Source organism: Enterococcus dispar ATCC 51266 (genome assembly GCF_000406945.1).
GTDB classification, from domain to species: Bacteria; Bacillota; Bacilli; order Lactobacillales; family Enterococcaceae; genus Enterococcus_C; species Enterococcus_C dispar.
Genome location: NZ_KE136354.1, coordinates 2672331 through 2787673 on the forward strand (window position 1 = coordinate 2672331; position 115343 = coordinate 2787673).

Annotated in this window: 105 protein-coding genes, 1 tRNA gene and 2 other annotated features (1 of these 108 only partly in view); of the genes, 73 read left to right on the plus strand and 33 right to left on the minus strand. The window is 37.4% G+C overall.

What is annotated here, in order from left to right; translation table 11 throughout:
* Together RK01_RS12675 and RK01_RS12680 are read left to right on the plus strand one after the other, a co-directional pair.
* Window positions 1–637, plus strand: partial view of a chorismate mutase gene (locus RK01_RS12675; RefSeq protein ID WP_016173682.1) — the 3' portion only. Its footprint begins 221 nt before the window's first position; 637 of the gene's 858 nt are visible here — the last part of the coding sequence; its start codon lies beyond the left edge, outside the window; the stop codon is at window positions 635–637.
* Window positions 624–1136, plus strand: a complete 513-nt coding sequence (locus tag RK01_RS12680; protein WP_016173683.1) for a transcription repressor NadR — start codon at window positions 624–626, stop codon at window positions 1134–1136. Before RK01_RS12675 ends, RK01_RS12680 begins: the two co-directional genes overlap by 14 nt.
* Window positions 1137–1221: 85 nt before the next feature.
* Here RK01_RS12680 and def read toward each other — a convergent pair whose 3' ends face one another.
* The gene (gene def / locus RK01_RS12685; protein ID WP_016173684.1) at window positions 1222–1785 is read right to left on the minus strand and encodes a peptide deformylase; all 564 of its coding nucleotides are present in this window, start codon (window positions 1783–1785) and stop codon (window positions 1222–1224) included.
* A 226-nt stretch (window positions 1786–2011) separates the two neighbouring features.
* Between def and RK01_RS12690 the strand changes: the two genes are divergently transcribed.
* The 6 genes from RK01_RS12690 (at window position 2012) to RK01_RS12715 (ending at window position 10042) form a co-directional block, all read left to right on the plus strand.
* Window positions 2012–3085 carry a DUF871 domain-containing protein gene (locus RK01_RS12690; RefSeq protein WP_016173685.1) on the plus strand — a complete coding sequence of 358 codons (1074 nt, stop codon included), beginning with the start codon at window positions 2012–2014 and terminating at the stop codon, window positions 3083–3085.
* Window positions 3072–3968, plus strand: coding sequence for an N-acetylmuramic acid 6-phosphate etherase (gene murQ, locus RK01_RS12695; protein WP_016173686.1), 897 nt, complete (start codon window positions 3072–3074; stop codon window positions 3966–3968). The genes RK01_RS12690 and murQ overlap by 14 nt, the downstream gene beginning before the upstream one ends.
* A 94-nt stretch (window positions 3969–4062) precedes the next feature.
* Window positions 4063–6018: a glucose PTS transporter subunit IIA gene (locus RK01_RS12700; RefSeq protein WP_016173687.1), complete on the plus strand. Its 1956-nt coding sequence runs from the start codon at window positions 4063–4065 to the stop codon at window positions 6016–6018.
* Between the two features lie 207 nt (window positions 6019–6225).
* Entirely contained in the window at window positions 6226–6864 is a 639-nt protein-coding gene (locus RK01_RS12705; protein WP_016173688.1) for a GntR family transcriptional regulator, read from the plus strand.
* A gap of 252 nt (window positions 6865–7116) precedes the next feature.
* A complete protein-coding gene (locus tag RK01_RS12710) occupies window positions 7117–8319 on the plus strand; it encodes a quaternary amine ABC transporter ATP-binding protein (protein WP_016173689.1) in 1203 nt (400 codons plus the stop codon).
* Window positions 8312–10042: an ABC transporter permease/substrate binding protein gene (locus RK01_RS12715; protein WP_016173690.1), complete on the plus strand. Its 1731-nt coding sequence runs from the start codon at window positions 8312–8314 to the stop codon at window positions 10040–10042. Before RK01_RS12710 ends, RK01_RS12715 begins: the two co-directional genes overlap by 8 nt.
* Before the next feature lie 64 nt (window positions 10043–10106).
* Here RK01_RS12715 and RK01_RS12720 read toward each other — a convergent pair whose 3' ends face one another.
* Complete coding sequence (locus RK01_RS12720; RefSeq protein ID WP_016173691.1) at window positions 10107–10958, minus strand: MurR/RpiR family transcriptional regulator; 852 nt, start codon at window positions 10956–10958, stop codon at window positions 10107–10109.
* Window positions 10959–11082: 124 nt separating this feature from the next.
* Entirely contained in the window at window positions 11083–11703 is a 621-nt protein-coding gene (locus RK01_RS12725; RefSeq protein ID WP_016173692.1) for an FMN-dependent NADH-azoreductase, read from the minus strand.
* A gap of 344 nt (window positions 11704–12047) precedes the next feature.
* Here RK01_RS12725 and rpsO point away from each other — a divergent pair, with 344 nt between their 5' ends.
* Window positions 12048–12317, plus strand: a complete 270-nt coding sequence (rpsO, locus tag RK01_RS12730) for a 30S ribosomal protein S15 (protein ID WP_016173693.1) — start codon at window positions 12048–12050, stop codon at window positions 12315–12317.
* Between the two features lie 177 nt (window positions 12318–12494).
* The gene (pnp, locus tag RK01_RS12735; protein WP_016173694.1) at window positions 12495–14618 is read left to right on the plus strand and encodes a polyribonucleotide nucleotidyltransferase; all 2124 of its coding nucleotides are present in this window, start codon (window positions 12495–12497) and stop codon (window positions 14616–14618) included.
* A 265-nt stretch (window positions 14619–14883) separates the two neighbouring features.
* On the opposite strand, the gene RK01_RS12740 is transcribed toward pnp, so the two are convergent.
* Both RK01_RS12740 and RK01_RS12745 read right to left on the minus strand, forming a co-directional pair.
* Window positions 14884–15618 carry a class I SAM-dependent methyltransferase gene (locus RK01_RS12740; RefSeq protein ID WP_016173695.1) on the minus strand — a complete coding sequence of 245 codons (735 nt, stop codon included), beginning with the start codon at window positions 15616–15618 and terminating at the stop codon, window positions 14884–14886.
* Between the two features lie 147 nt (window positions 15619–15765).
* Complete coding sequence (locus RK01_RS12745) at window positions 15766–17055, minus strand: MATE family efflux transporter (protein WP_016173696.1); 1290 nt, start codon at window positions 17053–17055, stop codon at window positions 15766–15768.
* A gap of 261 nt (window positions 17056–17316) precedes the next feature.
* Here RK01_RS12745 and RK01_RS12750 point away from each other — a divergent pair, with 261 nt between their 5' ends.
* The 5 genes from RK01_RS12750 (at window position 17317) to RK01_RS12770 (ending at window position 21191) form a co-directional block, all read left to right on the plus strand.
* Window positions 17317–18306: a helix-turn-helix domain-containing protein gene (locus tag RK01_RS12750; RefSeq protein WP_016173697.1), complete on the plus strand. Its 990-nt coding sequence runs from the start codon at window positions 17317–17319 to the stop codon at window positions 18304–18306.
* An 86-nt stretch (window positions 18307–18392) separates the two neighbouring features.
* Window positions 18393–18656: a GlsB/YeaQ/YmgE family stress response membrane protein gene (locus tag RK01_RS12755; RefSeq protein WP_016173698.1), complete on the plus strand. Its 264-nt coding sequence runs from the start codon at window positions 18393–18395 to the stop codon at window positions 18654–18656.
* Window positions 18657–18998: 342 nt separating this feature from the next.
* Window positions 18999–19340, plus strand: coding sequence for a hypothetical protein (locus RK01_RS12760; protein ID WP_016173699.1), 342 nt, complete (start codon window positions 18999–19001; stop codon window positions 19338–19340).
* 14 nt (window positions 19341–19354) lie between these two features.
* Entirely contained in the window at window positions 19355–19780 is a 426-nt protein-coding gene (locus RK01_RS12765; protein ID WP_016173700.1) for an acetyl-CoA carboxylase biotin carboxyl carrier protein subunit, read from the plus strand.
* Between the two features lie 22 nt (window positions 19781–19802).
* The gene (locus RK01_RS12770) at window positions 19803–21191 is read left to right on the plus strand and encodes an oxaloacetate decarboxylase subunit alpha (protein WP_016173701.1); all 1389 of its coding nucleotides are present in this window, start codon (window positions 19803–19805) and stop codon (window positions 21189–21191) included.
* A gap of 152 nt (window positions 21192–21343) precedes the next feature.
* On the opposite strand, the gene udk is transcribed toward RK01_RS12770, so the two are convergent.
* From udk to RK01_RS12785, 3 genes are read right to left on the minus strand one after another with little or no spacing between them, the layout of a single operon-like run.
* Window positions 21344–21967, minus strand: a complete 624-nt coding sequence (gene udk, locus RK01_RS12775; protein ID WP_016173702.1) for a uridine kinase — start codon at window positions 21965–21967, stop codon at window positions 21344–21346.
* A gap of 58 nt (window positions 21968–22025) precedes the next feature.
* On the minus strand, window positions 22026–22730 hold the full coding sequence (locus tag RK01_RS12780; protein WP_016173703.1) for a YjjG family noncanonical pyrimidine nucleotidase: 705 nt from the start codon (window positions 22728–22730) through the stop codon (window positions 22026–22028).
* Between the two features lie 15 nt (window positions 22731–22745).
* Entirely contained in the window at window positions 22746–23468 is a 723-nt protein-coding gene (locus tag RK01_RS12785) for a 16S rRNA pseudouridine(516) synthase (protein ID WP_016173704.1), read from the minus strand.
* Window positions 23469–23776: 308 nt separating this feature from the next.
* Between RK01_RS12785 and RK01_RS12790 the strand changes: the two genes are divergently transcribed.
* The 3 genes from RK01_RS12790 (at window position 23777) to RK01_RS12800 (ending at window position 26916) form a co-directional block, all read left to right on the plus strand.
* The gene (locus tag RK01_RS12790; RefSeq protein WP_016173705.1) at window positions 23777–24379 is read left to right on the plus strand and encodes a 50S ribosomal protein L25/general stress protein Ctc; all 603 of its coding nucleotides are present in this window, start codon (window positions 23777–23779) and stop codon (window positions 24377–24379) included.
* Window positions 24380–24919: 540 nt separating this feature from the next.
* Window positions 24920–25240 carry a DUF960 domain-containing protein gene (locus RK01_RS12795; protein WP_016173706.1) on the plus strand — a complete coding sequence of 107 codons (321 nt, stop codon included), beginning with the start codon at window positions 24920–24922 and terminating at the stop codon, window positions 25238–25240.
* 716 nt (window positions 25241–25956) lie between these two features.
* Window positions 25957–26916 carry a Gfo/Idh/MocA family protein gene (locus RK01_RS12800; RefSeq protein WP_211212166.1) on the plus strand — a complete coding sequence of 320 codons (960 nt, stop codon included), beginning with the start codon at window positions 25957–25959 and terminating at the stop codon, window positions 26914–26916.
* A gap of 613 nt (window positions 26917–27529) precedes the next feature.
* Here the strand turns inward: RK01_RS12800 and RK01_RS12810 are convergent.
* Together RK01_RS12810 and RK01_RS12815 are read right to left on the minus strand one after the other, a co-directional pair.
* On the minus strand, window positions 27530–28834 hold the full coding sequence (locus RK01_RS12810; protein ID WP_016173708.1) for a sensor histidine kinase: 1305 nt from the start codon (window positions 28832–28834) through the stop codon (window positions 27530–27532).
* Window positions 28835–28837: 3 nt separating this feature from the next.
* Complete coding sequence (locus RK01_RS12815) at window positions 28838–29515, minus strand: response regulator transcription factor (protein WP_016173709.1); 678 nt, start codon at window positions 29513–29515, stop codon at window positions 28838–28840.
* 151 nt (window positions 29516–29666) lie between these two features.
* Between RK01_RS12815 and RK01_RS12820 the strand changes: the two genes are divergently transcribed.
* The 3 genes from RK01_RS12820 to RK01_RS12830 all read left to right on the plus strand — a co-directional run bounded on the left by RK01_RS12820 (window position 29667) and on the right by RK01_RS12830 (window position 32439).
* Complete coding sequence (locus RK01_RS12820) at window positions 29667–31184, plus strand: ABC transporter permease (RefSeq protein WP_016173710.1); 1518 nt, start codon at window positions 29667–29669, stop codon at window positions 31182–31184.
* 32 nt (window positions 31185–31216) lie between these two features.
* Window positions 31217–31879, plus strand: coding sequence for an ABC transporter ATP-binding protein (locus RK01_RS12825; RefSeq protein WP_016173711.1), 663 nt, complete (start codon window positions 31217–31219; stop codon window positions 31877–31879).
* Between the two features lie 113 nt (window positions 31880–31992).
* Window positions 31993–32439, plus strand: coding sequence for a YaiI/YqxD family protein (locus tag RK01_RS12830; protein WP_016173712.1), 447 nt, complete (start codon window positions 31993–31995; stop codon window positions 32437–32439).
* 177 nt (window positions 32440–32616) lie between these two features.
* Here the strand turns inward: RK01_RS12830 and RK01_RS12835 are convergent, their stop codons facing one another.
* Complete coding sequence (locus tag RK01_RS12835) at window positions 32617–34338, minus strand: ABC1 kinase family protein (protein WP_016173713.1); 1722 nt, start codon at window positions 34336–34338, stop codon at window positions 32617–32619.
* 246 nt (window positions 34339–34584) lie between these two features.
* Here RK01_RS12835 and RK01_RS12840 point away from each other — a divergent pair, with 246 nt between their 5' ends.
* The 6 genes from RK01_RS12840 (at window position 34585) to RK01_RS12865 (ending at window position 41423) form a co-directional block, all read left to right on the plus strand.
* On the plus strand, window positions 34585–35646 hold the full coding sequence (locus RK01_RS12840) for a D-alanine--D-alanine ligase (protein ID WP_016173714.1): 1062 nt from the start codon (window positions 34585–34587) through the stop codon (window positions 35644–35646).
* Between the two features lie 137 nt (window positions 35647–35783).
* Entirely contained in the window at window positions 35784–37130 is a 1347-nt protein-coding gene (locus RK01_RS12845; RefSeq protein WP_016173715.1) for a UDP-N-acetylmuramoyl-tripeptide--D-alanyl-D-alanine ligase, read from the plus strand.
* Window positions 37131–37456: 326 nt separating this feature from the next.
* A complete protein-coding gene (gene cshA, locus RK01_RS12850; protein WP_016173716.1) occupies window positions 37457–38992 on the plus strand; it encodes a degradosome RNA helicase CshA in 1536 nt (511 codons plus the stop codon).
* A gap of 550 nt (window positions 38993–39542) precedes the next feature.
* Window positions 39543–39893 carry a holo-ACP synthase gene (gene acpS, locus RK01_RS12855; RefSeq protein ID WP_016173717.1) on the plus strand — a complete coding sequence of 117 codons (351 nt, stop codon included), beginning with the start codon at window positions 39543–39545 and terminating at the stop codon, window positions 39891–39893.
* A gap of 31 nt (window positions 39894–39924) precedes the next feature.
* Complete coding sequence (gene alr / locus RK01_RS12860; RefSeq protein ID WP_016173718.1) at window positions 39925–41043, plus strand: alanine racemase; 1119 nt, start codon at window positions 39925–39927, stop codon at window positions 41041–41043.
* 11 nt (window positions 41044–41054) lie between these two features.
* Window positions 41055–41423, plus strand: coding sequence for a type II toxin-antitoxin system PemK/MazF family toxin (locus RK01_RS12865; RefSeq protein WP_016173719.1), 369 nt, complete (start codon window positions 41055–41057; stop codon window positions 41421–41423).
* Between the two features lie 80 nt (window positions 41424–41503).
* Here the strand turns inward: RK01_RS12865 and RK01_RS12870 are convergent, their stop codons facing one another.
* Complete coding sequence (locus RK01_RS12870; protein ID WP_016173720.1) at window positions 41504–42586, minus strand: sortase domain-containing protein; 1083 nt, start codon at window positions 42584–42586, stop codon at window positions 41504–41506.
* Between the two features lie 313 nt (window positions 42587–42899).
* Between RK01_RS12870 and RK01_RS12875 the strand changes: the two genes are divergently transcribed.
* The 5 genes from RK01_RS12875 (at window position 42900) to RK01_RS12895 (ending at window position 50772) form a co-directional block, all read left to right on the plus strand.
* Entirely contained in the window at window positions 42900–44498 is a 1599-nt protein-coding gene (locus RK01_RS12875) for an AcpB/EbpR/MafR family transcriptional regulator (protein WP_244874971.1), read from the plus strand.
* A gap of 92 nt (window positions 44499–44590) precedes the next feature.
* The gene (locus RK01_RS12880; protein ID WP_016173722.1) at window positions 44591–44905 is read left to right on the plus strand and encodes a hypothetical protein; all 315 of its coding nucleotides are present in this window, start codon (window positions 44591–44593) and stop codon (window positions 44903–44905) included.
* Between the two features lie 4 nt (window positions 44906–44909).
* Window positions 44910–45575: an HAD family hydrolase gene (locus tag RK01_RS12885; RefSeq protein WP_016173723.1), complete on the plus strand. Its 666-nt coding sequence runs from the start codon at window positions 44910–44912 to the stop codon at window positions 45573–45575.
* 395 nt (window positions 45576–45970) lie between these two features.
* Entirely contained in the window at window positions 45971–48676 is a 2706-nt protein-coding gene (locus tag RK01_RS12890) for a YhgE/Pip domain-containing protein (protein ID WP_016173724.1), read from the plus strand.
* A 269-nt stretch (window positions 48677–48945) separates the two neighbouring features.
* Window positions 48946–50772: an APC family permease gene (locus RK01_RS12895; protein ID WP_016173725.1), complete on the plus strand. Its 1827-nt coding sequence runs from the start codon at window positions 48946–48948 to the stop codon at window positions 50770–50772.
* A gap of 300 nt (window positions 50773–51072) precedes the next feature.
* On the opposite strand, the gene RK01_RS12900 is transcribed toward RK01_RS12895, so the two are convergent.
* The 5 genes from RK01_RS12900 to RK01_RS12920 form a co-directional block, all read right to left on the minus strand.
* Entirely contained in the window at window positions 51073–51735 is a 663-nt protein-coding gene (locus RK01_RS12900; protein ID WP_195516023.1) for an ABC transporter permease, read from the minus strand.
* Window positions 51736–51745: 10 nt separating this feature from the next.
* Complete coding sequence (locus RK01_RS12905) at window positions 51746–52663, minus strand: osmoprotectant ABC transporter substrate-binding protein (RefSeq protein ID WP_016173727.1); 918 nt, start codon at window positions 52661–52663, stop codon at window positions 51746–51748.
* Complete coding sequence (locus RK01_RS12910; RefSeq protein ID WP_016173728.1) at window positions 52663–53298, minus strand: ABC transporter permease; 636 nt, start codon at window positions 53296–53298, stop codon at window positions 52663–52665. The genes RK01_RS12905 and RK01_RS12910 overlap by 1 nt, the downstream gene beginning before the upstream one ends.
* A gap of 3 nt (window positions 53299–53301) precedes the next feature.
* Window positions 53302–54465 (minus strand): betaine/proline/choline family ABC transporter ATP-binding protein, encoded by a 1164-nt coding sequence (locus tag RK01_RS12915; protein ID WP_016173729.1) that lies wholly within the window; start codon window positions 54463–54465, stop codon window positions 53302–53304.
* 201 nt (window positions 54466–54666) lie between these two features.
* Complete coding sequence (locus RK01_RS12920; RefSeq protein ID WP_016173730.1) at window positions 54667–55554, minus strand: VOC family protein; 888 nt, start codon at window positions 55552–55554, stop codon at window positions 54667–54669.
* Window positions 55555–55730: 176 nt separating this feature from the next.
* Here RK01_RS12920 and queA point away from each other — a divergent pair, with 176 nt between their 5' ends.
* Window positions 55731–56762 (plus strand): tRNA preQ1(34) S-adenosylmethionine ribosyltransferase-isomerase QueA, encoded by a 1032-nt coding sequence (gene queA, locus RK01_RS12925; RefSeq protein WP_016173731.1) that lies wholly within the window; start codon window positions 55731–55733, stop codon window positions 56760–56762.
* A 694-nt stretch (window positions 56763–57456) separates the two neighbouring features.
* The gene (locus RK01_RS12930) at window positions 57457–60093 is read left to right on the plus strand and encodes a cation-translocating P-type ATPase (RefSeq protein WP_034864665.1); all 2637 of its coding nucleotides are present in this window, start codon (window positions 57457–57459) and stop codon (window positions 60091–60093) included.
* Between the two features lie 138 nt (window positions 60094–60231).
* On the opposite strand, the gene RK01_RS12935 is transcribed toward RK01_RS12930, so the two are convergent.
* The gene (locus RK01_RS12935) at window positions 60232–60969 is read right to left on the minus strand and encodes a DUF975 family protein (protein WP_016173733.1); all 738 of its coding nucleotides are present in this window, start codon (window positions 60967–60969) and stop codon (window positions 60232–60234) included.
* 213 nt (window positions 60970–61182) lie between these two features.
* Between RK01_RS12935 and tgt the strand changes: the two genes are divergently transcribed.
* The 4 genes from tgt (at window position 61183) to RK01_RS12955 (ending at window position 66695) form a co-directional block, all read left to right on the plus strand.
* Window positions 61183–62331, plus strand: coding sequence for a tRNA guanosine(34) transglycosylase Tgt (tgt, locus tag RK01_RS12940; protein WP_016173734.1), 1149 nt, complete (start codon window positions 61183–61185; stop codon window positions 62329–62331).
* An 80-nt stretch (window positions 62332–62411) separates the two neighbouring features.
* Window positions 62412–62765, plus strand: a complete 354-nt coding sequence (yajC, locus tag RK01_RS12945) for a preprotein translocase subunit YajC (protein ID WP_016173735.1) — start codon at window positions 62412–62414, stop codon at window positions 62763–62765.
* 416 nt (window positions 62766–63181) lie between these two features.
* The gene (adhE, locus tag RK01_RS12950; protein WP_016173736.1) at window positions 63182–65788 is read left to right on the plus strand and encodes a bifunctional acetaldehyde-CoA/alcohol dehydrogenase; all 2607 of its coding nucleotides are present in this window, start codon (window positions 63182–63184) and stop codon (window positions 65786–65788) included.
* Between the two features lie 439 nt (window positions 65789–66227).
* Window positions 66228–66695, plus strand: coding sequence for a hypothetical protein (locus RK01_RS12955; protein ID WP_016173737.1), 468 nt, complete (start codon window positions 66228–66230; stop codon window positions 66693–66695).
* A gap of 76 nt (window positions 66696–66771) precedes the next feature.
* On the opposite strand, the gene fni is transcribed toward RK01_RS12955, so the two are convergent.
* Genes fni through mvk form a run of 4 tightly spaced genes read right to left on the minus strand, consistent with a single transcriptional unit; the run spans window position 66772 to window position 70873 of the window.
* On the minus strand, window positions 66772–67839 hold the full coding sequence (fni, locus tag RK01_RS12960; protein ID WP_016173738.1) for a type 2 isopentenyl-diphosphate Delta-isomerase: 1068 nt from the start codon (window positions 67837–67839) through the stop codon (window positions 66772–66774).
* Window positions 67829–68941, minus strand: a complete 1113-nt coding sequence (locus RK01_RS12965; RefSeq protein ID WP_016173739.1) for a phosphomevalonate kinase — start codon at window positions 68939–68941, stop codon at window positions 67829–67831. Before RK01_RS12965 ends, fni begins: the two co-directional genes overlap by 11 nt.
* 29 nt (window positions 68942–68970) lie before the next feature.
* Window positions 68971–69945, minus strand: coding sequence for a diphosphomevalonate decarboxylase (gene mvaD, locus RK01_RS12970; RefSeq protein ID WP_016173740.1), 975 nt, complete (start codon window positions 69943–69945; stop codon window positions 68971–68973).
* A complete protein-coding gene (gene mvk / locus RK01_RS12975; RefSeq protein ID WP_016173741.1) occupies window positions 69938–70873 on the minus strand; it encodes a mevalonate kinase in 936 nt (311 codons plus the stop codon). Before mvk ends, mvaD begins: the two co-directional genes overlap by 8 nt.
* A gap of 384 nt (window positions 70874–71257) precedes the next feature.
* Between mvk and RK01_RS12980 the strand changes: the two genes are divergently transcribed.
* Window positions 71258–71917 carry a deoxynucleoside kinase gene (locus RK01_RS12980; protein ID WP_206903592.1) on the plus strand — a complete coding sequence of 220 codons (660 nt, stop codon included), beginning with the start codon at window positions 71258–71260 and terminating at the stop codon, window positions 71915–71917.
* 88 nt (window positions 71918–72005) lie between these two features.
* The gene (locus tag RK01_RS12985) at window positions 72006–72911 is read left to right on the plus strand and encodes a magnesium transporter CorA family protein (RefSeq protein WP_016173743.1); all 906 of its coding nucleotides are present in this window, start codon (window positions 72006–72008) and stop codon (window positions 72909–72911) included.
* Window position 72912: 1 nt separating this feature from the next.
* Here RK01_RS12985 and RK01_RS12990 read toward each other — a convergent pair whose 3' ends face one another.
* Window positions 72913–73539: a pentapeptide repeat-containing protein gene (locus tag RK01_RS12990; RefSeq protein ID WP_016173744.1), complete on the minus strand. Its 627-nt coding sequence runs from the start codon at window positions 73537–73539 to the stop codon at window positions 72913–72915.
* A gap of 383 nt (window positions 73540–73922) precedes the next feature.
* Here RK01_RS12990 and nox point away from each other — a divergent pair, with 383 nt between their 5' ends.
* The 6 genes from nox (at window position 73923) to leuD (ending at window position 81076) form a co-directional block, all read left to right on the plus strand.
* The gene (nox, locus tag RK01_RS12995; protein WP_016173745.1) at window positions 73923–75257 is read left to right on the plus strand and encodes a H2O-forming NADH oxidase; all 1335 of its coding nucleotides are present in this window, start codon (window positions 73923–73925) and stop codon (window positions 75255–75257) included.
* A 309-nt stretch (window positions 75258–75566) separates the two neighbouring features.
* Window positions 75567–76097, plus strand: coding sequence for a ClbS/DfsB family four-helix bundle protein (locus RK01_RS13000; RefSeq protein ID WP_016173746.1), 531 nt, complete (start codon window positions 75567–75569; stop codon window positions 76095–76097).
* A gap of 348 nt (window positions 76098–76445) precedes the next feature.
* The gene (locus RK01_RS13005) at window positions 76446–77972 is read left to right on the plus strand and encodes a 2-isopropylmalate synthase (protein ID WP_016173747.1); all 1527 of its coding nucleotides are present in this window, start codon (window positions 76446–76448) and stop codon (window positions 77970–77972) included.
* Window positions 77973–77992: 20 nt separating this feature from the next.
* On the plus strand, window positions 77993–79045 hold the full coding sequence (gene leuB / locus RK01_RS13010) for a 3-isopropylmalate dehydrogenase (RefSeq protein WP_016173748.1): 1053 nt from the start codon (window positions 77993–77995) through the stop codon (window positions 79043–79045).
* 55 nt (window positions 79046–79100) lie between these two features.
* The gene (gene leuC, locus RK01_RS13015) at window positions 79101–80486 is read left to right on the plus strand and encodes a 3-isopropylmalate dehydratase large subunit (RefSeq protein WP_016173749.1); all 1386 of its coding nucleotides are present in this window, start codon (window positions 79101–79103) and stop codon (window positions 80484–80486) included.
* Window positions 80486–81076, plus strand: a complete 591-nt coding sequence (gene leuD, locus RK01_RS13020) for a 3-isopropylmalate dehydratase small subunit (protein WP_016173750.1) — start codon at window positions 80486–80488, stop codon at window positions 81074–81076. The genes leuC and leuD overlap by 1 nt, the downstream gene beginning before the upstream one ends.
* Window positions 81077–81388: 312 nt before the next feature.
* On the opposite strand, the gene RK01_RS13025 is transcribed toward leuD, so the two are convergent.
* A complete protein-coding gene (locus tag RK01_RS13025) occupies window positions 81389–81808 on the minus strand; it encodes a MarR family winged helix-turn-helix transcriptional regulator (protein ID WP_016173751.1) in 420 nt (139 codons plus the stop codon).
* A gap of 109 nt (window positions 81809–81917) precedes the next feature.
* Between RK01_RS13025 and RK01_RS13030 the strand changes: the two genes are divergently transcribed.
* Together RK01_RS13030 and RK01_RS13035 are read left to right on the plus strand one after the other, a co-directional pair.
* On the plus strand, window positions 81918–82331 hold the full coding sequence (locus RK01_RS13030; RefSeq protein WP_016173752.1) for an Ohr family peroxiredoxin: 414 nt from the start codon (window positions 81918–81920) through the stop codon (window positions 82329–82331).
* 16 nt (window positions 82332–82347) lie between these two features.
* On the plus strand, window positions 82348–83289 hold the full coding sequence (locus tag RK01_RS13035) for an NADP-dependent oxidoreductase (RefSeq protein WP_016173753.1): 942 nt from the start codon (window positions 82348–82350) through the stop codon (window positions 83287–83289).
* 121 nt (window positions 83290–83410) lie between these two features.
* Here RK01_RS13035 and RK01_RS13040 read toward each other — a convergent pair whose 3' ends face one another.
* Complete coding sequence (locus RK01_RS13040; protein ID WP_016173754.1) at window positions 83411–84430, minus strand: PocR ligand-binding domain-containing protein; 1020 nt, start codon at window positions 84428–84430, stop codon at window positions 83411–83413.
* A 232-nt stretch (window positions 84431–84662) separates the two neighbouring features.
* On the opposite strand from RK01_RS13040, the gene RK01_RS13045 reads away from it, so the two are divergent.
* From RK01_RS13045 to rplT, 9 genes are all read left to right on the plus strand, one after another.
* Window positions 84663–85802 (plus strand): glycerol dehydrogenase, encoded by a 1140-nt coding sequence (locus RK01_RS13045; protein WP_016173755.1) that lies wholly within the window; start codon window positions 84663–84665, stop codon window positions 85800–85802.
* A 29-nt stretch (window positions 85803–85831) separates the two neighbouring features.
* A complete protein-coding gene (gene dhaM, locus RK01_RS13050) occupies window positions 85832–86227 on the plus strand; it encodes a dihydroxyacetone kinase phosphoryl donor subunit DhaM (RefSeq protein WP_016173756.1) in 396 nt (131 codons plus the stop codon).
* A 4-nt stretch (window positions 86228–86231) separates the two neighbouring features.
* Complete coding sequence (gene dhaK / locus RK01_RS13055; protein WP_016173757.1) at window positions 86232–87215, plus strand: dihydroxyacetone kinase subunit DhaK; 984 nt, start codon at window positions 86232–86234, stop codon at window positions 87213–87215.
* A 29-nt stretch (window positions 87216–87244) separates the two neighbouring features.
* A complete protein-coding gene (gene dhaL, locus RK01_RS13060; protein ID WP_016173758.1) occupies window positions 87245–87841 on the plus strand; it encodes a dihydroxyacetone kinase subunit DhaL in 597 nt (198 codons plus the stop codon).
* A 39-nt stretch (window positions 87842–87880) separates the two neighbouring features.
* Entirely contained in the window at window positions 87881–89047 is a 1167-nt protein-coding gene (locus RK01_RS13065) for an iron-containing alcohol dehydrogenase (protein ID WP_016173759.1), read from the plus strand.
* A gap of 258 nt (window positions 89048–89305) precedes the next feature.
* Window positions 89306–89515 carry a hypothetical protein gene (locus RK01_RS13070; protein WP_016173760.1) on the plus strand — a complete coding sequence of 70 codons (210 nt, stop codon included), beginning with the start codon at window positions 89306–89308 and terminating at the stop codon, window positions 89513–89515.
* Window positions 89516–89744: 229 nt separating this feature from the next.
* Window positions 89745–89870, plus strand: a sequence feature (ribosomal protein L20 leader region).
* Window positions 89871–89895: 25 nt separating this feature from the next.
* Entirely contained in the window at window positions 89896–90417 is a 522-nt protein-coding gene (gene infC / locus RK01_RS13075) for a translation initiation factor IF-3 (RefSeq protein ID WP_016173761.1), read from the plus strand.
* Window positions 90418–90470: 53 nt separating this feature from the next.
* Window positions 90471–90671, plus strand: coding sequence for a 50S ribosomal protein L35 (gene rpmI, locus RK01_RS13080; protein WP_016173762.1), 201 nt, complete (start codon window positions 90471–90473; stop codon window positions 90669–90671).
* A 62-nt stretch (window positions 90672–90733) separates the two neighbouring features.
* A complete protein-coding gene (gene rplT / locus RK01_RS13085) occupies window positions 90734–91093 on the plus strand; it encodes a 50S ribosomal protein L20 (protein WP_016173763.1) in 360 nt (119 codons plus the stop codon).
* Between the two features lie 138 nt (window positions 91094–91231).
* Here rplT and RK01_RS13090 read toward each other — a convergent pair whose 3' ends face one another.
* Window positions 91232–92581 carry an MFS transporter gene (locus RK01_RS13090; protein WP_016173764.1) on the minus strand — a complete coding sequence of 450 codons (1350 nt, stop codon included), beginning with the start codon at window positions 92579–92581 and terminating at the stop codon, window positions 91232–91234.
* A 100-nt stretch (window positions 92582–92681) separates the two neighbouring features.
* Here RK01_RS13090 and RK01_RS13095 point away from each other — a divergent pair, with 100 nt between their 5' ends.
* From RK01_RS13095 to RK01_RS13120, 6 genes are all read left to right on the plus strand, one after another.
* Entirely contained in the window at window positions 92682–93101 is a 420-nt protein-coding gene (locus RK01_RS13095; protein ID WP_016173765.1) for a MarR family winged helix-turn-helix transcriptional regulator, read from the plus strand.
* 9 nt (window positions 93102–93110) lie between these two features.
* The gene (locus RK01_RS13100; protein ID WP_016173766.1) at window positions 93111–93689 is read left to right on the plus strand and encodes a hypothetical protein; all 579 of its coding nucleotides are present in this window, start codon (window positions 93111–93113) and stop codon (window positions 93687–93689) included.
* A gap of 14 nt (window positions 93690–93703) precedes the next feature.
* Window positions 93704–93913, plus strand: coding sequence for a hypothetical protein (locus tag RK01_RS13105; RefSeq protein ID WP_016173767.1), 210 nt, complete (start codon window positions 93704–93706; stop codon window positions 93911–93913).
* A gap of 384 nt (window positions 93914–94297) precedes the next feature.
* The gene (locus RK01_RS13110) at window positions 94298–94654 is read left to right on the plus strand and encodes a YxeA family protein (protein WP_016173768.1); all 357 of its coding nucleotides are present in this window, start codon (window positions 94298–94300) and stop codon (window positions 94652–94654) included.
* An 8-nt stretch (window positions 94655–94662) separates the two neighbouring features.
* Window positions 94663–95409 carry an ABC transporter ATP-binding protein gene (locus RK01_RS13115; protein WP_016173769.1) on the plus strand — a complete coding sequence of 249 codons (747 nt, stop codon included), beginning with the start codon at window positions 94663–94665 and terminating at the stop codon, window positions 95407–95409.
* A gap of 12 nt (window positions 95410–95421) precedes the next feature.
* Window positions 95422–97227, plus strand: coding sequence for an FtsX-like permease family protein (locus tag RK01_RS13120; protein WP_016173770.1), 1806 nt, complete (start codon window positions 95422–95424; stop codon window positions 97225–97227).
* A gap of 123 nt (window positions 97228–97350) precedes the next feature.
* Here RK01_RS13120 and RK01_RS13950 read toward each other — a convergent pair whose 3' ends face one another.
* The 3 genes from RK01_RS13950 to RK01_RS13135 all read right to left on the minus strand — a co-directional run bounded on the left by RK01_RS13950 (window position 97351) and on the right by RK01_RS13135 (window position 99203).
* Window positions 97351–97725, minus strand: coding sequence for a GDSL-type esterase/lipase family protein (locus tag RK01_RS13950; RefSeq protein ID WP_244874972.1), 375 nt, complete (start codon window positions 97723–97725; stop codon window positions 97351–97353).
* Complete coding sequence (locus RK01_RS13955) at window positions 97688–98041, minus strand: SGNH/GDSL hydrolase family protein (protein ID WP_016173772.1); 354 nt, start codon at window positions 98039–98041, stop codon at window positions 97688–97690. Before RK01_RS13955 ends, RK01_RS13950 begins: the two co-directional genes overlap by 38 nt.
* A 562-nt stretch (window positions 98042–98603) precedes the next feature.
* Window positions 98604–99203 (minus strand): DUF1054 domain-containing protein, encoded by a 600-nt coding sequence (locus RK01_RS13135; RefSeq protein WP_016173773.1) that lies wholly within the window; start codon window positions 99201–99203, stop codon window positions 98604–98606.
* A gap of 163 nt (window positions 99204–99366) precedes the next feature.
* Between RK01_RS13135 and RK01_RS13140 the strand changes: the two genes are divergently transcribed.
* Window positions 99367–100365: an LPXTG cell wall anchor domain-containing protein gene (locus RK01_RS13140; RefSeq protein ID WP_016173774.1), complete on the plus strand. Its 999-nt coding sequence runs from the start codon at window positions 99367–99369 to the stop codon at window positions 100363–100365.
* 69 nt (window positions 100366–100434) lie between these two features.
* Here RK01_RS13140 and RK01_RS13145 read toward each other — a convergent pair.
* Window positions 100435–100508: transfer RNA gene (locus RK01_RS13145), tRNA-Pro, on the minus strand.
* Window positions 100509–100642: 134 nt separating this feature from the next.
* Between RK01_RS13145 and RK01_RS13150 the strand changes: the two genes are divergently transcribed.
* From RK01_RS13150 to RK01_RS13170, 5 genes are all read left to right on the plus strand, one after another.
* Complete coding sequence (locus RK01_RS13150) at window positions 100643–101293, plus strand: hypothetical protein (protein WP_016173775.1); 651 nt, start codon at window positions 100643–100645, stop codon at window positions 101291–101293.
* A 307-nt stretch (window positions 101294–101600) separates the two neighbouring features.
* On the plus strand, window positions 101601–102530 hold the full coding sequence (locus tag RK01_RS13155) for a PLP-dependent cysteine synthase family protein (protein ID WP_016173776.1): 930 nt from the start codon (window positions 101601–101603) through the stop codon (window positions 102528–102530).
* A 38-nt stretch (window positions 102531–102568) separates the two neighbouring features.
* Window positions 102569–103714 (plus strand): cystathionine gamma-synthase, encoded by a 1146-nt coding sequence (locus tag RK01_RS13160; protein WP_016173777.1) that lies wholly within the window; start codon window positions 102569–102571, stop codon window positions 103712–103714.
* A complete protein-coding gene (locus RK01_RS13165) occupies window positions 103714–104358 on the plus strand; it encodes a class I SAM-dependent methyltransferase (protein ID WP_016173778.1) in 645 nt (214 codons plus the stop codon). The genes RK01_RS13160 and RK01_RS13165 overlap by 1 nt, the downstream gene beginning before the upstream one ends.
* Before the next feature lie 107 nt (window positions 104359–104465).
* Window positions 104466–104930, plus strand: coding sequence for an S-ribosylhomocysteine lyase (locus tag RK01_RS13170; RefSeq protein WP_016173779.1), 465 nt, complete (start codon window positions 104466–104468; stop codon window positions 104928–104930).
* Between the two features lie 77 nt (window positions 104931–105007).
* Here the strand turns inward: RK01_RS13170 and RK01_RS13175 are convergent, their stop codons facing one another.
* A complete protein-coding gene (locus RK01_RS13175; protein ID WP_016173780.1) occupies window positions 105008–105436 on the minus strand; it encodes an acyl-CoA thioesterase in 429 nt (142 codons plus the stop codon).
* A 53-nt stretch (window positions 105437–105489) separates the two neighbouring features.
* Window positions 105490–106428, minus strand: coding sequence for an aldo/keto reductase (locus RK01_RS13180; RefSeq protein WP_016173781.1), 939 nt, complete (start codon window positions 106426–106428; stop codon window positions 105490–105492).
* Between the two features lie 190 nt (window positions 106429–106618).
* Window positions 106619–106824: a binding site (T-box leader), on the plus strand.
* 73 nt (window positions 106825–106897) lie between these two features.
* On the opposite strand from RK01_RS13180, the gene aspS reads away from it, so the two are divergent.
* The 4 genes from aspS (at window position 106898) to RK01_RS13200 (ending at window position 114266) form a co-directional block, all read left to right on the plus strand.
* Window positions 106898–108670, plus strand: coding sequence for an aspartate--tRNA ligase (aspS, locus tag RK01_RS13185; protein WP_016173782.1), 1773 nt, complete (start codon window positions 106898–106900; stop codon window positions 108668–108670).
* A 154-nt stretch (window positions 108671–108824) separates the two neighbouring features.
* Window positions 108825–109700 (plus strand): YitT family protein, encoded by an 876-nt coding sequence (locus RK01_RS13190; RefSeq protein WP_016173783.1) that lies wholly within the window; start codon window positions 108825–108827, stop codon window positions 109698–109700.
* A 42-nt stretch (window positions 109701–109742) separates the two neighbouring features.
* The gene (locus tag RK01_RS13195) at window positions 109743–111629 is read left to right on the plus strand and encodes an acyltransferase family protein (protein WP_016173784.1); all 1887 of its coding nucleotides are present in this window, start codon (window positions 109743–109745) and stop codon (window positions 111627–111629) included.
* Window positions 111630–111899: 270 nt separating this feature from the next.
* Entirely contained in the window at window positions 111900–114266 is a 2367-nt protein-coding gene (locus tag RK01_RS13200; RefSeq protein WP_016173785.1) for a phosphoketolase family protein, read from the plus strand.
* A gap of 96 nt (window positions 114267–114362) precedes the next feature.
* On the opposite strand, the gene RK01_RS13205 is transcribed toward RK01_RS13200, so the two are convergent.
* Window positions 114363–115196 (minus strand): NAD(P)H-hydrate dehydratase, encoded by an 834-nt coding sequence (locus RK01_RS13205; RefSeq protein ID WP_016173786.1) that lies wholly within the window; start codon window positions 115194–115196, stop codon window positions 114363–114365.
* Window positions 115197–115343: the final 147 nt, after the last annotated feature.

The window sequence follows — 115343 nt, forward strand, 5'->3', positions numbered from 1 at the left end:
GGTTGGCAAAAATTTCTATGCCAATTTCAATTGTGTCTTATTAGATGTTTGTCCGATTACAATCGGGGATAACTGTATGATTGCTCCCAATGTTCAAATTCTAACGGCAACACATCCCTTAAACCCAGTGAAACGTAATAGTGGCTTAGAAAATGGCAAACCAGTGACCATTGGCAACAACGCATGGCTTGGGGCCGGTTCGATTATTTTACCAGGTGTAGTATTAGGGGATAATGTCGTGGTAGCTGCTGGGAGCGTGGTGACAAAATCATTTTCAGATAATGTGGTTGTTGCTGGCAATCCGGCTCGTATCATTAAGACAATTACAGAAGATGGTAATTCAGACAGTTTAGTAAATGCACGTCAAAAAATTGATCAAATTGATCAAGAGTTGACGCGACTATTAGAACAACGAATGGCGGCAGTCAGCGAAATTGCAGCTTTCAAAAAGAAACAACAGCAACCCGTTTTGGACAGTACAAGAGAAACAGCTGTTTTAAACAAGGTTGTAAAAAATGTTACACAAGCAGATTATGTGGAAACTATTCGCGCAACATTTGCTGATATCATGAAACATTCTCGTGCATATCAACAACAAAAACTTTCAGAAAGTAGCGAGAAAAATGGAAGGGAATAAACGTCGTGACAAAATATTAAATCAACTGCAAAAAGCAGAAAAGCCCATTAGTGCTTCAAAATTTGCACAACAATTTGACGTGAGTCGTCAGATTATTGTCGGAGATATCGCACTTATGCGTGCTGCCGGAGTGGCTATTAAGGCTACCGCGCGTGGCTATCTTCTTCAAGGAAAAAGACAAGGAAAATTAAGCCAGATTGTCGTTCAACACGATGCAACGCAAACCCAAACAGAACTAAGGATTATTGTCGAAAATGGTGGCGAAATCGTAGATGTGATTGTAGATCATGATATTTACGGCGAATTAACGGGAAATTTGCAGATTAAGACGATTGAAGATATCGAAGCATTCATGGAAAAATACCGTAGTTCAAATGCCAGTTTACTTTTAGAATTAACCAATGGTATTCATCTGCATACAATCGCATATGAAAATGACGAAACACTAATGAAAATTAAAGCCGCTCTTTTAAAAGCAGGCATTTTATATCAAGAATAATTTTTATGTAGTTTTTCATTCATCTTTACTTTATGAAAAAAATGAACCACCTCAAAGTGAGCTCTTTTGAGGCGGTTCATTTTTTTTATTCGATTACTAAGACGCCTTCTTTTAAGGCAAAAGGATTTTCTTCGTTGATATGATCATAGAACATGACGCCGTTTAAGTGGTCAATTTCATGTTGCACCACGATTGCCTCATAATTTTTAAGGCGGCGTTTGTGTTTGACGCCTGCTTCATCGTAATAAGAAACCGTAACGCGAGCGTGGCGCACCACATAACCTGGCACTTCACGGTCTACAGATAAACAACCTTCACCTTCACCTAAACAGGCATCCTGGACAGAATGACTTAAAATTTTAGGATTGAACATGACTGTGCTAAGAACAGGTGTATCATCTTCTGGATCGCTGCTTGGTACATGGACTGCAATCAGACGTTTTGAAATATCTAATTGTGGAGCTGCTAAACCAACGCCACCGCGCAGCTGTAATTCTTCAGCTTTTACGGGATCTTGACTATTTTTTAAAAACTCTAACATTTCTTCCCCAAGTTTTTTTTCTTCATCCGTTGGGGGCATCGGTACTTCTTTGGCAACTTCCCGTAAAGTGGGGTTACCCTCTCTGATGATGTCATTCATCGTAATCATTATTATTCACCTCAAAGTTGATTTTCCTCAAAAGTAAGTTTACCACAGAATACAAATTGGTGGGAATTTGAAATTTTCTTCTTAAGATTTTACAAAGCTAAAGAAATAATATTTCAAAAAAATAATAAAAATAACGAAAAAAGGTTGCGTAAAAATAAAACGTGATGTATACTCCATTGTGTAAGCGATTACTGATCATTTTTTCATGAAAGATGGAGGAATCTCATTGTTTGGTTTTTCGATTTTTTTAAACGAAGCACTATCACAACAGCAAAAAGAATACGTCACTCAAATGGCACAAGCGGGTTTTAAAGGAATCTTTACCTCGTTGCACATTCCAGAAGATGATGCCACAAAATACCGTGAGCGCCTAAGTCAATTGGGAAGTTGGTGCCAAGCATTAAATCTCGATTTAATGGTAGATATTTCTGGTAATGCATTAGCAAAAGCTGGATTTGAGATGGATAATTTATCAGAATTGACAGAGATTGGGGTAACGGGATTGCGCATGGATTATCATATCAGCAATCGACAAATTGCTCACTTTAGTCAACAAATGAAAATTGCCTTAAATGCAAGTACGGTTACGCAACAAGATATTGATGAATTAAAAAAAGCGAATGCTAATTTTTTTAATTTAGAGGCATGGCATAATTATTATCCAAGACCAGAAACGGGCTTAGCCCAGAGTTGGTTTTTGGAAAAAAATCAATGGCTTAAAGCAAATGGTTTCACCATTCAAGCCTTTGTTCCGGGTGATGCTAATTTAAGAGGTCCACTTTATGAAGGACTGCCCACACTGGAACAAGATCGCCATCAACATCCATTAGCCGCGGCATTATGGCAAAAAAATGCTGCCGTTGATTTAATTTATATTGGTGATGGTGGTTTGAATGAACGGACAAAAGAACAATTCAAAAGTTTTATAAATAACAACGAAATTTTATTACAAGTAGAAAATTGCGGAACGGATTATTTTAATTATATTTTAGGTGATCATGTTAATCGCTTGGATGAAGCTGATGCGGTCATTCGCAGTGCCGATGCGCGCTTCCGCAAGATTCCGCAAATTAAAGCACAAAATACGGTAAAACGCACTTTGGGGAGTGTGACGGTAGATAATGAAAAATATTTGCGTTATGCTGGCGAGATTCAATTGTGTCGCAAAGGGTTACCAGCAAATGACAAAGTAAATGTGGTGGCACAAGTAATTGCTGCTGATGAAGATTTAATTTGCCAGATTAAAGGCGGCATGAAATTCAAATTACAACCAATGGGGGAAGAACATGAGCAAGATTAATTTAGAAAACTTAACAACTGAGCGTCGTAATGAAGCAACTTTTGGTTTAGATGAAATGACCGTTCAAGAAGCTTGTCAAAAAATGAATCAAGAAGATCAAAAAGTAGCAGTCGCGGTTGAAAAAGAATTAGAAAGTATTGAAAAAGTAGTTGCAGCTACGATTGCAGCTTTCAAAAAAGGCGGCCGTTTAATTTATATGGGCGCTGGAACATCTGGACGTCTAGGTGTGTTGGATGCGGCAGAATGTGTGCCCACTTTTGGTGTTGATCCAGAAATGGTAGTTGGTTTAATTGCCGGTGGCGATCAGGCGATGACTGTTGCTGTGGAAGGTGCCGAGGATTCTGCTGAATTAGGAGCAAATGATTTACACGAATTAAAACTAAATGAAAATGATATGGTGGTAGGGATTGCTGCTAGCGGCCGGACACCTTACGTTATTGGTGGTTTGGATTATGCCCGTCAAGTTGGTGCTGCCACTGGGACGATTTCATGTAATAAAGATGCTGAAATTTCAAAACATGCCCAATTTCCAATCGAAGTAGATTGTGGTCCTGAATTTCTGACCGGTTCTACTCGTTTGAAATCTGGGACAGCCCAAAAGTTAATTTTAAATATGATTTCCACTATCTCAATGATTGGTATCGGAAAAGTTTATAACAATTTAATGGTCGATGTAAAAGCAACTAATGAAAAATTAGTCGAGCGCTCCAAACGGATTATCATGCAGGCGACAGAAGTAGATTATGAAACAGCAGATCACTTCTTTACAGCCGCAGATGAAAATGTTAAATTAGCAATCGTCATGATTTTAACTGACAGTGATAAAGATGTTGCGGCACAAAAGCTTATTGCAGCCGATGGTTTCGTAAAGAAAACAATTTAAGTAGTGTTGGGGTTGCATTGTTTCATTGAAAATAATGCAGCTCCTTAATAAGAAAAGTTTTAAATAATTCATAATTTCAAGGGGGAAAGTTAGCATGGCAAAAGAAGAATTAAGTTTGGAACAGTTGGCAAAAGAGATTTACAAAGGCGCCGGTGGCATGAACAATGTTGAAAGCGTTACGCACTGTATGACACGGGTTAGAATGTCTGTCCGTGACCGCGATGAAGTAAATGAAGCACAATTGAAGGCCATCCCAGGCGTTTTAGGTGTCGTCGATGATGAACAACTACAAGTCATTATCGGTCCTGGCAAAGTCAATAAAGTCGCAAAAGAAATGGCAAGTCAAGCAGGTGTCGCTTTAGGAGAAGAAATTCCAACTTCAGCTAACGGGAAAGATGCCGTGAATCAAAAAGCGGCCGAAATGAAAGCGGCTCAAAAAGCTAAACAAAAACAGTCACCCTTTAAAGCGCTTTTAAAAGATATTTCGAATATTTTTGTTCCTATGATTCCAGCATTTGTTGGGGCTGGTTTGGTGGCGGGGATCGCCTCTGTTTTAGCGAATATGGTAACTGCCGGCAGACTAGACGCTGCAACATGGCAACAATATATTGATGTTATGAATATTTTGAAAAATGGGATGTTTTCTTTCTTAGTAATCTACACTGGTGTGAATGCAGCACAAGTATTTGGCGCAACACCAACCCTTGGTGGGGTAATTGGTGGGGTTGTAACCTTAACTGGGATGAATCCAGAGGCACCAATTATCAACTTGTTTAATGGCCAGCCACTAGCTGCACAACAAGGCGGTATTTTAGGGGTAATTTTTGCAGTCTGGTTACTTTCCAAAGTAGAGAAAAAATTACACGATATTGTGCCAGAAGCAATTGATATTATTGTAACGCCAACGATTTCACTTCTTGTCATTGGTTTGGCAGAAATTTTCTTGATTATGCCATTAGCAGGTTTTATTTCAAACGGTTTAGTTGGCGGAATTAACTGGATTTTAAATGTCGGTGGAGCTTTCTCTGGTTTTGTATTAGGAGCAAGTTTCTTACCAATGGTTATGTTTGGTTTACACCAAATCTTAACGCCAATTCATATTCAAATGATTGAAGCTACAGGCAGTACGCAACTATTACCAATTTTAGCGATGGCTGGTGCCGGTCAAGTTGGGGCAGCATTAGCATTGTGGATTCGTTTACGTAAAGATAAAGAATTGACAGAAATGATTAAAGGGGCATTACCAGTTGGTATTTTAGGTATTGGGGAACCGTTAATTTATGGGGTTACATTACCATTAGGGAAACCATTTGTTACTGCTTGTATCGGTGGCGGTGTCGGTGGTGCAGTTATTGGTGCTTTAGGAAATGTCGGCGCGACTGCCATTGGCCCTTCTGGTGCGGCTTTAATTCCGTTAATTGCTAACGGCCATTGGTTAGGTTATATCTTAGGTTTACTTGCAGGCTACGCTGGTGGTTTTGTGGCAACTTACTTCTTTGGTATTCCTAAAGAAAAATTAGCGGCTGAAAAAATGGCCGAAGAACAAACAACCGTCGCCCCAGTCCAAACTACTATTTTAGCTGGAGACGCTGCGGCTACAACGGAATTTTTTGCGGTGGCAAACGGAGAAGTAAAACCAGTATCAGAATCAACTGATGCGGTTTTCTCACAAAAAATGATGGGTGAAGGCTACTTTGTCATTCCTAAAGAAGGTACAATCTATGCTCCAGTAAGTGGTACGATTTCATCTGTTTTCCCAACCAAACACGCAGTAGGAATTACGACAGACAGCGGCTTAGAAGTATTGTTGCATATGGGTGTCAATACTGTTGAATTAAATGGAAAACCATTTGACTTGAAAGTTGCAGAAGGTCAAAAAGTAACACCGGATACGATTGTGGCAGATGTCGATCTTGCTGCTATTAAAGCGGCAGGTAAAGGAACAGACATGCTGGTCTTAGTCACAAATATGGATAAAGTAAAAAATGAAATTTTAGAAAAAGTGGGGGCAACAGAAGCCAAAACGCCCGTTATGAAAGTAGAAGTATAATTTATTAATTATCTATTTAATAGAAAGAAACGCGAATTTTCGCGTTTCTTTTTTTGAACTCATTTTAGCAATTAATTTGTATTTACTTTTAAAATACTTGTAGAAATTGAAAAAAAATGGGAAAGTGATAGTAAGTAAATGACAACGAAGTTTTGCTGATAGAAAAAATTTAAGCAAAATGGACTGCAAGATAAGGAGGTCAGAAAAATGGCCGGAAAAAAATTAACAATTCCCCGCTATCAGCAAATTGCCGTTGATATTGCCGAACGAATTGTTGAAAATCGCTATAAAGAAGGAGAAAAAATTCACGCTCGCTCTACTTTAGCTAGTAATTTCAACGTATCACCTGAAACGGCGAGAAAAGCTATTAATGTTTTAGTAGATCTTGGCATTATGGATGTTCACCATGGGAGTGGGGCCTATGTAGCCTCCCGGGAGAAAGCCCAGAGCTATTTAGCACAGTATAAAGATGTTCACTCCATCCAAGAGTTGAAAAGTGAAATATTAAACAGCGTGGAGCGTCAACAACAAGAATTGGAAAATTTTTCGGGGCTATTAGATACTTTGGTGAATCAAACCAAACGAATTCAGCAGACAGCTCCTTTTTTACCTTATGAGATTCAACTGGATAAAACAGCAAATCACTTACATGAATCGATTAAAGATTTAAATATTTGGCAAGAAACTGGGGCAACAGTGGTGGCTATCCAACACGAAGAGCGGTTGTTATTATCCCCAGGGCCCTATGCTAAGTTTGAAGCCGGGGAAACAGTTTTTTTTGTAGGAGAGGAATTGGTCTTTCAGCGCATGATGAACTTCTTTTATCCAGAAAAAGATAAATATTAAGAAAACCTTAAGTAAATAAATGACTGCTGTTATAACCAGGAAAACGAATTCACGTTTTTTCCTGGTTTTTCTTTTTTGACTAAGTGCCCACATGATGTTAGTCTGATGTGGTCAGTTTTTTGAGAGGAAAATTTTCAAGTTGTTTTCAAACTTGCTTTTTCCATCCTAATAAGGAAACAAAATAGCTGTTTCTTTAATAGGAAAGCTGTTGCTAAGTTTTTAAAACAGCAAAAATAAATAGGGGGTAACAAAATGGCGAAAGTGAAAGTAGAACACTTAACAAAAATATTTGGTAAAAAGCAGCAACAAGCGCTTGCCATGATGAATGAACATAAAAGTAAAACTGAAATTTTAGAAAAAACCGGAGCTACAGTTGGTGTTTATGATGCCAACTTTGAAGTGAATGAAGGTGAAATATTTGTGATTATGGGACTTTCTGGTTCAGGTAAGTCCACCTTGATCCGCTTATTAAACCGATTAATTGACCCAACTAGCGGTGAAATATATATCGATGGCAAAGATATTGCCAAGATGAATAAAGAAGATTTACAAGAAGTTCGCCGCAATAAAATTAATATGGTCTTTCAAAGTTTTGCATTGTTTCCACATCGTACGATTTTAGAAAATACAGAATTAGGCTTAGAAATACGTGGGGTAGACAAAGCAGAACGACGTAAAAAAGCTGAACAAGCTTTGGAAAACTCTAGTTTGCTTGCATTTAAAGACCAATATCCAGAACAACTTTCTGGTGGGATGCAACAACGCGTCGGTTTAGCCAGAGCACTTGCGAATGATCCTGAAATTTTATTAATGGATGAAGCTTTCTCAGCACTTGATCCGTTAATTCGTCGCGAAATGCAAGATGAATTGTTAGATTTACAAGAAAATGTCAAGAAAACTATTATTTTTATTACACATGACTTAAATGAAGCATTGCGCATTGGCGATCGCATTGCCTTGATGAAAGATGGACAAATTATGCAAATTGGTACCGGAGAAGAGATCTTAACCAATCCTGCCAATCAATATGTTCGAGATTTTGTGGAAGATGTGGATCGCTCCAAAGTTTTAACTGCGCAAAATATTATGGAACCAGCGATTACTATGAATATTGAAGCGGATGGTCCTAACGTAGCTTTAAACCGCATGCGTAAAGAAGGCGTTAGTATGTTATTAGCCGTTGATCGTAAGCGCCAATTAAAAGGTAGTTTGACGGCTTTAAAAGCTCTAGAAGCCAGAAGAGAACAATTACCATTAAAAGAAGTTATTGATAAAAATGTTAAAAAAATTCCGCAAGATATGTTAGTAACTGATATTTTTGATGTCATCAAAGATGCAGAAGCACCTTTAGCCGTTGTAGATGATAAAGATAAATTACTAGGAGTAGTGATTCGAGGAAGTGTGATTGAAGCGTTAGTTGAAACAGGAGAGAAGGAGGTGGAGTTGGTTGGATAATTTATTACAACAGGCAATTCCAGTTGCAAAATGGGTGGAGAACTTTACAGATTGGTTGACAAAAACTTTTGCAGGATTGTTTAGTTTTGTCCAAACAATTGGTCAAGTTATTATGGATACAATTACGAATACTTTATTATTTATCCCACCTTTACTATTTATTGTCTTATTAGCTATTGCAGCCTTTTTCCTATCAAAGAAAAAACCAGGGCTGACAATTTTGACATTTTTTGGCCTCTTATTTATCTATAATCAAGGTCTATGGAATGATTTAATGAATACCGTCACACTTGTTTTACTGGCAAGTTTGGTTTCGATTGTGATAGGGATACCATTGGGCATTTTAATGGCAAAAAGTGAAAAAGCCAACACGATTGTATCGCCAATTTTAGACTTTATGCAAACTATGCCGGCTTTTGTTTATTTAATTCCAGCCGTTGCCTTCTTTGGTATCGGGATGGTACCAGGGGTCTTTGCTTCTGTTATTTTTGCTCTACCCCCAACAGTACGCATGACCAATTTAGGGATTCGTCAAATTCCAAGTGAATTGGTCGAAGCATCTGATTCTTTTGGTGGCACGGGAAAACAAAAGTTATTCAAATTAGAATTGCCTTTAGCAAAAGGAACCATTATGGCTGGGATTAATCAAACGATGATGTTAGCCTTATCAATGGTAGTAACAGCATCCATGATTGGTGCACCTGGTTTAGGTCGAGGCGTATTATCAGCCTTGCAACAAGCCCAAGTAGGGAACGGTTTTGTAAATGGTTTGGCATTAGTTATTCTAGCTATTATCATTGATCGCTTTACGCAAAAATTAAATGCGCCAAAAAAAGAACGCAAAAGAAATCTTGATCCTGCTGCTAAGAAAAAACAAAAATGGATTACTGGCGGGGTGGCGGTGTTAGTTGTCGCTTTGATTTTTGGTTCCATTTTTGCTGGCAGTCATGCTTCTAATAAAGGCACTATTCATTTATCATATGTTGAATGGGATACAGAAGTTGCTTCAACGAATGTGATTGCAGAAGTCTTAAAAGAAGAAGGCTACGATGTGAAATTAACGCCTTTGGATATGACAGTGATGTGGCAATCTGTTGCCAATGGTGAAACCGATGGGATGGTTGCCGCGTGGCTACCTCACACTCACCAAGCACAATACGCTAAATACAAAGATCAGATGGAAAATTTAGGTGAAAATCTAAGTGGTGCGAAACTTGGCATCGTGGTTCCAAGTTATATGAATGTGAACTCACTAGAAGATCTAAGTGATCAAGCGAATAAACAAATTATAGGAATCGAGCCTGGCGCAGGGGTTATGAAAGCAGCAGACAAAACTCAAGCTGCTTATCCTAATTTAAAAGACTGGACAGTGGAATCTTCTTCTTCAGGTGCGATGACAGTTGCACTGGGAAAAGCTATTAAAAATAAAGAGCCAATCGTTATCACCGGCTGGTCACCTCACTGGATGTTTGCAAAATATGATTTAAAATATTTGGCTGATCCAAAAGGGACGATGGGTGGTGCTGAAACAATTAATACGATGGTTCGTAAAGGCTTAAAAGAAGACCAACCCGAAGCATATAAAATTTTAGACAATTTCCATTGGGAACAAAAAGATATGGAAGATGTTATGTTAGCTGTTCATGATGGGCAAGATCCAGCTCAAGCAGCTAAAGAATGGGTCAAAAATAATTCAGATAAAGTAAATGAATGGATTAAGTAGAAAAATCCGAGTTGTCAGGTGCAAAAGTAATCATGCACTGGCAATTCGGATTTTTTAGTTATTTTTAAAAATGTTTTTCGCGAAAGTCTTTAATAATTTGGCGTGATTGGTAAATTTTTTCAGCATTTTCTTGATTGCGACTGATATAGGAATAAAATAAAATATCAACCGCTAAAAATTGAGCAATTAAAGAATTCGTTGCTGCACTACGCTGATCAGCTTCTTGGGGGCGAGAAACTTGCAGTGAAACGTCCGCCAGTTTTGAAAGGCGATTGGTTCCAAAGCGGGTAAGCGTAATAATTGGAATTTTTAATTCTTTGGCAATTTCCGCAAAGTAAATAATTTCTGGCGTTTCACCGGAATTTGAAATCAGCCATAAAACCGCATCTTTTTTGGTATTAATGAGTTGAGGCAATAGAGTGTTATAGTTTGTTTCAAGTGAAACACTTTTGCCAATACGGTCCCACTTCTGTTTGATATCTTCGGCTACCAAATGGGAAGCCCCTACTCCCGTTACAAAAATCCGTTCTTTTGTTTCCAATAGCTTCAATGCCGCTAATAGCTTTTCATCACTTAAAATTTGCGTCGTTTCATGTAGTGTTAATTGAGCATTTTGCGATAACTTTTCTTTTAAAGATGCGATAGGTTCGTTCTTTTTCACATCTGAATATTCTTGATTTGTGACATTGGATTGGTTTTCCGCAGAAATTTGAATTTTGAAATCGGTTAGACTTGCAGCACCAACTTTTTTGGCAAAGCGCACGACGGTGGGGGCGCTGGTTTTAGAGCCTTTTGCGATTTGTTCGGCGGTCATAGTCGGTATTTTATCAATATTTTTTTTTATATAACGGAAAATACGTAACTCTGCTTTGGATAATTCGTTTTCCATTCCTTGAATTCGATTGATTAGTGCCATTGTAATCACCTCGAGCTCATTATAACAGAAATAACATTCTCTGCGGGGGGAAACCTTTTGTAGAAAAATAAGATTTTTTCCGCAAAAAAACGGCCGCACAAGGCGGTCGTTTTATAAAATGCGATTAGAAATTTTTCGCTGTCGCCACTACTTCTGAAGTGGTTTTGTCCATGATTTCTTCTACCTTAGTTGGATCAAAATCCAGACCTTCTGCGAGGATTTCGCTAAAGTCGGTAATGCCAATAAAGTTTAACATTTGGCGAGTATATTGTGCAGCAAAGTCTTGGCCATTGTAAAAGCCGCCGCTGGCTTGAATGTGTAACGCCTTTTTGCCTGTAACTAAACCAACAGGGCCTTCAGCTGTATATTTAAAAGTTTTACCGGAGACACAAATCGTATCAAACCAAGCTTTCAAACGACTTGGAATGCTTAAGTTCCATAATGGATTGGCAATAACGATTTTGTCAGCTTTTTCAAATTGCTCTGTTAAACCATTAAATGCAGCTAGTTTACTTTGTTGATTTGTAGATAAGTCGGTAAATTCTGCTCCTTTTATTAGCGCATGCCAGCCAGAAGTAATATCGGCATCGATTTCCGGGAAATCTGTCGCATAAGGATTAACCACAATAATTTCATCCTCGGGATTTGTTTCTTTATAAGTTGTTAAAAAGCTTTCCAATAATTGAACTGCGTGAGAATCCTCAGCTTCTAGTGGGTGACCTTTAACAGCAAGTAGTGTAGACATAGTATTTTCCTCCAATTTTTTAGCTGTTTAAAAAGATTGCTTTCATGGTTAAATAGGCAATATTTTTGAACGTGTCTTTATTTGATACCACTTCGTTTAATGAAGGCATCAGATGTTTATAAAATATGTATGCGCAAAAAACGCACGTTATGATTATAACGGTTACATTAAGTGTTTTCAATTTTTTTGCCTTATAATTCAAATTTGAAACAGTTGAACTTGCAATTTTACTTCAAATCAAGTAAAGTAAACCTGTGTGCATTGCACACCACCTGTCACTTGGTTTGGCGAGTCACCAACGCTTTACTCAGTCGCAGGGAGAATAAAAATGTGAGGTGAAAAACATGGCAATTTCAAAAGAACGTAAAAACGAAATCATGACAAAATTTGCACGCCACGAAGGCGACACTGGTTCTCCAGAAGTGCAAATCGCTGTGTTGACTGAAGAGATCAACCACTTGAATGAACACGCACGCGTCCACAAAAAAGACCACCATTCTTACCGTGGTTTGATGAAAAAAGTTGGTCATCGTCGTAACTTGTTAGCTTACTTACGTAAAACTGACGTACAACGTTACCGCGAATTGATCCAAGCTTTAGGATTGCGTCGTTAGTCGTTATCGTCTTAAAAGTGAGGTTCAGCTTGAATCTCACTTTTTTGCTATGAAAAATTAAACAAATGCTGGGGTAGTGGTAAGGCTAACTACTAACCAAATGAAAGTTTTGAACCTCATTTCAAATTTTTCATTTGTTTAGTAGCGGCCCACTATCTACAGGAGATAGGAGAATTTATGACAAAGCAAGTATTTAAAACAACTTGGGGCGGACGCCCATTGCAAGTTGAAGTCGGTCAATTAGCTAAACAAGCCAACGGTGCCGTTTTAGTGCGTTATGGCGATACTGCCGTATTAAGCGCAGCGGTATCTTCAAAAGAAGCCAAGGATACAGATTTTTTCCCCTTAACAATTAACTATGAAGAAAAAATGTATGCAGTTGGTAAAATTCCTGGTGGCTTTATTAAAAGAGAAGGCCGTCCTTCCACTGACGCAACCTTAACAGCTCGTTTAATCGACCGTCCAATTCGCCCAATGTTTGCTGAAGGCTTCCGTAATGAAGTGCAAGTAACCAACATTGTAATGAGCGTAGAACAAGATTGTTCACCTGCTATGGCCGCAATGTTAGGTTCTTCTTTAGCATTGTCCATTTCAGACATTCCTTTTGACGGTCCTATTGCAGGTGTTGAAGTAGGTCGAGTAAATGGTGAGTATGTCTTGAATCCAACCGTGGAACAAGCTGAAAAAACCGATATTGAATTAACTGTAGCTGGAACAAAACAAGCGATTAACATGGTAGAATCTGGTGCCAAAGAAGTCTCAGAAGACGATATGTTAGGCGCTTTACTATTTGGTTTTGACGCAATTAAAGAATTAGTTGCCTTCCAAGAAGAAATTGTTGCTGCTGTCGGTAAAGACAAAATGGAAGTAAAACTTTTACAAGTTGATCCAGAATTAAAACAAGACATCTACGATAGTTACTACAGTGTAATGAAAACAGCTGTTATGACTGAAGAAAAACTAGCCCGTGAAGATGAAATTGAAAAAGTAAAAGAAACAGTCAAAGAAGTTTACGCAGAAAAATTTGCCAATGTTGAAACAGAAGACTTGGTTCAGATTACCAAAGAAATCAAACAAGTGGCGGAAGACTTAGAAAAAGATGTAGTGCGCGAATTAATCACGATTGATAAAATTCGTCCCGATGGTCGTAAATTAGACGAAATTCGTCAACTGTCATCAGAAGTTGGTTTATTACCACGCGTACATGGTTCTGGTTTATTTACTCGGGGCCAAACACAAGCGTTATCCGCTTGTACTTTAGCTCCATTAGGGGAACACCAAATCATTGATGGTTTAGGGGTAGAAGAATCTAAACGCTTCATCCATCATTACAATTTCCCACAATTTTCTGTTGGCTCGACTGGTCGTGCCGGTTCACCAGGACGTCGTGAAATTGGTCACGGTGCTTTAGGCGAGCGTGCCTTAGCTCAAGTAATTCCAAGTGAAACAGATTTTCCTTATACAATTCGTTTAGTAGCGGAAGTTTTAGAGTCGAATGGTTCTTCTTCTCAAGCAAGTATTTGCGCGGGAACTTTGGCGCTAATGGATGCCGGTGTGCCAATTAAAGCGCCTGTGGCTGGGATTGCAATGGGTCTAGTCTCTGATGGTGAAAATTATACTATTTTGACTGATATTCAAGGTTTAGAAGACCACTTAGGCGATATGGACTTTAAAGTCGCTGGGACAAAAGATGGTATCACTGCTTTACAAATGGATATTAAAATTCAGGGGATTACAGAACAAATTTTACGCGAAGCATTAGCCCAAGCGAAAAAAGCTCGTTTTGAAATCTTAGCAGAATTAACGTCAACTCTTGCTGAACCACGCAAAGAATTAAGTCAATATGCACCAAAAATTGAAATGATTCAAATTGATCCTGAAAAAATCAAAGTGGTTATTGGTAAAGGTGGCGACACCATTAACAGTATCATTGAAGAAACTGGCGTTAAAATTGACATCGATCAAGAAGGTAAGGTTTCCATTGCTTCTGCTGATGCCGAAATGATTCAAAAAGCGATTAAGATTATTGAAGAATTAACCAAAGAAGTAAAAGTCGGCGAAGTTTACTTAGGTAAAGTCGTCCGAATCGAAAAATTTGGTGCTTTTGTTAACTTAATCAAAGGTAAAGATGGCTTAGTTCACATATCACAACTTGCAAACGAACGCGTTAACAACGTAGAAGATGTGGTGAAATTAGGAGATGAAGTTTTAGTTAAAGTAACTGAAATCGATCGCCAAGGACGTGTCAACTTATCTCGCAAAGCGCTGCTAAAAGATGACAAAAATGAAGAAACAAAATAAGCAATTTTCCTCGTATCAAAAATGATACGAGGTTTTTTATACATAAAATAGGGATTTGATTTTGACAAAAGAAGGTTATCAGTTTGCTTTGCTTTTTTACAAAAAGGACTGCTGACAAAAAGGGCTAGATTCAAACAATAAGAGGGAAATTTAAGAAAGTAATACTTAAATTTTTCCGAAATTTCGGCTTATTTAAACAAATGTTGCTTTTATAGTGCCGTTTATTAAAAAAGGTATGACAAGATTTTTGTCATACCTTTAGTAGTTATTGTAAATTGTTTTTCGCTTTAATAATTAACATCATCGGGCGACGAAGTTCTTCTTTCATTTCCGGTAGCGCCAGTAGTTCTTTTGCAGGCGTTGGCTCCACTACGTTTAAAAGAGTAAAATCATTCTCTAACAATGTATTGAGATAAGTCGTTAGCGTGCGGTGATACTTGGTGACTTTTTCGCCTAAGAAATTTGTTTTCCTTGGGCCTTCTGTAAAGTAATGGTCAAGAGGATAATGTAAAATATTGCCCTTATCATCGTAATACCAATCCTGGGTTCCTTCTGCGGTAAAAGCGGGATGTTCCACGGAAAAAACGAGAACTCCCTCAGGTTTTAAATAGTTTTTAATATTTAAAATTAACTGATTGAAATCTGCCACATAATGAATAGCTAACGAGCTGAGCACAATATCAAAGGTTTTTGCAGGAAAATTCACCGTGGCAATATCTGCTTGCAAATAGTTTACAGGATAACCTTCTGTTTTTTCTTTCGCTACAGCCAGCATTTTTTCAGATAAATCAACACCTGTTATGGATTTTGCTCCATGTTCTGCTGCATAAAGACAATGCCACCCGTAACCACAGCCGAGATCTAAAACTGTTTTACCAGTAAAGTCAGGCAATAATTTTTGGAGTGTATGCCATTCACCAGCACCAGCTAAACCTTTTTGACTCCGTGCCATTTGACTGTATTTGTTAAAAAAATTTTCATCATCGTAAATATTATTCACTTTTCTTTCCTCCGTGTTTTTTTATGAAATGTAATAAAGATCTGTTCTCTTTAGCAATCATTGCGTTTTTTTCTTGGGAATGTTCTTCTTGTGGATCACAGTGCCGCTTCCCACAGTAGTTGGATAGGTTTGTTGGAGTTCTATTGCTTAATAAAAAGCATCGTTACGGTAAGATTTCTTTAATTGGATAAATAAGAAACTAGCGATAAGTAATGTTAAACCTTCGCTTAAAGGTAAACTTGCCCATACGCCGGCCAGTCCAAAAGTTTTTCCCAGTAAAATTACAAAAGGTAAAATTAGCAGATAACCCCGCAATAAAGCGATAATAAAAGATTGTTTTGCATAACCTACAGCGGCAAAGAAAATACTAAAAATAATATTGAAGCAGGCACCAAAAAGTGCGACAAAGTAAATAGGCAACCCGGTCGTTGCAAGTTTTGCTAAGGCGGTACTATGTTCACTGTTAAATAATCCAATAATTGGAGCTTTGAAAATTGTCACAATAAGATAAAGCACCAAAGCCAATGCAAAACTAACTTTGAAGCCGTAATGAACATAATAAAAAACTTTATTGCTTTCTTTTTTCGATGCCGCTTGTGATATTAACGGTTGTACACCTTGGGCAACACCTGTAAATAAGGCTAGACCGACTAATAAAATATTTGCCAAAACGCCATAAGCTGCAACGGCGATATCGCCACTTAGAAAAAGTAAAACTTGATTGAAGACTAGAATACTAATTCCCGTACTCATTTCGGTCAAAAAAGATGCTAAGCCTAATTGGATGCTGCGGCTAATTGTTTTAAATTGAGGTGCAGTAAATTGCCAAGTTAAACGGCGATTATTTTTTTTACGATGGGTACTTAAAATTAGTAAACTTAAAACAGGCGATAATACAGTAGCCAGTGCAGCTCCCGCCATCCCCATTTTCATAGGAAAAACGAAAATATAATCAAAAACAATATTAAAAAGACTAGAAAAAAGCATCGCTTTCATCGCAAGCTGGGGATTGTTGTCATTGCGAATAAAAGCCAAGACGAAGTTGTTACAAATGAAAAAAGGAGCCATCACTAAAATAAACCGCAAGTAAGTAGTTGTTAAATTTAGTGTGGCAGCACTTGCCCCTAATAAAGCAGCTAAAGGAGCAGCAGCGGTTAAACCCACTAAGGTAAAGAATAATCCTAATCCAATAGCAGTTAGGAGTAATTCGGAAAAGTAACTGGTGCCTCCTTTTAAAACAAATAGTGTAGCGCCTCCCATCCCTAAAAGTAAACCCAAAGCATTCAAAAGATTAAAAAGAGGTAATGCAATATTTAATGCCGCTAGACCTAAAGTACCGACACCATTTGCAATAAAAAAAGTGTCCGCTAAAATATATAAGGATAAACCAAAGGTGCTTAAAACACTACGCGCTACGTATCCTCTAATTTCTTTCATAAAAAATCCTCCAAAAAAGAGTAGTACGTTATCCTCCTAGGGCCTATGGGATAAAGTGCTACTCTCAACATTTTTTGTTGGCAAAACCCGGCGATTTTGCATGTATATGAATAAACTTATTCTAACAACTCGTCTATTTTTTGGCAATCATAATGAGCAAAGGTTCATTTTGTTTCTTTCAAATTAGGTTGAACTACAAGAAAAATATGGAAAAAATTACCCTCTAATTTTTGTAACGTTAAAAGAAGAGGAGGCGGGAAAATGGTGTATCAATGCTTATTGGAACGGGATGAAAAGACAATTTGGCGTATCTATTCGTTAGGACGCAGGGGAGAGGTTGTGTCCTACGAAAAGTTACAAAGTGAATTTCATTTTACGGCTAAAAAAATTCAGCGCTTATGTGAATGGTGGTCAGAAATTGAAAGAAAGAAGAAAATCGGAATTGATTTTATTCCAATTAAAAGAGGCGTACAGTTACAAGTAACCCCGCAGTTTTGTGAAAGAGCCTTTTGGTATCAATTGCTATCAGAGAGTTTAACCTTTCAATTATTGTGGCAAAAATTAACGGATCCCTTAGCGACGATTACCCAGCTATCGCAACAACATTATGTAGCGCGTAAAACGATTTGGCGGCGTTTAGAAGGATTAAAACCACTATGGCAAAATTTCAATTTGCGGTTAGATGATAATTTTCAAAACTGTATAATGGGTTTGGAAAGTCAGAAACGCTATTTGATTTTACAGTTAAAAAAGATGCAAATGGTTGCCATGCACAATGGAACTGACGAACTCTTATCTTTCATGGGTGCTATCAGTCAAAGGCGAGCTGACTTTGGTTTTAAAATAAGCATAATGGAGACAAAAATTTTACATAGTCGTGCGCCCCAAATTCCCTATCACTTAGATGAACGCGGTTGGCAATTTTTAATCCAACAGTTATTCGGCATGGAGATTTGGCTACCAAAAAATTATGAAAAACTAGTGATGGAGATTGAAAATGAGCTTTCGGCAGTTTCTTTGATTACAATCCAAGATATTTATCGTTATCATTTATGTTTACAGCTTTTTTGCGGCGATAGTCTAGAGGAGTTTTTTTTGCCCCAAATGCCTTTACCTGAGGCGATTGTATTAGAAAAATTAAGTCAAGAATATGTGGATAAGTATGCACGTTTTAGCCGGAAGCATATTCATATTGTTAATGGATATGATTACTTATTGAGAAAGAAAAATTCTTCTTTACAAATTGTTTAAGCCTACTATTTTTATTGCATATAATTATAATATTTTTATAAATAATGATAAAATATAAATGATAAATGACGAAAGTAGGTGGCAAAATGCTGGAATTATTTTGGTCTTTAATTGTTGGGAGCATCTTAGGTTTACTCGCAGGCATGATTATCGGAAATGACATTCGCAGTGGTTTTTTCGGATATATACTCATTGGTTTTTTAGGTAGCTGGGTAGGTAGAATTTTGTTAGGTCCCACGGGTCCAAAAATCGGCGGCTTTTATGTCATTCCAGCTTTAGTTGGCTCCTTAATGTGTTTGAGCATCTGTTCGTATCTTTTACAAAAAATTCGTCAATTTGATTTTTATTAATAACAATCCTAACCCACGCCTTGCGCGTGGTATTTTTGTTGTAAAGGGAGTATATGATTTTCATAAGGAAAAAATTCGCTATGCTAAGTTTGTTGATAGTTAGCTGCACCAACATCCTCTTAGCATCATAAAGTCACAATTATAAGAAGTTTGAGGAGTAATTTCGTATAATTTTCCTTAATGTAACAGGAGCCCATTTAGCTTTTTTTCATTTTAAAAAAGTATAACGGTGAATTGTAAACGTTTTACAGATGTGTATGTTAAAATAAATAGAGCAATTATTTTTTATAACAGTCTTTAAAATAACCAATTTTTTGTAAAATTTTATCAAGGAGGTATTTGATGGGATTTTGGAACCGTTTATTTGGCAAAGGTAAAACTAAAGAAAATGGCATACAAACAACGTCTTCAAAAAAAACAGCCACCGAAGTAACTGTCATACAAAAAGAACAATGGGAAGAACTTCCTTTTTACATTTCCAATGATGATGGCAATAACGCGCTAGTAAGTATGGTTGCGACGAGTATTGCTGCCAATAATCAACCAGAAAGTTCTTTTATAGTGAAGAAAATTATGAAAAAAAATCAAGAAGCAGAACTAGTTGCAGTTATTGCCGCGAGTATTGCGGCAGAAATGAAGCCAGAATCAGAATTTGTCGTTAAAAAAATTTACCAAAGAAAATAGCATGGAGGGATTATATGTTACGGAAGTTCAAAATTTCAATTGATGGTAAAGAATATTTAGTCGAAATGGAAGAAATTGGGAATTCACCATCCCAATCAACGCCAGTGGCTCCTGCTGCTGTTGCAGCACCATCCCAACCGACACCAGCGGTACCTGAGCTAGCTCCGCAAGATCCACCAAAGTCAGAATCTGCGCCGCAACCAAATCAGGTGAAGACATCTGTGGATAGTGAAACGCTCACTGCACCAATGCCTGGCACCATTTTAAAATTGTTAGTCAATCCGGGAGAATCGGTGATTGCCAATCAGCCCGTGATGATTTTAGAAGCTATGAAGATGGAAAATGAGATTGTGGCACCAAAAGATGGTACAGTTGCTGAGATTTTTGTGCAAGTAGGGGCAATTGTAAATGCTGGTGATCCCCTGATTGCCTTTAACTAACCAGTAGTCAGGAGGGGATTGAATGTCAAAAATCAAATTTATGGAAACCGTATTGCGGGATGGGCAGCAAAGCCTGATTGCAACACGGATGCCTACTAGCGATATGTTGCCAATTTTAAAAACGATGGATGAAGCCGGCTATTACGCTTTAGAAATGTGGGGCGGTGCTACGTTTGATGCTTGTTTGCGCTTTTTAAACGAGGATCCATGGGAAAGGTTACGCGCGATTCGCAAAGAAATTAAAGATACGAAACTACAAATGCTATTGCGGGGACAAAATTTATTAGGGTATAAAAACTATGCCGATGATGTGGTAGCAGAATTTGTCAAAAAATCTGTGGAAAATGGTATTGATATTGTTCGTATTTTTGATGCCTTAAATGATACTCGCAATTTGCGCACTTCAGTAGAAGCATGTAAAAAAGCAGGGGGACATTGTCAAACCGCAATTTCTTATACTACTAGTGATTTTCACACTGTTGATTATTTTGTCAATTTGGCAAAAGAGATGGCAGAACTTGGTGCTGATTCCATTTGTATTAAAGATATGGCTGGTGTGCTTGTGCCTCAAACAGGTTTTGAACTGGTTAGCCGGATTAAAGAAGCCGTTGATTTACCTGTTGATGTTCATGTTCATGCTACTAGCGGCATTGCAGAAATGACTTATTTAAAAGTTGCTGAGGCTGGTGCCGATATTATTGATACAGCTATTTCATCTTTTGCAGGTGGTACGAGCCAACCTGCGACAGAATCAGTAGCAATTGCGTTAACAGGACTTGGATATGAAACAGGACTGGATCAATTAAAACTAGAAAAAATTGCGGATCATTTTAATCCGGTTCGTGATCGTTTTAGAAATGAAGGGAAATTGAATCCTAAAGTAAAAGATGTCGAGCCCAAAACGTTGCTGTATAAAGTTCCAGGAGGAATGTTATCAAATCTCTTAAGTCAGCTAAATGAACAAGGGCTCTCAGATAAATATGAGGAAGTATTAGCTGAAGTACCAAAAGTACGCGCTGACTTAGGATATCCGCCACTTGTCACACCATTGTCGCAAATGGTAGGGACACAGGCTTTAATGAATGTGATTAGTGGCCAGCGTTACAAGCTTGTTCCCAATGAGATTAAAGATTATGTGAAAGGCCTATATGGCAAACCACCAGTAGCAATTGATGAAAAAATTAAAGAGAAGATTATCGGCGATGAAAAAGTAATTACGGTGCGTCCAGCTGACTTACTGGCCCCACAACTGCCCGGCTTTGAAGCTCAAATACAAAAATATGCACAGTCGATGGAGGATGTATTGAGTTATGCTGTGTTCCCACAACAGGCTAAAGATTTCTTAGGGCGCCGCGAAGATCCGTTTTATGATGTACCGATTCAAAAAATTTCAGTGAAGTTAGAAATTTAAGAAGCAAATAAAGGGATAAAGATCAGACAGTACCATTAATGCTGTTTGATCTTTTTTTCGAGTTTAAAAAAATTTCAAATGGGGTAGTTTAATTTAGTGACAGAAAAAAGATGCCCCAAAAGGCATCTCTTAATCAAAAACTGGATGATTTTTTAAGACAAATAACTTGCCACTTTGGTTGTAATCAAGTCAACAGCGACATGATTTTCGCCACCTTCTGGCACAATAATATCAGCATAGCGTTTTGTAGGTTCGATAAATTGATGATACATTGGTTTTACCACTGATAAATATTGTTCAATCACAGAATCAAGGGTACGACCACGTTCTTCCATATCACGTTTAATACGACGAATAATCCGAATATCATCATCGGTATCAACATAGATTTTAATATCCATTAAATCCCGCAGGCGTTCATCTTCTAAAATTAAAATTCCTTCTAAAATAATAACTTCCTTTGGTTCTTGTACCAGAGTAACTTTGCTGCGTGTATGGGCGACATAATCATAAACTGGTTTTTCGATTGCTTCATAGCACATTAACTTTTTGATATGTTCGATTAAAAGATCGGTATCAAAAGCAAAAGGATGATCGTAATTGGTATTCAAACGTTCCTCAAAGCTTAAATTGCTTTGGTCTTTGTAATAAGAATCTTGTTCCAGCATCATGATGGAGTGATCAGGAAAATTATTGAAAATTGCCCGACTAACACTCGTTTTTCCACTACCAGAGCCACCAGTCACACCAATAATGATGGGCTTGTTCTTTGTCATGAGAAAACCTCTTTCGTTTTTTGTACTAGGTCTATTATATAGATTTTTTCAGAAAATGCTATGCTTTTTCGGTAAATGCAGTACCTAAAATAGGGTAGAGTTGTTCTAACACTTTTACTTCATAAGTTGGTTTGACATCTGGTAGGAGTTGTTTGGCTTTGGGATTGAGCCAGACACTATCTAAACCAGCATTATTAGCTCCTTTAATATCAGAGGTAAGAGAGTCACCAATAACTAAAGCTTTTTGAGCAACAAAATGAGGAATGCGATTAACTACGTAATCAAAATATTCCGGCATTGGTTTTTGGTAGCCAGTATCTTCAGAAACAAAAATGTCTTTAAAATATGGAAGCAACTGGGCATCTTCTAAACGTTTGTATTGCGTTTCAGAGACGCCGTTAGTCACGATATACAAATCCGCTTTATTGGCTAAATCTGCAATAATAGCGTGGCTATTTCCTAATAGTTGATGGCCTTGTGTTAAATAGTGACGATATTGCTGGTCAAGTTTTGGTCCGTCAACGATTTTACCCAAAGCGGCAAATAATTTTTGGAACCGGCCATTGGTTACTTCTGAACGTGTTAATTTACCTTGTTCATAATCTCGCCATAATTGGTGATTCATGGTTTTATATTGTTTTTGAATTTCAGGCGTCAGTGTCATATTCATATGAGTGAAAAGTTTTTGTAACGCTTGGTCTTCGGCAGCTTTAAAGTCTAATAAAGTGTCATCTAAATCAAACAGCAGGGTAGAATAATTCATTTTTTTAACTTCTTTCTATCTAAAATATGGTTTTAGTAATGCTAATTGAGTTTGTGTTAATTTTTGATAATTTCCCGGTTGCGAATTTTCAGGTAACCTTAAAGGACCCATTGCAATTCTACGCAGTGCAATCACCTTTTTGCCACAGGCCAAAAACATCTTTTTCACTTGATGAAATTTACCTTCCCAGATAGTAAGGCGAACCAAACTATGTCCGACTTGTTCATCAAGCAATAGAATTTCTAAGATAGCAGGCTGACAATGAGTGCCGTCTAAAAAGATGATTCCCTCTTGAAATTTGGCAATATCTTCTGCTGTGACGATTTCATTGATCCACGCTTCGTATACTTTGGCCACTTTTTTGACGGGATGCAGTAAATCATAACCCAACTGGCCATTACTAGTTAAAAGTAAAAACCCCGACGTATCGCGATCTAAGCGGCCGACAGCATATAAATTAGGCTGATTATCTTTTAAAGCGAGGCAATCAAATACAGTTTGGTACTTCAAATCAGAGTTGGCAGTCACTGCACCAATTGGTTTATCCAATAAATAATAGACTTCATTGGTGAAAAGTTCTATCCCAGCAGCAGAAATGTGGTGAATATTACTGTCTACATTTCGATTTTGTTGATTTTCTTTTATGCCATCGACAGTCACTTGCCCTTTTGAGAAAAGGCGTTTCATCTCTTTGCGGCTCGTGTGTAACGTCTCTTCAATTAATTTGTCTAAACGCATAATTACTCCTTTATTCCATAGCAAAGTCTTGTCCATTATAGCGAAAAATAGACAATTTCACAGCAAAACAGCACTTTCCTTGACTTAAATTTAAATAAGGCCTAAGGTTAAATAGTAAAGTAAATAAAGTTTCTCATACACACAGCGTTACGACCTGGTGGAGAAAGTTTTAACCGACTTTGACAGGACAGTTGTGCATACGACTGTCCTTTTGCGTATTTTTATACGTACCACACTGATGTGCTGAGTAACAAATTTGCTTTTAAAGATTACCGCATGTGCGGCCAAAATTTAGGAGGAATTTAGTTATGGCAGTAAAATTAAATGTAGAAAAAAGAGCAATCCGTCCCCGTTCCCTACGCAACAAATTGCGTCACGAAGGAAAAGTACCGGCAGTTGTAAATGGTTATCAAATTGAAAGTACACCCGTGGCAGTTGATGCGGCCGCTCTTGAAAAAATTTACCGTGAACATGGTGCGAATGCCGTTATCGTATTAAGCATCGATGGTAAAAACGTGAATACATTAGTCCGTGGCACACAATCAGATACTTTTACTAAAAAATTAACCCACGTTGAATTCTTGTCAGTAAATATGACAGAAGAAACTGAAGTGGAAGCTGAAGTATTACTTGTCGGCGAAGCTGCAGGTGTCAAAGCTGGTGGCGTATTGACACAAACATTGTACAACGTGCTTGTTTCCGCAACACCAGACAAATTACCAGAACGTATTGAAGTGGATGTTACTGACCTTGAAATTGGTGATACCTTAACAGTGGCTGATTTACCAAAAGATGCTGATTTCACCATTGTAACAGATGCTGAAGAACAAATCGTTGCCGTTAACGAAGCGCAAGCAGAAGAAGCGGAAGAAACAACAGACGAACCAGCTGAACCAGCTGACGTGGAGTAATTTTTAGTTAAAGCGCCGCTTGATGCGGCGCTTTTTTTAGTTAAAAGGATGATAGATTTCTAAAGCCCACTTACTAAGATTGTTTGGATTTAGTTTCACGAATACTCTACGACAATAAGCTAAAATTCCATCTTATTGCTTGAGAGCTGAGCGATTTTGTTTTTCATAGAATTATTATTTATTTTTTTAGGTACAGCATTTTTACATAGAATGTCCAAGTGTATCTCCAATTTCATTTTTCATTATAGGGTGCCAAGTTGTTTTTGAGTATTTTATCCGAGCTATTCGGCAAAGTCATGTTTAGTTTTGGGGCGTTTTGTCTCGTTGCATCACTTACTGCATAGGAAGAAATTTTAGTGCTATGCCAATTTAAAAAAGCTTTTACAATTTCTTTTTATAAGTGCAATTTTTTTGCATTCTTACTTATTTAAAGTATGATAGGTATAGAATCATTAACTGGTGTTTATCCTACCAAAAAAATGGCCAAAGCTATTTAAAGAGAGATAAGCGTAGTGAACACAGCCTTAGGAGGTTTTGAATTTGTTTGAAGTATTTGATAAAAAACGCAGCCGCTTTGCTTCTGTTGGTGTCGTTTCCAGTATGCCAGGAGAATTAATTGACAGCATTTGGTTCATTATCGACCTTGATTTAAAAGGGGTAGTACCTTTGAATAATTTAATCGCATTTGAATTACTAAATCATGATGGAAAAGTAACCATGCACTTCTCGCAAGAAAACAGCGAAGTTGAGATGGACATTGATTTACCTTTCCCATTTTCTTATGAGTTGCCACAAGAAGTTTATGCTTACGATGATGGCAAACAACAAACTATCTTATTACCAAGTGAAACGAAATATTGATATGTGAATTCTGTTTATTTAACTCTCATTTAGTCAAATGAGAGTTTTTTTTGAATTCAAAGGAAGTATATGATATTCCCTAAGTATGTGACCCTTATACTAAGGAATTAATAGTTAGATTTCCAAACGAGTTCGTGAAGCTTTTCAGGTGTAAATTTCAACTCATTAACTTTACCGTAGCGTTTGCATGGTACAAATTTATTCAGATAATTTTTTTAGAAGTAAGAAAAGATTGACAAGAGCAGATTTTACAGTTAGAGTAATGGACATGCGATGAGTCGATAAGACCAACTTGTTTGGTCGAGTCAAACAGCAACACCAGAAGGAGACTTCACTGCCGGATTTGCAGGGTGTTGGAAGTAGGTAGTGGACGACCGAACTTCTGCCAATTTTGGTACTGGTAAAGAACAGCTTTGAGGGTTTTTCCTTTAAAGCTGTTCTTTTTTTGTTTTAAAGAAGAGGAGATTTTTGTAAATTCACTTTCTTTCTGTTAAATTTTAATTACAGTTGTAAAGAGTCGACGGGTGTATCACAAGGGTTGGCTTTTTTATTTTTAAATATTTTATAGTGTCATTATAAAAATGAATAGCCCTTTTACTAACGGGAAGATTTGGCATGGCATATTTATTTATGAAGAAAATGCGCAATTGTGTTTTGAAATCTTGTGTAAAGTGTTGTGGAAATCTGAGTTGAAATTAGAGGTTTAGAAAGGAGCTATTATGACAATTTCATATGGTATTGTTAGTACAGCATCAATCGTTCCGCGTTTTGTAGCGGGAATTCGTGCTAGTAAAGAAGGAAGCGTGGCCGCTATTGCTTCGCGGGAATTAGCTAAAGCACAAAAAGTTGCGACTGAACTTCATATTCCCAAAGCTTATGGCAGTTATGCCGAGATGTTTGCCGATCCTGCAATTGATATCATTTATATTGCGACTTACAATAAAGGCCACTTTGAAACCGCCAAACAAGCTTTAGAAGCTGGCAAACCAGTTTTATTGGAAAAACCATTTACCTTGTCTGCAGCTGATGCAAAAGAATTATTTACATTAGCCAAAGAAAAACAGCTCTTTTTGATGGAAGCGCAAAAAGCTGTTTTCTTACCGATTACTTTAGCAGTGAAAAAAGCAATTGCAACTGGGAAAATTGGTGAAGTTAAGTTGATGCGTTCTCTTACGTCTTACCCTAATATTGGACACGTCAAATGGTTTCCAAGCCTTGAGGCAGGTGGAGGGACCTTACATGGATCTGGTAGCTATCCACTTCATTATATGCATTACATTACCGATGAAAATTATCAAAATGTGACAGGAAATGCTGTGATGCCAAAAGGGAGATCTGATCAACAAAGTGATTTGAGCTTGAAATTTGGTGCTACTATTTTGGCTAATATTTTTATAACGACTGAATTCGGCACTGATAACGGTATGACAATTTATGGTACAAAGGGACGAATCGAAATTCCTAATTTTTGGAAAACACAAGTGGCGTCTATTTGCACCAATGAGGGAAGAGAAGACCTACACATTCCTTTTATAAGTGAATTTGCTTTTGAAGTCGATCATGTCAATGAATGCTTAAAACAAGGTTTGTTAACCAGTCCGATTATGACACCAGCATTAACAATTGAAACTGTTGCATTAGTGGAAAATCAATATCAAAAATGGTTAGATGAATAGTAAAAAAACTCCGTAATATGTTAAACAAATGGATTTTTGTTTAACGTATTCGGAGTTTTTTTGTCTGGAAAGGAAATATATGGTTTTCACCAAGAATAAATTCACTAGTTTTTCTTTGATCTAGCTCCATAAACGAACTCTCGACGACAATAAGCTGAAATTTCAAGAAATTTGAAGAACAATTTATTCAAATTCCATCTTATTGCTTGAGAGCTAACCACGTTCATTTCGCTTTTCTTTGATCTAGCTCCATAAACGAACTCTCGACGACAATAAGCTGAAATTTCAAGAAATTTGAAGAACAATTTATTCAAATTCCATCTTATTGCTTGAGAGCTAACCACGTTCATTTCGCTTTTCTTTGATCTAGCTCCATAAACGAACTCTCGACGACAATAAGCTGAAATTTCAAGAAATTTGAAGAACAATTTATTCAAATTCCATCTTATTGCTTGAGAGCTAACCACGTTCATTTCGCTTTTCTTTGATCTAGCTCCATAAACGAACTCTTGACGGCAATAAGCTGAAATTTCAAGAAACTTGAGGGACAGTTTCGTATAATTCTGCCTTAATGCCAAAAAGCTGAAGGGGTTTGTTCAACTTTTCTTGGTGTCTAATTTTTAAATGGAATCTTGGCACGGAAAATAACACCTTTAGGATTTAACTCATGAACAGAAAGCTTGCCGTGATGTTCTTTAACAATCTGCTGTGCGATAGCCAGTCCTAAGCCAAAGCCACCGCTGTTTTTATTGCGGGAACGTTCTTCGCGATAAAAACGTTCAAAGATTTGTTTTTTATCTTCATCGCTGATATTAGCCCCAGTATTACGTACTTCTAATAGCCAATCATCATGGGTAATTTGGGAAAGTAAGATGATCTTATCTTTTTCTTGCGTGTATTTTAGTGCATTGTCTAAAAGAATAACCAAGAGTTGATGAATCTTTTTTTCATCGACTATCACATTTTCATTAGCATAATTTTCTAAAATAAAAGTTTTATCCTCTAGGCCTGCAATTTCTTGAAAAGGTTTGGCTAACTGAGAAATAAAGGATTGTGTTTGTAAAGTATTTAAAGCCAGGGTTGTTTCATTAGCATCGCTTCTGGCAATCGTCAGCAAATCATTTGTTAAAGAAGTAAGCCGCCTGGTTTCATTTAAGGCTTGGGCAATGGACTCAGACTCTTCTAAAATCGTTTGATTTGGTCTCGTAAATAACTTTTGCAAACTATTTTGAATAATTGTTAAAGGGGTTCGTAATTCATGAGAAGCATTTTCAACAAATTCTTGCTGCTTTTGCCATGCTTTAATAATGGGAGCCATATTTTTTTTAGAAAGAAAATAACTAACAGCTAAAGAAAGCAGCCAAAAAATCACCATACATACAATTAAAATAGTTTTGAAAGTTTGCAAAGATGCGTCAATTTGATCCGTATTTTCCAACAATTGAATATAAGCAACATCTTCTTGCGGAGTATCTAATTTGCGGGTAATCGAACGAAAATGAAGTGTTTGATCATCAGTTTTCACACTCAAAGTTTGAATCGTTGCCAAGTTATTTTGCGATAGTTTTAAATTTTGTAATTCTGTAAAACGACCGCCTAAAACGGCTTTATTCAAAATTTTACCATCAGCACTCCACAAAATGATTTGAGAGTTAAAACGATTATTCCGGTTTCCCATTGGGGGCAAATCTGATTTTTGCATTAAAAAAGGATTGTCTTCTTTCAGCCGAGTGATTTCAGTTGTAATCGTGCGCTCATCTTGGCTAATATTTTTTAAAGATTCATCTGTTTGACGGTAAGCTGAACTTTGTAACAGCTGCAAAACGATAAATCCTAATAAAAGAAAAATAAGCGCAAAAGCGCCAGCATTTAGTAAAAAGAATTGGCGGCGTTGTTTTTTGGAAATTTCTGTATTCATCTTTTACCCCTGTTCTTGCAATAAGTAACCAACATTGCGCAATGTTTTAAAGTCATTTGCGATTCCGGTGGGCTTTAAATGCTTGCGTAAATGGCTCATGTAGACTTCTACCACAGTAATGGTTGTATCAGAATCAAATCCCCAAATACGATCAAAAATTTGTTCTTTTGTTAAAATGACGCCTTTGTTTTGAATAAAATAAACGAGCAATTCAAATTCTTTTCCTTGAATGGGCAAAACAGTCTCCTGAAAAGTCACTTGATTACTTTGTAAGTTGCAGCTAATAGGGCCATAAGATAAGATACTTTCTTCATATAAACCTAAGGAACGTTTCAAAAGTGCTTTTACTCGCAACAACAATTCTTCGCGATAAAAGGGTTTTGTCAGATAATCATCGGCTCCTTTTTGAAAACCAGTTACTTTATCATCAATACCATCTTTGGCCGTTAAAATCAAAACAGGTGTTTGAATATTTTGCTCCCGTAGCTTGGCTAAGACTTCATAGCCATTTATTTCGGGTAACATTAAATCTAATAAAATGACATCGTAAATATTACTTTGCCCTTCAAATAAGCCTGTTTCACCATCAAAAGCTTGGGTAATTTCACCTAAGGGTTGGATAATTTCTTTTATATTATCAGATAGAGTCTGTTCATCTTCGACAATAAGTAATTTCAACATATTTTTCACCTCGTGCTCATTTTATCATGTTTATCCTAAATGAAACTTAATTTGCTTTTTAAAAAAAGTCATTGATTGGCTTTAAGCTAAGTTTAAGCTCGTGTAAATATGCTAAGGCTGTAATACAGCAAAAATAACAGGAGGGCATAAAATGAATTTCTTAAAACGGGCTTATCAAAGTCTTTGGGCCAAAAAAGGCCGCAGTCTATTATTGATTGCTGTTTTTGCCGCGATTTTAATCTTTGTTTTAGCTGGGCTAACGATTAAAAGTGCTGCTGAAGTAGCAAGTGAAAATGCTAAAAAAAGTGTTGGGGCTACGGTGACGCTTGCGACAAATCGAGAGGCAATGTTTAAAACAAATAGTGAAAATTCTACCGGTGAAAGTGAAAAACCAGATCCTGGTAGTTTTGAAATGACACCGGTAAAATTAAGCGACGCCAAAAAAATTGCAGCTTTAGCGGGCGTAAAGTCTTATTCCTTTGAAGTGAGTACTTCGGCTGATAAAAGCAGCGGTATTGAACCGATTTCTAGTGAAAGTAGTGAAAATACTGATAGTACTGATAGTGAAGAATCTGCCAATGCGCCTGCAGGACAGATGCCAGGCGGAAAAGGTCAAATGTCACAAGGCGACTTTCAGATTACAGGCGTTTTAGCAAGTGGGGCGTATTCTAGTTTTTCTGCTGGTACGGCAAAAATTACATCCGGCGAGGCATTAACACAAACAGACGAGAATAGTAATAATGTCTTAATTGAATCTTCTCTTGCAGAAGCCAATGATTTAACAGTCGGCGATACTTTCAAAGTAAAAGATAGTGATGATAAAGAAGTCACAGTTAAAATCAAAGGAATTTATGAAACAAGTGATAGCGGCACAAGTATGGGGATGCGTTTTAACTTTATGAATCCAGCCAATACGATTTTCACTTCTTATACATTGGCAAACGACTTAAAAGGTAGCGACAGTGCCGATACGATTGATTCGGCTGTGTATGATTTATCAGATCCAAAAGAGATGGAGAGTTTTGTAAAAAAAGCTGACAAATTAATAGATACCGATACTTACAGTTTACAGACTAATGATCAAATGTATCAACAGATGTTACAACCGTTAAATAATGTGGCGGGTTTTGCCAAAAATATTATTTTGTTAGTGGCAGTTGCAGGCGTCATTATTTTGACTTTAATTGTGATGTTAACCATACGCGAACGCCGTTATGAAATTGGTGTTTTATTATCATTGGGCGAATCACGTTTTAAAGTAATTTTGCAATTTTTTAGTGAAATTTTTGTTTGTATGCTTTTTGCATTAGTAATTGCAACATTTAGTGGCAATGTCGTTGGGAATGCGGTTGGAAATCAATTATTAGCACAACAAAGTGAAACAACGGCGGTGGCGACTACTAATCAAGGTCCCGGTGCGAATACACAAGGTGGCAAACCAGATGGACAAGGGATGCAAGCCCAAGGCGGCAATCAAGGTCCCGGAGCACAACGCGGTTTTGGCAGTGCATTGCAAACAAGTGAAGAAGTAAAAGAACTGAAGATTAGTGTTTCTCCAACTGAAATTGCCAGCCTGGCAGCAATGGGTCTATTTATCAGTATGTTTGCTATCTTACTGGCTAGTGTCGGAATTTTACGGTTAAATCCTAAAAAGATTTTAGTCTCGTAAATATTAATTACAAATTAAAGGAGGAACAACACATGATGCTAACAACTGAAGATTTGGGCTATTGGTATGAACCAGACGGGCCATTATTTGAAACGGTAAATTTGAATTTTGAAGCGGGAAAGCTTTACGCTATTTTGGGTAGTAGCGGGTCGGGCAAAACAACCTTTTTATCCTTAATCACTGGATTGGATACGCCAAAAGCCGGAAATATTTTATATAATGGTCAATCCTTAAAAGAAATTGGCTTGCAAGAATATCGCCGTAAAGACGTTTCTATTGTTTTTCAAGCTTACAATTTGTTACCTTATATGTCTGCGGTGGATAATGTTTTAACCGCAATGGCCATTGCCAAAACACAACAGAGTGACCCAAAAGCTTATGCTTTAGATAATCTGGCGCAAGTGGGAATTACAAATGATTTGGCTGATAAAAAAGTAACCCAACTTTCTGGTGGGCAACAGCAACGAGTAGCGATTGTGCGCGCGTTATGTTGTGATCATGGTTTGATTGTAGCCGATGAACCGACAGGAAACTTAGATGAGACCACATCAAAGGATATTGTTACCTTGTTTCAAAAAATTGCTCACGAACAAAATAAATGCATTATTTTAGTTACCCACGAACAGGAAGTAGCGGCTGCTTGTGATGCGGTTTATGAACTAAAGAATAAAGAATTTCAACAGCTTATTCGTTAGATAGTTTACATTACTGCGTGGCATACGCATAAATACTCCTTTATTTGCTAAAAAAATAGTTCTCCTTCATACTAGATGAAAAGATTGCGATTTATTGAATAAGGAGAGAAAAGATGCGCTTTGTAGTGGATGGTGATGGTTCACCGGTAAAAAAAGAAGTGATTGCATTAGCAAAAAAATATCGTCGCGAGGCTTTAATTGTAACGAGTGTCGATCATTATACAACAGAAACCTATCCTGATTTTGTTCATTTCATTTATGTGGATAAGGGGGCCGATAGTGCCGATTATCGCATCGTAAAGGAAATTCAAGCCGGTGATTGGGTAATTACCCAAGATTATGGTTTAGCGTCATTAGTTTTGCCCAAAGGTGCCCGCGTTTTTCATCATAGTGGTAAAGAATATTTACCAGAAACAATTGACCAATTGTTGGAGCAACGTTATTTAGGGGCTAAATTAAGAAAAGCTGGTCAACGCACGAAAGGCCCCAAAGCTTTTACTTCAGAGGAACGGCAAAGGTTTGTTGCAAAGTTAGAAAAGCTATTAAAAGAAGTAAAATAAAAGCGATGTCCAACTAGAAAAAGGAATAACTTCTAGTTGAACACCGCTTTTTTGGGTAAGAGGATTCTATCTTTTTCACAAGAGATAAAGTTTGATATACCAAGGATATTGTCTAGCTATGGCCGTGGAGAGCAGGGGGCGTTCATGCTGGATTTTTTATATAGAACCAAGATGTCCCTACTTTTTGAAGCGGCGGTAAATATAGCTAATAGCCAATAATAAGATCGTCACAAAAGCGGCAGTATAGCCAAATAATCCCAAATTATCAACAAACTGTGGCTGGGTATCTGGACTTGAAACAACTAATAAGGAAGAACTTAAAATCACAGCTGCTAAAACTACGGCTACGACGATACGATTGACCATCGCTTCTAGTCGGTCCAAAATTTGTTTTTGCTCCTTAATTTCTAGATTAACGCGGCTTTTGCCATTACTAACAGTATCTAAAGCGTTACTGATTTTTTCCGGCAAATTCGGTAAATTTCGTAAGTTTTTAAATAGATTTAAGCCTTGACGTTTGGCTTCTTCTTTTAAGTCAAATTGTTTAAAGAAATATTTTTGGGCGAAATTTTGTAAAACTTCCATCATTGAAAGTTCGGGATCTAAATCTTCCACAACGCCCTCCAATGTTCCAAAGGCTTTAATTAACATCGTGACAGCTTGATCCATTTGTAGATTATTCGCATGACAAATTCCGATAACTTGACTTAATACTTGTTGTAAATCTATTTCTTTTAATGAGAGATGATAGTATTCGGTTAAAAACTGTTCCAATTCGTCGTGAAAACGATACTCATCAAAAGGTCCTTCTTGGCGACATAAACGCAAAACAGCTTGGGCTACAGCGGCAGTATCTTGGGTATAAAGGGCAATAACTGCATCGGTCAATTTGCCGCGCAAAGCATCATCCAAACTACCCATCATGCCAAAGTCCAAGTAAATCAGGCGATATGGGGGTAATGTTGGTTGATTTTTCCAAGTTGCCTCGTAACCTAAGAGGCCAAAACGACCCACTCGTACATTGGAAGTAGCTTCGACAGCGGGATTGACCATGTGTAAAAAAAGATTACCAGGATGAGGATCTGCATGAAAAAAGCCATCTTCAAAAACTTGTTTCATAAAAGATTCAACTAATAAAAGACCGATTTTTTTCTTTAATTCTTTATTAGTAACACTCTTGTATGCAATTTTTTCAGGAGAATCATCCAGTAAATAACGTAAGCTTTTTCCCGCCATAAATTCTAAAACAATAACTTTTTTTGTACAATATTCGTGGAAAACTTGTGGAACTTTAATTTCATGCCAATCATTGTTGTTTTTATAAAAGCGGTCTGCATTTTTACTTTCTTTTAGAAAATCAGTCTCATTATCTAAAGAAGTACGTACCTCTCTTAGAACACTCCGTAAATCAACAACGTTAGCTTCTGGAATTTTTGAAATTAGCGGAATTGCTTTTTCAAACAGTGCTAAATCAACATTAATGGCGTCAATGATACCTGGATGCTGGACTTTGACCACTACTTTTTGACCACTTTTTAGTGTCGCTTTGTGGGCTTGTCCGATGGAAGCAGAGGCAAAGGCTTTTTCTTCAAAGTCGCTGAAGATGTCTGAAATGTTCAAATCCCATTCATTTTCTAAAAGCGTTTTTACTTTTGCGAAGTCATCGCTTTTGACGTCATCTTGCAAACTTTTAAACGCTTCGATATAGGCCGGCGAAAGTAAGTCGGTGCGAACAGATAACATTTGCCCAATTTTAATAAAAGTCGGTCCTAATTCTTCAAAAGCGGAACGAACAGCAGTTGGATTTTTTTGCTGGCTAAAATTTTGAATGACTTTGTATTTGGTAAAGACCTTGATAATGGTCTGTAAACGTTTCTTTTTTGAAACTTCTTGGCTCATTGTGACACCTCCTATACACCGTTTGATCAAACTAAGACTGCATGCTTTTCTTCTATGGTACTGTTTAAACGCTTTTGTGACAAATAATTCAACTAAAGTCAGTCTGAGACGGGGAAAAAAGCAAATGGCAGTCATAAAACTGCTACGAGAACGTACGACTTTGGAAATAATATGTCGCGAAAGGTTTTTTTGTGCTAAAATGTGAGAGATAAAAAAGATGTGAGTTGATCACGGGAGGAAATACTTTTGAAAATCGTATTATTATATGGCGGTCGCAGTGCCGAGCATGATGTCTCAATTCTTTCAGCTTATTCAGTGCTGAATGCGATTTACTACGACTACTATCAAGTCCAACTAGTTTTCATCACAAAAGATGGCAAGTGGGTCAAAGGACCATTGCTAACTGACAAACCTAAAAATGAATCTGTTCTTAAATTAACTTGGGATGTAGAAGATGCTACTGGCGAAATTATTTCACCAAGTACAATTAAAGAAGAGGACGCAGTTGTTTTTCCATTATTACATGGACCCAACGGAGAAGATGGGACGATTCAAGGTTTCTTAGAAACCATTGATATGCCTTATATTGGGGCGGGAGTTTTAACAAGTGCTTGTGGCATGGATAAAATCATGACCAAATATATTCTACAAGCTGCGGGTATTCCACAAGTACCTTATGTGCCAGTCTTGAAAAATCTGTGGAAAGAAAATCCTAAACAAATTTTTGAGCAATGTGAAGGAACGCTGTTATACCCAATGTTTGTTAAGCCAGCCAACATGGGTTCTTCTGTCGGCATTTCAAAAGCTGAAAACAGAGAAGAATTGCAAAATGCATTGCAAGAAGCGTATAAATATGACACGCGGGCAATTGTCGAACAAGGAATTGAAGCGCGGGAAATTGAAGTTGCAATTTTAGGTAACGAAGATGTTCGGACTACTTTACCTGGTGAAATTGTAAAAGATGTCGCTTTTTATGACTATAATTCCAAATATATCGACAACCAAATTATCATGCAGATTCCGGCTGAAATACCAGAAGACGTACAACAAAAAGCACAAGATTTTGCTAAAAAAGCCTACGTTATGCTAGGTGGAAGTGGCTTGTCGCGTTGTGATTTCTTTTTAACGAATAAAAATGAATTGTTCTTAAATGAATTAAATACAATGCCAGGTTTTACCCAATATAGCATGTACCCATCATTGTGGGAAAAAATGGGCCTAAAATATGGGGACTTAATTGAAGAGTTGATTCAATTAGCATTAAAACGTTTTGAACAACGGCAAAGCTTTTTAACCGACGTGAAATAAAGAAAAGGTGAGATGATTCTTTGCAGAATATCTCACCTTTTTTAGTCTTTCATATAAGAAATTTGAAGCCAGTTTTTTAAAGGGTCAACTGCATCCAAGTACCTTTTCTTATTAATATGAATAGAATGGAGACGAAAATGAACTTAACCATTAAAGAAATTGCTATTTTATTTGAGCAAGAAGAAATCAAAGCGGAAACGGCTATCTCAGGTGTTGAATTTGATAGCCGTAATATTACTCCCGGGGGACTATTTGTTCCGTTGGCTGGTGAGCGTGACGGCCATGACTTTGTCACAGCTGCTAAAGAAAATGGTGCGATTGCGACCTTTTGGAGTCAAGATATAAAAAAAGCACCCCAAGATATGATTGTCATTTTTGTTGAAGATGTTTTAGGTGCGTTTCAAGCTTTAGCACAATATTATTTGCAAAAAGTGCGCCCAAAAGTTGCGGCTATCACAGGTAGTAATGGTAAAACAACGACAAAAGATATGACGGCGGCTGTAATGGCAACCCAATTTAAAACTTATAAAACACAAGGAAATTATAATAATAATATTGGCATGCCATATACTATCCTGCATATGCCGGTAGATTGCGAAGTTTTGGTTTTAGAAATGGGCATGGATCACGCCGGAGAATTGACAGAATTATCTTTATTAGCGCAACCCGATGCAGCGGCTATTACTATTATAGGTGAGGCTCACATTGAAAATCTGGGTTCTCGTGAGGGCATTGCAATTGCCAAAATGGAAATTACCGCCGGTTTAAAAAGAGACGGCTTATTGGTCATTCCTGCGGATGAACCTTTATTAACGCCACTTGTTACGGATTTACCACAAAAAATTACTACATTTGGTTTGAATGATGGGAATTTAACGGCAACTATAACAGCAGAAGATAAAACAAAGACAACATTCCTGATTGATGAGATTGAATATACCATCCCGGTTATTGGTGGCTATAATGTTAACAATGCGCTGATTGCTTATGCTCTAGGAAAATATTTTGGCGTGTCTTTAGCAAATATTAAAAAAGGATTGGCTGAATTTCAATTAACTAAAAATCGGACAGAGTGGCTGACGGCAAAAAATGGCGCACAGATTTTAAGTGATGTTTATAATGCCAATCCCACTGCAATGGGTTTAGTCCTCGATACAGTCGCCAATTTAAAAACAGAAGGACGCAAGTTAGCAGTTTTAGCGGATATGTTGGAATTAGGGCCGGATTCTGCTGACATGCACGGGAGTATGGCCAATCACATTGACGATCGCTTTAATGTAATTTTCTTATATGGCAATGAGATGAAAGCCTTGTTTAATGCTTTAACGCAAAAAGATAGCCAGCTAATGGTTTATCATTTTGATAAAGAGAATAAAAAAGAGCTCATCAAAATGATTCAAGCAGAACTAAAGCCTAAGGATACAATTGTTTTAAAGGGCAGTAATGGTATGGGGTTAACAGAAGTTGTAGCGGCATTGATTTAAAAAGTAGTCATTTTTTGTTCTTTTACTTCTATTTTATTGCATATTAGATTTGAAAACTTGCTGAAAGTTTCATTCTGTGTTAAAATGACGCGATACCGAAAATCAAGGGTAAAGTGAATTTCACTTTTTGAAGTTAAGAGGACGGTACAAAAGTAGACAATGATTGAGCTAAAGCATAGAGATATGTTTTGAAAGTTAACTCGGCTTTTTGATTGTGCCTCTTTTGGCCCTCCTCTTTTGCTATTTGGCAGCAGGCTGCCGAGAGTTATTTTCGGTAGAGGGCATCAAATACAATAGATAAGAACCACATCTCAAGGAGGAAACTTTTGAAATTTAACGAACTTAATTTATCACCTGAATTATTGCAATCTGTCGAGCGGGCCGGCTTTGAAGAAGCAACCCCTATTCAGGCAGCAACAATTCCATTAGCATTAGCAGGTCGCGATGTAATCGGCCAAGCACAAACTGGTACTGGTAAAACAGCTGCTTTTGGTTTACCAATGTTGGAAAAAATTGATACCAATGACCATTCATTGCAAGGACTTGTAATTGCACCTACTCGTGAACTTGCGATTCAAACGCAAGAAGAATTGTACCGTTTAGGACGGGACAAAAAAATCCGCGTACAAGCCGTTTACGGTGGCGCTGATATTGGTCGCCAAATTCGCGGCTTAAAAGATCGTCCCCATATCGTTGTTGGGACACCGGGTCGAATGCTAGACCACATTAACCGTCACACATTGAAATTAGGAACTGTTCGGACATTAGTCTTAGACGAAGCTGACGAAATGTTGAACATGGGCTTTTTGGAAGATATTGAAAAAATTATCTCCCAAGTTCCTGCAGAACGCCAAACATTACTATTTTCTGCGACGATGCCTGCAGCAATTAAAAATATTGGCGTAAAATTCATGAAAAATCCTGAACATGTTCAAATTGAAGCCAAAGAAATGACTGCTGATTTGATTGATCAATATTATGTTCGGGCCAAAGATTTTGAAAAATTCGATGTTATGACACGTTTATTAGATGTTCAAACACCAGATCTTGCGATTGTGTTTGGCCGGACAAAACGTCGGGTAGACGAATTAGCACGTGGCTTAGAAGCTCGTGGGTATCGCGCTGAAGGAATTCATGGCGATTTATCACAACAAAAACGGATGAGTGTTTTACGCGCTTTTAAATCGGGTCAATTAGATATTTTAGTTGCTACCGATGTGGCTGCCCGCGGATTGGATATTTCTGGTGTCACACATGTTTACAACTATGATATTCCACAAGATCCTGAAAGTTACGTTCACCGTATCGGCCGTACTGGTCGTGCCGGTAAAGGCGGAATGTCTGTTACTTTTGTAACACCAAATGAAATGAGTTATTTGCATGTCATTGAAAACTTAACGAAAAAACGGATGTCAACATTGCGTCCCCCAACTGAAAAAGAAGCTTTCAAGGGTCAATTAGGTGCTGCGGTACAACAAATTGAAGATGGCTTAAAAGAAAATGGTTTGGAACGTTACATGACTACTGCAGAAAAACTGATTGAAGGTTATGACCCAGAAGTTTTAGTCGCTTTGTTACTAAAAACGATTGCCAAAGATCCAGCAGACGCTGTTCCGGTTAAAATTACACCAGAACGTCCTTTGCCAAGTGGTAAAAAAGGGTTTAATAAAAATAGCCGTCGTGGTGGTAGTGGTGGCGGAAACAATCGCAACCGTAAAGATGGTGGCAATTACCGCAATAAAAACAAAAACAGCCATTATAACAAAGAAGGTCAAAAACGCAACGACCGTCGTCGTGATGACCGTCGACAAAATGATGGTGGCGGAAAACGCAACTTCGTTATTCGCAACAACCAAGATTAATGTGAATTAGCTCAAAACAACGAATCAATTTATCTTGATTCGTTGTTTTTTTTATAGGGATAGGTAATGAAATTATAAGATTTTCACAATAATAAAGATGAGATACCAAGGCTTTGGATGTCTCACTACCCGGAGGAACACTTAGCGATATTAAGTCAAAATTACCAGAAACTTGAGAAAAATTTCGTATAATTCTTCCTTAAGGGTAAAGCATTACCCACTTTTTTTTCACTCTTCTGGATGTCGAGCTTCAAGAGCGAACTAGCTCCAGCAATAAGCTGACCGAATCCGGTCAGCTTTTCATATTTGTTAACAAAAATATAAATTTTGGTGTAGATAAGATTTACAGTTTTTATTTAAAAAAGGGTTTACATAACACTGGTATTTGCGTTACGCTTGAGTTTGAATAAAAATCACTTTATAATAATCAGTTACAGCTTTTTGAAAGATGTGAAGTCTTTTAATGGTTTTTCTCGCGACATTTGGTAGAATAATACTAGTAAAAAGCATCATATGAATTACACGAAAATTGTATTGTGGGAGTTTACAAATGATAAAAGGAATTGGCATTGATGCTGTTGAATTAAGTCGAATTAAAAAGATCATAACTGAGAAACCACAATTTGCTAGTCGTGTTTTAACACAAAAAGAATTAACCATTTTTCAAGGGTTACCTTTTAAACGACAAGTTGAATTTTTAGGTGGACGTTATGCTTGTAAAGAAGCCTTTTCTAAAGCATGGGGAACGGGAATTGGCAAAGTGACTTTCAAAGAGTTAGAAATACTTCCCGATGCGTTTGGGGCGCCCAAAATGACAGCCTCTCCTCATAATGGACAAGTTTTTGTTAGTATTACTCACACCGACGAAACTGCATTTGCCCAAATTTTATTAGTAGATTAAGTTTGTTTAAATAGAGAAAGAAGGAAAAACCGTGGTTACATCCATTCACCGACCGACTAAAGCGATTATCGATCTAAGCGCTATTACTCAAAATATTGAAAATATCTTGCAACAATTATCGCAAGAAATGAACCTTTTTGCTGTGGTTAAAGCAGATGGGTATGGTCATGGAGCAGTGGCTGTAGCCAATGCCGCTTTAAAAGCTGGTGCGAACGGTTTTTGTGTGGCCACAATTGATGAAGGCATTGAATTGAGAGAAGCGGGGATTACCCAACCGATTCTAGTTTTAGGTGTAGTAGAGACGGCTCATATACACTTATTGAGTGAATATGACCTAGCTTTTCCGGTGACAACGTTGACGTGGTTAAAAGATGCAGCAATGATACTTCAGTTAGAACAATTACCACGATCACTAAAAGTCCACTTAAAGGTCGATACAGGAATGGGACGAATTGGATTTTTGGCTTCTGAAAATGTAAATGAGGCAGTTCGTCTCATTGAATCTATTCCTCAAATAGAATGGGAAGGGATTTTTACACATTTTGCTACAGCTGATCAAGCTGAAAAATCATATTATGAAATACAAAAAAATCGATTTATGGCTATTTTGGAACAATTGCCTTATCAGCCGCTTTATGTTCATGATAGCAATAGTGCTACTGCCTTATGGCATGAACCTATTGGGAACTTAGTTCGGTATGGTGTGGCACTATATGGTCTGAATCCTTCTGGTCAAGCAGTAGCAGCGCCGTATAAATTGAAAGCAGCGTTAGAGTTAGTTTCGGCAGTTGTTCAGGTAAAACAACTGCCGAAAGATTATGGCATTGGTTATGGCGAAACGTATATTACCCCCAAACCAGAATGGATTGGAACTGTTCCAATTGGTTATGCAGACGGTTGGTTACGAAAACTACAAGGATTTCATATTTTAGTTGATGGCAATTTTTGCGAAATTGTAGGACGGGTTTGTATGGATCAAATAATGATTCGTTTGCCTCATGAGGTGCCTGTTGGAACAAAGGTAACATTGATTGGGAAAAACGGTGGACATGAGATTACATTACAACAAGTTGCAGAGAAATTAGAGACAATTCACTACGAAGTTGCTTGTGGCATTTCGCCGCGAGTGCCACGGGAATATATTGAATGAGGATGAGGTAAATGGTGAAACGCGGAGATATCTTCTTTGCTGATTTGTCACCGGTTGTAGGATCTGAACAGGGAGGGATTCGCCCTGTTTTAATTATCCAAAATGATCGGGGCAATCATTTTAGCCCAACTGTAATTGTGGCTGCAATTACAGCTAAAATGGCAAAACCTAAATTGCCTACTCATGTCGGCATTAAGGCGACAGATAGTGGCATTAATAAGGATTCGGTAATTTTATTAGAACAGATTCGAACGATTGACAAAAGCCGCTTGAAGGAGAAAGTCTGCGTTTTAGATTCTGGTACGATGAAAGCTGTAGATCGTGCATTGCGCATTAGCGTGGGTTTAGCAGATTTAACGCCTGCACCGCAGGCTACATAATAAAAAAGCACTTCAACAAGTTCTGGCGCTTGTTGAAGTGCTTTTTTATTATTTAATACTCGTGAGAGGACAAGCATTTTTTATTTAGAAGCAAATACTACGAGATTATGAATATCGTTGATACAGGCTTGTAAAGTGACTCTTTCGCCGCCGCCTGTACCAATCATTTTATCCCAATAGTCTGCGCCATCGCTAAGCCGATATGCTTCATCATCAACTTGGGTGATTTCATTTACTGTATAAGTGGTGACTTTACCGCTAGCATCTGATATTCTAAATTGAGAACCTATTCCAAGGGTAAAAATGACGTCAAAAGCTCCAGGATTATGAGCAATGATGTGGGTATTTAAGCCATCATCACCCGATTGAACAGGTGAGCCACCCCACGTAGCAGCGCGACTGTGGTCAGAATCAATGACTGCTTGCCCGCTTCCTTGCCCGGCATTTTGATAATTGATAAATTTACCATTGATTTCTAATTGCATGGGTTGAATTGTAGCAGGAGCACTTTGAGCAACTGGTGTTTCACTTGTATTTTCATTATTAGTAGCGGCTTGTTGATTGTTAGCTTGCGAATTAATGTTACCGTTTTCTTCGCTTGTAGTTGTAGGAGATTGTGTTTCAGCCGCCGCAGTGTCTGCTGCATTTGCATTGTTTTCTTGGGCTTGTGCGGCTTCTTGAGCTTGTTGTGCTGCCACTTCTTCAGCTTCTTTTTTAGCGGCTGCTTCTTTTTCCATTTTTTCTTTTTCGATTCTTTCTTTTTCAGCTTTTGCTTGGGCTTCTGCTTTTGAATCAATGATGTTTACAGTAACTTGCTTTGTACTTGTATTACCAGTTTCATCTTTTGCAATCAACAGAACGGGTGTAACAGCTACGTTGTTAGTATCCAGTGGTGTTTGGACTTCTAAGGTTGGATTTTCATCTTGATCGTCACTAACTGCAAAATAGTCAGTCGGTTTAAATTCCGTGCCGCGTTCCATCGTAATTGCAGCGTCTCCGGAAATAGTTGGAGCAATAAGATCACTAGGTGTTTGAGCAGCAGCAGAGTTACTACCATATGTAGTGCCAGAAGTATAAAAGTCAAAAACGAGAAATGCAACGAGAGCGCTTAAACAAACAATTATTAATTTTATTGCTCTTTTACTCCATAATTTTTTTAACATAGTGTTTCCCCCCATTACTATGTTTGCATCTGCAACAAATCTGATTTTAGCTAGGACCTCTTGCTTTACACTCTTAGATTAACGAGATTCGAAGTAAAAGTTAAATAAATTTCACAATAGATAACGTTTTTTATTTTTCGTGCAGCAGTAGACCCATTGGTGTTACTGGTTTTTCAAAAACCATTCATAAATTTCTGTTTTGTGAAAAAAACTGGAGTGATAAAAATTAATAAATAAAAATTCGACAATTAATCGCTAGGGGTCTACTTATATGTTAAAATAAAATTAAAAAAATGGCAAGTTGGTGAGTTAAATGAGAATGTTATTGAATACAGCTATGAAAAGACGTTTATACTTAATCGAATTTCTCGCTAAGCAACAACGCTGGTGGCCGCTAGAAGAGGCTGCAGCTCATTTGAATTGTTCTACAAAAACGTTAATAACGGACGTTAACTATATTAATGAAGAAATGGAAGAATATCTCCATATTGATATTTCAAAAGTGCGTGGGATAAAGGCCCATCCGATGAAATCCAATAAAATTAATAACATTTACCAAAATATAATTCAAAACTCCAATGAATTTCAGTTTATCGAGCAGGTATTTTTATATCCCAATCAAGATGCAGAGTATTGGATTAATAAATTATTTTTGAGTGAAGCCACTTTTTATCGTTTAGTAAATAGTACAGCGAAGGCTTTGAAAAGAAGAGGTTTAAAACTAGAACGTAAACCATTTCGGATTACTGCTCCAGATGAACGTTGGGTCCGCTTTTTCTATCAGTCTTATTTTCTTGAGGCTTACGGCTCCGCCAAATGGCCTTTTGACATAGAGCGACAACAGTTAGTTTGTTTTGTTATGCGGACATCAACTGACTTTGATATTTTATGGGATGATCATGAAATTATTGAATATGCTTACCTTTTAATGGTGACGATTATTCGTGCGTCGCAGGGATTTACTTTAAGCGAAGCGATTTACGCTGAAGAAGATGATCTTTTAGATCATCTCATTCAAAGTAATCATAGTTACAGTGAAAAATTTGCGAGCACAAATTATCAATTGGTCTCTAAATGGTATCGTGAAACGAGTCGAACTGTTTTTCATGAATACTATAATTGGGACAATCAACAACAGGAAATACGCATTCAGACGGCTCTTGAACGGTTTTTAAAATCTATCTCCCAAGCAGTAGACTTTCCTTTAACTCAAATGAATGAAAAGAAAATTTTACAACAATTGATGGGCCTTTATTCCACCTATAGCCTATATCCCTATGATCGTGAAATTTTGCATAATCAAAGTCAAGAATCTGCTCAAAATATTCAGCGTATTTATCCTATTTTTTCAAAGATTGTTAGTGTGAATTTAAAAGAAATTGAAAAGGACTGTAATTTTCCTTGGGTACAAAAAACGGAGTCAGATGTTTTATGTATTTTGTTAAAAGAATGGGAAAACTTACCGATTCAGCTAGAAAATTTACGCCGTCGTCTATCAATTTTAGTTGTTAGTGATATGGGAATACGTCATGCCAATATGTTGCGTAGCTTGCTAAAGGGACAATACGGAGAACGATTTAAAATTGACTTGTATAAGGAATCGCCACTTTTTATTTCACCAGTTGAAATGAAACAATTTGAAGAATATGATTTAGTGATTACGAATGATCAGATTCATAATTATCAAAACAGGAACTTGATGATTGTGGATAACTATCTTTCTGAAACGGACTGGGATGTTTTGAATAGACGTGTTATTTCGATTCAAAAAGAAGCTTCGGATCGTTATTTGGAAAAACTAGATACAGCAGACTTCCGCTCTGGTCGTTCTGTTTACCCTAGCCGCCAGTCGAATGAACGCATAGCAACCTTTATTATGGACGAATCATTAAATAAGCGTAAAAAACAATAATCTAACGGTGGCAGCTTAAAAAAGTACCATCTAACCAGTATTGGTTAGATGGTACTTTTTGGATTATAATAAGAGTAACTGGGGGAATGAGGATGAAAAAAGAGCAGTGGCAAAAAATTAAAGAAAACTACAGCGAGCAACGAGAATTTTTAGATGGTGTTTTTTATCGTCTACGTTTTTTATCAGAGGATAAAGCCGAACTTGCAATTATTCATTCAGGGCCTTGCGGAGAAACCATTCACGCACCAAAAGTGACTTTTGATGTAGCGAATTTACAACCGCTAAGCGCTTTTGATAGTTTGGCAACACCAACTATCAATTTGTCCTATGCACAAGCGCCAGAAAAAGTCAGCGAAATGTTTGATTTAACTGTGGAAAAATTTTTAAAAGCAAAGAATTTAGGGTGATTTGATGATAGAAATGGTAATTTTTGATATGGACGGTTTGCTATTAGACAGTGAACAAATGTATCAACGAGGCTGGCTGAAAGTTGCAAAAAATCATGGTATTTCATTAACAGAAGCGGATATGAGAGGGTGGAGTGGCCAAAGTGCCAGTCAAACGATGGCCAAATTAGCCAATCACTTTGGTTCAAAAGAGATTGTCGAAGAAATGAAAGCGGAGCGGGAAGTTTTTATTGCCGATGAATTAGCTAGAGGTGCCTTGAAGCTGAAGCCTTATGCCAAAGAAACTTTAGCAAAGGTCCGAGAAAAAAATCTATACTGTGGACTCGCAACGTCAACATTGAAAAAAAGAGGACAGATGTACTTGGATTATTTTGATTTAGCGCCTTTTTTTGATGCGATTACGTTTGGTGATGATGTAAAAGAACTAAAACCTGATCCTGAGATTTATTTAGCTACAGCGGCAAAAGTTAAAGCAAATCCTAAATATACCTTGGCGGCAGAAGATTCTTTGACGGGAGCCAAAGCAGCGATGCAAGCGGGGATGAATGTCGTATTAATTCCAGATCAAAGTCTCCCTGCCAATCATCGTGATCCTGCGGAAATTGGCTTGACGCCATTTTTGCAAGGCACAAGTTTAAAAGTTCTCTTAGATTTTTTGAAAACGTTGTAAAGAATAAAGCGGTTGTGACAGAAGTGGTCAGCTTCAAGAAATAAGTCGGAATTTCTAGAAAGTATTTCTTGAATTTTGCGAAATTTCGGCTTGTTTTCTAAAGAAGCTGCTTCTGAAATACCGTTTCTTTAGAAAAAGGAGGGATGACAAGATTTTTGTCATCCCTCTTTCATTCGTTTTTCAAAAGAACCGTATTTATTTCTATATAATGATAATTTTGATAAACTTAAAGTAATGCTTAAGAAGGTTGGAAATGTAGCGAAATTGCAAGCCTTTTCTTTATGACAGATTGTCATAAGTGTCAAAAAGACAATAGGATTACAATTTTTTAAGATGGCAGCTAAATTTAAAGCGTGGTAAAGTAAGCAAGCAGAAAAAAAATAAAGGTGATGAATATGCAGCATATTAAAAATGTTTTTGAATTATATAAAACAGACTGGAAACGAATTTTTAAAAATCCGATGGCAACTTTTCTAATTGTTGCGTTAATGATTTTACCTTCTTTATACGCTTGGTTTAACATTAAAGCTTTGTGGGATCCTTATGGGAATACTGGGGAATTGCCAATTGCCGTCTATAGCGATGATGCGGGTGCCAGTTTACAGGACAAAAAAGTAGAGATTGGCGATCAGGTGATTGATACGCTTCATAAGAATAAACAGTTAGGTTGGCGTTTTGTAGATTCAAAAGAAGACCTGACAAAAGGCGTACGCTCGGGAAAATATTATGCAGGGATTTATTTACCCAAAGAATTTTCCCAAGATTTGTTGAGTTTTACCACGGGGACGATTAAAAAACCGACAATTGAATATTATATTAATGAAAAAATTAATGCGATTGCTCCAAAAATTGCTGATAAAGGTGCCACTAGTTTGCAAGAGCAGATTTCGAGTCAGTTTATTGATACTGCCAGCAATACATTAATGAAAGTATTTAATGAAGTAGGCTATGATATTGATAGTAATTTAGTCAGCATTAACAAAGTGAAAAATTTGATTTTAACTACCAATGATAATTTGGATCAAATTGAAGGCTATACCAAAGAAGTTGTAGCGTTAAAAGGGAAAATGCCTGAAATTAAAGAAAAATTGAATAAAGCCAATCAATTTATTGATTATTTGCCACAAGTGGATGAAATGGGAAATAAATTAGTCAGTTTGAATGATAAAATGCCGCAATTGAAAAAAGAAGCGGCAATTATTCTGGATTTACAGGCTAAAATTCCCGAGATACAAAATGCAGGTAAGCAGTTAGCAATGGTGGATGGTGATTTTGAGAATATCAAGAGTACCATGAATGCCGGAATTAAGGATGCTAAACAAGGACTGACAATTATTGAACAAGTCCAAGGGATTTTACCTGATATTCAAAAATTAGGAAATCAAGCACAAGAATTTGCGAATACGACAAAAGAAGGAGCCGAAGAACTTCAAAAGGCCATTCCTAATATTACGCAAAGTGTCAATATGATTTTAAATAATTTGCAATTTATTCATACGGAATTAAATAGTGCGTTAGAAGATGTCGCTACAGCTTTAAAAGATAATCAGTTATCCACTGAAGAAAAAAAGGCGATCGACAAAACGTTACAAGATTTTGTTAGCCATTTAAATACGCAGCAGACAATTATTCAAAATTTGGTGGATTTTATCAACAAACTACCCAACGCTAATGATAGCCAAGTTTTACAAGATTTAATTAGTCGCTTAAATAATGCCAAAACGTTGATTGGTGGCTTAGCAAATCGTGTTACAACGTTAAATGGCTATATCCAAACGGGAGATGTGAATGCAGCACTTAATTTTATTGATCAAGTCCAAAATGTAGGCGATGAAGTGAATAATGTTTTGAGTGGCATTGATGCGACAAAAATCTCCAGTGAAATTTCAAAAGGTTTAACGCAATTAATTACTACCATTAACACAGCAGATGGGTTATTAACGAAAGCGCAACATATTGATTTTCAATCACTATTGTCTTCAACTAAGACTACGATTACCAATGCTATTAAAATTTTGGAAAAATATCAAAAAGAAATGCCAGCCATTGGCAAAGAATTACATGATGCCAATGTGATGTTAAATGGCCATATGGATGCGATTGTATCTGGTATTAATAAAGGCGCTGACCTCTATAAAAATGATTTGCCAGAAGTTGAGAAAAAATTAGCCTTGGCGGTAGATTTTTATGAAAAAGATTGGCCGGGAATTAAAAAAGATTTGACCAGTACGATGGGAATGGTGAATGACAAATTACCAGAAGTTGAAAAAGCCTTAGATGTGGCGACAGATTTAATTCAAAATAACTGGCCATCGCTAAGAACTGGAATTGAAAAAGCCGCCGCGGCCATCAAAAAAGGGGAAGAAACTGCGGACCTTGGTGAAATTATCAAGTTATTGAAACTGGATGCCAATAAAGAAAGTGAATTTTTCACCAATCCTGTTGCTTTAAAAACCAATCAAATGTACCCAATGGCAAACAATGGTTCTGCCAGCACACCATTTTATACCGCGCTATGTCTATGGGTTGGTGCATTATTGTTATCTAGTGTTGCCGCAACGGATGTTTTCATTGAAGATAAAAACAAAGGTCGTTTTTCAAAACGGGAAACTTTTGTAGCACGGATGTTAACTTTCTTAACAGAAGGAGTAGGGCAAGCTCTGATTGTAACCTTAGGGAATTACTTCTTATTAGGTGTAGATGTCAAGCAACCAGTTTATGCTGTTTTATTTGGATTATTAGTTGGACTTGCCTTTATGATGATTGTCTATGTGTTGGCAGCTTTATTTGGCAATATCGGAAAAGGGATTGCGATTATTATCCTTGTGCTCTCAATTTCTGGTGGTGGGGGGAATTATCCCATTCAAGTTTCAGGCAAGTTCTTCCAAATGATTAATCCATTGTTGCCGTTTACTCATGCGGTTGATTTATTACGGGAGTCAGCAGGAGGAATCTATTGGCCCAATGCTTGGCCTAATATTTTCATTATGTTAGGACTCTTTATTTTCTTTGGTGTTGTTGGTGCAATTGTCTACCCATACTTAGAGGGTGCGACCAAAAAACTAGGAAATATGACCAAAGAAAGTCACTTCTTCCATTAAGATAGTTGAGGACAAATTGTAGAATTGAAATTGCTGCAATTTGTCCTCTTTACTAAGTGTTTTAGAAAGCGATTACTTTGCTTTGCTGATTATGCTTGAAACTACTTAAAAAAACCACGGATATTTAAATGAAATTTTCATTGACATTTTCAAATGAGAGGCGTAGCATACACTCTTGATTGCAGTAATTATTTTTATTTTTTGGGTTGTGACAAAATAACTATGAGTAAGTTTGTGAGATTAAATATTTTGTAAAGGAGTAAGGAAAAGTGAATTATTTAAAACGGCTGTTAGTAGGGCGGCCTTTAAAGTCTGCAGAAAATGATGATCAAAAATTAACGCGTTTTGCGGCGTTAGCTTTATTATCTTCTGATGCGCTATCTTCCATTGCATACGGAACCGAGCAAATCGTTGTCGTATTAGTAGCGTTGTCCACGGCAGCAATTTGGTATTCATTGCCTATTGCAGCTTTTGTTATTATTTTATTGGTTTCACTAACCTTGTCGTACCGTCAGATTATCCATGCCTATCCGCATGGTGGGGGCGCCTATGTGGTGAGTAGTGAAAATCTGGGACGTAACGCGGGGCTTATTTCTGGAGGCTCACTGCTAATTGACTATATGTTGACTGTTGCTGTATCTGTTTCTGCCGGAGCAGAAGCTATAACTTCTGCTGTTCCAGCGCTATACGGCCATCAGGTTGCCATTTCAATTTTTATCGTTTTACTTATTATGATGATGAATTTGCGGGGCTTAAGGGAATCAGCTAGTTTTTTGATGGTGCCGGTTTATACATTCATCGCTGTAATTACGATTTTGATTGCGGTAGGATTATTTAAGATTATTAGTGGCGCACAACCATTAAATGCGACTGCATTACCAGGAGCAGTTGTTCCGGGAATTTCGATTGCATTAATTTTACGGGCATTTTCTTCTGGTTCATCTTCTTTAACTGGGGTAGAAGCCATTAGCAATGCTGTACCATTCTTTAAAAAGCCACGGGCAAAAAATGCTGCTGCAACTTTAGCAATTATGGCGAGTATTTTAGGCTTCTTCTTTGTAGGGATTACATTTATTAACTATTGGTATGGTGTTGTGCCTAAACAAGAAGTAACGGTTTTATCTCAAATTGGCGAAGCTGTTTTTGGTCATGGGATTATGTATTACGCCCTGCAATTTACAACAGCGTTAATTTTAGCGGTAGCGGCTAATACTGGTTTTTCTGCTTTTCCTGTTTTAGCCTATAACTTGGCTAAGGATAAATTTATGCCCCACATGTATCAAGACCGTGGTGACCGCCTGGGCTATTCGAATGGGATTATTACCCTAGCGGCTGGGTCTATTGTCCTATTGTTTATTTTTCAAGGGTCAACAGAACGTTTAATTCCGCTTTATTCTATTGGGGTATTTATTCCTTTTGCGTTATCCCAAACCGGAATGGTACGTCATTGGCAAAAGCAAGGCAGTGGCTGGCTAAAAAAATCAATCGCCAATATTGTAGGAGCTTTTATTTCTTACGCGATTATTACGATTTTATTTGTTTATCGCCTTAGTGATATTTGGCCTTTCTTTATTATTATGCCGGTCTTACTTTTCATTTTTTACAAAATCCATGATCATTATCGCAAAGTTGCCGAACAGCTGCGTCTAATGGAAGATGAAGCCAAGCTTCACACCTATGACGGCAATACTGTAATTGTTTTAGTCGGAAATGTTACCCGTGTAAATGTGGGGGCTTTGAATTATGCGCAATCGATTGGTGATTACGTTGTGGCAATGCATGTTTCTTTAGATGAAGATGTAAAAAAAGAAAAAGAAATTGAAGCCGAGTTCAAACAGAATTTCCCAGATGTTCGTTTTTCTGTTGTTCATTCCTCTTACCGTTCAATTGAAAATCCGATTATCCGTTATGTCGATTTAGTTAGCAAGAACGCTATGAAACATAACTATACGACAACGGTAATCATTCCCCAATTTGTACCGCGGCGGCGTTGGCAAAATATCTTACACAATCAAACCAGTTTGCGTTTGCGTCTGCGTTTGTCTTGGCGTCAAAATATTGTCGTTGGAACGTACAGTTATCATTTGAAGAAATAAAAAAAGACCTGGAAATACCGTTCCAAAGTAGCAACTTACGTGCCACTTTGGAACGGTATTTTTTAGATCTTTTTTGTGGAAAGAGGAATTAGATACTTTTCAAAAGAAATAAGTCTGATTCGTATCAATTTTCCTTAATATGAAAAAGCTAAATACGTTCATTTCACTTTTCTTTGTGTCTATCAAAACGAATACGTTCTCTTCTGCAATAAGCCGAAATTTCAAGAAATTTGAAGAGCAATTTATCAAAATTTCCTCTTATTATTTGAGAGCTGATGGAGTTTATTTCGCTTTCTTATACTATTTAGATGTTTTGCCGGCTGGATCTAAACGGTGTTCCACCATTCCCAAAATCCAGTCCGTGAAAATTGCCATTAAAGCAGTAGGTAAAGCACCGGCTAAAATAATAGAAGCGCCATCTGTGGCATTGGTACCCCGAATAATGATATCACCTAGACCACCAGCCCCCACGAAAGCACCGATAGCTGTGATCCCGATGGCTACCACTAAGGCATTACGTATCCCCGCCATAATGACAGAAATCGAAAGGGGTAATTCAATAAGGTAAAGCCGTTGCCAACTCGTCATACCCATCCCCTTACCAACGTCTAAGGCATTTTTATCTACTTGTTTCATGCCAGTATACGTATTTTTGACAATTGGCAAAATGGAATAAAGGAAAACTGTTACAATCACGACATTAACGCCCAAACCTAAACCAATCATTAAAATGGATAGCATTGCGAGTTGTGGGACGGTTTGAATGACGTTGGCGATTCGAATAACCCAATCGGCTAATTTATGTCTTTTGGAAATTAAAATCCCTAATGGAATTGCTACAATCGCTGCCAATAGTACTCCGTAAATCGAAATTAAGAAGTGACGTAAAAATTGACTGAAAACGTAGCTGCCATTTTCTCTAAAGTAATAAATAAATTGTTCGGCTAAATTCATATTTTGCAAGTCCATTTACTCACTTCCCTTCGAAATAGTGATTGTCTTTAAGAAATTTTTCAGCAACGACAGAAGGCTCGACTAAATTGTTGTCAGCTTCGTAGTTTAGTTTTTGCATTTGGGGTGTATCAATGACGCCTTCTAAGCGGCCCAGTGCCGTTTGCAGATCAGGATATTTTTTTAACAAGGCATTATCGGCAATAGCCGCTGCATCATAAGGCGGGAAGAATTTTAAGTCATCTTCTAGCATCACCAAATCATAGCTGGCGATTCGGCCGTCAGTCGAGTAGCCCAAGACAATATCCATTTTACCGGCGGCTACAGCGTCATATACCAAACCAATTTGCATGGGTAAGATATTTTTAAACGAGAAGCCATACTCTTTTTGAAATCCGTCATATCCATCGCCTTTACGATTAATCCAAGACGTATCGACGCCGGCAACCAATTCGTCACTAACATTTTTCAAGTCGCTAATTTTTTTCAAATTATATTTTTTAGCAGTATCTTTCCGTACTAAAAAGGTATACGTGTTATCAAAACCATAAGATTTAAACCAAGTTTGTTGATAACGTTTGTTGAATTCTGATTTTACAATTTTAAAAGCTTCTTCCGGGCTTTTCACTGGTTCCAGACCTAAAGTAGCTGTTAAATCAGTCCCAGTGTATCGAGCTGCCGAAATTTGAGCATCGCCATTGACCATGGCTTGATTGTTAATTGTAGTTGTTGCCAAATTATTAATAATTGTTGTATCTAAATCGGTGTAATGTTCAATCATGCCAGCAACTAAGCTTGCCAAAATTTGAGCTTCAGAAGTGATACCGCCCGTAATTGCGACCGTGTTTTCACTACTAGAAGAAGCTAATCCGGGAAAAGAACACCCCGCTAATAAAACAGTAGTCATAAGTGTAAGGAAGAGTGTTTTTATTCTTTTCATTAATCCGTCCCCCTTAATGCTTTTGGTGTTAAGTAATTTTCTAACAATCCCAAAAGGAAATCACTTAGTAAGGCCAATAATGTAACAGGAATTGTGCCTGCAAAGATTAAATCAGGTTGGTAGTTGTTTAAACCACTGAAAATCAAGTCACCCAAGCCGCCAGCGCCAATATAAGAAGCAAGAGTAGCCCAAGCAATCACATAAACAGAGGCTAAGCGAATCCCAGCCATAATCGTTGGCATCGCAATCGGTAGTTCGACACTAAAGATGGACTGCAAATTTGTCATTCCCATACCACGCGCCACATCCAAATAATTGTCGTCAACATTTTTCATCCCAATATAAGTATTACGTAAAATTGGTAAAAGAGAATAGATGAATAACGCGATAATCGCAGGTACTTTTCCGACACCAAAAATCGGAATCATCAGCGCTAAAAGAGCGAGAGAAGGAATCGTTTGTAACGCACTCGTAACAGTGATAACAATGTTAGCCGCTTTTTTAAAGCGCGTCAAAAGAACACCAAGCGGCACGGCAATTATAATTCCCAATATTAAAGCAAAAAAGGAGATATAAATATGCTCAAAACTTTTGTTTAAAATTTCTGAACCATGCTTTGCAAAAAAATCAGCCATCCTCTACGCCTCCTCTTTTGCAGATTCAATCGCTTCACTGATAGAAGTTTCATCACCCCATAAGACATCATAGACAATATCAACCAATGAGGCGCGAGTTAAGATGCCAACGACCCGTGTTTTTTGGTCCACAACTGGAACATATTTTAAGCCACGTTTTAAAATACGCTGTAAAACGTCCCGCAATAATTTATCTTCTTTTACATAGAAAACGTCTTTATTTAAAATATCCCCCACACTTGAAGCTTTGCCGCGCATTTTATCTATGGATTCAACGTCAATATAACCTTTTAAAATCTTACTGTTATCTGTAACTAATAAGGTATCAACCCGTTTTTCTCGCATCAAAGAGATGGCTTCGCGTAAAGATTTTTCCGGAGTAATCGTAATGGCATTGTTTAGCATAACTTCACCAACCGTCGTAGTATCCGGCTTAGCTTGTAGTAGGCGGTCTTCGCCAATTAATTCTTCAACAAATTCATTGGCAGGATTACGCAGGATATTTTCCGGAGTATCAAATTGAATCACTTTGCCTTCACTCATAATGACAATGCGATTGGCCAATTTTAAAGCTTCGTCCATATCGTGGGTAACAAAAACAATTGTTTTGCCTAACCGTTCTTGTAAATCCTTGACTAAGTCTTGAAGAGCATCACGAGTAATCGGATCCAACGCACCAAAAGGTTCATCCATTAAAATAATATCTTGGTTGGCTGCTAAGGCCCGTACGACACCAATTCGTTGTTGTTGACCGCCAGAAAGTTCTGCTGGATAACGATCTAACATTTCACGGGGTAATTCGACTAAATCAATCATTTTTTCAGCTGTCTGTTTGCGCGTCTCTTCATCGACTTTCATCAACTTTTGGACTAAAGTAATGTTTTCGCGAATCGTCATATGAGGCATTAAACCAATATTTTGAATGACATAGCCAATTTGGCGGCGTAATTCCACAGGATTAACGTCTTTGACGTCTTTATCGTTAATGAGGACTTTACCTTTTGTCGGTTCGTTCATTCGATTAATCATGCGCATACACGTTGTTTTACCAGAACCACTTGTTCCGATAAAACAAATAAATTCGCCTTTGTTAAAAGACAAATTGACGTCTTCGACAGCGACTTTACCGCCTTTATAAATTTTTGTTACGTGTTGAAATTCGATCAATTTACTTCACCTCTTCATCATTTTCCCAGTTATGTATCACTACTAGTATGTAAGTAAATGAAGGATATGACAAATAATACGCATATTTTTGGAAAAATTTCTATTTGGTAGAAAAATTGATACCGCTTTTTTTATAAAAAAACACTCTGCTAAATTTTTAGCAGAGTTTTTAGCAGAGTGTAGTATAAAACTATGGCGAATCTAATCAACCGGATACAAGTTGGCTTCAATTTCTGAACGTTTATTGGCTAAAAATGGCGGCAGCGCAAAACTTTCTCCTAACGTTTCTAACGGTTCATCAATCGTAAAGCCAGGAGACATTGTTGCAAATTCTAAACGATTACCACCAGGTTCGCGAATATAAAGACTTTTGAAATAGCCGCGGGAAATAATCTCCTCAATTTGCCAATCTTGTGCTTGGGCTCTTTTATATAAGACTTGTAAGACCGCATCATCTTTGACAGCAAATGCCACATGATCAATGCTACCACGTCCCATCCGCATTTTTTCGTTTATTTCAGTTTGATAAAGCTCTAAGTGTTCATTCGTACTTAATCTTATTTTGTCATCTTCAACGGTCCAATCCAAATAGCGTTTAAAGAAATCAGTTGTTGCTGTAATATCTGAGACATGCAATTGGGTAGAAGCAAGCCCTAATATTTGTTTGTCACCAGGCACATCATTTTGAACCTGCAATTCAGGTTTTAGAGGTCCTTCCGTGACTTCGTTTAAAATAAGCGCTACATTATCAGGATCTTCAAAAAATAATTGTTTTTCTTGTTTGGTGACAGCCACACCTGCATTTGTTAATCGTTCATACCAATAATTTAAGCTATCAGCAGGAATATTGAGGCCGATGGTGGCTAAAAAGTGATCGTGATCGTAACGTTGTCCTAAGTGGGGAACGATAAAAAACGTTACAACGCTACCAGGACTGCCGGTGTAGTCCCCATAATAATAATGGAGCATCCGCGTATTTTCTTGATTGACGGTATTTTTGACAAAGCGCATCCCCAGCAACTGGGTATAAAACGCAATATTTTTCTTGCGATTTTTAGTTAACAATGAAATATGATGAAAAGCTGGCATAAAAGACACCTCTTTTAGGAATTAGAAAAATCACACGATAGCAATCGCACTATTTTCTTACTTTATGTAAGTTTAACGACTAAAAAAGTTTTCAGCAAGTAATGTGTCTCATTCATCGTCAAGCACTATAAAAAATGTTAAAATACAAAAGACAATTTCAGAAAAGAGTGGTAAAAATGTTAACAACAGAAGATTTTGATTTTGATTTGCCGGAGGAACTGATTGCGCAAACACCATTGGAAAAACGATCGAGTTCACGACTGTTAGTTGTAAATCGACAAACAGGGGAAATGGAAGACAAACATTTTAGTGATATTATTGATGAATTAAATCCAGGCGATGCATTGGTGATGAATGACACACGCGTTTTGCCTGCGCGTTTGCATGGCGAAAAACCGGATACAGGTGGTCATTTAGAAGTACTCCTTTTAACCAATACCACAGGTGATACGTGGGAAACATTAATTAAACCGGCTAAAAGAGCAAAAATTGGGACAGAAATTGTCTTTGGTGATGGACGGCTAAAAGCGGTTGTAGAAGAAGAATTAGAACACGGCGGACGTATTATTACGTTTAAATATGATGGTATCTTTTTGGAAATTTTGGAATCCCTTGGAGAAATGCCTTTACCTCCTTATATTAAAGAACGTTTGGAAAATCCAGATCGTTATCAAACTGTCTATGCCAAAGAAAATGGCTCAGCGGCAGCACCAACAGCTGGTTTACACTTCACCCCAGAATTATTAGCAGCAATTGAAGCCAAAGGGGTAAAACTGGTTTATTTAACGTTACACGTAGGTCTTGGTACTTTTAGACCGGTTAGTGTCGACAATATTGCTGAACACCATATGCACAGTGAATTTTATCGTTTAACAGAAAAAGCCGCACAAGAGCTAAATGAAGTGCGGGTAAGTGGGGGCAAAATTGTAGCTGTTGGAACAACTTCGATTCGCACATTGGAAACAATCGGCACCAAATTTAATGGTGAAATTAAGGCCGACAGTGGCTGGACAGATATTTTTATTACACCAGGTTATGAATTTAAAATTGTTCAAGCTTTTAGCACTAACTTCCATTTGCCAAAATCAACCTTAGTAATGTTGGTAAGTGCTTTTGCTGGGCGAGAATTAACATTAGCAGCTTATCAACATGCGATTGAAGCCCGTTATCGCTTCTTTAGTTTTGGTGATGCGATGTTTGTAAAATAGTTGACCTCAAGCAGCAAAAGTTATTTTAAACGCCTTGATTAGACTAATAGTTTTAAAAAGAAGAAGAGACCGCTTTAAATACAAGTAGTCTCTTCTTGTTTTTGTTTTCTTGGGAAATTTATCAGACACAAAGAAAGAGGATGGGCTCTCGAGTGCCCATCCTCTTTTATATCATGGAAGGATTTGTTGAAAAGGGTTATTTGCAGTTTATATATGCAAAGTATCAATCTCTTGTGTTAAACATAAAATTTTGTTTTCACTACATTTTCTACACTAAAACATGTGATTCTTGTTGCTATTCACTTGTAATCTTGTATCCTGTAATTGTTACGTATTGATTTTTTACTACTTGTTGTGTTAAATCTCAACCTCTAATACGCATTCACTATTTATAATTTTTTTACTTCACACATATAAATCTAGGTGAATCTTGTACATCGAACAACTTTTAGCTTGTTTAATTTATCTTCTTTTCGAGATCTCCTTTCCAACAAATATCTTCCTTCCTTACACCCATAGTATAGCACGGTATAAAAGCGCTTACAAGAGATAGGCTCCTATTTTGTAAAATAAAATTTCCTACGTTAATTGTGAATATTTTTTGAACAATTGTGAAAAAACCGCATATAGTTTGTGGTCTTAAAAAATCATATGTTATAGTTAAATTATGAATAAAATAAAGGGAGAGAAGATGATGGACTATTATAAAAAAACAGCAGATGAAATAGTGAAGGGATTTTCTTCACAAACTCAAGACGGACTTAGTAACAAAGAAGCCCAAACGCGCTATGAAAAATATGGACCAAACCGTTTTGCTGAAGAGAAAAAAGATTCTATGCTGAAAAAGGTTTTACTGAGCTTAACAGATTTCACCACCTTAGTTTTAATGGTGGCGGCGATTATTTCATTTTATACTGCGATTGCGACAGAGCATGGCGATTTATTTGAAGGAATTTTGATTATTGCGATTATTGTCATTAATTCTGTTTTGACGATTGTCCAAGAAGGAAATGCTGAAAAAGCGCTAAGTGCGTTGCAAGATATGAACAAACAAACCGCTTCCGTCATCAGAGAGGGACAGCAAAAAGATATTGACGCCGATGAATTGGTACCAGGGGATTTATTGGTAATCGAAAACGGTGCGATGATTGCGGCGGATGCTCGTTTAACGCAAGCTTCCCAATTGCGAATTGAGGAGTCTGCGTTGACCGGGGAAAGTGAGCCGGTAGAAAAAGATGCTGATTTTATCAGTGAAGAAGAGTTACCTTTAGGTGATCAGCAAAATATGGTGTTTAAAGGCTGTACTGTCGTAAATGGTCGGGGCCAAGCAATTGTGACTGGTACTGGTATGGAAACTGAAATGGGTAAAATCGCAGGCCTCTTAAGTGATTCCGGGACGTCTTTGACTCCGTTGCAAAAGCGATTAAATCAATTAGGAAAACAAATTAGTTTAATTGCCCTAGTTGCTGCCGCCTTAGTCTTTTTTATTGGCTACTTGCAAAATGAACCACTTTTAGAAATGTTTATGACATCTGTTTCTTTAGCCGTCGCAGCAGTTCCAGAAACATTAACCGTCATTGTTACCTTGACTTTAGCGTATGGTGTGCAAAAAATGGCGAAGAAAAATGCCATTATTAGACGATTACCAGCAGTGGAAACATTGGGCACAGCCAGCGTAATTTGTTCCGATAAGACTGGGACTTTAACACAAAATAAAATGCAAGTTCGTCGGGTTTGGTCGCGTGGAGATGAAGTAACTGATGTTGAAGATGGCATGACTGCTGAAGCGATGGAGGTATTAAAAATCGCTAGTCTTTGTACCGATGTGATCGTGGAAAAAGGCGAGGACGATGAAGTAGTAGTCAAAGGTAATCCGACTGAAGTTGCGATTGTGCGTGCGATTGAAGAAAATTATCACACAAAAAAAGAATTGGATGAAGAATACCCCCGGATTGCTGAATTGCCTTTTGATTCGAAGCGAAAAATGATGACGACTGTCCATAAGATGGGCAATAAAAAGTTTCTTTCTGTTACAAAAGGTGCCTTTGATGTCTTAATGCCTAAATTTCATTATGGCGATGTTGAGCGAGCCCAAGTCGTCAATGATCGTTTTGGTAAAAAAGCATTACGGGTAATCGCAGTGGGATATCGGGTTTTTGAAGAAGAACCCACTGAAATTACTTCAGAAAATTTGGAGCAAGATTTACGATTACTCGGTTTAGTGGGGATGATTGATCCGCCGCGTCCGGAAAGTAAAGGGGCGATCAAAAAAGCCCGGAAAGCAGGTATCAAAACAGTTATGATTACCGGCGATCACGTGGTGACAGCTAGCGCGATAGCCAAAGAATTAGGGATCTTAAATCATAAGAAACAAGCAATTTCAGGAGCACAATTACAAAAATTAACGGACGAAGAACTAGATGGGAAAGTAAAAGAGTTAACCGTCTATGCCCGGGTAACGCCAGAAGATAAAATTAGAATTGTTAAATCATGGCAGCGAACAGGCGCAGTGGTGGCGATGACAGGTGATGGTGTCAACGATGCACCCGCATTAAATGCCAGTAATGTTGGTTGTGCCATGGGAATCACCGGAACAGATGTGGCCAAAGGAGCTGCAGATATTGTTTTAACAGATGATAACTTTGCGACGATTGTCGATGCAGTTGCACAAGGACGGACTGTTTATCAAAATATTCGCAAAGCAATCAACTTTTTATTAAGTTGTAATATCTCCGAAATCTTTATCGTTTTAATTGCGATGCTGATTGGCTGGGGTGCACCTTTTAGTGCTGTTCAATTATTATTTGTTAATGTGGTAGCCGATGGATTACCTGGGTTTGCTTTAGGTAGAGAACCCGCAGAAGCGGGAATTATGAATGAGCCGCCAATTCCAGCACATGAAGGAATTTTTGCTCGCGGACTTTGGAAAAAAATTGCGGTAAATGCAGGTATTTTTACTGTCGTGACACTTTTTGGTTATTATTTAGGTTCTTTTGTGGATAGTGTCAGCCCTTGGGTTGATGCAAGTCCAGAAGTTGGTCAAACGGTTGCTTTTCTAGTCTTAGCTTATTCTTCAATTATTCATGTCTTTAATGTCCGGAGTAGTCGTTCCATTTTTCAAGTGAAATTATCATCGAATAAATCGCTTTTTGAAATGGCTGTATTGGCGATTTTGATTACGACTGCTATCGCGTTATTACCTTTTACACAAGAATTATTTAATTTGGTTCACATTAGTTTAAATCACTGGTTCTTAGTGGCGATATTGTCAATTGTACCAGTATTTGTAAACGAAATGATCAAGTTCCATTTTTCATCAGATGAAGACTAAAAATCATTTGAAAACTTACAATCAATAAAAAAGGAGCTGTGACAATTTTTGTCACAGCTCCTTTTTTATAAATGGCGATTCATAAGTAACTACTGTCACGCCTTTTTTAATTCACTTAATTTTTTCAGAGAGCATGGATTAAAAAGTTTCCGCTTCATTTGGTAAGTTGTTGTAAAAAGCTGCTTTAGTAGCGTAAATATAAGGATTTAACCATAAGTAGCCAATACCGCATGTTAAGACTGCTAGGATATGCCAGCCGATGAAACTTAAATCCAACCAGAATAATTGGCCTTTATAACCGTTCATTAAACGACGACTTGCCGTGATACATTCTAGATAGCCTGGTTTTTGACCGGTACCTTCTAAAATATCATAGTAAATAAAGTTGGCTTGGGCATAAGAATAACTTTTAATAATCCCAGGAATCAATAACAGCAATGACCACAAACCAATAAAGATGGTTGAAAGTAGATAAATACATACAACACCAACTAAGGAAGGACTTTTAAATGCTCGGAAAACATCACTTAGAGGGTTAATATCTACCCGTTTCCCCCGATAAATATCTAAAAACGTCCAAGACATTCCAGAAACAAAAATAGTTGTTAGCAATCCGCTAAGAATGCCGCCGCCTTGATTGCCAATTTGGGCTGTCCAAGAAACATCACCATTATTGCCCATCCCATTTGAAACAGTGTCCAATGTCTCTGGACTAAAAAATGCGACGCCACCGATAATTGCAATAAGAGGAATGATAATAATTGCTGCAATGGCAATGCCGATAACAGTTGGGATTAAGTTCATTAAAACAGCATCTTTCCAGCGCCCTTGTAACATTTGTTTTGCTTCTAACTTTAATTCACCAGATGATTTCATTTTTTCAACTCCTTTTTTTAAGTAAGTTCAGTATAACAAAAACTTTAACTTTTGGAAATTACAAGAAATTTTTAATAATAAGGCATTTTTTTGCCAAATAAAGGCACATTTATTAAGAGAAAATAACAGTCAAAATTATGACCTTGCAAATTTTTTGCGCAGCCTTTATGATGATTGAAGCTACAAAGAACAAAGTAGAAAGTAGGGAGCAAAATGGCGCAAGAACCTGCCATCAAATACCGTTTAATTAAAAAAGAAAAACATACTGGTGCACGATTGGGAGAATTAATCACCCCACATGGGACTTTTCCTACACCGATGTTTATGCCAGTAGGAACACTAGCCACAGTCAAAACAATGGCTCCAGAGGAATTAAAGGAAATGGGTGCTGGCGTAATCTTAAGTAATACTTACCATTTGTGGTTACGTCCGGGAGAAGATTTAGTCGCAGAAGCGGGCGGTTTACACAAATTTATGAACTGGGATCAACCTATTTTAACAGACTCCGGCGGTTTCCAAGTTTTCTCATTAGCTGATATGCGTAATATCACTGAAGAAGGAGTTCATTTTAAAAACCATTTAAATGGAGCACCGCTCTTTTTATCACCAGAAAAAGCCATTGATATTCAAAATAAATTGGGATCAGATATCATGATGAGTTTTGATGAATGTCCACCATTTGACGAAAGTTATGATTATGTCAAAAAATCAGTCGAACGAACTTCACGTTGGGCTGAAAGAGGATTAAAAGCCCATGCCAATCCTAACCAGCAAGGATTATTTGGGATTATTCAAGGCGCAGGCTTTGAAGATTTACGACGTCAAAGTGCCAAAGATTTAATTGGCATGGATTTTCCTGGTTACTCTATCGGGGGATTATCTGTTGGCGAACCAAAAGAAGAGATGAATCGCGTTTTAGACTTTACCACACCACTAATTCCAGACCACAAACCCCGCTATTTAATGGGTGTTGGTGCGGCGGATTCCTTAATTGACGGTGTGATTCGCGGGATCGATATGTTTGATTGTGTGTTACCTACACGGATTGCACGAAATGGTACTTGCATGACATCTAAAGGACGCCTGGTTGTGAAAAATGCAAAATTTGCCCATGATTTTAGACCGTTAGATGAAAAATGTGATTGTTATACTTGTCGTAATTATAGTCGGGCTTATATTCGTCACTTAATTCATTGTGATGAAACGTTTGGTATTCGCTTAACAACGTATCATAATTTGTATTTCTTGTTGAATTTGATGAAACAAGTCCGTCAAGCGATTATGGACGATAATTTATTAGAATTCCGCCAATCTTTCTTTGAAGAGTATGGTTACAATAAAGAAAATGCGAAAAGTTTTTAAAATTCATAGAAAAAACTAGTTTAAGTAAAGAATCTTTGTTAAAGTTATTCTTGTGAATTAAATTAAACGAGGTGAATAATATGGGCGGCTTACCAACAATTCTTATGTTCGTTGTGTTGTTAGGAGCAATGTGGTTTATGTCACGTTCAACAAAAAAACAACAACAAGAACGTCAAAATACATTAAACGCAATGAAACCAGGTGATGAAGTTGTAACAATCGGCGGCTTGCACGGCGTCTTAGCTGAAGTTGACGAAACGAACAAATTAGTAACAATTGATTGTGAAGGAGTATTTCTTGTTTTTGACAAACAAGCTATCAAATCAATCACTCCTGGTAAATCAGTAGTAGTTGACGATACTGTCACAGAAGTTAAGACAGAAGATTTAATTTCTAATCCTACTGATACTGAAGACAATAGCGACAAAGATTAATCCTGCATTTTGCAGGATTTTTTTTTTTGACGATTTTCTTTCTTTTATTAAATAAAAACTTTGAGGACTATAATAGGCGTATTCTAACTCTTTGTAAATTAGTGCACGAATAAATGAATGTCTAATTAGGGTTACTGCGAATAAAAATTACTTAAGTTATAATTAATCTATTTTCATTTTACTTAAAACAATAAAAAAATATTTTCAAAGCAGTGCTAAAGTTCAAAAGCTTTGTAACTGCTTTCTTTGTTTTTAAATCAATGATTAGAAAAACGCTGTTAGAGTAAGGCTAAATTTGATTTAAAAAAACTGTGAAAAAAATCACAAAAAGTATTTACAACGAAAAAAATATAGTGTATAGTTCTGTATGTGAAATGATTAACAAAGAAAATTACCCAACTTTTAGGAGGAACACAATGGCTAAGACATTGGAAAAAGAAGTTAAAGTAATCGATACGGATGTAGTAATCGACGAGTTGGCAGCAAAAGCAAATGAAGCTGCAAAACAAATGGAAAACTTTACCCAAGAACAAGTAGATAAAATCGTTCATGAAATGGCAATGGCTGCTTTAGACAAACATATGCCTTTAGCAAAAATGGCAGTGGAAGAAACTGGCCGTGGGATTGTTGAAGATAAAGCAATCAAAAATATGTATGCTTCAGAATATATCTGGAACTCAATTAAACATGATAAAACGGTCGGTGTTATCGGCGAAGACAAACAAAAAGGTCTAATCGAAGTTGCAGGTCCTGTCGGTGTCGTTGCAGCAGTTGTTCCAACAACTAACCCAACTTCAACTACTATTTTTAAAGCAATGATTTCATTGAAAACTGCTAATGCAGTAATCTTTTCTTTCCATCCATCTGCACAAGAATGTTCAAAAGAAGCAGCGCGTATCGTTCGTGATGCAGCGATTGCAGCAGGCGCTCCTGAAAACTGTATCCAATGGATTGAAAAAGAACATTCTTCAATTGAAGCAACGCAAAAATTGATGAATCATCCAGGTGTTGCAATTGTATTGGCAACTGGTGGTCCTGGCATGGTGAAATCAGCTTACTCAACTGGTAAACCAGCTTTAGGTGTAGGTGCAGGTAACGTACCAGCTTATATCGAAAAAACAGCAAAAATTAAACGTGCAGTAAACGACGTTATCGTTTCAAAAACATTTGATAACGGTATGATCTGTGCTTCTGAACAAGGTGTTATCGTAGACAAAGAAATCTACGCAGCAGTAAAAGCAGAATTTGAAGCACATCAATGTTATATTGTGAAAAAATCAGAATTGAAAAAATTAGAAGATGCAGTTATGAACGAAGGCAAATATGCGGTTAACCCTGCAATTGTTGGTCATCCTGCAACTGAAATTGCTAAACTAGCTGGCATTAAAGTTCCGGAAGGGACAAAAATGTTAATTGCAGAATTAGATGGCGTTGGGGCTGATTATCCATTATCTCGCGAAAAATTATCTCCTGTTTTAGCGATGATGAAAGCCCAAAGTACTGAACACGGCTTTGAATTAGCTCAAGGTATGTTGGAATTAGGTGGTCTTGGTCATACTGCAGTTATCCACACTGAAAACGAAGACTTGCAATTACAATATGGCTTGAAAATGAAAGCTTGCCGTATCTTAGTAAATTCTCCTTCTGCTGAAGGTGGTATCGGTAATATCTACAACGAAATGATTCCATCATTAACATTAGGTTGTGGCTCTTACGGTCGTAACTCTGTCTCTAAGAACGTATCTGCGATCAACTTAATCAACGTTAAAACTATCGCGAAACGGAGAAATAACATGCAATGGTTCAAATTACCTTCAAAAATTTACTTTGAAAAAAATTCATTATTATACTTGGAAAAAATGGAAAATGTTGAACGCGTTATGATCGTTTGTGATCCAGGTATGGTGCAATTTGGTTATGCGGATACAGTACGTGAAGTTCTAGCACGTCGTAAAAATGATGTGAAAATTGAAATCTTCTCAGATGTTGAACCAAACCCTTCAACAAATACTGTTTACAAAGGTCTTGAAGTCTTTAATGCTTTCCAACCTGATACAGTAATTGCTCTTGGTGGTGGTTCTGCAATGGATGCAGCCAAAGGCATGTGGATGTTCTTTGAACACCCAGATACTTCATTCTTTGGCGCTAAACAAAAATTCTTAGATATTCGCAAACGGACTTACAAAATTGGCAAACCTGAAAAAACACAATTTGTATGTATTCCAACAACTTCAGGTACTGGTTCAGAAGTAACACCATTTGCTGTTATTACTGATAGTGATACTCATGTGAAATATCCATTAGCTGACTATGCATTGACACCAGATGTTGCTATCGTGGATCCTCAATTTGTAATGTCAGTACCAGCAGGAGTTACTGCGGATACTGGGATGGACGTTTTAACACACGCAATTGAATCATATGTTTCTGTTATGGCATCTGATTACACACGTGGTTTAAGCTTACAAGCAATTAAATTAGTCTTTGACTATTTAGAAAAATCAGTGAAGACACCTGATATGGAATCTCGCGAAAAAATGCACAATGCTTCAACAATGGCAGGTATGGCATTTGCTAACGCATTCTTGGGTATTTGTCACTCAATCGCACATAAAATTGGTGGGGAATATGGTATTCCTCACGGACGTACAAATGCGATTTTATTGCCGCATATTATCCGTTACAATGCCAAAGACCCACAAAAACATGCAATGTTCCCTAAATATGACTACTTCCGCGCTGACACAGATTATGCTGACATTGCGAAATTCTTAGGCCTTAAAGGTGAAACAACTGAAGAATTAGTTGAAGCATTAGCAACAGCAGTTTACGAATTAGGTAAAAAAGTCGGCATCGACATGAGCTTGAAAGCCCAAGGTGTAACGCAACAAACATTGGATACAACTGTTGATCGTATGGCAGAACTTGCTTATGAAGACCAATGTACAACAGCAAATCCAAAAGAACCTTTAATCTCTGAATTAAAAGGTATCATTATTGAAGCGTACAACGAAAAAGCTTAATTTTATAGCTGACGTTTAAGACGATATTTGATATTTTTGATTAACAAAAACCGCCCGGCTTCTTAGCAGCTGGGCGGTTTTTTACTAGAAAAGGTTAAAATCTTTGCCTAGATAAATTCATTTACAGAAGATTCTTCATGTCTAACTTTTTGCGATATTAAGTCAAAATTCCAAGAAATTTGAAAAGCAATTTATTGAAATTCTGTCCTAATGCTTGGAAACAAAACGAGTTCAAAAAGCTTTTCCAGTTGTCTAGCTTTCTGAATCACCCCTTCGGCCAAAAGCCAAAATTAGCAAAAATGAAACAGCCATTTTAGCAAGTTGTGGTCTTATGGCTCAGGGCAGAGCGATTCCTTCAGCTTTTCTCATACTCCTTGACTTTTTGGGCACATAATTTGATACTTGGCTATAAAGAAATAAGGGGAAAGGAAGTGAAAAAATGTTAGCAGAAGCAATTGCGCAATTAAAAACGTCTCAAGTATTATTGAAGAAATTTGTCGCAGGAATTGAAAATCCTACTGATGACGCAACATTAATCCAATTACGTAATGACTTAGTCGATTACGGCGAAAGTTTATCTGTCGTAACATATTTTTTTAAAGATCAAGCAGAAAACGAGCTTAAAAATTATGAATTACGAAATATTTTGCAGCAGCAATATACCTTATTACAAGCTATTATTGGTGAGTTACAGTCAACAGAAGGGCAAGCAGAAGCAAAAGCAAAATTTGATTTGACACCAGGGGCAATCCGGCGATTGACAGAAAGTTTAAAAGGTATCACAGAACTCAACCGGACTTTGCAAAAAGAACCTAATCTGGTAGTTGATTTAACTAAAGTGCCAGTTACAAAAGAAAGTGCAGCACCAGAAAAAAATAGTTTTTTTAAACGACTTTTTAAAAAATGATCAATAAAAAATAACGTCCTTTTCAAATTTTGAAAAAAGACGTTATTTTTTGTTTCATCTAAGTGATAACTGAAGTTTAAAAACGAAGCGGTATTTCATTTTGTCCTCTACTTGCATACTTTCTTACATCAATGCCGCGGGCTTGGCACCACTGCCAAACTTCATCAGTAAAAATAAGCGGAACTGTTTCTAAACTATGAGTATTTTTTTTACCTACCATGGTGTAAAGAAGCGCCAAATCTTCTTGCCAATTTTGAATCATCTCAATCGTATCCTCAACGCCGTGGCTTAAAAGTTGATTTAAAATGGTGGCAGAAATACCTACTGTGTCAGCGCCTAAAATTAATGATTTGAAAATATCAAAAGCATTGCGAATGCCACCTGAGGCGATTACTTCAAAGGAGCGCGTTACTTGGGCAGCTTCAAGTAACGAAATAACAGTCGATTGACCAAATTCACTTAAATACGCCATTTCACGTTTTGGTCGGCGTGCATTTTCAATTTGGGTAAAACTAGTACCGCCTTGACCAGAAACATCAATCGTTTGAACCCCAACACTGATTAATTGCAGCATCGCTTCTCTGGTCATGCCAAAGCCAACTTCTTTGACTATTACTGGTACTTGGAGTTTTGCGACAATTTCAGCGATGTTGTCTAACCAATCCGAAAAAGTTCGATCTCCTTCAGGCATGACCAATTCTTGCGGTGCATTTAGATGGATTTGTAAGGCGTTAGCACCAAATAGTTCCACGGCACGTTGCGCATTTTCCAAGGCGTTATGCGCACCAATATTGGCAAGAAAAAAGCCAGCTGGATTAATCTGGCGCACTATTTTAAAACTATCACTGACACTTTCGTCTTTTAAAGCAGCCGTGACAGAGCCTGTTGCCATCATTAACTGACATTCTTTAGCAATAAGGGCCAAATCGTGATTAATCTGTAATGACTTTTTGGAACCACCAGTCATGGCATTAATGAAAAAAGGAAAGTTTTCTTCGTGATTTAAAATCTCTGTTTTTAAACTGACATCTTTTACATCAATTTGTGGTAACGGGGTATGAATTAAACGGACTGCGTCAAAATCATTTGTTTTTTCTTTATGAAAAGCTTTTGCTAAGCTTACGTGTTCATCTTTACGATTCATGCTGCGTCCTTTCTTCAACCTTTTTTGGATAATGATAAACGTGTAAGGGCAGCGGTGTGATACCAGCTTTTTCCCAAACGCTCATCAAAGGCAATATACCACTTTTTTGATCGGTAATCACGATACCGCAATCACCGCCACCAGCGCCAGAGGATTTGGCAGCACCACCGTAATTTTCAGCTAAATCGCAGAGCATTTTTAATGGGGGTGTTTCAATCGTGACATTGGTGATTTGGGTTAATTCGTTTAAAAGCCGCCGGTTCTTCTTGATCATTTTTTTTATCAAGCTGATATTTTGGGTGTGAAAACCAGTAATCATTTGCTCTACACAGTCTTTACTGGCGGCTAAAAATTCTTCATAAGAAGTAGAGGTTTTCTTATCTGCTCTGGATTCATTTACTTGATCCACCAGATCAGAAGTAGACGCAGGAGATCCTGTCCAACCGATCAACAAACGCAGATGAGAAACTTCTGGCAGCGGTGTAATAGCAAGCTTAGGCCATTTTTTTGCTAATAAAGTCGTGATACTTTCGGTTTGGCGATGTTTTTGCAACCAATTTTGTTCAAAGGTAGAAAAAGCAATCCAGCCACCGTAAGAGCTTGCGGCAATATCTCCGCAAGAGCCATTGCCTTGCACTTCTAGGTGAGATAAGGCTGCTAGTTTAAAAGTCATCATGGGAGTTAGCGAAAGTTCATAAAATGCACTTAATGCTTTTACTGTTGCGACTGTTACCGCTCCGCTGGAACCCAGACCGTATTTACGACCATTAGAGTTATCCAATTCACTTGTGACCTTTAAATCAAAGAAAGCCAATTGTTTGCCTTGTTCTTGGGCATATTTTTCGGTGATTTTAATTGCTGCCAAAATATAATGAAATGGATTTTCCCGAATATCTAAAACCAGTTCGCCACCGCGGCGCGTCCATTTTACTGGCAATTCACTGTATTGCGCCGATTGGATGCTACCACTTTTTGTGGCTTTTGTGATGGTAACTGTGATAAATTGATCGACGGCGATAATAATTGCAGGGTGACCTGCTTCAACCACGGCATATTCTCCTGCAATATAAAGTTTTCCTGGAGCCGAAGCTTCCACTAACATTTCTTTTTCCCCCTGTAATGTGTCTCCATTTATAAATACGTAATTCCTGGACCGCTAAAAGCGGTGACAAGCTGATCTGTTGCAAAATAATCACGTAATTTAGCTTTGATCTTTTCAGCATCTTTTTTCAGGCATAATACTTTAACATTTGGTCCAGCATCCATGGTGAAATAACAAGGGATTCCTGCTGCCCGCATTTTTCTGACCGCCTGCATTGCTTTTAAACTGTCAGGTGACCAATAAGTAAATGGGGGCACGGCTGCTAATGTCGTGCCGTGCATTTTTAAAGCATTGTTTTCAGCGATGCTACCTAACTTATTAAAGTCTTGCGCGTGGATGGCAATTTTAGCGCTGGCTAAATCTTGCGGTGTCGTTTGCAACCAACCTTCATAAAAGGCTGAAGTTTCGACTGTTCGTCGCATACCATCACGGCTGGAAACATCTTTTTCTTGATCGTTAATCAAAATAAAGAGCATTGCCAGTTCATTTTCCCAGCCATTGCTTGGCACCACTTCAGCAAAAGAAGTTTCATCACTGTTACCTTTTTGCCATTCCACAAAACCAGGGAAAATACTGCGACAAGCAGAACCTGAACCACGGCGCGCTAAGCGTGATAAATCCCGATCAGACAAATCTAATTGCAGCGCTTGGTTGCAAGCGGCAGCTAGGGCGGCTAAGCCGCTTGAAGATGAAGCTAAACCAGCGGCATAAGGAACATGATTATAACTTTTTACTTCAGCGAAAAGCGGACAAGTTGCCATTTTGCGCACTAAGTCTAAAAAGCGGCTGACTTTTTCTGTGCTTTTTTCATCTTGTAAACTATCATCTAAATAAAAGGTATCTGCTGTTAAATCTTCTGAAAATATTACCGTCGTCTCGGTATAAAAAGCATCTAAAGTTAATGAGAGACTGTTGTTCATGGGAATAATTAATTCTTCATTGGCTTTGCCCCAGTATTTGATTAAGGCGATATTGGTGTGTGCCCGGGCACTTCCTTTAAGCATATTGATAAACTCCTAATTCTTGAATCCAAGTTGCTTTGGCACCTTGGTTAGTTAAAGCGGTCGTAATTTTTTTGGCGGTACTGTAATCTGAAGCTAGGGCGATCATGCAGCCACCCTTACCACCACCAGTTAGTTTAGCGCCTAGTGCGCCATTTTGATTGGCCACCATAATTAAATTATCCAATGTTTGATCGCTTACTTGTAGGGCGGCTAAGTTTTTTTGGGCAGCATTCATTAGTTCCCCCAGATAAGCGGCTTGATTATTTAAAATAGCCTTTTTAGCTTTTAAAGTTAAGTCTCCTAGCTCATTAATTAAATGACCAGTAGTCTTATTATCTTGTTCAAAACGTTGCGCTACTGCTTTAACAGTTTGGCGGGTTTTGCCTTTAACACCGGTATCTGCCACAATTAAAAAACCACTGATATTGATAGGAAAAGTCTCAAAAGCGGCGCTTTTTTGAAATAAAATCGGTTCATCACCGGCTGTGGCTGCAGCATCAATGCCACTTGGATTCCCATGGGAAATTTTCTCAGCATAATTTACATAGGTTAATAAAAGCTCATGGCTTAGGGGTAAATTTTGCCAATCAAAAAATGCCCGGGTAATGGCTACCGCAACAGCAGCGCTTGATCCCATTCCTCTTTCAGCGGGAATGGTACTAGAAATTGTAATTTGTACTGGTGGCGTAGAAAAGTCATGACGCAATTGGTGAATGAGTGTTTTAATATTTTCCAGACTTTTTGGTGCCTTCGCTAAGGGACCGACAAAATAACCCGAACGTAATACATCGTAAATGTGGTCGGTTATTTCAGCTGTGACATGGGTCGGTTGGAAAGGAAAAGCGATGGCGGGTTTTCCATAGACAACAGAATGTTCCCCCATCAAAATAATTTTTCCATTGGCATTACCTTCACCACTGGATTTCATGCAAATGCCTCATTTCTTTTTATATTTAAATAAAACAAAATATGTACTGCTTGTCCATTCTACTAAAAATTAAGCGAATCGTTAAGGGTTTATGAAAAATTTCAACGCTTTTCAATTTTTTCTTAAGAGATTTTTTTAACTTCTTTTTTTAAATTCATTGCATTTATAAAGGTAAACTATAGAAAGCTATTTTTTTGTCAGTCAAATAATTTTTTTCACTTAGGTGGCTTGTTCTAATTTTTAAGCCATATTGGTAGCGGATTTTATCAAAATAGTACCTGTTTTTGTGAGTACTTTCTTATTTGACGCAACAAGATGTTGTGGGGTATAGTGTGTCAGGTAGAGAAAAAACACAATATTTAGTGATAGGTGAGTTGGAGGTCCATGAGTGTGATTGTATTAGCAGGTACCATTGGCGCAGGTAAATCAAGTTTAACAGAAATGATTGCCAATCATTTAAACAGCGAAGCATTTTATGAATCAGTTGATGATAATGAAGTATTGCCCTTATTTTATCAAGATCCCAATAAATATGCTTTTTTATTACAAATTTACTTTTTGAATAAACGATTTGATAGTATAAAAAAAGCATTGCAACACGAAGACAATGTTTTGGATCGTTCGATCTATGAAGATTCTTTATTATTTCATTTAAATGCTGATTTGGGTCGGGCAACTGCCACAGAAGTACAAGTGTACGATGAATTGTTGGCCAATATGATGCAAGAATTGCCATTTGCCGCTCAAAAAAAGCATCCTGATTTATTGGTTCACATCAAAGTGTCCTTTGAAACGATGTTAGCGCGAATTAAAAAACGTGGTCGCGAGTTTGAACAATTGGAATATGATCCAAGTCTTTACGATTATTATCAAGAATTAAATCGTCGTTATGATGCGTGGTTTGAAAACTATCACGAGAGTCCAAAATTACAAATTGATGGCGATCTGTTGAATTTCGTGGAAGATGAAGTAGCGGCAAAAGAAGTTATCCAACTGATTGATGACAAGTTGGCAGAAATTCGCCAATTAGAATTTATCGGCTAAAAAGTAAAACGCTGGAATCCAGGCTTATGAATAGGGATTCCAGCGTTTTTTGTTATAATTGAAGATAGAAAATCAAATGAGGTGGAATATGGAACATAAAAGAGAATTTAATCAAGGCGCCTCTTATTGGGTCCAAGTCGATAATCACAGTGTCACCACTTTAAGTGAATTACAAGAAAAGTACCAGTTAAGTGATGAAATGCTGACATATTCTTTAGATAAAAACGAACGCGCGCGGGTAGAATATGATCCCGAAGAACATGCTTTTTTACTGGTTTATAACGTGCCTCATCGCCATAAAACAGATAATCATTATGAAACAAGTCCGATGACTTTTATTATTAAAGAACATCATCTTTTTTCTTTTACGACAGAGCATACCAGCTATGTAGCAGATATGATGGAGAATTTACTCCACAAAAATAGTAAACAAAGTGAATACAGCTTATTGTTCCACACGCTATTTTTAATCTCAGATTCTTTTTTTCCTTTGATTGAAGAAGTGAACAGTGAGCGGATGCGTTTAAATCAAAAACTGCGGGAAAAGACGACAAATAAAAATTTACTGGAACTTTCTGACCTTGAAATTGGTTTGGTCTATTTAGTAACAGCGACCAAACAAAATGCGGTCTTATTGCAACAAATCCGCGCCTTGAATATTTTCCATCGCCTGCAAGATAATGAAAAAGAGCAATTGGAAGATGCTCTAATTGAAGCCAAGCAAGCAGTGGAGATGACGAATTTAGCTGCTCAAGTTATCGACCAACTTTCAGGTGCCTATAACAATCTTTTAAATAATAATTTGAATGATACGATGAAATTTTTAACTATTTGGTCGTTATTGCTTACGGTACCGACGATTGTTACGGGCTTTTTTGGCATGAATGTTCCGCTGCCCTTCTCCCATTCTGTTTTTGGTTGGGGGATTGCAATGTTGATCAGCATTGGCTTATCTGTTTGGATGCTTTTGGCTATGTGGCGCCGGATTAAATAAGCTAATCTTTAATAACAAGCCCCAGACTAGCTGCAATAACTAAGGCTTGTTGGGAATTGACAATGAGCCCGCGCAAGTTTTCTTGCTCTAAAATGATGCGATAAAATTTGTTATTGCTAAAATCAAGCTTGTTTAAAGATGTATGGCCCCAATTACTACCTGTTAAATCATTGTTAATGAAGTTTATATGTTGCCATTTCAGATTGTAAAATTCACTATCAGTCAGGCGACAATTGGCGAAAGTCACAACTTTCAAATTTCCTTGACTAAAAGAGACAAAGTCACAAAGACAGTCGTGAAATTGACAATCGCGTAAATAACTTTCTGCAAAATTGGCTCCCGTGAGCTTACATTGTTCAAAAATTACTTGATGAAAGCTGGCTTTAAGCCATTCAATATTGGAAAAATCACAATTACGAAAAATCACGTTGCTAGCCTCGAAATTGTCCAGGCGGGTTTTATGCAAGGTGATTTTTTCTAATTCACTTTGACGAATGATGATGTTTTTACCAGTTAAATAGCTGTGATCGCTATTAGTAAAACGATTTGCTTCAAAGTGGGCTTCATCTTCAATAAAAAAATCATTTTTAATTAAAACTGGTAATTGAGGTGGGGCAGGCTGCTTCATTGGCGCGTCTCCTTTGTGGTTTGTTAGTTGCATTTTAGCTAAAAAAAATACTAAAAACAAATTAAGCTAAAATAGATATGTCATTTCACTTAAAAATATTTATTATTTTAGAATAATTATTGTGAAAAATATTTTATCTCATAAATTTCTAATGTTGAAAACGTATTATCGCAAGCTTTAGAATGAAAACTCCTGTTATAAATAAGGCAATAGAGATTCACAAGCAGAATGATCGCCTTTAGCTTCTTTTTTTTCTAGAATGTAAACGGAAACAGAAAATAGATTGTTTCACACTTATTTTTTCAGAATTGCTTTTTTCTCTTTTTTTGAAAAAGTTTGTGAAAAAAGTAGTATGAATGAGTTTATTATTGGAGGAATAAAAAATGACAAAAACGATTATTGTCGGAACTAACCATGCCGGAATTGCTGCTGCAAATACATTATTAGATAATTACCCAGATCAAGAAGTCGTGATGATCGACCGCAATACGAACTTAAGTTACTTGGGTTGCGGCACTGCCTTGTGGGTAGGCCGTCAAATAGATGGTTATCAAGACCTTTTTTATACAAATAAAGAAGCATTTGAAGAAAAAGGCGCCAAAATTTATATGGAAACTTCTGTAACCAGGGTTGATTTTAACAAAAAAATCGTTCATTGCGAAAAAAAAGACGGTTCTACGTTTGAAGAAAATTATGACAAAATTATTTTAGCCACAGGTTCTCGCCCAATTTCACCTAAAGTACCCGGTCACGATTTAGACGGAATTCACTTCTTGAAATTATTCCAAGAAGGACAAGATGTTGATCGCGAAATGGCACGAGACAGTGTAAAAACAGTGGCTGTCATTGGTGCTGGTTATATCGGTGTAGAAATTGCAGAAGCAGCAAAACGCCGAGGTAAAAATGTCTTATTATTTGATGCTGCTGATCGTTCATTGCCTTCATATTATGATAAATGGTTTACAGATGATATGGATAAAAATTTGGCAGATCACGGGATTGAATTACATTTTGGAGAATTGATCAAAGAATATAAAGGTGATAGCCGCGTAGATGCCGTTGTTTCTGAAAAAGGGCAATACCCAGTGGACATGGTTATTAATGCGATTGGTTTTGGGCCAAATGCACAATTAGGAAAAGATCATTTAGAATTATTTGCTAATGGGGCTTATTTAGTTGATCGTCACCAACAAACAAGTGATCCAGATGTTTATGCAGTCGGAGATTGTGCGACCATTTACTCTAATGCACTTGATGCTACGACTTATATTGCACTTGCCTCTAATGCTGTTCGTACAGGAATTGTGGCGGGTCATAATATTGGTGGCACACCGGTTGAATCTGCTGGCGTTCAAGGCTCAAATGGCATTTCAATTTTTGGCTTTAATATGGTTTCAACAGGCTTGTCTGTGGCTGCAGCCCAAAAGAACAACATGGAAGTTAAATACACGGACTACGAAGACTTACAAAAACCTGGTTTTATTAAAGAAGAAAATGGTGATGTGAAAATTCGTATCGTTTACGAAGCGTCTTCACGTCGAATTGTCGGTGCACAAATGTCTTCCACCGAAGATATTTCCATGGCAATCCATATGTTCTCACTGGCAATCAGCAAACACGTTACAATCGACGAATTAAAACTATTGGATATCTTCTTCTTGCCACACTTTAACCAACCTTACAACTACATTACAATGGCTGCTTTAGCTGCTGAATAGGTAGAAAAATAAAATAAGTGTAAAAACGTTAAGAGCAGTTTTATCGCTGTTCTTAGCGTTTTTTTGTAATCTTAAAAAATTTTAGGCTGTTGGGGAAAAGTTTGTCATTATAGTGCTACTTGCATTTGGTAGTTATGAAAACTGACAGATTTCTTTTTATTAAATGCGAAAATATTGGAGATAAAGAATATTTCAAGTGGTAGGATTAGTTTTCACTTGACGCCTCCTATAGGGATAACGGCATAATGAAATAGTAGACAATTTAATTTAAGTGGTAGGCTGATTATTAAAAACTTAGGGAGGATTAAAATGGCAAGACCAAAAACAAAAGAAGCGTTACTTCAAGCAGGAAATGATACTTATCTTAATATGATGGAATTATTAGACACACTGCCACAGGAAAGTTTAACGCAAAATTTCACCTTTGACGTTGAAAAGGAAAAGCAAGCACATTGGCAGCGGGATAAAAATTTACGGGATGTTTTCGTGCATCTGTATGAATGGCACAAGCTGCTGTTAGATTGGGTAGCGGCCAATCAAAATGGAAAAGCAAAGCAGTTTTTAAAAGCTGGCTATAATTGGAAAACTTATGGGAAAATGAATGAGGAATTTTTTTTAAAACATCAAAATACCAGTTATGAAGAGGCGTTGCAACTTATAGCTAAAACGCATTACGAAGTTATGGATTTGGCTAAGACATTTTCTAATGAAGAATTATTTGAAAAAGGAGTATTTCCGTGGGTGGGAGGAAGTACCTTAGGAAGCTATTTTGTTTCTGCAACAGCGAGTCACTATGAATGGGCAATGAAAAAAATCAAACGATTCAAAAAGAGTTTGTAGCTCCGTAGTAAAAAAGTCTGTCTACCCAAGTATGTTTTAATCTTATGCGTAAGAGTAACCAAATTTTGAAAACAAATATAAAAGAATATTCAGAAAATTTAGAATAAACTGTTGACATCATTTTCACGAAGCTTTATGATATTTGTAACAAACAAGCAGGTGATGAAAATGACAACTTCGACATTCATGATGAATTTATTATTATAGCCTAGGACTCTTTTGGTAATTTAAGAGTCCTATTCGCATTGCATTAACGGTTAAAACCTTAATGGAATGCTTTTTTTATAAATTTTTTTGGAGATAAAAGCTGTTGCACATTGCAAATTACTGCATCAAGGAGGGAATTACATGCGCGAGATTCAATTTTTTGACACAACGCTACGGGATGGCGAACAAACTCCCGGTGTTAATTTTAATACGAAAGAAAAGGTGCAGATTGCCTTACAGTTAGAAAAATGGGGTATTGATACAATTGAAGCGGGCTTTCCGATTGCTTCTGAGGGAGATTTTGAGGCTGTAACAGCAATTGCCAAAGCGGCAACTACTATGACGGTAGCTGGCTTAGCGCGGTGCCAGAAAAAAGATATTGATCGTGCTTATGAAGCGTTGCAACATGCTAAGTTTCCTCAAATTCATGTCTTTTTGGCAACGAGTGATGTGCATATGCAATACAAATTAAAAATGACAGAAGATCAAGTCTTAGCAGCGATTTGGGAACATGTGAGTTATGCAAAAGAAAAATTCGCCAAGGTTCAATTTTCACCTGAAGATGCTACTCGTACCAACAAAGAATTTTTATTAAAAGCTGTTCAAACGGCAATTGATGCGGGTGCCACAATTATCAATATTCCCGACACAGTCGGTTATTCCAATCCGAATGAATATGGTGCTTTGTTCAAATATTTATTGGCAAATATCAAAAGTGAAGAAGAAATTATTTTTTCTTCCCATTGTCATGATGATTTAGGTATGGCCACAGCCAACGCATTGGCTGCAATTGAAAATGGTGCCAATCGAATCGAGGGTACAATAAATGGCATTGGTGAACGCGCGGGAAATACGGCTTTAGAGGAAGTAGCCGTAGCACTGCATATTCGCCGTGATTTCTATCAATGTGAAAATAAAATTCAACTTAAAGAAACAAAACGAACCAGTGATTTAATCGCCCGTCTTTCAGGAATTTCTATTCCACGTAATAAGGCGATTATTGGCGGCAATGCCTATGCCCACGAGTCAGGAATTCATCAAGATGGTGTTTTAAAAAATCCAGAAACATATGAAATTATTACGCCACAATTAGTGGGTGTGAACACGAACTCCTTGCCACTGGGAAAACTTTCTGGCCGTCACGCTTTTGTAACCAAAATGGAGGAATTGGGCTACAGCTTAGCAGAAGCAGAAGTCAAACCACTTTTTAAACGTTTCAAAAATTTGGCAGATAAGAAAAAGCAAATTACTGACGCGGATCTCCTGGCTTTGGTAGCCGATCAAGTACGCCAAGGAGAAACAAGTCTTCACTTAGCTGGTGTGCAGTTACAGTATGTTTCTAATGGTCATCAAGGCGCGATTGTTTCGGTTCGTGACAAAAAAGGAGAAATCAAAATGGCTTCTGCGATTGGTTCTGGCAGTATTCAAGCAATCTACAATTCAATCGATCAGATTTTTGAACAACAGCCAGTTTTGATCAGCTATGAAATCACCGCTTTAACTGCTGGCGAAGATGCACAAGCACAAGTGCAGGTGATTTTAGAATGTCCCCAGACAAAAAAACGGATTAACGGAATTGGCATTGATTTTGATGTCTTAGAAGCTTCGGCAAAAGCCTATGTTCAAGCCAGTGGTAACCTAAAAAATCTTTTCTCAGAAGATAAATAATAAAGGTGAGGGGAATCGTGATGAAAAAAATTACAGTTTTAGCCGGGGATGGAATTGGACCGGAAATTATGAATAGTGCCATTGCTGTGTTACAGGCAGCTGCACCCAAGTATGGTCAGGAATTTCAATTTGATGAACAACCTTTTGGCGGTGCTGGAATTGAAGTCAGTGGTAAAGGATTGCCGCAAAAAACATTAGTTGCCTGTCAAAATGCGGATGCAATTTTATTAGGGGCTATTGGTGGTATTGCAGGTTCACCTTGGGAAAAAGCCGAACAAACGCCTGAACAAGGACTGTTAGCTTTACGAAAAGCGTTAAATCTCTTTGCCAATATTCGGCCAATCAGTGTGCCAGATGCACTGCTACCCTTATCTCCCATTAAAGAAGCAATCGTAAAAGGGACAGATTTTATCGTGGTGAGGGAATTAACCAGTGGCATTTATTTTGGTGAACCAAGAGAGTTACAAGAACAAGCAGCTTTTGATACCTGCCGTTACACGCAAAAAGAAATTGCGCGAATTGCCCATAAAGCTTTTCAAATTGCACAAACTCGTAATAAAAAAGTAACGTCGGTGGATAAAGCCAATGTATTGGCTACAAGTAAATTATGGCGCAAAGTTGTGACGCAAGTAGCCAAACAATACCCTGATTGTACATTGGAACATCAGCTGGTTGATTCCTGTGCGATGCGTATCGTGCAACAGCCCACAGAATTTGATGTGATTGTCACAGAAAATTTATTTGGTGATATTTTAAGCGATGAAGCCTCTGTTTTACCGGGAACATTAGGTGTTTTGCCAAGTGCTAGTCATAGTGAAAACGGTGTGTCATTATATGAACCCATTCACGGTTCAGCCCCAGATATTGCCGGAAAAAATATTGCCAATCCTGCTTCAATGATTTTATCAGCGGCTTTAATGTTACGACAAAGTTTTAGTGAAGAAAAAATGGCGCAAGCAATTGAAACAGCCGTTTTTGCGGTTATGGATGAAGGTGTCATTACGGCTGATTTAGGCGGTAGTGCAAAGACGACGGAATTTACAACAGCTGTCATAAATAAAATTCAAGCATAAACAGTTTATGGATTAAAGGAAGAAAAACATATGTGCATAAGAGGGGAGTAAAAAGATGGGAAAAACACTTTTTGATAAGATTTGGGAACGTCACGTCATTAAAGGAGAAGCAGGAGGCGCCCAATTATTATATGTAGATCTGCAGCTAATCCATGAAGTTACTTCACCGCAAGCTTTTGAAGGCTTGCGACAAGCTAAGCGTAAAGTTCGCTGTCCCAAGCGAGTTTTTGCCACGATGGATCATAATGTCCCAACGGTGGATATTCATAATATCACGGACTTGATTGCAAAAAAGCAAATCGATACCTTACGCCAAAATTGTCAGGAATTTGGGATTGAGCTTTGTGATAATGGTTCAGAAAATCAAGGAATTGTTCACATGGTAGGACCAGAGATGGGGTTGACACAACCAGGTAAAGTCATTGTTTGTGGCGATTCCCACACGGCTACTCATGGTGCTTTTGGCGCAATTGCCTTTGGGATTGGCACAAGTGAGGTGGAACATGTTTTTGCAACGCAAACAATTTGGCAGAAAAAACCAAAACGCATGGGTATTAAAGTAACAGGGAAATTACAACCAGGAGTTTATGCTAAAGATATTATTTTAGCTTTGATTGCTAAATACGGTACGGATTTTGGTGTTGGCTATGCGGCAGAGTTTTTCGGAGATACAATTACGAATTTATCAATGGAAGAGCGGATGACTATTTGTAATATGGCAATTGAAGGTGGTGCTAAAATGGGGATGATGGCCCCAGATCAAAAGACATTTGATTATGTTGCAAAACGTAAATATGCACCTAGAAATATGGACGCAGCTATAGCCGATTGGCAGACGCTTTATACAGATGAAGATGCCCAATTTGATACGTTATTAGAATTGGATGCCAAAAATTTAGCACCTTATATTACCTGGGGGACAAATCCGGAGATGGGGGTTTCTTTTGAAGAGAACTTTCCTGCAATCAAAGATCATAATGATGCATTAGCTTATGAATATATGGATTTAAAGCCTGGTCAAACACCCAATGATATTCCAATTGAATATGTTTTTATTGGTTCTTGTACTAACGGCCGACTTTCAGATTTACAAGAAGCCGCTAAAATTATTGCAGGCAAAAAAATTAAAGTCGGTGTCACAGGCATTGTTGTACCAGGTTCACGACCAGTAAAAAAGGCCGCTGAAAAGTTAGGGCTAGATGAAGTTTTCAAAGCTGCAGGATTTGAATGGCGAGAACCCGGCTGTTCCATGTGTTTGGGGATGAATCCAGATAAAGTTCCTGAGTTTGTCCACTGTGCCTCTACTTCTAATCGCAACTTTGTGGGCCGTCAAGGGAAAAATTCCCGCACGCATCTATGTAGTCCGGCTATGGCGGCTGCCGCTGCGCTAAATGGAACTTTTGTCGATGTACGAAAAATCGTGAAAGGAGCTGCATGTTAATGGAGGCATTTAAAGTCTATACGGGAATGACAGTTCCTTTTATGAATGATAACGTGGATACCGACCAAATTATTCCAAAAACGTATTTGAAACGTGTAGATAAAAAAGGTTTTGGTGAATTTCTTTTTGATGATTGGCGCTATTTGTCAGATCGTAGGCCCAATCCTGAATTTGTGTTAAACTTTCCAGAGTATCAAAAGGCTACGATTTTAGTTTCAGGCGATAATTTTGGTTCTGGTTCTTCGCGAGAACACGCGGCTTGGGCTTTAATGGATTATGGCTTTAAAGCAGTTATTGCTGGCAGTTTTAGTGACATTTTTTATATGAATGCGACTAAAAATGGCCTGTTGCCGATTGCTTTAGACAAAGTAGCACGAGAAAAATTAGCAGCTGTATCACCGACCGCTAAAATTACGATCGATTTACCAAACCAAGTTGTCAAAACAAAAGAGGATACATTTTCATTTGCTATTGATGAAACGTGGAAAAATAAATTGGTGAATGGCTTAGATGAAATTGGGATTACCTTGCAAGCAGAAGAATTGATTAGCCAATATGAAAATGAAGGTGTACCCATCTATTGGCGTTAAATAAAAAAGCTTTCTGTCAGTCTCTGGGATGAAATCACTAAAAAATTAAAGTAAGAGCTTAATTTTTTAGTGATTTCATCTACAGGTACATTTACAGACGGCTTTTTTTGTCTCACTTTATGAATCACTACGGCCATAAGCAGAAATTTTCAAAAATAAAAAGTCATTCTAGCAAATTTTGTTATATAGCTTGGGACAAAAAGGTTCCTTCAGCTTTTTGAAGCAACTTTCTGCGATATTAAGCCAAACTTTCAAGAAAATTGAAAAGCAATTATTGAAATTATGTCTTATTGTTTAAAAGAAAAACGAGTTTTAAAAAGCCAAGTTTAGTTGATTTAAAAAGTGCATGAGTTGATGGTAGTCAATTTCGGGATTGCGGCTTTTAATATTTTGATAAACTTTTTTTGAAATATTAGGTAATTGGGATTTAATTTCTCGCCCTTTTTGGGTTAAATCAATTTTTAGAATTCGCTCATCTTCAGGAGAACGGCTACGATTTAGTAGTCCTTGATTCTCCATTTTTTTTAAAAGTGGGCTTAAAGTGCCCGAATCTAGGAATAATTTTTCACCTAAACATTTTACGCTCATATCATCTTCAATCGCCAATAAAGCGATAAAACTTGTATAAGTCAAATCCAATTCTGCTAGAAAAGGTTTATATAACCGAATTATTTCTTTTGAGGCAACATACAGTTGAAAACATAATTCTTTTGTTAAAAAATCTTCCGCCAATTTTTTCACGTCCTTTTAATTTCTTTTAGTCTAAGCAGAATCTAAATTTTTGTCAAACGCAATTAAATTGTATACAATTTAATTTGTAAATAAGAAAGAAGGAATTGACATGAAAAAAGTTTATGCAACTAAGATGATTAATACCGGTGGTCGTACAGGAGAAGTTCACTCACCTGATCATGCTTTTACCATGAATATTTTGCCTCCTGGCAGCAAAGAAAAAGGCGCAACAAATCCCGAACAACTTTTTGCAGCAGGTTACAGTGCTTGTTTTAACAGTGCACTTTCTTATATTAAAGAACAAGCGAGCTTTACCGGTGAATCTACGATTGAAGTAACCGTTTCTTTATATAATTTGAGTCAATCGGAATTACCTGACGTGCAATTAGGTGTTGAAATTGCCGGACATATCGACGGTGCGACGAATGAAGAAACAATGGAATTATTACAAGAAGCGCATAAAGTTTGCCCGTATTCTCGTGCTACCAAAGGAAATATCGCAGTAACTATTAATGCTTATTAAGTAAGGGGGTAAAAGAATGGAAACTCGTGCAATTGTCATTAATCAGTATGGTGGTAGTGAAGGTTTACAAGAAGAAAATGTGAAGCTGCCCGCTTTAAAAGAAGATCAAGTTTTAGTTCAAGTTCAAGCGACCTCAATTAATCCAATTGATTGGAAATTGCGGGAAGGTTATTTGCAACAGATGTTTGATTGGGAATTTCCCATTATTCTTGGCTGGGATGTAGCTGGAATAATTAGCGCAGTTGGTGAAAATGTCACAGACTGGCAAATCGGTGATCGTGTTTTTGCTCGACCGGCGACTACGCGTTTTGGAACTTATGCCGATTATGCGATTGTGGATACAAATCTTTTGGCTAAAATACCCGCTAATATTTCCTTTGAAGCTGCTGCTGCCACACCTCTGGCGGCTTTGACAGCTTATCAAGGATTATTCAATCATGGTCATTTGCAAAAAGGTGAAAAAGTTTTGATTCATGCTGGTGCCGGTGGTGTCGGAACTTATGCAATTCAATTAGCAAAAGCACAAGGAGCTGAGGTATTTACAACTGCTAGCAAAAAAAATCATGAACTGCTTTATCGCCTTGGCGCAGACAAAGTAATTGATTATCATGAAGAAAATTTTGCGGAAGCTTTTTCTGATTTAGATTTGGTATTAGATACAATGGGAGGAAAAATTCAAGAAGACAGTGTCCAAGTGCTCAAAAATGGTGGTCGCTTAGTCACAGTCTTAGGTATCAGTAATCCGGATTTAATGACAGCTAAAAATATTTTTGCACAGGCTATTTGGTTAGAACCAAATGGTAAAGAGTTAGCGCAATTAGCCAATAGGATGCAGGCAGGTCAGTTAGAAAGTGTTATTGGTGCGCAATTTCCGCTAACGGCTGCAGGGGTGAAATCAGCCCATGAATTAAGTGCTACCCATCATGCGGTGGGCAAAATTGTTTTAATCAATAATTAAAAAAATATAGATAAATAAAAGTACAGCTTTAAACAACACAAAAAATACAGCAGAAATTATAGGTATAATTTTTGCTGTATTTTTTGTGTTGTTTAAACTTTTTCTACGCGTAGCTTGAGGCTTAGGGGCGATTTTGTTGGCGCCATTTTAAAGGCGTTTGTCCCTTAATTTTTTTAAAAGAGCGGATAAAATAGCTAGGCTCCAGGTAGCCGAGTTCTTCACTAACATCGCTGATTGATAAATCAGTATCTTTTAACAACTCTTCGGCCCAATAGATTTTTAGCTTACTGTAAATCTGGCTAAAAGGCTCACCAAATTCTTCTTTCAAAAGACGGCTTAAATAACTAGGGCTCAAATTCACCAACTGTGCTAGTGTTGGCAGATCCACATGATTGCTTTTATTAGCGAAGACGGCATCGACAGCTGGTTGCAAAATTTTGTTTTTAGCTTGATAAATGCCACTGTTGGTATTTAAGCGTTTTTCTAAGACTGATTGGCGAATATCCTCTTGAATAAAGGTCAAATCAACCGGTTCTTCATCTTTTATGACAGCTAAATTTGTAGTGCGCTTTGTTAGACGAAGTGTTTGTTGATAGGCTTTGATTAAGTAATCTTTTTTGATGGCTTCGGTGACAATATATTCACTTAATTGTTCTAACATATTGGCTGCATGATTTAAATCGGCCATACTAAAACGCGGATAGGCGTTAATTAAATCCTGATGTTCAGCTTTAAAGGCGGCGACATCAGCGCGGGTATCCAAGTTTAAAATCTGTTCTAATTCTTCTTGTTGTTCGTCTAATAAAATTTCCCCTGCCATAATAGCACCGACGTAATTATTGTCCACCAGAATAGGAATGGCTAAATCAACAATATTAAAATGACAGCGGTAAATGAAAGGTTCACCGGTGCGCACAGCTTCTAAACCGCCGCGGGCATCACATTTTTCACAAAATTGTGCTAATTGTGGGTGGTGACGGGCTAAGTTACAAAAGGGTTTCACTTGGCTGTGCTTTGTAATGGGTTTGCCTTTGTAATCAACTAAAATAATTGCTAAGTGGGTAGCGACAGCAATACTTTCTTGTAGGCGCTCCCATTTTTCTAAATCCAAAACTTTTTCAATTTCAAAATGGGTACTCATAATTGGGCCCTCCGTAGTTTTATTATAGAACTTTTTGGTTTAATGACAAATAATTGCTATTTCACAAAAAAGTTCTATCTAAATTTATAAGAAAGCGCTATCAAAGTATCGTGTTAATTGTAATGGAAGCGGTTATTATTGTGGCGTAGAGAAAAAGAGATAGTTAATTTTTACTATCTTTAATTTTCGATTTATAAAAAATCGACCCACCACAAATGAGGAGGAATTTACTATGAGAAAAGCATTAATCTTACCAACAAAGTATGTCCAAGGAGAAAATGAATTACTAAATTTAGGTTATTTTGTTCAAACATTTGGCAAATCAGCTTTACTAATCGCAAATCCAGAAGATGTCAAACGCGTGAAACCGCAATTAGATGCGACTGCCAAAAAATTTAATATCACCTTTATTGAAGGTGGTTTTAATGGTGAAGTTACTCGCGCAGAAACCAAACGCTTGCAAGCTGTAGCAAAAGAAAATCATACTGATGCCATCGTTGGTTTAGGTGGTGGTAAGGCTATTGATGCTTCAAAAGTAGTCGCAGAAGGCGAACATTTAATTATTGTACCAACAATCGCGGCAACGGATGCACCAACTTCACATTCTGCTGTTTTATACCATGAGGATGGTTCTTTTGATGATTATGCATACTTTAAACAAAGTCCAAGTGTCGTTTTGGTAGATACAACTGTCATCGCCAAAGCACCAACCCGCTTTTTAGTTGCTGGTATGGGAGATGCTTTGTCCACTTATTTTGAAGCAAGAGCCACGCATAACTCTTATTCACGGGTAAATGCGAGCTTACCAATGGGCTCAAGAGAAGGTTTAACACCTAATGCGTCTGGAACGTATGCGGCTTTAGCGATGGCTAAATTATGCTGGACTCATTTGCAAGAAGATGGTTTAAAAGCCAAAATTGCAGCGGATAGTAATTTAGTAACAGAAGCTTTAAATAAAATCGTTGAAACCAACATCTTGCTTTCAGGACTTGGTTTTGAAAGCGGTGGTTTAGCAGCAGCACACGCCATTCATAATGGGATGACGGTTTTACCAGGTGCCCATGGCTACTTGCACGGTGAAAAAGTGGCTTTTGCAACAATTGTTCAATTGGTCTTAGAAGATGCGAACAAAGAAGAATTAGAAGCAGTCATGGATTTTAGTGCTTCTGTTGGTTTGCCATTAACATTGGCTGATTTGGGAGTTGAAACGATTTCCTTTGATGAAGCCATGGCAGTTGCTGAAATTGCTTGTATTCCAGAAGAGTCCATTCATTCAATGCCGTTTCCAATTGTGGTAGAAGAAGTGGCCAATGCGTTAATTGTCGCAGATAAAATTGGTCAAAATTATAAAGAGCGACACGACTTAGCATAGATTTTTATTGACGAAGGAGTAGGTTATCCATGAAAAAAAGTATCTTTTTAGTTTCCCATAGTAAAGAAATTACAGACGGTATTAAAGCTATGGTAGAACAAATGGCTCAAAAAGAAGAAGTAGCTATCTTTTCTTTAGGCGGCACAGCTGAAGGGCAATTGGGCAGTGATCCAACCAAAATTATGGCTGCCGTAGAAGCATCACAAGATGCCGCCGTCTACCTTGTTTTTGCCGATTTAGGCAGTGCGGTGTTAAGCGCTGAATTGGCCTTTGATTTGTTAGCTGAAAATGACCAGAAAAAATATCGCTTAGTGGACGCTCCCTTAGTTGAAGGTGCCTTTGCAGCAGCAATTACTGCCGGCATTACAGATGATGTTGAACAAATCATGACAGAAGCAAAACAAGCAGGCAAAAAAGGATGGTAAAAAGATGAAGAAGATTATTAATGAACCGGGTATGATTGTGGATGAAATGTTGCAAGGTTTAGTCAAAAGCTATCCTGAATCAATTCACCAAGTGGCTGACTCGCGTGTTGTGGCAAAAAATGAAACCAAAAAACAAGTTGGTCTAGTATCTGGTGGTGGAAGTGGTCACGAGCCAGCCCATGCTGGCTTTGTAGGGGAAGGGATGTTAAGTGCGGCCGTTTTAGGCGATGTCTTTACTTCTCCAACCCCTGATCAAATTGAAATCGCTATAAATGAAGTAGATTACGGAGCAGGTGTTTTATTAATTGTAAAAAATTACACCGGCGATATTTTAAATTTTGAAATGGCGAAGGATCTGGCAGCATTAAATGAAATTCCAGTGGAGATGGTCGTAGTTGATGATGATGTCGCAGTTGAAAATAGTACGTATACAGCCGGAAAACGTGGCGTAGCAGGAACTATTTTAGTGCACAAAATTTTGGGTGATGCAGCCAGAAGTGGTCTAAGTTTAAGCGAATTAAAAACGCTGGGGGAAAAAGTTGTCGCTGAAATTAAAACCATTGGGGTGGCCTTAGCTGCGGCAACCGTACCGGAAGTTGGAAAACCTGGCTTTACTTTAGCAGAAGATGAAATTGAATTTGGTGTTGGTATCCATGGTGAACCCGGCTACCGTCGGGAAAAGATGCAGACTTCAAAAGAGATGGCCCAAGAATTAGTTAGTAAAATTTTGTCACAATATGAACAAAAACCTGTTGAAGTTGGGGTGTTGGTGAATGGTATGGGCGCAACGCCGCTAATGGAACAATTTGTCTTCATGAATGATGTCTTAAATGAATTAAGCAGTCAAGGTATTGCAGTTACTTTTCACAAAGTGGGCAATTATATGACTTCCATTGACATGGAAGGACTTTCTTTAACCTTGATTAATTTGAGCGAGAAAACTTGGTTAAGTGCGCTAAACAGTCAAGTAGACACAATTTCTTGGTAAAAGTTGGCAAAGAAAGGACAAAAAAGATAATGGAAATAACCGTAAAAGAATTGCAAGCATGGTTGGCAGATTTTGCAGCTGAAATAAAAGCCAAAAAAGATTATTTAAGTGAGCTAGACACGCCGATTGGTGACGGAGATCATGGAAATAATATGGCTCGCGGAATGAAGGCCTATGAAGAAAGTTTGGCACAACAAAAACCTGCGACAATTAGTGATACATTTAAAGTATTGGCAATGGCCTTAATTTCAAAAGTTGGGGGCGCTTCTGGTCCCCTCTATGGCTCAGCTTTTATGAATTTAACCAAAGAAACGAAAGATATTACAGAAATCACCAGTCAGGTCCAATTAGGAAATTTAATGGCACAAGGCTTAAATGGTATTCAATTACGGGGAAAAGCTGAAGTTGGCGATAAAACGATGGTCGATGTCTGGTCACCAGTGGTAGCCGCGTTAAAAGAAGAAAATTTAACGGTTGAAAAAATTACAGCTGCTAAAGAAGCTACAAAAGATCTAGTGGCCAAAAAAGGCAGAGCTTCTTATTTAGGCGAGCGGGCAGTAGGCCATATCGATCCTGGAGCAGCCTCAAGTGCCTTGTTATTTACCACTCTTTTAACATATATTTAAAAGCGTAACGAATAAATAGCATTTTAAGAAGGGAAAAAAATGAAAACAAATTTTGATTTTATGATGCCCAGTGTCAATTTTTTTGGTCCAGGAGTAATTAAAAAAATTGGCGAACGAGCAAAAATATTAAATATGAAAAAAGTCTTAATTGTGACAGATAGTTTTTTGCGTCAAATGGAAAATGGTCCGGTCAAACAAACAGAAGCAAGTTTATCTGATGCTGGTGTGGCTTATGCAATTTTTGATGAAGTAGAACCGAATCCCAAAATTCGCAACGTGAAGGCTGGGGCAGCATTGTATCAATCTGAAAATTGCGATGCCATTATAACCGTGGGCGGTGGTTCTGCTCATGATTGTGGCAAAGGGATTGGAATTGTTTTGACCAATGGTACTGACGTGACAAAATTGGCAGGAATTGAAACGCTAGATAAACCATTACCTCCACTAATGGCAGTTAACACGACGGCAGGTACTGCTTCTGAAATTACCCGGCACGCAGTCTTGACAAATGAAGCGACACATTTGAAATTTGTGGTAGTTTCATGGCGTAATGTACCGCTAGTTTCCTTTAATGATCCATTACTAATGTTAGAGGTTCCAACAAAATTAACCGCTGCAACTGGCATGGACGCATTGTGTCATTGTGTGGAGGCTTACGTTTCAGAAAATCACAATCCGATTACAGATGCGCAAGCAATTCAAGGAATGAAGTTAATTGGGCAATATTTACGACGTGCAGTGGCAAATGGTCACGATTTAGAGGCACGTACCAATATGGCCTATGCTTCGTTACTTGCGGGTATGGCATTTAACAACGCTGATTTAGGGTATGTTCACGCAATGGCGCATCAATTAGGTGGTCAATACGATGCGCCTCATGGTGTTTGTTGTGCTGTATTAATGCCTACTGTTGAACGTTGGAATATGATCGCTAGTCCAGAACGCTTTGCAGATATTGCTGTTTTTTTAGGTGAAAATATTGCAGGCTTGTCAAAAATGGCAGCTGCTGAGCGGGGAATTGCAGCATTAGAACGTATTTCAGAAGATGTCGGCATTCCTGCAAATATTAAATCCATAGGCGCAAATCCGGCTGACTTTTCTTTAATGGCAGAAAATGCTTTGAAAGATGGGAATGCTTTTTCAAATCCCCGTAAAGGGACAAAAGCCGATATCGTTTCACTGTTTGAAGCAGCCTATAATGCTTAACTAAAGGGATAACAGGCGGTATTAAAACCGTCTAAAATAATAGCACCTTTTTTTATTTAACTACTCCTACGCGTCGTTTGTTGACAAAAAGTGTCAACAAAAAGAGCTGTGACAATTGTTGTCACAGCTTTTTTTTGTTTGCTTAGAAAGTTTAGTGAAATATAAGAAATGTGACCACTAAGCGGACTATTTTAGTTTTAGTGCTAAAAATGATACGCTTACATTGAAAGAAAATTAAATAGTAGAGGAGTGGTGAAAATGGAGGAGAAAGAAAAACAATTAGCAGACTTGGCTAAAGAAGCAAAAAAAGATAAGACAATGGAAAAAATCGACGAAATGGAAAAAGAATTGCAACTGGATGATGACAATGAAGAAAAAGATGAAAAAGAAAGCAAAGGCCTTGAAAAGGTGTTAGAAGAGACCCCGTTACCTGGCGCCAATTTTCGTGGCCCCAACCAGACCTTTTAGGCAATTAAAAGTATAGGTGTAAAATCGTAAAAGATAATACAGGCTCAAATAAAAGCCAGTTTCTTGAAATGTAGTACTTCTAAAAAGTTAGATTTTTAATCTGACTTTTGGAATTGCTGCAAAAGAAAATGGCTTTTTTTTTGCTTGGTAACAAAAATTTATAAAAAGTTAGTCAAGTTTCTTTCTTGTTGACAAAGAATTTTAGATATAGTATATTATACGAGTTGAGAAATGAAAGCAGAAGCACCCGCTTCTCGCCTTAGTGAAGATATTGCTGGGCAGAATAGTTAGATCGCTTGTTTACAAGCTGATTTTGCGCGCGGGTTCGAATTCGAACTCGTTTTTTTATTGCTTTCTCTCTTCAAAAAACTTGGAGGTGAATGACCATAGCAAAGGATATGATGGTAAACGACGGCATTCGTGCACGTGAGTTGCGTTTGATCGACCAAAACGGTGAACAATTAGGTGTTAAAACTAAAGCAGAAGCATTGAGTATTGCAGAACAAGCCAATCTTGATGTCGTTTTAGTAGCTCCCGGTGCGAAACCACCAGTAGCGCGGATCATGGATTACGGGAAATATCGTTTTGAACAACAGAAAAAAGATCGTGAAGCTCGTAAGAAACAAAAAGTGATCAACATTAAAGAAGTTCGTTTAAGTCCGACAATTGATGTCAATGATTTCAATACAAAACTGCGTAATGCACGTAAGTTCCTAGAAAAAGGAGACAAAGTGAAAGCTTCGATCCGTTTTAGAGGTCGTGCCATTACCCACAAAGAAATTGGTCAGAAAGTCCTTGATCGCTTAGCTGAAGAAGTTGCGGATATCGCAGTTGTTGAGCAAAAAGCGAAGATGGACGGACGCAGCATGTTTCTAGTGGTTGCACCAAAACCTGAGAAATAAGCGTCAGTCAGTCAAAGTTCATGAAGAATTGATTTTGAGGAGGAAAATTAGTTATGCCAAAACAAAAAACACACCGCGGTTTAGCAAAACGCGTAAAACGTACCGGTAAAGGCGGATTAAAACGATTCCGCGCGTTTACAAGCCACCGTTTCCACGGCAAAACAAAAAAACAACGCCGTCAATTGCGTAAAGCAAGCATGGTGTCAGCTGGCGATTACAAACGTATCCGTCAACAATTAGCTCGTATGAAATAAGCTAATTGAACCCTTGCTTTACCATTTCAAAAATTCGAGATTTATTTTAGGAGGAATTAAACATGGCACGTGTTAAAGGTGGAACAGTAACTCGTAAACGTCGTAAAAAAGTGCTTAAATTAGCAAAAGGTTACTACGGTTCCAAACATACTTTATTTAAAACAGCAAAAGAACAAGTAATGAATTCATACAACTACGCATACCGCGATCGTCGTCAGAAAAAACGCGACTTCCGTAAATTGTGGATTGCACGTATCAACGCTGCAGCACGTATGAACAACTTGAGCTACTCAAAATTAATGCATGGCTTGAAATTGGCTGAAATCGACATCAACCGTAAGATGTTAGCTGACCTTGCTGTAAACGATGCAACTGCATTTACTGCATTAGCTGACCAAGCTAAAGAAGCTTTAGCTAAATAATAAAATTAAGACTCCTCGTTGTGAAATAGATCTCCTAAGTTAGAAAAACTAACTTAGTGAGGCATTTCTCTGAGGAGTCTTTTTTATTAACCTGATAGATTAACTGAGTAATCCGCAAGATGCGTACATACTATTTTCTTACCCATCTGACCTAGAAGAGCGACTTACTACTAGTAGTAAAAAAATGAAGATAATACTTACAGTAAGATAAACATGATGATAGCCTGCGATATGTTGGTTTTGTGCTAGAAAACTGCGCTGGTTAATGACACCTAAAATTGTTACTAGAAAACTTTGACCCAAGGTGCGGCAAAGTGTAATAAAGCCAGAAACACTACTTAAATTTTCTTGAGTCGCATAAGCTTGAGCGGAAATTACACTGACAGTAACCCCCGTGCCAATGAAAAAGCCAAGAAAACTTGATAGTAACAATAAAGCACTGTAACCAGTTGTATTGGGTAGGAAACTGAGAATTAAAAAGCCAGCCAGAGCACCCGCTAAGACAAGTTGCAGGAGCTTTTTTTGTTTATAACGTAAGAGTAATTTGCCTGAATAATAAGAACCAAGAATAAAAAAGATAGAGGATGGTAAAAGTGCAAGACCACCTAATGTAGTGGATAGATGTAATTCAGTTTGCACCCACAGCGGTAGATAAACTTGAAAGCCAATTAAAGCGCCATTAATTAGGAAGACACAAATTGTAAGTAAACGAAAATTACGAATCTGAATGGTTTGAATTGGGACAATCGGAACCGTTGTTTTCGTTTCTTGTCGATAAAAAAGAAAAAGTGTCAGCAATCCTAAAATTAAAAGCGCGCCCCCTATAAATATTTGGCTCGCCAACAACTGGATGCCACTTAAGGTAATCAGTAGACTGACAATAAGCGCACTATATTGCACAAAACTATTTTGAGAAGAAGGAGCATACATTTTTTCTTCTTGATAAAATAGTTGAACTAACGTTAAAACAATTAAGATAAAGGGAATATTAATAAAAAAGATCCAGTGCCAGCTAAGTTGACTTAAAATGACTCCACCCAGCAAAGGGGCAATAAGCGAGGCAATTCCCCAAGCTGAATTATTTAAGCCCATCACTTTTCCGCGGGTTGAAAGGTCAAATAACTCACCACTTAACGCAAAAGTCATCGGCATGATTCCACCTGCACCGATTCCTTGGATAACACGAGCTGTCAGTAAAAACCAACTAGAAGGGGCAAAGCCACATAAGGTTGTACCTAATAAAAAGAGTAATAAACCAGTTTGAAAAATTCTTTTTTTACCATAATTATCTGCCATTCCTCCAAAAATTGGCGTTGCCAAGGCGCTTGAAAAAAGATACGTTGAAAAAATGAGAGCAGTGAGATTGGGATTTCCCAAGTCATTGGTAATCGCTCTGGTGGCAGTTACTACAATCGTGGCTTCAATTGCAGTTATTAATGTAGCGATATAAATTGCGATAACCATCCATTTTGTCTTTGTTTGGTTCAATACCAATTCCTCCTGTAAAACAATTTATTTGACGAAGTTCATTATATGATTTATTATTTGCTTGCGCAAGTAAATAAAACTGCAAAAGGAAGTGCAGCCGATGGAGAACGATAAAAATGAAAGTGATAGTTTAAAACAATTAGCTAGTGTTAGTCGTCGCTATATTAAATTAGTAGATAATTATCTTGCTCCACATCAATTAAACTCCAGTTTATATTATTACATTTTAAAACTACATGACTATGGAGATTTGCCACAAGAAAAATTGGTTCAACTGACAGGGGTCAATGCGAGCAATGTCACACGGGCTATAAAAAAACTAATCGATAGCCAGTATTTAAAACGAAAAGAAAATCCCAATGACCGTAGAGGCTACGTTCTTTCGCTAACACAAGAAGGACAAGCGATATATCCTATTATTATTGAAGCATTACAACAAGCGAACACAGCGTTTTTTGCTCCTTTAAACACCGAGGAACAAAAATCGTTTATCGACTCACTTAATAAGTTAAGTGATTAGGTTGAAAGAATGACTACCATGAAAAATACAGAATTACTAAATAAAATTGTTACAATTCCAGATGACTATCAATTAGCAGAAGAACGGCATGAAACTCGTAATCGCCACAAGGTAACTATTTTGCGGTTTCAAAAAGATGGAGTTTTTGAAGAAAATGGCCCCCGGATTATTGCGGTTTTTTTGAAAGATACTTTAGTTAGTGTTAAAAATCTTGCGGTAGTTCCTGAAGGTAAATTACCGTCACCTGAGCGGGCACGCGCCATTGCCGAAGATATTTTTGCTAAAAGTAATCGCAGTTATGCAAGAGGATTATCATTTATTCGCATTGAGCACCAACAACGGGAGTTTATTGGAGATGATAAAAAAATTCATCAGTTTCCGGTTTTGTGGATTAAATTTGGTCATACCAATGGCAGCTACAATTGGGTGACATTAGCGGGAAATGGTCAATTAATTGAGATGGAGATTGATTCACGCTGGGATTATTTTCGTGGTCGTCGTAAAACTGAAATGTGGGATAATGACGATTGGGTGCTAGCCAGAGAAGGAAAAGGACCGCAATTAAATAGCCCAAATGCATTAGCTTAGATGAGGTGAGTAAGATGAATGAATTGCAATATGAAAACAACTTAGTGCTTTTAGGTCAGTTGCGCGATCAGCTCCAACGACTAGAAGAAACTGATTACATGACAGCTTACTATAAAGGCTATAGTGCTAGCGGTGCCACATTAGAAGAAATTAAAGCAGAATTGCAAATGCTGGAAGCGCAAATTCATAAGCTAGAAGAAGAACTAGATGATTTTGAATGGTAAGAAGAAGTATAAACAAATTAAAGTATAAGGATAACCAAGTGTAGTCTTGTGACAAAATAGGTCAACTAGAAAGTTTCTATACATTATTGGAATGTTAACTTTAGTTATTGCTAACGGGAAAAATTTTTTTGAATGAAGTTATCGCCATGTATATTAAGATAGCAGGAAGTAGCGAAAATTCTTTTACGAAGGTCGTAAGAGTGTTCTCGCTATTTTTTGTGTTAAAAATGTTAACTTTTGATTTTTGAAGCTTGAGGAAGAATTGGGTCTTTGAAGATTAAATTTTTGAAATGACAGTAATGTTAGTTTTTTGATAGTTAAATAAATGTCGCGGTTTTTTGATAAGGCCTATAATAAAAGTATAAATGAAAGGAATGAAAGAATATGAAAAAATTACTTATTGTTCTGGTTGCACTTTTAGGGATTGGCTTTGTAGGCCTAAAAGTAGCCGACTACTTTATCATGGGTGGCGAACAATATTATGTAAAAATCACAACCGATGGACAAAGAGAAGATGTCAAAGCGGATGCTGGTGAAAATGTCACACAATATAAATACTCTTTACCTGGTTATGATAAAGACGGTAATGAAAAACAAATGGACTTTAATGCATTTAAAGATCGTCCTTTAAGAAAGAATGCCTATTTAAAAATAACTTGGAATAAAAATAAAGGTGTCACTTCATATGAAGAAGTCACAAAATCTGAATTACCCAATGCGGCAAAAGAAAAATTAGATTAGGAGAAGTCATGGAAAATATAGTAGAAATCAAAAACGTCAAAAAAACTTATGGTTCAGGGAATCAGAAGAAAACAGAAGCATTAAAAGGAATCTCTTTTGATGTGGAAAAAGGTGAATTCGTTGGGATTATGGGGGCTTCTGGTTCTGGGAAATCCACGTTATTAAATATTTTATCAACGTTGGATAAACCAACCTCCGGCAAAGTTACCATCAATCAAAAAGATGTAACGAAATTAAAGGGAAACCAATTAGCAGATTTCAGAAGTGAAGAAATTGGCTTTATTTTCCAAGATTTCAATTTATTAGAAAATATGACAGCAGCAGAAAATATCGCAGTGCCCTTGTCATTACAAGGAGTAAAACCCAAAGAAATTAAACAGCGAGTGAAAAAAATTGCGGAACGATTGTCCATTACGCATATTTTAGATAGCTATCCTGCTGCCATTTCTGGCGGACAAAAACAACGGGTTGCTTCTGCACGGGCGTTGGTTACACAGCCAACAATTTTACTAGGGGATGAACCAACAGGTGCCCTTGATTCCAAAAGTGCGCGCGATTTATTGGATACGATGGAAGAATTAAATGAAAAAGATCGCGTTTCTATTTTATTAGTCACACATGATCCTTTTTCAGCAAGTTATTGTCAACGTATTTTATTTATTAAAGATGGTGTGATTCATCAAGAACTTAAACGAGACGAGCAGACGCGAGAAGAATTTTATCGTGAAATTTTAGCGCTTCTAGCTGAACAGTAAGGGGGAATTTAGATGCTTTGGAAATTATCTCTTACAGGTATTAAAGGAAAATTACGGGATTATTTAGTCCTATTTTCCGGTTTAGTAATGGCTTCGGCGATATTTTATATGTTTGAATCAATGGCAACCAACAAAGCCTTTTTAGAAAGTAACTCGATTATCTCATCTGTTGTAATGATTTTTCATCTCGGCTCTGTGTTATTGGCTATTATTACATTGGTCTATATTCTGTATGCTAATTCATTTTTGATGACAATGCGGCAAAAAGATTATGCCATGTTTATGATGTTGGGGGCAAAAGGACGTAAAATTGCACAGCTCATTTTTGTAGAAACACTGTTTATTGGTATCTTAGCAACAATTGTGGGTTCTGCAATTGGGGTTGGGTTGTCAGGTATTGTCAATCAGTTATTAACAAAACAATTAGATGTTCAAGTCCAACACTTTTCACCCTTTAATACAGAAGCTTTAATGATCACCTTTATCTTTTTCATTATTTTATTTTTAGTATCTGCGATAATTAACGCTGGTTCAATGATTAAAAAACCGATTTTAACTTTATTACGAGCTAGTGAAACACCAACCAAGAGTCAACGTAAAAATAGTTTATTATTTGTTGAAGCTCTTTGTGGGATTGCCTTTTTAGCAGTCGGTTACTGGATGATGACCCAAGCAAATGAAATAGGGTTACCAGCATTAGTAATCGCCTTAGTTACGATTATTTTGGGAACATACTTGGTTTTCCATGGTGTTTTGATTTTTATTTTGCAACTTTTAAAACGCTCTGACCGCTTAGTTTTAAAAAACTTGAATGGCTTTACCTTCTCCCAATTAAGTTTCCGTATCCAAGATTATACACGAATGTTGTCAATGGTAGCCATGCTATTTGCATTAGCTTTAGGGGCGTTAACCGTCGGATTAGGTTTTCGCAATGAGATTCCTAAAATGACCGCCCAAACCTCACCTTATGATTTGGTTTTAAATAATGCTCAAAATTCAAATCAAGAACAAGTAGAAGCATTGAAACCAACTGAAAATACAATTTACTTGCAAAAAGAAGATGATAAAACTGTTTATTATCTAAAAGATGAGTTTAATTCACACCCGCTGACTGCGGTAATTTATGAAAAAAATACAGCGAAAAAAGTGGAATATGACGGTAATACATTAGCTGCAGATGTGCAGGCTATGGATGGTTTACGCTCTTTAGAATTACCAAGTCAAAAAACCAAAGACCATCAAGTTATTGACCGTCAAAGTTTTGAGGCGCTCGATTTACCAGTAACACAATTACAAGTGGTGAATGTAAAGGACTTCATGACAGCATTGCCACAATTGAAAAAATTGACAGCAGAAAATGTAACGAATAACAAAGAATTGAGTGATCCTGCGGTGATGGGTGGTCTTGGGCAAAAAGTGGACGCCTACACAGCTTTTAATGGGATATTTTCTGGCTTTGAATTTATGGGCTTTTTCTTGGGTATTGCCTTTTTAACTATGCTGGCAAGTTGTTTAATGTTTAAAATCTTATCTGGAGCTAATAGTGACGTTCGACGTTATGCGATGTTAAATAAAATTGGTAGCCGTAAAGGTTCATTGAAAGCATCTTTACGCAAAGAAATTGGTATTTTGTTCCTTGTACCCGGTATTCTTGGTGTAGTACATGTGTTGTTTGGTTTACAAATGTTTACGACTTTATTAAGTGAACCCTATGGCGATATTGCACTTCCATTCACTATTTTCTTTGTCCTATATTTTCTATATTATGTACTCACGATTTGGTTATATAGTGGGATTGTTTTGAAGAAAATTAAATAACGAAATAAGAATAAAAATAAAAGAAAGACCTAACGAAAATTTTTTTAAAATTTCGTTAGGTCTTTTTTAAGGATAAAAATGAATCTTATTTTACTGATAAGAGTAAATTAGTATAGATATTTTTCATTTTAAATACTTTAATAAATTATTGAAAACTATCTCATAGCCTTTTGGTAAAAGATGCAAACCATCGAAGCTGAGTCCTTTTCGCAAATTTCCTTCACTATCGGTCAAGCCATTATTGGCATCAATAAAACCATAACCATAATTTTTAGCTAATACACCAATTTTTTCGCTTGTTTGTGCTAATAGTGGATTGGTGCGTTCATCAGAATAGCGACCACTTTTTCCCGTATGTGGATCAGTAAAGTCATCAACAGTATTAATGGGATAAAATTTCATTGTATATAATTTGCTTTGCGGCAAAGATGTTTGAACTTTGGTTAAAATAGTGGCGTAGTTAGCCGTTAGCCAATGTTTTCTTTTCTGAAATACCAAATCCAATATCATTTGAGCCGATATTAATAAATATTTTGGCAGGCTGTAAATCAGCGATTAATGTTTTAAAATGGATTAGTACATCGGCGGTGGTAGTCGCACGGATGCCACGATTATAGATGTGTAAGGGTAAGTTCAAATTTTCTTGTGTTTGTAATTTCTCCACTGGAAACATTTCCATCAAACTTGACCCTACAAAAACAATTTGATTTTTATCCGCAGTGCTATTTTCTGTGTCATATTGTTGCAATAACTGGTTTTGAAACCTAGCCAGTTGAGGATTTAAGCGTGTTAGGTTTTTAGTATCTTCCATCATGTTAAGACACCGACTTTCTAGTTAGCTTTTAAATTATCGTATTCTACACAGTGGAATACTGTCAAATGATTAAAATCTATTTCCGTCATTTATAAATCCTTTTTTTCCAAGAAATTTTTTTGTAATTAATGCCTAATAATAAGGTTAAACTTTTTTGCTAGGAAAATAAAAGACTAAAGGAACACTTTGAACGTTTCCTTTAGTCTTAATTTAAAAATACTAGATGCAAGAAGCTGACTAGAGATAAAATTGGCGATGAACTATCTTATTGGGTATTTTAGTTAGTCCTAAAATGTCCTCTTTAATACGGTCTTATAACATTTAGCTCGGTAAAAAGCCAGAGTTTATGCACCAGTCTTTCTACTTGTGTATTTAAAGTGGGAAAAAATAGTATACCGACTAGTAACATGACAACAACGCTGGAAATAAGGACAAAAGATAAATGTATTTTTTTGTGCATGATAATTACTCCCTTTGATTATTACTCAATTATAAGGAGTTTTCTAACAAATAAATAGGAACAATAGTGTAAGGAAAAAATATGTTAAAAGTCATGCTGCCCTTACGTTAAAAGGTCATAGATAGGAAACAGATGGGTGTACGTTTCCTCAATATATTGCATTGCTTTAGCTGGATTGTGCCACAAAGAGCTTTCTTTTTTTATCACGCGGCCAATTTGAAATTCAGCTTTTTTGACAGTATTTAAGCGAATTAGAGCACTTTTTAAGTTTTCAGGAGTTAATGGCAATAATTCTGGTTTCGTATGATCCAAACTAATCATACTATCTTTTGGTAGAGAATCAAAAATGGTTAGATTTTGCAGTAAAATTTCCGCCATTTCTTTTTGATTTTTTGGCTGATCAATAATGGATAACCATATAAAAATATATTCTGGCCAAATTCCTATTTGAAAGTGGGCGTTCATTTTATAGCCCCGTTTACCTTCACTCATAGCAGCCCATGTATTTTCAGGCGGATGGACTGTTCTTCTGCGATGTTGTGCAATATGCAGATAAAAAGGGCGGTTAAAATTTTGCGACAGCTTTTCGCAAATTGGTTGTCCAATAGTGGTGAAAATTGGTTGGATTTCACTGCGGATGGCGCTCATTCGATCATCTAAGCCATCAATAGTAAAGACGTCAAAACTAGATTCGTTAAACATTTCGTAACTCCTTTTTATAATGAATAAGTTAAAGATAGCATATTTTATTTTTAGAGGTAAATATCCTCTAAAAATATGGGAAAAAGGTGTTTCATTTTCCAAAAGTAATGTTACAATTACGTTACAAAAGAAATATTTTTGTAAATAAAAGTAAAGAAGTGTGATGAGAGTGAAAAAAGTGTTAGGATTTTTAACTTTAGTGACACTATTGACTGGACCAAATGTATATGCAGCAGAAACAGCTGCAAGTGTTATACCTACTTCTGAAGTGTTGGCAACGTCAAGTAGTGAAGAAAGTACGGCCACAACGACTACATCTTCTGCGATAACACCAGAGGATAACGCAATGACAACTGACACAACAATAGAAGCAGTGGAAGTTGGCGAAGCGATTAAAAACGGGATTGAAGAACAAACAGGGATCCCTGCGGCCGCAGACAATAAAACTGTGAATCAAAATGTATCAGAAATTAGAAATGAATTAGCCAGTGGGCAATATAATATCTCAGCTGAACAGCTGGGAAGCTATACAGATGAGCAATTAGACAACGCTTTACAAATATTTACGCGGGTAAATCAAGACTTTTATGGAATGGACTTGGGGGCTTATGTTCGTTTGTTGACTGCTTTATATCAAGATAAAACAGTGGACGTTACAGCTGCAAAATCAGCACTAAGTTTTGATCCTACCAGTCTTTCTTTAGCGGAATTAAAGACACAAGTAACAGCATTGCAAAACTATTTGCGAAATCTTTATCCGACAAACAGCAGTTTTATTCCAATTCGCCAATTAAGTAATGATGAATTGGTAGCCATTTTAAATTTTGTCACCCCTTTACAAGAAAAGATGCTTACAGAAGAAGGCCGCTTTTTTCCAGGGATTGTGGCTTGGATTGCGCGTTATGCTTCAGAAGGTATTCCTCAAGCTAGAGGGAATTTGACAAAACCAGTCGTGGCAAGCACAACTGAAACAACAAATAATTCTTCCAATCAAGATCCAAGCTCTAAGGAAACAGGGACTATGAAAACCACGGACAGTACCAAAGCAGCTACCGGAATACTTCCTAAAATGGGGGATAATCCGATGTTTTATCTCTCTTTGATTGGTCTTCTGGTTATAATAGTAGTGACATTTATATTTTATCGCCGTAAAAAGAAATAAGTAATAAAAGATCCTTGTGAGATGGACTGAAATGCAGCACACAGTTCAAAATCACAAGGATATTTTTTATCGGGAAAACAGGATTTGAACCTGCGACCCCTTACTCCCGAAGCAAGTGCTCTACCAAGCTGAGCTATTTCCCGTCAACGTTTCTTACGTTACTGCTAAAAAATGATTTTTGCAAAAGAAAGGCTTAAATAAATTTGTAAAAAAATTACCTCATGACAGTAACACATTCATCGGGTATACTAGTTGAAAACTATTTTAGGAGGCTTTTATGGATTTTGCTAATCAAGATTTTTCATATTACGAACGCACGATTGCGCTGATGTATCGTAAATTTTTTATGAAGCGCATTGTTCTAACGGTTATAGCGTTATTAATTATCGTTATTTATAGTTTTATTTTTAAAGATCATCTTATTGTGAATAGCGTTATTATTGTTCTACTTTTAGGCTTGGTTATGCTGCTTTTTAAAAAGCTGCAGGAATTTCCTGAAGTTTACGCGAATTTTTTATCTCAAAATGAGCCAGACGCGCAAATTATTCAAATCGAAGAAGCGGAATACACGTATAATGTAAAAAAAGATAATGTCTTTCTCGTAGCAATTAATAAAAAAGGGGCCCGTAATTTACCGGCTAATAACAAACAATATACTTTACTAGTGGGCTTTGCCAAAAACTTTTTTACCATGCAACCACTCGCAATTTACTATTACGATATGCTGGAGCTGACTTATGAGGAGAAGTTTCGCCTAAAACGCAACGGTTACAGTAATGTTCCCCGTTTTTTGCGCCGTTTTACTTGGACTAATTTAAAAGCAACAGCCGGTAATGGCGTAAATTTTGTACTAGGGAACTTATTCTTTCTCCTTATTTTATATCGCTTGTTACGTTATTTATGGCGCTTTTTACAGATGTTGTTCTAATTGTTATTTAAAAAAATAGTTGTTGACAGCGATTTACCTACAATGGTAGATTGATATCAAATTTAGGAAAGGGGTCATGTAGACATGGCACAGCGAACTGTTTTAATTGCAGATTGTTGTTGTATGGTGCAAAACATTGCAGCATACCATTTTGTCATGCCTATTATTAGACCTAGTTTCTAAAACGTTAGCAAATCGTTCTGTGTGCACCAGTAACTATTTGTGTATATTTTTAGAGTATTCGAGGTACTGATTAATAGTCAGTACCTCTTTTTTTATTCCCCAATTTAAGTTAAGGAGCAAAATCATGATCGTCAATCAAATTAAAGAGCTGATTGGTAATACGCCGCTGTTGCGTTTTACTAATTTGCAGTTACCAATTCCAGCAGGTACAGAAGTTTTTGCAAAATTAGAATTTTTAAATCCGGGTGGTAGTATTAAAGATCGACTTGGACAGTATTTAGTCAATCGTGCTCTTCAAGAAGGAAAATTAAAAGCCGGTGGTACTCTAATTGAGCCCACCGCAGGTAATACTGGGATTGGTTTGGCGTTAGCGGTCCAAGCCTATGACATTCAAACAATTTTTGTAGTACCAGAAAAATTTAGTTTGGAAAAACAAGCATTAATGCAGGCACTGGGAGCGACTATTGTTCATACGCCCACAAACGAGGGGATGACAGGAGCAATTAAAAGAGCAACGGAACTTGCACAAGAAATTCCCAATAGTTATTTGCCACTGCAGTTTGAAAATAAAGGTAATCCAAAAGCTTATTACGAAACATTGGGTCCTGAAATTGCGGCAGATCTTCCTAAAACAATCACAGCTTTTGTAGCGGGCGTTGGTTCTGGTGGAACATTTGCGGGAACAGGGGCTTATTTAAAAGAAAAATATCCGGAAATTTTATTGTATGGTGTTGAACCGGCAGGATCTATTTTAAACGGGGGATTAAGTCATGCTCACGAAATTGAAGGGATTGGGGTCGAGTTTATCCCACCATTTTTTGAAAATTTGGCCATTGCCGGTTACGAAACAATCCCTGACGAAACCGGGTTTGCATATACTCGCAAACTAGCAAAGGAATATGGTGTTTTAGCTGGAAGTTCAAGTGGCGCAGCTTTAGCCGCAGCCGTCAATATCGCCCAAAAATTACCCACAGGCAGTTTGATAGCGACAGTCTTTCCGGATGCTGGTGATCGCTATTTATCAAAGGATATTTACACGCGGACCACGTATTAATAAGAATTTATTAGACCAATTTTTTAGGAGGAAATATTATGTATCTTAATACGAAATTGATTCACGGCGGCATTAGTACCGATCTTGTGACAGGAGCGGTGAGCGTACCTATTTATCAAACCTCAACTTACAAACAAAATGGCGTGGGAAAACCCAAAGGCTATGAATATTCTCGTTCCGGCAATCCGACTCGTTTTGCACTAGAAGAATTGATTGCCGATTTGGAAGGGGGGTCTAAAGGCTTTGCTTTTGCTTCAGGTTTAGCTGGTATTCATGCGGTGTTATCAATGTTTAAACCAGGAGATCATATTTTATTAGGCGATGACGTGTACGGTGGAACTTTCCGTTTGTTAGCACAAGTTTTTGAAAAAAATGGTTTGGCCTATACAACCATTGACACAAGTGATTTAAATAATATTGCAGAAAATGTCCAAGCAAATACAAAAGCGCTATATTTGGAATCCCCAAGTAACCCGCTTTTGAAAATAACAGATATTAAAGGCGCTGTGGCATTGGCAAAAGCCAATCACTTAATAACGATTGTGGACAATACTTTTGCAACACCTTATTTTCAACAGCCATTAGCACTAGGGGCAGATATTGTCGTTCATAGTGGTACCAAATATTTAGGGGGCCATAGTGATGTGGTATCTGGCTTAGTTACCACGAACAATTCTGAATTAGCAGAAAAAATCGGCTTTTTACAAAATGCCATCGGTGCCGTTTTAGGACCACAAGATAGCTGGTTGATGCAAAGAGGGATTAAAACGCTTGGTGTTAGAATGCGAGAACATCAACGAAATGCATTAGCAGTGGCACAGTTTTTACAAAATCATCCAGCCGTGGCAAAGGTTTATTATCCAGGTTTAACCAATCACCCTGGACACGAAATTGCTTTAAAACAAATGCAAGGTTTTTCGGGAATGGTCTCTTTTGAACTTTCAGCTGAAGAAAAAACAACGGATTTTGTGGAAAGTTTGACGTTATTTACTTTAGGAGAAAGCCTAGGTGGAGTGGAAAGTTTAGTCGAAGTACCCGCAGTCATGACGCATGCCTCTATTCCAAAAGACAAGCGGGAAAAAGCTGGTATTAAAGCTGGTTTGGTGCGTTTATCAGTTGGTTTAGAAGATCAAAGAGATTTATTAGCAGATTTAAAAGTAGCTTTTGAAAAGGTGGGAGAATAATGGGCTTAGAATTTATGCCAATTTTTGAAGACTGGGCCAAGGAGTACGACGAGACTGTAGCAGGACATGATCCAGAATATGCTGACGTTTTTGCTAACTACTCGGAAATGTTAACCATGATTACTGAAAAAGCAGGCCAAAATGTGTTAGAATTTGGCAGTGGTACCGGAAATTTAACCATGGCTTTATTAAAAGCAGGAAAAAATGTTTTCCCTGTGGAGCCTTCTAAAGAAATGCGAGAATTGGCTAAAGAAAAGCCAGAACTTACTGAAGTCAATTTTTTAGCCGGCGATATGGAGAATTTTCCTTTACCTGATGGGAATATTGATACAATTGTTGCAAACTTTGTTTTTCATCATTTAAATGGGATTGAAAAGAAACAAGCATTGCAAAAATATGCGGTTCTCTTACCCAGAGGTGGCAAAGTGATTATTGGTGATACGATGTTTGTTTCGCAAATGCGCTTTGATGATACCATTACAGCTGCAATTAAAAGTGGCAAAGAAACGCTAGCTGCAGATTTACAACGAGAATATTATCCTTTATTATCCAATTTGGAAAACTATTTTCACGAAGCCGGTTTTACGGTGAAATTCTGGCAAATCAATTCTTTTGCTTGGATTGCTGAAGCGGTGAAACGCTGAGGAATTTTTTTGATAACATGACAATTTTAAGCTTTGCAGCCGTGATAACAAAAAAATGAAATAAAAAAATGTCTTCCCCAAAAACAAATCAAGAAGGAGCAAAAAATATGAAGATGAATGTCGAAAGTTTCAATCTAGACCACACGAAAGTAAAAGCCCCTTATGTCCGCGTAGCTGATCGCAAAACAGGTGGCAATGGTGATACAATTATTAAGTATGACGTGCGTTTTAAACAACCAAATAAAGAACACATGGAGATGAAAAGTCTTCATTCCCTAGAACATTTGACAGCTGAATTGATTCGCAATCATGCTGATTATATTGTGGACTGGTCCCCAATGGGATGCCAAACCGGTTTTTATTTAACCGTTTTAAACCACGATGATTACAATGAAATTTTAACTGTTTTGAAAAAGACGATGGAAGATGTGTTAAATGCAACAGAAGTTCCTGCCAGTAACGAAAAACAATGTGGCTGGGCAGCAAATCATACGTTAACAGGAGCCCAAGAATTGGCGCGTGAATTTTTAGCAAAAGAAGATGAGTGGTCCGAAGTTTTTGCAGCAGAATAATTCCTTCATATAATAGTAGACAAATAAAAAGCGTACCCAACAAATGACTGTGGGTGCGCCTTTTATTTGTTTTTGTTTTATAAGCTAGCATAATCACTAAATAGTTGGTGAAAAGTGGGATTTGCTTTTTTTAAGTGCACTAGTCGTCCCGTTTCACTTTGCAAAAAACAGTGCTGACTATCACCATGGGTTAGAATTTTCGTCTCATCTGATACCGGCGTAATGTGATAGGTGAAATTTAAACGCGTGCCGGTATATTTTTCCACGTTCACATGAATCTTGACAGTTTCACCATAATGAATCATCTCTTTGTACTGGCAACTCACACCAAGAACCGGCACTATAATGCCACTTTCTTCTAAAATGTGATAAGGAAGTCCTAAATGTTCCAATAAAGCAACGCGAGCTTCTTCAAACCAACGAATATAGTTGGAATGGTGAATGATTTGCATTTGATCAGTTTCGTAATAATGGGGACTGCGGACATAACCAGCGTATTTTTCCATTTTTTCTCCTTGTCTCACTTTTTTAACAGTAATTTTTCTTCTATATTATACGATTAAAAGCGGAATAAATCGTCAATTAATTCATAGTCGTCGTTGCTAATCCGAATATCTGTTGCTTTAGCATTGGATACCATTTGTTCGACGTTTCTGGCACCGGGAATAACTGCAGCAATGTGAGGATTTTTTAAATACCAGGCTAAGACAAGTTGAGGAACAGTAGCATCATTGCGATGGGCGATAATTTTCATTTCGGTCATGGTGGCAATAATTTTTTGATAACGTTCGCCAGTAAAATCGGCTTTTTTACTGCGAGAATCGTTTTCCGCAAATTTTTGGTCAGCAGTATATTTTCCCGATAATAAGCCCGATGCTAATGGAAAATAGGGAATAAAGCTGATATTGTGTTTTGCTAAATAAGGGAAGAGCTCGGTTTCTGCTTTTCGATGCAATAAATTGTAATTGTCTTCCACTACATCCACATAACCATCTAAATTGGCTTCTTTGATTTGGGTCAAGGAAAAGTTTGAAACACCAATTGCCCGAATTTTACCAGCTTCTTTTAATTCATGAAGTGCTTTTACTGCTTCATTTTTTTTCGTTACTTCATCAGGAAAATGAATATAGAAAATATCAATATATTCTGTTTGCAGCCGTTTTAAGGCGTCTTCCACTGCATTTTGTAAAAATTCAGGGCTATTGTCCAATTGCTCTTCATTGCCAGGAACTTGGGCGGCTTTGGTAGCAATAATCACCCGTGCACGGTCAAATTCAGCTTCTTGTAAAACTTCACCAATTAATTTTTCCGATTGTCCAAAACCATACGCGTAAGCTGTGTCTAAAAGTGTAACGCCATTACGTAGAGCAGTCCGTAAGACTTCTTTGCCTACTTCATCATCCAAATTTTTAAACAGGTTGTGGCCCCCAATTTTATTGGTACCTAGCCCTAATGTGGATGCGTAAACTTGTGATTTACCAATTTGTACATCTGACATGAAAAAAACCTCCTATTAACGTTTATGTTTTTCTTTACTTTCTTTAATACAAGTCTAAAGCAAACTGCTAAAAAGCTGAATTGAAACGTCTTATTCCTAAATTTTTTAAAAGAGTAGCGGTAATTTTTTTGAAAAGCACTTTGAAAAATCTTGACATTTTCACGTAATTCTAGTAGCTTAACAGTAATAGTAAAAATCAGTGAAAGAAAGAGTAGCAAATAGGAGCCTTTTAAGAGAGAACTACCGTGGCTGAGAGTGGTTTAAGTCTTATTTGTCAAAGACATTCTGGAGATGAGCGCGTGCAAAGCCGCTTCCGTTTTACCAACGTTATCGGTATTGAGGAAAGTTTAACTTTCAAATTTAGGTGGTACCGTGGATTGATCATTCGCCCTTGTGAGAACAAGGGCTTTTTTTGTATTCCAAAAACTGCCAGAAGCTGATTAAAAAAGAGTTTGATGGAGGGTAAAAAATGGCAAAACGAACTGTATATTGTGGTTTGGTTTCAAAAGCTGAATTAGAACAAACTGTAACCTTAAAAGGTTGGGTACAAAAACGTCGCGACTTAGGTGGCGTAATTTTTATTGACTTACGTGATAGAGAAGGCATCGTACAAGTAGTCTTTAATCCAGAACTATCAAAAGAAGCTTGGGAAATTGCCGATAGATGTCGCAGTGAATATGTGATTGAAGTGACAGGTAAAGTCATCTTACGCGACGCAGCGGCTATTAATCCGAAGATGAAAACCGGTGAAGTTGAAGTTATCGCATCAGCTATTACTGTTTTAAATAAAGCCAAAACACCACCATTTGCAATTGAAGACGATCAAGAAATTAGTGATGAAATTCGGATGAAAAATCGTTCGATTGATTTGCGTCGTCCTAAAATGACGCAAAATATCATTATGCGTCACAAAACAACCCAAGCAATTCGTCATTACTTAGACGAAAAAGGTTTCTTGGATATTGAAACACCATATTTGGGCAAATCTACGCCAGAAGGTGCGCGGGATTATTTGGTACCATCACGGGTACATCCAGGACATTTCTATGCTCTACCACAATCACCGCAATTATTTAAACAATTGTTGATGAACGCAGGCTTTGATCGTTACTATCAAATTGCACGTTGTTTCCGGGATGAAGACTTACGAGGGGACCGCCAACCAGAATTTACGCAAGTGGATATGGAAATGAGTTTTTTAACCGTTGAAGAAATTCAAGATTTAACAGAAGGCATGATTGCAAAAGTCATGAAAGAAGTAAAAGAAATTGAAGTAACATTGCCATTTCCGCGCATGACTTATGATGATGCGATGAATCGTTACGGTAGTGATAAACCAGATACTCGTTTTGCGATGGAATTAGTGGACTTAGGTGAGGTTGTCAAAGATGTCGACTTTAAAGTTTTCCAAATGGCACTAACTTCTGGTGGAGTAGTGAAAGCATTAAACGCAAAAGGTGCTGCTAGCAAATATTCCCGTAAAGATATGGACAACTATGCGCATTACGTTAGCCAATTTGGCGCAAAAGGGTTAGCTTGGGTTAAAGTAGAAGAAGATGGCTTAAAAGGTCCAATTGCAAAATTCTTAACAGAAAAACAAGCAGAAATTATTGCCGCTACAGATGCTGAAGTTGGTGACTTAATCATGTTTGGGGCGGACTCCTTTAACGTGGTCACAGCAGCTCTTGGTGCAGTTCGCAATAAAATGGCGAAAGAATTAGGGTTAATTGATGAAAGCAAGTTTAACTTCTTGTGGATTACCGATTGGCCACAATTTGAATATAGTGAAGAAGAAGGTCGTTATGTTTCGGCCCATCATCCTTTCACTTTGCCAAAAGCAGAAGATATTCAATATCTAGCAACAGATCCAACCAAAGTATATGCAGAAGCTTACGATATTGTCTTAAATGGTTATGAACTTGGCGGCGGTTCATTGCGTATCCATGAACGAGAATTACAAGAAAAAATGTTTGCCGCATTAGGTTTTGGTCGCATTGAAATGCAAGAGCAATTTGGATTCTTATTAGACGCTTTGGACTATGGTTTCCCACCACTTGGCGGCATTGCGTTAGGCTTGGATCGTTTTGTCATGTTATTGGCCGGCGAAGATAATATTAGAGAAGTTATTGCTTTTCCAAAAAATGGGAAAGCGGCTGATCCAATGACGCAAGCACCAAGCACAGTTTCTCCACTACAACTGTTTGAATTAAATATTGAAGTCACTGCAACAGAAGAAGACTAAAAGAATCTTAAAAGGACGCTCACTTTAGTGGGTTGTCCTTTTCTTTTTGGGTCAGACTTCGTATAATGTACACAGCGAGAAGAAAGTTGAATTACTGCGATGGGCTTTGATTTGGCTTGCCTCTTAGTTATAGGCATAAGGAGCTTTTTTTATCATGAAAAATATTGCGCAAAAAGTCAATGTAACTGACTATTTGCAAAAGTTTTCGTTTTCGATTGTTTACGCAATTCTAGCCTCAATTGCAGTGAACTTTTTCTACCAACCAGGTAAGATTTATTCCAGTGGAATTACCGGGGTTGCCCAAATTATTACCACCCTTTCAAATGAATGGTTTGGTTTTAATCTTCCTGTTTCGGCAAATTTGTTAATTTTAAATCTACCTTTGTTTTTAGTGGGATGGTTTAAAGTTGGTCATAAATTTACAATTTTTACTGGGATTACTGTTGTGTTGACCTCTTTATTTATGCAGATTATGCCAGAAGAAGTCTTAACCACAGATCCAATTGTCTGTGCTATTTTTGGTGGGGCTGTAATGGGCGCAGGAATTGGTTATGCCTTAAGAAGCGGATTATCTTCTGGAGGCTTAGATTTTGTTAGTATTGCTATCCAAAAAAAGACGGGTAAGACAGTAGGCTCGATTTCAATTATTTTTAATATTATGATTATGTTTGCTGCCGGGCTATTATTTGGTTGGCAGTATGCGCTATATAGCGCCATTGCCATTTTTGTAAGCGGCAAAGTAACTGACGCAGTTTTTACCAAACAAAAGAAAATGCAAGTGACGATTATCACGCGCCATCCCGATGCTGTGATTCATCACATTCAAGATAAAATGCGTCGGGGAATTACGATTATAAATGAAGCAGAAGGGGCCTATAAACATGATAAACAGACTGTTCTATTGACTGTTTGTACGCGTTTTGAATTACCCTTGTTGCGTCAAGCAATGCGAGAGTCAGATCCGAAAGCTTTTGTCAGCATTGCGGAAAATGTCCAAATTTTGGGGCGTTTTTATGAAGAAGAATTGTAGTAAAATTATTTTGAAGAATTTAGTGGGAAAAGTGGCGAAGTCATGGAACAAAAAACAAAACGACGATATATTACTGGCCTAGATGGCGTGCGCACTCTGGCTGTTTTAGGCGTTATCTTTTATCACCTTTTACCGGATAAAGTAAAAGGTGGTTATTTAGGGGTAGCGATATTTTTTGCAATTTCGGGTTATTTAATTACTGATCATTTGAATCAAGAATGGCAAGAAACAGGGAAAATTCGTCTCTTAACTTTTTATAAAAAGCGGATAAAGCGATTATGGCCCAACCTAGCCCTCGTGATGGTACTTTCTACCGCCTATATTACCTTATTTCAGCGTAATCTTTTAAATAATTTGCGTGGGGTATTTTTTAGCAGTCTTTTATTTTTTAACAACTGGTGGCAAATTAATAATGGTGCTTCTTATTTTGATCGTTTCAATAACGAGTCGCCTTTTACGCATATTTGGTATACCGCTGTTGAAGCGCAAAACTATTTAATTTGGCCGATTTTATTTATTATTTTGACGCTACTATTGAAAAAAAGAGGCAAAATTTTTATCGCCGTCATGATTGGCGCGCTGGCTTCTGCAATTTGGATGGCAATCTTATTTAAACCAGGTAGTGATCCAACTCGTGTTTATTATGGCACAGATACGCGGGTTTTTGGTATTTGGATGGGCAGCGCCTTAGCTTTTATTTGGCCGTCGAATCACTTAAAAGAAAGAATTCCTAAAGAAGCAAAACGACTATTAAATGGTGTGGGCTTAGGGTCTTTAGTACTATTAATTTTGAGCTTCTTTTTCTTAAGTGATCAAAGTAGTTTTCTTTATTATGGCGGTTTCTTTTTAATTAGTATTCTTTGTGTCGTTTTACTTGCGGTGGTCGTTCATCCAGGTGCAAGCTTGAATAAATGGCTAACTAATCCGCTCTTTAAATATATTGGTAGTCGCAGTTATTGGATTTACTTATACCAATATCCCGTCATGATTTTTTATGAAGCTAAAATTAAAAATTTGGCTGACAACGTCTTATTACACACTCTTATTGAAATATTTTTAATTATGTTATTAAGTGAATTGTCTTACCAATTCTTTGAAAAACCATTGCGTCATTTTGATTACAGCCAAACGTGGCAAACTGTAAAAGGTTGGTTTAAAAAACCAATTCTTAGTTGGAAAAAACCGGCTTTAATTCCAACTCTAGCAATATTGGGTATTACTTTAGTGGGACTTATTATTGCACCGGTTAATCATGTGGATGCCAATCAGCAAAGAATGAAAGAACAAATCTTAGCCAATCGCAAAATTGCAGCGGAGTCCAAAAAGACCGCAAAAGAAAAAACAGCTAGCACTACAACAAGTACCGAAGATAAAGCTGCTACTGCCAAAAAGGCCGAGCAACATTCAGAATTAGCCCAAAAATATGGTGTGACCGATGCACAAGTTAAAAAAGCCGATGCAGCTAAATTTACTTTCTTTGGAGATTCAGTCATGCTGGGGGCTGCTGCTGGGTTGAATGAAATGTTCCCCAATTCGGTGGTAGATGCGGAAATCAATCGCCAAGTTTATGCAAGTGTTGATTTACTCCAAAAATTAAAAGATGACAAATTGTTACATGACACAGTAATTATTGGGTTAGGAACGAATAGTCCTTTTACTGATCAACAGTTTGCCGATATTATGGCGATCATGGGACAAGAGCGTAAAGTTTATTGGATTAACATGCGTGCGCCAACAGTGCGAACACAAGGTACGGTGAATGCAGCTTTAACCAATATGGCCAAAAAGTATAAGAACTTAACGATCATTGATTGGTATGATTACAGTATTAATCATAATGATTGGTTTTATGAAGACGGCACTCATATTAATCCCGATGGCTTAACAAGCTATGTCAAATTAATGGTGGATAGTTTGATTAAGTCTTAAATTTCGCTAACTTTTTAATAGAAGAAAGCTCCTTTTGTTTCTTGGCAAAAGGAGTTTTTTTGTGTGAGAAAATCTTTAAAAGACGTTCAAATCATCAGAATTACTAGATTGTGTTACCATTAAAGTAGAATTTATTCGCTTGCTTTTAAGGCGAAAATAGCGCAAAAGTTGTTTGAAAGGCAGTGTGTTTAACGGAGTTTTATAATTTATATCTCAGTAGGACAAATTAAAAAACTTAAGCGAAAAGCTTAGTAAAAAAGGAGTAGGACAATGACAGTTGATTATAATTCAAAAGCCTATCTAAAAAAAGTTGATGCTTGGTGGCGGACAGCTAATTACATTTCTGTGGCGCAAATTTACTTAAAAGGAAATCCTTTACTAAGAAGAGAAATTCAAGCCAAAGATGTCAAGGTACGCCCAATTGGTCATTGGGGAACGATTGCTGGCCAAAATTTCATTTATGCTCATTTGAATCGTGTTATCAATAAATATGATTTGAATATGTTCTACATTGAAGGCCCTGGTCATGGGGGCCAAGTAATGGTTTCAAATGCGTATATCGACGGCCATTATTCTGAAATTTATCCTGAAATTACACAAGACGAAGCAGGACTAGAAAAACTATGCAAAATTTTCTCATTTCCTGGTGGGATTGCCTCTCATGCAGCACCAGAAACGCCCGGCTCTATTCATGAGGGTGGGGAATTAGGTTACTCACTTTCTCATGCTACAGGCGCAATTTTAGATAATCCTGATGTGATTGCTGCAACTGTTGTAGGAGACGGCGAATCCGAAACAGGACCACTGGCAGCGTCATGGTTTTCAAATGTTTTTATTAATCCAGTCAACGATGGTGCTGTATTGCCAATTTTACATTTAAATGGGGCAAAAATTTCCAATCCGACAATTTTGGCACGTAAATCTGATGAAGATTTGAAAAAATACTTCGAAGGAATGGGTTGGGATCCTGTCTTTGTTGAGGGGGATGACCCAGCAATTTTGCATGGGCAAATGGCGAAAGTCATGGATGAAACGATTGAAAAAATTAAAGTAATTCAAGCAAAAGCGCGCCAAGATAAAGCCAAAAATGCAGTTATGCCCCATTGGCCGGTAATTATTTGCCGCACACCTAAAGGCTGGACGGGGCCAAAAGAATGGGATGGCGAAGCGATTGAAGGCAGTTTTCGCGCCCATCAAGTACCAATTCCGATCGATGAACAACACATGGATCATGTGGATGCACTAACGAAATGGTTAAAATCTTATCGTCCGGAAGAACTTTTTGATGATAACGGAACAATTAATACAGAAATTCAAGCACTTGCACCAAAAGGCGCTAAACGTATGTCAGCTAACCCGATTACAAATGGTGGCATTGACCCACAATCTTTGAAGATGCCCGATTGGAAAGAATATGCAGTAGATACGCAAAAACCTGGTGTAGTAATGGCGCAGGATATGATTGAATTTGGCAAATTCGCACGAGATATTATCACCGCTAATCCCTATAATTTTCGGATTTTTGGTCCCGATGAAACAAAATCAAATCGGTTGAATGAAGTTTTTGAGGTTACCAATCGTCAATGGTTAGAACCTGAAAAAGCAAAATATGATGAATGGTTAGCGCCAGCCGGACGGGTAATTGATTCGCAACTATCCGAACATCAAAGCGAAGGCTTTTTGGAAGGTTATGTTTTAACCGGACGGCATGGTTTCTTTGCCTCTTATGAAGCATTCTTGCGTGTAGTGGATTCCATGATTACCCAACATTTTAAATGGATGCGAAAAGCCAAAGAACAAGCTTGGCGAAAAAATTATCCATCTTTAAATCTGATTTCATCTTCTACCGCTTTTCAACAAGATCATAATGGTTATACTCACCAAGATCCTGGTATTTTAACCCATTTGGCGGAGAAAAAACCGGAATTTATTCGGGAATATTTACCGGCTGATACCAATACCTTACTAGCTGTAATGGCAGAAACTTTGGCTTCAGAAGAAAAAATCAATTTGATTGTTTCTTCCAAACATCCTCGTCCGCAATTTTATTCTATTGGCGAAGCGGAAGTTTTAGTAAAAGAGGGTCTAAAAATTATTGACTGGGCTTCCACCGATGGTAATAGTGAACCCGATATTGTGATTGCTGCAGCCGGTACTGAACCTAACTTGGAAGCGCTGGCGGCGATTACAATCTTACACCAGGAATTTCCACAGTTGAAAATTCGCTTTATTAATGTGGTCGACTTATTAAAATTGCGTCACCCAGATGTTGATCCAAGAGGATTAAGCGATGAAGAATTTGAAGAATATTTTACCAAAGATAAACCAATTGTTTTTTGTTTCCACGGTTATGAAGGTTTGATTCGTGATATTTTCTTTAATCGTACCAATCGCAATGTCCGCATCCATGGTTATCGCGAAAATGGTGATATCACTACACCGTTTGACATGCGGGTTTACTCTCAAATGGATCGTTTCCATGTTGCACAAGATGTTGCACTGGCAGTTTATGGTGCACAAGGAGCTGAATTTAGTCAAAAAATGGAAGATAAACTTAATTTCCATCATGATTATATTCGTGAAAATGGCGTCGACATTCCAGAAGTTGAAAATTGGCAATGGCAAGAGTTGAAATAGGTTATTAAACACGAAACGGCACCCATCTCTTATGTCTGCAAAGTAAAGCAGGCGGTAGAAATGAGTGCTGTTTTTCTTTTATCGTGAAAAAATGGACTAATCTTTTGTACTAAAATACTGCATATAGTGAGGCAAAGCTGCACTGATAGTGGTTGGTAAAACTACATAATTATCTTTTGCCAAGATATCCCCAATATAACTGTGGAGATAAACAGCCGCACAGATTGCGTCACTTTTATTTTGAAATTGCGCCAAAAAGCCGGTTACCATTCCCGCTAATGTATCACCAGTACCACCTGTAGCCATAGCAGGATTGCCTAATGGACAACGATAGCAGTCTTGTGAAGTGTAAATCTCGGTGCGATGGCTTTTAACGATTACCGTAGCTTGGATTTTTTGTTGATAAGTGGCATTGGACTGTTCATTTTGTTGCTTCAATGGAATGCCGCTTAGGCGCTGCCATTCCATTTGGTGAGGGGTAAAAACAGTGTGGTGCGGTTGGGTTAATGCCAATTTTTCTTGGGCAAATAAACTGATAGCAGACCCATCAATGACCAGCCACTGCTGTTTGGTTTGCAACGATAAAACGGTTTTTAATAATTTGAGACTGTGGGCTTCAGATCCTAGTCCCGGGCCAATTAAAATGACATTTGCACTTTCAAGCACTTGACGAGTAAGGTTCTCATCTTGCCAATCAACGACCATAACTTCTGGCAGACGAGCATGAAGTGGGGGATGGTTGTCTTTTTCTGTGATAACAGTCACTAAACCCGCCCCACTCTTAACACACGCTTCAGCACTCATCATAATTGCTCCGCCATATCGCTGGTTACCCCCAATTAAAACAGCGCGTCCAAATGTGCCCTTGTGGGAAATAGCTGGGCGTTTGTTGATGACTGTGGTTAAAATAGCTTCTGATAAAATTTTCATGTTGTCTCCTTTTTTAGTTCTTTAGTTTTATTATAACCAAACTTTGTATTCCCTCCAAAAATCAATCAGCTTCCTTTGTCAAAAAGTCGCTAAAAGTGGTATGATAGTTGAGAAAATAACGCAGATTTATACACAGACTTAATACTT

Coding starts and splice junctions, on each gene's coding strand:
- RK01_RS13175 (WP_016173780.1), bottom strand. CDS start 105,436: ATGGAAAAATACGCTGGTTATGTCCGCAGTCCCCATTATTACGAAACT.
- RK01_RS13035 (WP_016173753.1), top strand. CDS start 82,348: ATGGAAACTCGTGCAATTGTCATTAATCAGTATGGTGGTAGTGAAGGT.
- RK01_RS13065 (WP_016173759.1), top strand. CDS start 87,881: ATGAAAACAAATTTTGATTTTATGATGCCCAGTGTCAATTTTTTTGGT.
- RK01_RS12845 (WP_016173715.1), top strand. CDS start 35,784: ATGAACTTAACCATTAAAGAAATTGCTATTTTATTTGAGCAAGAAGAA.
- RK01_RS12985 (WP_016173743.1), top strand. CDS start 72,006: ATGGAACATAAAAGAGAATTTAATCAAGGCGCCTCTTATTGGGTCCAA.
- RK01_RS13045 (WP_016173755.1), top strand. CDS start 84,663: ATGAGAAAAGCATTAATCTTACCAACAAAGTATGTCCAAGGAGAAAAT.
- RK01_RS13165 (WP_016173778.1), top strand. CDS start 103,714: ATGGGCTTAGAATTTATGCCAATTTTTGAAGACTGGGCCAAGGAGTAC.
- dhaK (WP_016173757.1), top strand. CDS start 86,232: ATGAAGAAGATTATTAATGAACCGGGTATGATTGTGGATGAAATGTTG.
- pnp (WP_016173694.1), top strand. CDS start 12,495: ATGACAAAGCAAGTATTTAAAACAACTTGGGGCGGACGCCCATTGCAA.
- acpS (WP_016173717.1), top strand. CDS start 39,543: ATGATAAAAGGAATTGGCATTGATGCTGTTGAATTAAGTCGAATTAAA.
- RK01_RS12880 (WP_016173722.1), top strand. CDS start 44,591: ATGAAAAAAGAGCAGTGGCAAAAAATTAAAGAAAACTACAGCGAGCAA.
- RK01_RS12820 (WP_016173710.1), top strand. CDS start 29,667: ATGAATTTCTTAAAACGGGCTTATCAAAGTCTTTGGGCCAAAAAAGGC.
- queA (WP_016173731.1), top strand. CDS start 55,731: ATGTTAACAACAGAAGATTTTGATTTTGATTTGCCGGAGGAACTGATT.
- RK01_RS12990 (WP_016173744.1), bottom strand. CDS start 73,539: ATGAAGCAGCCTGCCCCACCTCAATTACCAGTTTTAATTAAAAATGAT.
- rpsO (WP_016173693.1), top strand. CDS start 12,048: ATGGCAATTTCAAAAGAACGTAAAAACGAAATCATGACAAAATTTGCA.
- dhaL (WP_016173758.1), top strand. CDS start 87,245: ATGGAAATAACCGTAAAAGAATTGCAAGCATGGTTGGCAGATTTTGCA.
- RK01_RS12720 (WP_016173691.1), bottom strand. CDS start 10,958: ATGGCACTAATCAATCGAATTCAAGGAATGGAAAACGAATTATCCAAA.
- RK01_RS12955 (WP_016173737.1), top strand. CDS start 66,228: ATGTTAGCAGAAGCAATTGCGCAATTAAAAACGTCTCAAGTATTATTG.
- RK01_RS13095 (WP_016173765.1), top strand. CDS start 92,682: ATGGAGAACGATAAAAATGAAAGTGATAGTTTAAAACAATTAGCTAGT.
- RK01_RS13005 (WP_016173747.1), top strand. CDS start 76,446: ATGCGCGAGATTCAATTTTTTGACACAACGCTACGGGATGGCGAACAA.
- RK01_RS12965 (WP_016173739.1), bottom strand. CDS start 68,941: ATGTTAGTGGAAGCTTCGGCTCCAGGAAAACTTTATATTGCAGGAGAA.
- RK01_RS12725 (WP_016173692.1), bottom strand. CDS start 11,703: ATGTCTACACTACTTGCTGTTAAAGGTCACCCACTAGAAGCTGAGGAT.
- RK01_RS12870 (WP_016173720.1), bottom strand. CDS start 42,586: ATGTTAAAAAAATTATGGAGTAAAAGAGCAATAAAATTAATAATTGTT.
- RK01_RS13040 (WP_016173754.1), bottom strand. CDS start 84,430: ATGAGTACCCATTTTGAAATTGAAAAAGTTTTGGATTTAGAAAAATGG.
- RK01_RS12980 (WP_206903592.1), top strand. CDS start 71,258: ATGAGTGTGATTGTATTAGCAGGTACCATTGGCGCAGGTAAATCAAGT.
- RK01_RS12770 (WP_016173701.1), top strand. CDS start 19,803: ATGTCAAAAATCAAATTTATGGAAACCGTATTGCGGGATGGGCAGCAA.
- RK01_RS13195 (WP_016173784.1), top strand. CDS start 109,743: ATGGAACAAAAAACAAAACGACGATATATTACTGGCCTAGATGGCGTG.
- RK01_RS13170 (WP_016173779.1), top strand. CDS start 104,466: ATGAAGATGAATGTCGAAAGTTTCAATCTAGACCACACGAAAGTAAAA.
- RK01_RS12745 (WP_016173696.1), bottom strand. CDS start 17,055: ATGAAAGAAATTAGAGGATACGTAGCGCGTAGTGTTTTAAGCACCTTT.
- yajC (WP_016173735.1), top strand. CDS start 62,412: ATGGGCGGCTTACCAACAATTCTTATGTTCGTTGTGTTGTTAGGAGCA.
- RK01_RS12710 (WP_016173689.1), top strand. CDS start 7,117: ATGGCGAAAGTGAAAGTAGAACACTTAACAAAAATATTTGGTAAAAAG.
- RK01_RS12700 (WP_016173687.1), top strand. CDS start 4,063: ATGGCAAAAGAAGAATTAAGTTTGGAACAGTTGGCAAAAGAGATTTAC.
- RK01_RS13070 (WP_016173760.1), top strand. CDS start 89,306: ATGGAGGAGAAAGAAAAACAATTAGCAGACTTGGCTAAAGAAGCAAAA.
- RK01_RS12765 (WP_016173700.1), top strand. CDS start 19,355: ATGTTACGGAAGTTCAAAATTTCAATTGATGGTAAAGAATATTTAGTC.
- nox (WP_016173745.1), top strand. CDS start 73,923: ATGACAAAAACGATTATTGTCGGAACTAACCATGCCGGAATTGCTGCT.
- RK01_RS13100 (WP_016173766.1), top strand. CDS start 93,111: ATGACTACCATGAAAAATACAGAATTACTAAATAAAATTGTTACAATT.
- RK01_RS13190 (WP_016173783.1), top strand. CDS start 108,825: ATGAAAAATATTGCGCAAAAAGTCAATGTAACTGACTATTTGCAAAAG.
- RK01_RS12705 (WP_016173688.1), top strand. CDS start 6,226: ATGGCCGGAAAAAAATTAACAATTCCCCGCTATCAGCAAATTGCCGTT.
- RK01_RS12785 (WP_016173704.1), bottom strand. CDS start 23,468: ATGCGTTTAGACAAATTAATTGAAGAGACGTTACACACGAGCCGCAAA.
- RK01_RS13200 (WP_016173785.1), top strand. CDS start 111,900: ATGACAGTTGATTATAATTCAAAAGCCTATCTAAAAAAAGTTGATGCT.
- adhE (WP_016173736.1), top strand. CDS start 63,182: ATGGCTAAGACATTGGAAAAAGAAGTTAAAGTAATCGATACGGATGTA.
- RK01_RS12905 (WP_016173727.1), bottom strand. CDS start 52,663: ATGAAAAGAATAAAAACACTCTTCCTTACACTTATGACTACTGTTTTA.
- RK01_RS12910 (WP_016173728.1), bottom strand. CDS start 53,298: ATGGCTGATTTTTTTGCAAAGCATGGTTCAGAAATTTTAAACAAAAGT.
- RK01_RS13120 (WP_016173770.1), top strand. CDS start 95,422: ATGCTTTGGAAATTATCTCTTACAGGTATTAAAGGAAAATTACGGGAT.
- RK01_RS12780 (WP_016173703.1), bottom strand. CDS start 22,730: ATGAATTATTCTACCCTGCTGTTTGATTTAGATGACACTTTATTAGAC.
- rplT (WP_016173763.1), top strand. CDS start 90,734: ATGGCACGTGTTAAAGGTGGAACAGTAACTCGTAAACGTCGTAAAAAA.
- RK01_RS12890 (WP_016173724.1), top strand. CDS start 45,971: ATGCAGCATATTAAAAATGTTTTTGAATTATATAAAACAGACTGGAAA.
- RK01_RS12930 (WP_034864665.1), top strand. CDS start 57,457: ATGGACTATTATAAAAAAACAGCAGATGAAATAGTGAAGGGATTTTCT.
- RK01_RS13115 (WP_016173769.1), top strand. CDS start 94,663: ATGGAAAATATAGTAGAAATCAAAAACGTCAAAAAAACTTATGGTTCA.
- RK01_RS13160 (WP_016173777.1), top strand. CDS start 102,569: ATGTATCTTAATACGAAATTGATTCACGGCGGCATTAGTACCGATCTT.
- RK01_RS13030 (WP_016173752.1), top strand. CDS start 81,918: ATGAAAAAAGTTTATGCAACTAAGATGATTAATACCGGTGGTCGTACA.
- RK01_RS13140 (WP_016173774.1), top strand. CDS start 99,367: ATGAGAGTGAAAAAAGTGTTAGGATTTTTAACTTTAGTGACACTATTG.
- RK01_RS12920 (WP_016173730.1), bottom strand. CDS start 55,554: ATGCCAGCTTTTCATCATATTTCATTGTTAACTAAAAATCGCAAGAAA.
- RK01_RS12885 (WP_016173723.1), top strand. CDS start 44,910: ATGATAGAAATGGTAATTTTTGATATGGACGGTTTGCTATTAGACAGT.
- RK01_RS12830 (WP_016173712.1), top strand. CDS start 31,993: ATGCGCTTTGTAGTGGATGGTGATGGTTCACCGGTAAAAAAAGAAGTG.
- RK01_RS13955 (WP_016173772.1), bottom strand. CDS start 98,041: ATGATGGAAGATACTAAAAACCTAACACGCTTAAATCCTCAACTGGCT.
- dhaM (WP_016173756.1), top strand. CDS start 85,832: ATGAAAAAAAGTATCTTTTTAGTTTCCCATAGTAAAGAAATTACAGAC.
- RK01_RS12680 (WP_016173683.1), top strand. CDS start 624: ATGGAAGGGAATAAACGTCGTGACAAAATATTAAATCAACTGCAAAAA.
- RK01_RS13205 (WP_016173786.1), bottom strand. CDS start 115,196: ATGAAAATTTTATCAGAAGCTATTTTAACCACAGTCATCAACAAACGC.
- RK01_RS13155 (WP_016173776.1), top strand. CDS start 101,601: ATGATCGTCAATCAAATTAAAGAGCTGATTGGTAATACGCCGCTGTTG.
- mvaD (WP_016173740.1), bottom strand. CDS start 69,945: ATGCTTAAAGGAAGTGCCCGGGCACACACCAATATCGCCTTAATCAAA.
- infC (WP_016173761.1), top strand. CDS start 89,896: ATGACCATAGCAAAGGATATGATGGTAAACGACGGCATTCGTGCACGT.
- RK01_RS12750 (WP_016173697.1), top strand. CDS start 17,317: ATGGTGTATCAATGCTTATTGGAACGGGATGAAAAGACAATTTGGCGT.
- RK01_RS13105 (WP_016173767.1), top strand. CDS start 93,704: ATGAATGAATTGCAATATGAAAACAACTTAGTGCTTTTAGGTCAGTTG.
- RK01_RS12760 (WP_016173699.1), top strand. CDS start 18,999: ATGGGATTTTGGAACCGTTTATTTGGCAAAGGTAAAACTAAAGAAAAT.
- RK01_RS13135 (WP_016173773.1), bottom strand. CDS start 99,203: ATGTTTAACGAATCTAGTTTTGACGTCTTTACTATTGATGGCTTAGAT.
- udk (WP_016173702.1), bottom strand. CDS start 21,967: ATGACAAAGAACAAGCCCATCATTATTGGTGTGACTGGTGGCTCTGGT.
- RK01_RS12935 (WP_016173733.1), bottom strand. CDS start 60,969: ATGAAATCATCTGGTGAATTAAAGTTAGAAGCAAAACAAATGTTACAA.
- fni (WP_016173738.1), bottom strand. CDS start 67,839: ATGAATCGTAAAGATGAACACGTAAGCTTAGCAAAAGCTTTTCATAAA.
- RK01_RS13000 (WP_016173746.1), top strand. CDS start 75,567: ATGGCAAGACCAAAAACAAAAGAAGCGTTACTTCAAGCAGGAAATGAT.
- rpmI (WP_016173762.1), top strand. CDS start 90,471: ATGCCAAAACAAAAAACACACCGCGGTTTAGCAAAACGCGTAAAACGT.
- tgt (WP_016173734.1), top strand. CDS start 61,183: ATGGCGCAAGAACCTGCCATCAAATACCGTTTAATTAAAAAAGAAAAA.
- RK01_RS13180 (WP_016173781.1), bottom strand. CDS start 106,428: ATGTCAGATGTACAAATTGGTAAATCACAAGTTTACGCATCCACATTA.
- leuB (WP_016173748.1), top strand. CDS start 77,993: ATGAAAAAAATTACAGTTTTAGCCGGGGATGGAATTGGACCGGAAATT.
- leuD (WP_016173750.1), top strand. CDS start 80,486: ATGGAGGCATTTAAAGTCTATACGGGAATGACAGTTCCTTTTATGAAT.
- aspS (WP_016173782.1), top strand. CDS start 106,898: ATGGCAAAACGAACTGTATATTGTGGTTTGGTTTCAAAAGCTGAATTA.
- mvk (WP_016173741.1), bottom strand. CDS start 70,873: ATGAAATCCAGTGGTGAAGGTAATGCCAATGGAAAAATTATTTTGATG.
- RK01_RS12835 (WP_016173713.1), bottom strand. CDS start 34,338: ATGAGCCAAGAAGTTTCAAAAAAGAAACGTTTACAGACCATTATCAAG.
- RK01_RS13110 (WP_016173768.1), top strand. CDS start 94,298: ATGAAAAAATTACTTATTGTTCTGGTTGCACTTTTAGGGATTGGCTTT.
- murQ (WP_016173686.1), top strand. CDS start 3,072: ATGAGCAAGATTAATTTAGAAAACTTAACAACTGAGCGTCGTAATGAA.
- RK01_RS12825 (WP_016173711.1), top strand. CDS start 31,217: ATGATGCTAACAACTGAAGATTTGGGCTATTGGTATGAACCAGACGGG.
- leuC (WP_016173749.1), top strand. CDS start 79,101: ATGGGAAAAACACTTTTTGATAAGATTTGGGAACGTCACGTCATTAAA.
- RK01_RS12790 (WP_016173705.1), top strand. CDS start 23,777: ATGGCAGTAAAATTAAATGTAGAAAAAAGAGCAATCCGTCCCCGTTCC.
- def (WP_016173684.1), bottom strand. CDS start 1,785: ATGATTACGATGAATGACATCATCAGAGAGGGTAACCCCACTTTACGG.
- RK01_RS12875 (WP_244874971.1), top strand. CDS start 42,900: ATGAGAATGTTATTGAATACAGCTATGAAAAGACGTTTATACTTAATC.
- RK01_RS12755 (WP_016173698.1), top strand. CDS start 18,393: ATGCTGGAATTATTTTGGTCTTTAATTGTTGGGAGCATCTTAGGTTTA.
- RK01_RS13150 (WP_016173775.1), top strand. CDS start 100,643: ATGGATTTTGCTAATCAAGATTTTTCATATTACGAACGCACGATTGCG.
- RK01_RS12865 (WP_016173719.1), top strand. CDS start 41,055: ATGGTGAAACGCGGAGATATCTTCTTTGCTGATTTGTCACCGGTTGTA.
- RK01_RS12810 (WP_016173708.1), bottom strand. CDS start 28,834: ATGAATACAGAAATTTCCAAAAAACAACGCCGCCAATTCTTTTTACTA.
- RK01_RS12815 (WP_016173709.1), bottom strand. CDS start 29,515: ATGTTGAAATTACTTATTGTCGAAGATGAACAGACTCTATCTGATAAT.